105 protein-coding genes and 2 tRNA genes (2 of these 107 only partly in view) are annotated in these 115,343 nt (G+C 40.3%); 53 read left to right on the top strand and 54 right to left on the bottom strand.

All coding sequences use genetic code 11. The annotated features are described in order from the left end of the window. The 5 genes from KHS79_RS01465 to KHS79_RS01445 form a co-directional block, all read right to left on the bottom strand. Window positions 1-605, bottom strand: the 5' end (the start) of a protein-coding gene (locus KHS79_RS01465) for a cupin domain-containing protein (protein ID WP_212716051.1). Its footprint begins 739 nt before the window's first position; 605 of the gene's 1,344 nt are visible here — the first part of the coding sequence; its start codon is at window positions 603-605; the stop codon falls past the left edge of the window. A gap of 279 nt (window positions 606-884) precedes the next feature. Beyond that, window positions 885-1,673 carry a substrate-binding periplasmic protein gene (locus KHS79_RS01460; RefSeq protein WP_233468155.1) on the bottom strand — a complete coding sequence of 263 codons (789 nt, stop codon included), beginning with the start codon at window positions 1,671-1,673 and terminating at the stop codon, window positions 885-887. Between the two features lie 169 nt (window positions 1,674-1,842). Continuing rightward, window positions 1,843-4,167 (bottom strand): putative bifunctional diguanylate cyclase/phosphodiesterase, encoded by a 2,325-nt coding sequence (locus KHS79_RS01455; RefSeq protein WP_212716049.1) that lies wholly within the window; start codon window positions 4,165-4,167, stop codon window positions 1,843-1,845. Beyond that, window positions 4,154-5,197 carry a polyamine ABC transporter substrate-binding protein gene (locus KHS79_RS01450; RefSeq protein ID WP_212716047.1) on the bottom strand — a complete coding sequence of 348 codons (1,044 nt, stop codon included), beginning with the start codon at window positions 5,195-5,197 and terminating at the stop codon, window positions 4,154-4,156. Before KHS79_RS01450 ends, KHS79_RS01455 begins: the two co-directional genes overlap by 14 nt. A 553-nt stretch (window positions 5,198-5,750) precedes the next feature. Beyond that, entirely contained in the window at window positions 5,751-5,999 is a 249-nt protein-coding gene (locus KHS79_RS01445; RefSeq protein ID WP_212716038.1) for an acyl carrier protein, read from the bottom strand. A gap of 733 nt (window positions 6,000-6,732) precedes the next feature. Here KHS79_RS01445 and KHS79_RS01440 point away from each other — a divergent pair. From KHS79_RS01440 to KHS79_RS01420, 5 genes are all read left to right on the top strand, one after another. Then, window positions 6,733-7,347 (top strand): ACP phosphodiesterase, encoded by a 615-nt coding sequence (locus KHS79_RS01440; protein ID WP_212716036.1) that lies wholly within the window; start codon window positions 6,733-6,735, stop codon window positions 7,345-7,347. 210 nt (window positions 7,348-7,557) lie between these two features. Next, entirely contained in the window at window positions 7,558-8,949 is a 1,392-nt protein-coding gene (dbpA, locus tag KHS79_RS01435; RefSeq protein WP_094788261.1) for an ATP-dependent RNA helicase DbpA, read from the top strand. 145 nt (window positions 8,950-9,094) lie between these two features. Continuing rightward, complete coding sequence (locus tag KHS79_RS01430) at window positions 9,095-9,742, top strand: hypothetical protein (RefSeq protein WP_027710115.1); 648 nt, start codon at window positions 9,095-9,097, stop codon at window positions 9,740-9,742. 477 nt (window positions 9,743-10,219) lie between these two features. Further along, window positions 10,220-11,428: a chymotrypsin family serine protease gene (locus KHS79_RS01425; protein ID WP_212716034.1), complete on the top strand. Its 1,209-nt coding sequence runs from the start codon at window positions 10,220-10,222 to the stop codon at window positions 11,426-11,428. A 214-nt stretch (window positions 11,429-11,642) separates the two neighbouring features. Then, entirely contained in the window at window positions 11,643-11,918 is a 276-nt protein-coding gene (locus KHS79_RS01420) for a hypothetical protein (RefSeq protein ID WP_133296128.1), read from the top strand. Between the two features lie 79 nt (window positions 11,919-11,997). On the opposite strand, the gene KHS79_RS01415 is transcribed toward KHS79_RS01420, so the two are convergent. Beyond that, window positions 11,998-15,165, bottom strand: coding sequence for an efflux RND transporter permease subunit (locus KHS79_RS01415; protein WP_212716032.1), 3,168 nt, complete (start codon window positions 15,163-15,165; stop codon window positions 11,998-12,000). A gap of 17 nt (window positions 15,166-15,182) precedes the next feature. Next, window positions 15,183-16,196, bottom strand: a complete 1,014-nt coding sequence (locus KHS79_RS01410; protein ID WP_212716030.1) for an efflux RND transporter periplasmic adaptor subunit — start codon at window positions 16,194-16,196, stop codon at window positions 15,183-15,185. Window positions 16,197-16,428: 232 nt separating this feature from the next. On the opposite strand from KHS79_RS01410, the gene KHS79_RS01405 reads away from it, so the two are divergent. Beyond that, the gene (locus KHS79_RS01405) at window positions 16,429-16,905 is read left to right on the top strand and encodes a GNAT family N-acetyltransferase (RefSeq protein ID WP_212716028.1); all 477 of its coding nucleotides are present in this window, start codon (window positions 16,429-16,431) and stop codon (window positions 16,903-16,905) included. Here KHS79_RS01405 and KHS79_RS01400 read toward each other — a convergent pair. Then, window positions 16,829-17,776, bottom strand: coding sequence for a helix-turn-helix domain-containing protein (locus KHS79_RS01400; RefSeq protein WP_212716021.1), 948 nt, complete (start codon window positions 17,774-17,776; stop codon window positions 16,829-16,831). The genes KHS79_RS01405 and KHS79_RS01400 overlap by 77 nt on opposite strands. A 271-nt stretch (window positions 17,777-18,047) precedes the next feature. Here KHS79_RS01400 and KHS79_RS01395 point away from each other — a divergent pair, with 271 nt between their 5' ends. The 3 genes from KHS79_RS01395 to KHS79_RS01385 all read left to right on the top strand — a co-directional run bounded on the left by KHS79_RS01395 (window position 18,048) and on the right by KHS79_RS01385 (window position 20,031). Beyond that, window positions 18,048-18,848 (top strand): alpha/beta fold hydrolase, encoded by an 801-nt coding sequence (locus KHS79_RS01395; protein WP_212716019.1) that lies wholly within the window; start codon window positions 18,048-18,050, stop codon window positions 18,846-18,848. Between the two features lie 135 nt (window positions 18,849-18,983). Then, window positions 18,984-19,457 carry a YiiD C-terminal domain-containing protein gene (locus KHS79_RS01390; protein ID WP_027708139.1) on the top strand — a complete coding sequence of 158 codons (474 nt, stop codon included), beginning with the start codon at window positions 18,984-18,986 and terminating at the stop codon, window positions 19,455-19,457. A gap of 133 nt (window positions 19,458-19,590) precedes the next feature. Beyond that, entirely contained in the window at window positions 19,591-20,031 is a 441-nt protein-coding gene (locus KHS79_RS01385) for a DUF2489 domain-containing protein (RefSeq protein ID WP_027708138.1), read from the top strand. A 154-nt stretch (window positions 20,032-20,185) separates the two neighbouring features. On the opposite strand, the gene KHS79_RS01380 is transcribed toward KHS79_RS01385, so the two are convergent. From KHS79_RS01380 to KHS79_RS01370, 3 genes are all read right to left on the bottom strand, one after another. Then, entirely contained in the window at window positions 20,186-20,926 is a 741-nt protein-coding gene (locus KHS79_RS01380) for a DUF3379 family protein (RefSeq protein WP_212716017.1), read from the bottom strand. After that, entirely contained in the window at window positions 20,923-21,471 is a 549-nt protein-coding gene (locus KHS79_RS01375) for a sigma-70 family RNA polymerase sigma factor (RefSeq protein ID WP_325167563.1), read from the bottom strand. Before KHS79_RS01375 ends, KHS79_RS01380 begins: the two co-directional genes overlap by 4 nt. A 65-nt stretch (window positions 21,472-21,536) precedes the next feature. After that, entirely contained in the window at window positions 21,537-22,004 is a 468-nt protein-coding gene (locus KHS79_RS01370) for an outer membrane lipoprotein (protein WP_094788271.1), read from the bottom strand. Window positions 22,005-22,621: 617 nt separating this feature from the next. Between KHS79_RS01370 and KHS79_RS26215 the strand changes: the two genes are divergently transcribed. Beyond that, entirely contained in the window at window positions 22,622-23,620 is a 999-nt protein-coding gene (locus tag KHS79_RS26215) for a GGDEF domain-containing protein (RefSeq protein WP_212716015.1), read from the top strand. Here the strand turns inward: KHS79_RS26215 and KHS79_RS01360 are convergent. Continuing rightward, entirely contained in the window at window positions 23,617-24,075 is a 459-nt protein-coding gene (locus KHS79_RS01360; RefSeq protein ID WP_212716013.1) for a hypothetical protein, read from the bottom strand. The genes KHS79_RS26215 and KHS79_RS01360 overlap by 4 nt on opposite strands. Before the next feature lie 501 nt (window positions 24,076-24,576). Between KHS79_RS01360 and KHS79_RS01355 the strand changes: the two genes are divergently transcribed. Further along, the gene (locus tag KHS79_RS01355; RefSeq protein WP_094788274.1) at window positions 24,577-24,864 is read left to right on the top strand and encodes a hypothetical protein; all 288 of its coding nucleotides are present in this window, start codon (window positions 24,577-24,579) and stop codon (window positions 24,862-24,864) included. Between the two features lie 113 nt (window positions 24,865-24,977). Here the strand turns inward: KHS79_RS01355 and KHS79_RS01350 are convergent, their stop codons facing one another. Next, complete coding sequence (locus KHS79_RS01350) at window positions 24,978-26,147, bottom strand: 1-acyl-sn-glycerol-3-phosphate acyltransferase (RefSeq protein ID WP_212716011.1); 1,170 nt, start codon at window positions 26,145-26,147, stop codon at window positions 24,978-24,980. Window positions 26,148-26,339: 192 nt separating this feature from the next. Between KHS79_RS01350 and KHS79_RS01345 the strand changes: the two genes are divergently transcribed. Both KHS79_RS01345 and KHS79_RS01340 read left to right on the top strand, forming a co-directional pair. Continuing rightward, window positions 26,340-26,537, top strand: a complete 198-nt coding sequence (locus KHS79_RS01345; RefSeq protein ID WP_212716009.1) for a CPXCG motif-containing cysteine-rich protein — start codon at window positions 26,340-26,342, stop codon at window positions 26,535-26,537. 140 nt (window positions 26,538-26,677) lie between these two features. After that, on the top strand, window positions 26,678-27,268 hold the full coding sequence (locus KHS79_RS01340; RefSeq protein WP_212716007.1) for a tetratricopeptide repeat protein: 591 nt from the start codon (window positions 26,678-26,680) through the stop codon (window positions 27,266-27,268). 70 nt (window positions 27,269-27,338) lie between these two features. Here KHS79_RS01340 and KHS79_RS01335 read toward each other — a convergent pair whose 3' ends face one another. The 4 genes from KHS79_RS01335 to KHS79_RS01320 form a co-directional block, all read right to left on the bottom strand. Then, entirely contained in the window at window positions 27,339-28,499 is a 1,161-nt protein-coding gene (locus tag KHS79_RS01335) for a serine hydrolase domain-containing protein (RefSeq protein WP_212716005.1), read from the bottom strand. Window positions 28,500-28,550: 51 nt separating this feature from the next. Beyond that, window positions 28,551-30,686, bottom strand: a complete 2,136-nt coding sequence (dinG, locus tag KHS79_RS01330; RefSeq protein WP_212716002.1) for an ATP-dependent DNA helicase DinG — start codon at window positions 30,684-30,686, stop codon at window positions 28,551-28,553. A 260-nt stretch (window positions 30,687-30,946) separates the two neighbouring features. Then, window positions 30,947-31,609, bottom strand: coding sequence for a DUF4360 domain-containing protein (locus KHS79_RS01325; RefSeq protein ID WP_027708127.1), 663 nt, complete (start codon window positions 31,607-31,609; stop codon window positions 30,947-30,949). Window positions 31,610-32,114: 505 nt separating this feature from the next. Continuing rightward, window positions 32,115-32,771: a DUF4360 domain-containing protein gene (locus tag KHS79_RS01320; RefSeq protein ID WP_027708126.1), complete on the bottom strand. Its 657-nt coding sequence runs from the start codon at window positions 32,769-32,771 to the stop codon at window positions 32,115-32,117. 783 nt (window positions 32,772-33,554) lie between these two features. On the opposite strand from KHS79_RS01320, the gene KHS79_RS01315 reads away from it, so the two are divergent. Continuing rightward, entirely contained in the window at window positions 33,555-34,055 is a 501-nt protein-coding gene (locus tag KHS79_RS01315) for a YchJ family protein (protein WP_094788281.1), read from the top strand. 129 nt (window positions 34,056-34,184) lie between these two features. Here the strand turns inward: KHS79_RS01315 and KHS79_RS01310 are convergent, their stop codons facing one another. After that, window positions 34,185-35,180, bottom strand: coding sequence for a glyceraldehyde 3-phosphate dehydrogenase NAD-binding domain-containing protein (locus KHS79_RS01310; protein ID WP_157365432.1), 996 nt, complete (start codon window positions 35,178-35,180; stop codon window positions 34,185-34,187). 444 nt (window positions 35,181-35,624) lie between these two features. Between KHS79_RS01310 and KHS79_RS01305 the strand changes: the two genes are divergently transcribed. The 4 genes from KHS79_RS01305 (at window position 35,625) to KHS79_RS01290 (ending at window position 40,426) form a co-directional block, all read left to right on the top strand. After that, complete coding sequence (locus KHS79_RS01305; protein WP_084611203.1) at window positions 35,625-36,608, top strand: TAXI family TRAP transporter solute-binding subunit; 984 nt, start codon at window positions 35,625-35,627, stop codon at window positions 36,606-36,608. Window positions 36,609-36,713: 105 nt separating this feature from the next. After that, complete coding sequence (locus KHS79_RS01300) at window positions 36,714-39,305, top strand: TRAP transporter permease (protein WP_212716000.1); 2,592 nt, start codon at window positions 36,714-36,716, stop codon at window positions 39,303-39,305. 288 nt (window positions 39,306-39,593) lie between these two features. Continuing rightward, window positions 39,594-40,025 (top strand): universal stress protein, encoded by a 432-nt coding sequence (locus tag KHS79_RS01295; protein WP_027708121.1) that lies wholly within the window; start codon window positions 39,594-39,596, stop codon window positions 40,023-40,025. A 23-nt stretch (window positions 40,026-40,048) separates the two neighbouring features. Next, window positions 40,049-40,426: a DUF3461 family protein gene (locus KHS79_RS01290; RefSeq protein ID WP_027708120.1), complete on the top strand. Its 378-nt coding sequence runs from the start codon at window positions 40,049-40,051 to the stop codon at window positions 40,424-40,426. 170 nt (window positions 40,427-40,596) lie between these two features. Here the strand turns inward: KHS79_RS01290 and dinB are convergent, their stop codons facing one another. Continuing rightward, window positions 40,597-41,685, bottom strand: coding sequence for a DNA polymerase IV (gene dinB / locus KHS79_RS01285; protein WP_212715998.1), 1,089 nt, complete (start codon window positions 41,683-41,685; stop codon window positions 40,597-40,599). A gap of 260 nt (window positions 41,686-41,945) precedes the next feature. On the opposite strand from dinB, the gene KHS79_RS01280 reads away from it, so the two are divergent. Together KHS79_RS01280 and KHS79_RS01275 are read left to right on the top strand one after the other, a co-directional pair. After that, entirely contained in the window at window positions 41,946-42,623 is a 678-nt protein-coding gene (locus tag KHS79_RS01280) for a response regulator transcription factor (protein WP_212715989.1), read from the top strand. 497 nt (window positions 42,624-43,120) lie between these two features. After that, window positions 43,121-43,777: an endonuclease dU gene (locus tag KHS79_RS01275; RefSeq protein ID WP_094788288.1), complete on the top strand. Its 657-nt coding sequence runs from the start codon at window positions 43,121-43,123 to the stop codon at window positions 43,775-43,777. Here the strand turns inward: KHS79_RS01275 and KHS79_RS01270 are convergent. After that, on the bottom strand, window positions 43,701-46,496 hold the full coding sequence (locus tag KHS79_RS01270; RefSeq protein ID WP_212715988.1) for a response regulator: 2,796 nt from the start codon (window positions 46,494-46,496) through the stop codon (window positions 43,701-43,703). The genes KHS79_RS01275 and KHS79_RS01270 overlap by 77 nt on opposite strands. A gap of 215 nt (window positions 46,497-46,711) precedes the next feature. Between KHS79_RS01270 and KHS79_RS01265 the strand changes: the two genes are divergently transcribed. The 7 genes from KHS79_RS01265 to KHS79_RS01235 all read left to right on the top strand — a co-directional run bounded on the left by KHS79_RS01265 (window position 46,712) and on the right by KHS79_RS01235 (window position 51,439). Beyond that, window positions 46,712-46,788, top strand: a tRNA-Met gene (locus KHS79_RS01265). 85 nt (window positions 46,789-46,873) lie between these two features. Then, window positions 46,874-46,950 (top strand) — tRNA-Met (locus KHS79_RS01260). Between the two features lie 466 nt (window positions 46,951-47,416). Then, window positions 47,417-48,745 (top strand): dicarboxylate/amino acid:cation symporter, encoded by a 1,329-nt coding sequence (locus tag KHS79_RS01255; RefSeq protein WP_094788290.1) that lies wholly within the window; start codon window positions 47,417-47,419, stop codon window positions 48,743-48,745. A gap of 401 nt (window positions 48,746-49,146) precedes the next feature. Then, window positions 49,147-49,896 (top strand): DUF1538 domain-containing protein, encoded by a 750-nt coding sequence (locus KHS79_RS01250; RefSeq protein ID WP_027709255.1) that lies wholly within the window; start codon window positions 49,147-49,149, stop codon window positions 49,894-49,896. Further along, window positions 49,884-50,663 carry a DUF1538 domain-containing protein gene (locus KHS79_RS01245; RefSeq protein ID WP_027709254.1) on the top strand — a complete coding sequence of 260 codons (780 nt, stop codon included), beginning with the start codon at window positions 49,884-49,886 and terminating at the stop codon, window positions 50,661-50,663. The genes KHS79_RS01250 and KHS79_RS01245 overlap by 13 nt, the downstream gene beginning before the upstream one ends. Before the next feature lie 15 nt (window positions 50,664-50,678). Continuing rightward, window positions 50,679-51,029, top strand: a complete 351-nt coding sequence (locus tag KHS79_RS01240; protein WP_094788292.1) for a P-II family nitrogen regulator — start codon at window positions 50,679-50,681, stop codon at window positions 51,027-51,029. Next, a complete protein-coding gene (locus tag KHS79_RS01235) occupies window positions 51,026-51,439 on the top strand; it encodes a CBS domain-containing protein (RefSeq protein ID WP_027709252.1) in 414 nt (137 codons plus the stop codon). The genes KHS79_RS01240 and KHS79_RS01235 overlap by 4 nt, the downstream gene beginning before the upstream one ends. Before the next feature lie 294 nt (window positions 51,440-51,733). On the opposite strand, the gene KHS79_RS01230 is transcribed toward KHS79_RS01235, so the two are convergent. Further along, complete coding sequence (locus KHS79_RS01230) at window positions 51,734-52,510, bottom strand: ABC transporter substrate-binding protein (protein ID WP_233468154.1); 777 nt, start codon at window positions 52,508-52,510, stop codon at window positions 51,734-51,736. A gap of 401 nt (window positions 52,511-52,911) precedes the next feature. On the opposite strand from KHS79_RS01230, the gene aspA reads away from it, so the two are divergent. Further along, window positions 52,912-54,348 (top strand): aspartate ammonia-lyase, encoded by a 1,437-nt coding sequence (gene aspA / locus KHS79_RS01225; RefSeq protein ID WP_212715986.1) that lies wholly within the window; start codon window positions 52,912-52,914, stop codon window positions 54,346-54,348. A gap of 86 nt (window positions 54,349-54,434) precedes the next feature. Here the strand turns inward: aspA and KHS79_RS01220 are convergent, their stop codons facing one another. After that, the gene (locus KHS79_RS01220; protein ID WP_212715984.1) at window positions 54,435-55,310 is read right to left on the bottom strand and encodes a translation initiation factor eIF-2B; all 876 of its coding nucleotides are present in this window, start codon (window positions 55,308-55,310) and stop codon (window positions 54,435-54,437) included. 187 nt (window positions 55,311-55,497) lie between these two features. Here KHS79_RS01220 and KHS79_RS01215 point away from each other — a divergent pair, with 187 nt between their 5' ends. The 4 genes from KHS79_RS01215 to KHS79_RS01200 all read left to right on the top strand — a co-directional run bounded on the left by KHS79_RS01215 (window position 55,498) and on the right by KHS79_RS01200 (window position 59,705). Next, window positions 55,498-57,351, top strand: coding sequence for a PAS domain-containing sensor histidine kinase (locus tag KHS79_RS01215; protein WP_212715983.1), 1,854 nt, complete (start codon window positions 55,498-55,500; stop codon window positions 57,349-57,351). A 16-nt stretch (window positions 57,352-57,367) separates the two neighbouring features. Then, window positions 57,368-57,991: a response regulator transcription factor gene (locus KHS79_RS01210; protein WP_027709248.1), complete on the top strand. Its 624-nt coding sequence runs from the start codon at window positions 57,368-57,370 to the stop codon at window positions 57,989-57,991. A 319-nt stretch (window positions 57,992-58,310) separates the two neighbouring features. Beyond that, entirely contained in the window at window positions 58,311-58,688 is a 378-nt protein-coding gene (locus KHS79_RS01205) for a response regulator (protein ID WP_169719818.1), read from the top strand. A 183-nt stretch (window positions 58,689-58,871) separates the two neighbouring features. Next, window positions 58,872-59,705 carry an ion transporter gene (locus KHS79_RS01200; protein ID WP_027709246.1) on the top strand — a complete coding sequence of 278 codons (834 nt, stop codon included), beginning with the start codon at window positions 58,872-58,874 and terminating at the stop codon, window positions 59,703-59,705. An 84-nt stretch (window positions 59,706-59,789) separates the two neighbouring features. Here KHS79_RS01200 and purU read toward each other — a convergent pair whose 3' ends face one another. From purU to KHS79_RS01175, 5 genes are all read right to left on the bottom strand, one after another. Then, a complete protein-coding gene (gene purU / locus KHS79_RS01195) occupies window positions 59,790-60,644 on the bottom strand; it encodes a formyltetrahydrofolate deformylase (protein ID WP_038291783.1) in 855 nt (284 codons plus the stop codon). A gap of 98 nt (window positions 60,645-60,742) precedes the next feature. Further along, on the bottom strand, window positions 60,743-62,218 hold the full coding sequence (sbcB, locus tag KHS79_RS01190) for an exodeoxyribonuclease I (protein WP_212715981.1): 1,476 nt from the start codon (window positions 62,216-62,218) through the stop codon (window positions 60,743-60,745). 225 nt (window positions 62,219-62,443) lie between these two features. Next, a complete protein-coding gene (locus KHS79_RS01185; protein WP_212715979.1) occupies window positions 62,444-63,034 on the bottom strand; it encodes a hypothetical protein in 591 nt (196 codons plus the stop codon). A 327-nt stretch (window positions 63,035-63,361) separates the two neighbouring features. After that, window positions 63,362-63,790, bottom strand: coding sequence for a DUF2628 domain-containing protein (locus KHS79_RS01180; protein ID WP_212715977.1), 429 nt, complete (start codon window positions 63,788-63,790; stop codon window positions 63,362-63,364). Window positions 63,791-63,882: 92 nt separating this feature from the next. Beyond that, window positions 63,883-64,242 carry a hypothetical protein gene (locus tag KHS79_RS01175; protein WP_027708519.1) on the bottom strand — a complete coding sequence of 120 codons (360 nt, stop codon included), beginning with the start codon at window positions 64,240-64,242 and terminating at the stop codon, window positions 63,883-63,885. Between the two features lie 1,386 nt (window positions 64,243-65,628). Between KHS79_RS01175 and KHS79_RS01170 the strand changes: the two genes are divergently transcribed. Together KHS79_RS01170 and KHS79_RS01165 are read left to right on the top strand one after the other, a co-directional pair. Beyond that, window positions 65,629-66,177, top strand: a complete 549-nt coding sequence (locus tag KHS79_RS01170; protein ID WP_212715974.1) for an outer membrane beta-barrel protein — start codon at window positions 65,629-65,631, stop codon at window positions 66,175-66,177. A 225-nt stretch (window positions 66,178-66,402) separates the two neighbouring features. Beyond that, complete coding sequence (locus KHS79_RS01165) at window positions 66,403-66,903, top strand: hypothetical protein (protein ID WP_212715972.1); 501 nt, start codon at window positions 66,403-66,405, stop codon at window positions 66,901-66,903. A 223-nt stretch (window positions 66,904-67,126) separates the two neighbouring features. Here KHS79_RS01165 and KHS79_RS01160 read toward each other — a convergent pair whose 3' ends face one another. The 4 genes from KHS79_RS01160 to KHS79_RS01145 form a co-directional block, all read right to left on the bottom strand. Next, a complete protein-coding gene (locus KHS79_RS01160) occupies window positions 67,127-67,384 on the bottom strand; it encodes a hypothetical protein (protein WP_212715970.1) in 258 nt (85 codons plus the stop codon). Window positions 67,385-67,398: 14 nt separating this feature from the next. Beyond that, on the bottom strand, window positions 67,399-67,869 hold the full coding sequence (locus KHS79_RS01155) for a hypothetical protein (RefSeq protein WP_212715968.1): 471 nt from the start codon (window positions 67,867-67,869) through the stop codon (window positions 67,399-67,401). A gap of 20 nt (window positions 67,870-67,889) precedes the next feature. Then, window positions 67,890-68,159, bottom strand: coding sequence for a hypothetical protein (locus tag KHS79_RS01150; protein ID WP_157365474.1), 270 nt, complete (start codon window positions 68,157-68,159; stop codon window positions 67,890-67,892). Between the two features lie 621 nt (window positions 68,160-68,780). Then, window positions 68,781-69,185 carry a GNAT family N-acetyltransferase gene (locus tag KHS79_RS01145; protein ID WP_212715965.1) on the bottom strand — a complete coding sequence of 135 codons (405 nt, stop codon included), beginning with the start codon at window positions 69,183-69,185 and terminating at the stop codon, window positions 68,781-68,783. Window positions 69,186-69,336: 151 nt separating this feature from the next. Here KHS79_RS01145 and KHS79_RS01140 point away from each other — a divergent pair, with 151 nt between their 5' ends. The 8 genes from KHS79_RS01140 to KHS79_RS01105 all read left to right on the top strand — a co-directional run bounded on the left by KHS79_RS01140 (window position 69,337) and on the right by KHS79_RS01105 (window position 77,369). Next, window positions 69,337-70,017, top strand: coding sequence for an RDD family protein (locus KHS79_RS01140; protein ID WP_027708524.1), 681 nt, complete (start codon window positions 69,337-69,339; stop codon window positions 70,015-70,017). Then, window positions 70,014-70,997: a stage II sporulation protein M gene (locus tag KHS79_RS01135; protein WP_027708525.1), complete on the top strand. Its 984-nt coding sequence runs from the start codon at window positions 70,014-70,016 to the stop codon at window positions 70,995-70,997. Before KHS79_RS01140 ends, KHS79_RS01135 begins: the two co-directional genes overlap by 4 nt. Further along, a complete protein-coding gene (locus tag KHS79_RS01130) occupies window positions 70,984-72,507 on the top strand; it encodes a DUF4129 domain-containing protein (RefSeq protein ID WP_212715963.1) in 1,524 nt (507 codons plus the stop codon). The genes KHS79_RS01135 and KHS79_RS01130 overlap by 14 nt, the downstream gene beginning before the upstream one ends. Then, the gene (locus KHS79_RS01125; RefSeq protein ID WP_094788310.1) at window positions 72,504-73,724 is read left to right on the top strand and encodes a DUF4350 domain-containing protein; all 1,221 of its coding nucleotides are present in this window, start codon (window positions 72,504-72,506) and stop codon (window positions 73,722-73,724) included. The genes KHS79_RS01130 and KHS79_RS01125 overlap by 4 nt, the downstream gene beginning before the upstream one ends. Beyond that, window positions 73,721-74,698 carry an AAA family ATPase gene (locus KHS79_RS01120; protein ID WP_212715961.1) on the top strand — a complete coding sequence of 326 codons (978 nt, stop codon included), beginning with the start codon at window positions 73,721-73,723 and terminating at the stop codon, window positions 74,696-74,698. The genes KHS79_RS01125 and KHS79_RS01120 overlap by 4 nt, the downstream gene beginning before the upstream one ends. Further along, window positions 74,695-76,020, top strand: a complete 1,326-nt coding sequence (locus tag KHS79_RS01115) for a DUF58 domain-containing protein (protein ID WP_094788312.1) — start codon at window positions 74,695-74,697, stop codon at window positions 76,018-76,020. Before KHS79_RS01120 ends, KHS79_RS01115 begins: the two co-directional genes overlap by 4 nt. A gap of 111 nt (window positions 76,021-76,131) precedes the next feature. Next, window positions 76,132-76,506 (top strand): polysaccharide biosynthesis C-terminal domain-containing protein, encoded by a 375-nt coding sequence (locus KHS79_RS01110; protein WP_094788313.1) that lies wholly within the window; start codon window positions 76,132-76,134, stop codon window positions 76,504-76,506. Window positions 76,507-76,907: 401 nt separating this feature from the next. After that, window positions 76,908-77,369, top strand: a complete 462-nt coding sequence (locus KHS79_RS01105) for a hypothetical protein (protein WP_094788314.1) — start codon at window positions 76,908-76,910, stop codon at window positions 77,367-77,369. Between the two features lie 73 nt (window positions 77,370-77,442). Here the strand turns inward: KHS79_RS01105 and KHS79_RS01100 are convergent, their stop codons facing one another. The 3 genes from KHS79_RS01100 to KHS79_RS01090 form a co-directional block, all read right to left on the bottom strand. Further along, a complete protein-coding gene (locus KHS79_RS01100; RefSeq protein ID WP_094788315.1) occupies window positions 77,443-78,183 on the bottom strand; it encodes a DeoR/GlpR family DNA-binding transcription regulator in 741 nt (246 codons plus the stop codon). A 97-nt stretch (window positions 78,184-78,280) separates the two neighbouring features. Further along, window positions 78,281-80,710, bottom strand: a complete 2,430-nt coding sequence (locus tag KHS79_RS01095) for a formate C-acetyltransferase/glycerol dehydratase family glycyl radical enzyme (RefSeq protein WP_212715959.1) — start codon at window positions 80,708-80,710, stop codon at window positions 78,281-78,283. Window positions 80,711-80,712: 2 nt separating this feature from the next. Beyond that, on the bottom strand, window positions 80,713-81,633 hold the full coding sequence (locus KHS79_RS01090) for a glycyl-radical enzyme activating protein (protein ID WP_212715957.1): 921 nt from the start codon (window positions 81,631-81,633) through the stop codon (window positions 80,713-80,715). Window positions 81,634-81,764: 131 nt separating this feature from the next. On the opposite strand from KHS79_RS01090, the gene KHS79_RS01085 reads away from it, so the two are divergent. Continuing rightward, entirely contained in the window at window positions 81,765-82,439 is a 675-nt protein-coding gene (locus KHS79_RS01085) for a transaldolase family protein (RefSeq protein ID WP_027708534.1), read from the top strand. Window positions 82,440-82,482: 43 nt separating this feature from the next. On the opposite strand, the gene KHS79_RS01080 is transcribed toward KHS79_RS01085, so the two are convergent. Next, on the bottom strand, window positions 82,483-83,121 hold the full coding sequence (locus KHS79_RS01080) for a YigZ family protein (RefSeq protein WP_212715946.1): 639 nt from the start codon (window positions 83,119-83,121) through the stop codon (window positions 82,483-82,485). Between the two features lie 73 nt (window positions 83,122-83,194). On the opposite strand from KHS79_RS01080, the gene yjjX reads away from it, so the two are divergent. Beyond that, window positions 83,195-83,737 (top strand): inosine/xanthosine triphosphatase, encoded by a 543-nt coding sequence (gene yjjX, locus KHS79_RS01075; RefSeq protein ID WP_027708536.1) that lies wholly within the window; start codon window positions 83,195-83,197, stop codon window positions 83,735-83,737. An 82-nt stretch (window positions 83,738-83,819) separates the two neighbouring features. On the opposite strand, the gene yjjG is transcribed toward yjjX, so the two are convergent. The 4 genes from yjjG to KHS79_RS01055 form a co-directional block, all read right to left on the bottom strand. Then, window positions 83,820-84,509: a pyrimidine 5'-nucleotidase gene (gene yjjG / locus KHS79_RS01070; RefSeq protein WP_212715936.1), complete on the bottom strand. Its 690-nt coding sequence runs from the start codon at window positions 84,507-84,509 to the stop codon at window positions 83,820-83,822. Window positions 84,510-84,948: 439 nt separating this feature from the next. Continuing rightward, on the bottom strand, window positions 84,949-85,311 hold the full coding sequence (locus KHS79_RS01065; protein WP_027708538.1) for a PilZ domain-containing protein: 363 nt from the start codon (window positions 85,309-85,311) through the stop codon (window positions 84,949-84,951). Window positions 85,312-85,642: 331 nt separating this feature from the next. Continuing rightward, window positions 85,643-86,005, bottom strand: a complete 363-nt coding sequence (locus KHS79_RS01060; protein ID WP_206196789.1) for an outer membrane protein assembly factor BamD — start codon at window positions 86,003-86,005, stop codon at window positions 85,643-85,645. Window positions 86,006-86,245: 240 nt separating this feature from the next. Continuing rightward, the gene (locus KHS79_RS01055; protein ID WP_027708539.1) at window positions 86,246-87,217 is read right to left on the bottom strand and encodes an OmpA family protein; all 972 of its coding nucleotides are present in this window, start codon (window positions 87,215-87,217) and stop codon (window positions 86,246-86,248) included. A 178-nt stretch (window positions 87,218-87,395) separates the two neighbouring features. Here KHS79_RS01055 and KHS79_RS01050 point away from each other — a divergent pair, with 178 nt between their 5' ends. Continuing rightward, on the top strand, window positions 87,396-88,373 hold the full coding sequence (locus tag KHS79_RS01050) for a universal stress protein (RefSeq protein ID WP_212715934.1): 978 nt from the start codon (window positions 87,396-87,398) through the stop codon (window positions 88,371-88,373). Window positions 88,374-88,469: 96 nt separating this feature from the next. On the opposite strand, the gene KHS79_RS01045 is transcribed toward KHS79_RS01050, so the two are convergent. Next, window positions 88,470-89,378, bottom strand: coding sequence for an FHA domain-containing protein (locus tag KHS79_RS01045; protein ID WP_212715932.1), 909 nt, complete (start codon window positions 89,376-89,378; stop codon window positions 88,470-88,472). 302 nt (window positions 89,379-89,680) lie between these two features. Here KHS79_RS01045 and KHS79_RS01040 point away from each other — a divergent pair, with 302 nt between their 5' ends. After that, a complete protein-coding gene (locus tag KHS79_RS01040) occupies window positions 89,681-91,900 on the top strand; it encodes an SUMF1/EgtB/PvdO family nonheme iron enzyme (protein ID WP_212715930.1) in 2,220 nt (739 codons plus the stop codon). 23 nt (window positions 91,901-91,923) lie between these two features. On the opposite strand, the gene KHS79_RS01035 is transcribed toward KHS79_RS01040, so the two are convergent. Together KHS79_RS01035 and KHS79_RS01030 are read right to left on the bottom strand one after the other, a co-directional pair. After that, entirely contained in the window at window positions 91,924-93,003 is a 1,080-nt protein-coding gene (locus tag KHS79_RS01035) for a hypothetical protein (protein WP_212715914.1), read from the bottom strand. Window positions 93,004-93,569: 566 nt separating this feature from the next. Further along, window positions 93,570-94,451, bottom strand: coding sequence for a coiled-coil domain-containing protein (locus KHS79_RS01030; RefSeq protein WP_212715907.1), 882 nt, complete (start codon window positions 94,449-94,451; stop codon window positions 93,570-93,572). 200 nt (window positions 94,452-94,651) lie between these two features. Between KHS79_RS01030 and KHS79_RS01025 the strand changes: the two genes are divergently transcribed. Beyond that, window positions 94,652-95,776: a saccharopine dehydrogenase family protein gene (locus KHS79_RS01025; RefSeq protein WP_212715905.1), complete on the top strand. Its 1,125-nt coding sequence runs from the start codon at window positions 94,652-94,654 to the stop codon at window positions 95,774-95,776. A gap of 361 nt (window positions 95,777-96,137) precedes the next feature. Further along, window positions 96,138-96,719: a superoxide dismutase [Fe] gene (sodB, locus tag KHS79_RS01020; RefSeq protein WP_094788326.1), complete on the top strand. Its 582-nt coding sequence runs from the start codon at window positions 96,138-96,140 to the stop codon at window positions 96,717-96,719. Window positions 96,720-96,804: 85 nt separating this feature from the next. Here the strand turns inward: sodB and KHS79_RS01015 are convergent, their stop codons facing one another. The 3 genes from KHS79_RS01015 to KHS79_RS01005 are packed head-to-tail and all read right to left on the bottom strand — an operon-like array spanning window position 96,805 to window position 100,341. Then, window positions 96,805-98,472, bottom strand: a complete 1,668-nt coding sequence (locus KHS79_RS01015; RefSeq protein WP_212715903.1) for an NAD+ synthase — start codon at window positions 98,470-98,472, stop codon at window positions 96,805-96,807. 12 nt (window positions 98,473-98,484) lie between these two features. Next, complete coding sequence (pncB, locus tag KHS79_RS01010; protein ID WP_212715901.1) at window positions 98,485-99,666, bottom strand: nicotinate phosphoribosyltransferase; 1,182 nt, start codon at window positions 99,664-99,666, stop codon at window positions 98,485-98,487. 12 nt (window positions 99,667-99,678) lie between these two features. After that, window positions 99,679-100,341: an isochorismatase family protein gene (locus KHS79_RS01005; RefSeq protein WP_233468153.1), complete on the bottom strand. Its 663-nt coding sequence runs from the start codon at window positions 100,339-100,341 to the stop codon at window positions 99,679-99,681. Between the two features lie 325 nt (window positions 100,342-100,666). On the opposite strand from KHS79_RS01005, the gene KHS79_RS01000 reads away from it, so the two are divergent. The 3 genes from KHS79_RS01000 to KHS79_RS00990 all read left to right on the top strand — a co-directional run bounded on the left by KHS79_RS01000 (window position 100,667) and on the right by KHS79_RS00990 (window position 102,675). Continuing rightward, window positions 100,667-101,407 carry an NUDIX hydrolase gene (locus tag KHS79_RS01000; RefSeq protein WP_233468152.1) on the top strand — a complete coding sequence of 247 codons (741 nt, stop codon included), beginning with the start codon at window positions 100,667-100,669 and terminating at the stop codon, window positions 101,405-101,407. A 232-nt stretch (window positions 101,408-101,639) separates the two neighbouring features. Further along, window positions 101,640-102,050 carry a DUF5329 family protein gene (locus KHS79_RS00995; RefSeq protein WP_051311490.1) on the top strand — a complete coding sequence of 137 codons (411 nt, stop codon included), beginning with the start codon at window positions 101,640-101,642 and terminating at the stop codon, window positions 102,048-102,050. Window positions 102,051-102,378: 328 nt separating this feature from the next. Beyond that, window positions 102,379-102,675: an MTH1187 family thiamine-binding protein gene (locus KHS79_RS00990; RefSeq protein WP_212715899.1), complete on the top strand. Its 297-nt coding sequence runs from the start codon at window positions 102,379-102,381 to the stop codon at window positions 102,673-102,675. Window positions 102,676-103,119: 444 nt separating this feature from the next. Here KHS79_RS00990 and KHS79_RS00985 read toward each other — a convergent pair whose 3' ends face one another. From KHS79_RS00985 to KHS79_RS00975, 3 genes are all read right to left on the bottom strand, one after another. Then, window positions 103,120-103,887, bottom strand: a complete 768-nt coding sequence (locus tag KHS79_RS00985; protein WP_212715897.1) for a substrate-binding periplasmic protein — start codon at window positions 103,885-103,887, stop codon at window positions 103,120-103,122. 138 nt (window positions 103,888-104,025) lie between these two features. Further along, entirely contained in the window at window positions 104,026-104,760 is a 735-nt protein-coding gene (locus KHS79_RS26210; RefSeq protein ID WP_212715895.1) for a 4'-phosphopantetheinyl transferase family protein, read from the bottom strand. Continuing rightward, window positions 104,757-105,143: a DUF2721 domain-containing protein gene (locus KHS79_RS00975; RefSeq protein ID WP_051311491.1), complete on the bottom strand. Its 387-nt coding sequence runs from the start codon at window positions 105,141-105,143 to the stop codon at window positions 104,757-104,759. Before KHS79_RS00975 ends, KHS79_RS26210 begins: the two co-directional genes overlap by 4 nt. A gap of 406 nt (window positions 105,144-105,549) precedes the next feature. On the opposite strand from KHS79_RS00975, the gene KHS79_RS00970 reads away from it, so the two are divergent. Next, complete coding sequence (locus KHS79_RS00970) at window positions 105,550-106,635, top strand: PLP-dependent cysteine synthase family protein (RefSeq protein ID WP_212715893.1); 1,086 nt, start codon at window positions 105,550-105,552, stop codon at window positions 106,633-106,635. Window positions 106,636-106,819: 184 nt separating this feature from the next. Here KHS79_RS00970 and KHS79_RS00965 read toward each other — a convergent pair whose 3' ends face one another. Both KHS79_RS00965 and KHS79_RS00960 read right to left on the bottom strand, forming a co-directional pair. Further along, window positions 106,820-107,536 (bottom strand): penicillin-insensitive murein endopeptidase, encoded by a 717-nt coding sequence (locus KHS79_RS00965; protein WP_233468151.1) that lies wholly within the window; start codon window positions 107,534-107,536, stop codon window positions 106,820-106,822. Window positions 107,537-107,743: 207 nt separating this feature from the next. Continuing rightward, window positions 107,744-108,211, bottom strand: coding sequence for a hypothetical protein (locus KHS79_RS00960; RefSeq protein WP_212715891.1), 468 nt, complete (start codon window positions 108,209-108,211; stop codon window positions 107,744-107,746). A gap of 206 nt (window positions 108,212-108,417) precedes the next feature. Between KHS79_RS00960 and KHS79_RS00955 the strand changes: the two genes are divergently transcribed. Further along, window positions 108,418-109,134, top strand: coding sequence for a DUF4336 domain-containing protein (locus KHS79_RS00955; RefSeq protein WP_325167561.1), 717 nt, complete (start codon window positions 108,418-108,420; stop codon window positions 109,132-109,134). A gap of 25 nt (window positions 109,135-109,159) precedes the next feature. Here the strand turns inward: KHS79_RS00955 and KHS79_RS00950 are convergent, their stop codons facing one another. The 4 genes from KHS79_RS00950 to KHS79_RS00935 all read right to left on the bottom strand — a co-directional run. Further along, window positions 109,160-110,326 carry a nitroreductase family protein gene (locus tag KHS79_RS00950; RefSeq protein WP_212715889.1) on the bottom strand — a complete coding sequence of 389 codons (1,167 nt, stop codon included), beginning with the start codon at window positions 110,324-110,326 and terminating at the stop codon, window positions 109,160-109,162. A 181-nt stretch (window positions 110,327-110,507) separates the two neighbouring features. Further along, window positions 110,508-110,828 carry a RedY protein gene (locus tag KHS79_RS00945; protein ID WP_094788336.1) on the bottom strand — a complete coding sequence of 107 codons (321 nt, stop codon included), beginning with the start codon at window positions 110,826-110,828 and terminating at the stop codon, window positions 110,508-110,510. A 25-nt stretch (window positions 110,829-110,853) separates the two neighbouring features. Beyond that, the gene (locus KHS79_RS00940) at window positions 110,854-113,673 is read right to left on the bottom strand and encodes a beta-ketoacyl [acyl carrier protein] synthase domain-containing protein (protein ID WP_212715887.1); all 2,820 of its coding nucleotides are present in this window, start codon (window positions 113,671-113,673) and stop codon (window positions 110,854-110,856) included. 59 nt (window positions 113,674-113,732) lie between these two features. Continuing rightward, window positions 113,733-115,343: the 3' portion of an AMP-binding protein gene (locus tag KHS79_RS00935; protein WP_212715886.1), read on the bottom strand. Its footprint extends 12 nt past the window's final position; only the last 1,611 of its 1,623 coding nucleotides appear in the window; the start codon falls outside the window, past its right edge; its stop codon occupies window positions 113,733-113,735.

Genomic DNA, 115,343 nt, shown 5'->3' with positions numbered 1-115,343 from the left:
TTCCAAAAACTGGAGTTAATTGTTGATAGTATTTCTTGGGTAAAATCTCCCATAAGCGAAATAAATTTCAGCTTCTCAATATATGCATACGCATCCTCTTCTGCTTCTCCGCTTCTTGGCAGCTCTGCTTCAAACAAGACCAATTTATGTAGCATATAACCTTTGCCGAACCTTAATAATCTGTTTTCTTTATCAATACTTAACCAATACGTTTGAACACGATTTATATCTAAAAAAGCATCTGTATTACACGGCTTTTCAATTAGTGCAATGATAGCATCAGAGTCATCACTTAATTTTTTCTTGAATACTGTTTGGTGAAAACCTATTTCTAAACATACAACTGGCTCATCAGCACCTAAAATAGCTGTATTTTCACTCAATACAATACCAAATGAAGTATTCGCCTGAAAAGTAAAGGCTATTGTACCCTGTCCATGAATGATAAGCTCTTGATGAGTTAAAAAAATGGGGTGATGTGTTTGCTTTATAGCTGACATTAACAGCGCATCAGATCCCTGTAATAATCGACCTGAAAAAAGGCCTTCACCACTTAACTCAAGGTCATAAAAATATTCATCTTTAAAATTCTTAACTTTAGTCATCTGTTCAATCCTTTGAACTATCATGTGCAATAAAACATTAAGGACCAACAACTAATGTTATACATTTCGCTGTGGGTATAACATTAGTTAGAAACTGATTCAAATACATATCAACAAGCAAGTACTGTAAAGTATATCCAATACGAATGGTTTTTAGGTGCGGCCATCGAATGACGAAGCCCCATGAGCCTATATTAATAGGTGATTGGGGTGAGGAGTGAAGATAACAAAACCTAGAAATCATTCGTGAAGGGTATAACTATCTCTTATTAAAATAAATCACTCTACCATACTGTACTTCCCTCTTTCAAAGTCTCTCCAAAATTTATCATAAACTCCACTCATTTTCATTTCATGAAGACCTTCATTAAACAGTTTTAAAAACTTTTTATTTTCATCTATTTTCTTAGAAAAAATAACATAGTAGTCCCACTGTTCATATGTATTAGTAAAATGTATTTTAAGACGTTGCGGTTCATCCAACTGTGTATACATAATATTTAGTCCAACCGCTTTATTTTCATCCAATGCATCAAAACGCTTAGCAAGCAACATACGAAAAGTACTCGTTTTATCCGAACCAATACTGTATTTTATAAGACCTTTCTGCTCTGCTTTTTTTAATAGTTCACCCTTAGCTGAACCACGTGAAAGACCAATTGTGATATTTTTTAATTTGTATAGTGATTCACTATCACCAGACCACTCTAATGGGCGATCTTTTAAAAAAAACAGCACTGACTCTCCTGAATAAACAACATCAGAAAAGTAGCAATCTTTAGTACGTTCCTCAGTTTTACCCCAAATTGCAGATGCGTTCCATTCTCCACTCTGAACATATTTATAAGATCTTTGCCACGGATAAAAACCATACTTTACACGAACATCAAACTCTGAAAATACTTCAGTAATGATATGTGGAACAACGCCATAATGAGGCAGTTTTTCCCCGATGAAAGGTAACCACTCACCAATGGTTATTTTGACTTCAACTGCACAGCTATATGTAGTCTTAAAGAGTGATAACATCAAAATAATAAGCTGAGTCGTCGGTAAAATTTTTATCATAAACTATTCGTAATAAGTGTGTTACCTCGCTCATATACCCTTCACGGATCATTTTTTAATGGCACTAATCTTAACAGGCTAGCCCGAAAAGCCCTTCGTTATGGGTATAGTTGACATATGCTCAGAATAGTATACTTTAGCCTCAGTTTCCTTTAGTTCTATCAGTTAACTAGCCAGATGAAATTTTTACTTGTTGAATATGACCATTTAATGGCATTGGCTTACTGTATAAAAATCCCTGCAAGTAATCACATCCTGCTTCAATCAGTTGCTCTGCTTGCTCTTTATGTTCAATACCTTCAACAGTCACTCTAAAACCCTGATGCTTTAAGTACTTTATGAGTGATAACACCATTGCACAACGACGATTATCAACCATCATATCAACCAAGCTTTTGTCTACTTTAATTGTATCAATGGGGTAGTTCAACAACTGAACCAAAGATGTATAACCAGCTCCAAAGTCATCGATGGCTAGTGATACACCAATATTTCTTAGTAATGCTAAATTTTTTTCAACCTTACCAATATCACATATTTCAAATGTTTCAGTTATCTCTAATTGAATAATTGAGAGATCCACCTGACATTCAGAAAACACTGCAGCGAGTTTTTCAATAAAGTGTGTTGAACTCAGGTGAGCAGATGAAATATTAATCGCTATTTTAAGATCATAACCATAGAGACTCTGTAATTGAGGAATGTCTTTAATAACTTGTCCAATCACCCAAAAATCTATTGCCTCAAAGTAACCACGGCTTTCTGCTATAGGGATAAACTCTGCAGGCGAAATAAAACCAAGTACATGGGACTGCCAGCGCAACAATGCTTCTACACCTGCTATTTTTAGTGTTTGTGCACAATACACAGGCATATAATACACTTCAAATTCACTGAAATCTCTTTTCTTAAGTTCAGTCTCTATCTCTTTATCTCTTCTTGCTTGAAGTGCCAATTCTTGCGAATAAAAAGCATATTGATTTTTACCAGCGTGTTTAGCTTGGTACATTGCAGTATCTGCATTAGAAATAAGTTCCGTAGGGTTAGAACCATCATCAGGGTAAATCGCAATACCTATACTGGCTGAGACAGGGAAATGTCCTGCATCACATTCAAATCCATCTTCAAATAATGTTAATATTCTTTCAGCTACTTTATAGAGTACTGCATCTTTATCAAAGTCATGTAGCAGCACCGCAAATTCATCCCCTGCCAATCTCGCTAAATCATGATTATAGATATTCACAACAATATCAGTTGTACGTACTGACAACTGTAAGCGCTCTGCAAATGTCTTAAGCAAGGTATCACCAGCTTCATGACCAAATTTATCATTTACAAATTTAAAGTTATCCAAATCAATATACAGTAATGCAACTTTTTTTGACTTTCTATTAGCTCGAGCAATGACCCGATCTAAACAACCAGTAAATGTTCTTCTATTATAAAGCTTTGTTAGCGCATCACGCTCAGCCATCTCCTTTGTCACTTCATATACGCTATGGAGTTGCTCATACACTCGTACAAAAGCACGGCTTAAACTACCTACTTCATCCTGACTATCATAGGCATTTGGTTTATCTTTATTTCCTTCAAGTACATCTGTTAAATCCCTTTCCAGAATTTCTATTGGGCTGGTAATGTAGCGTTTAATTAAAAATATTAACATTATATATGAGCAAATTGTCAAAATCACAAACGACAGTATCATCCGTTTTTCGAGCGTGCGTAACTGTTCAGAAATTTCATTATCACTTACAACAAGAGCAATACTACCTAAATTAGTTATTTTATAGACCACAGAAATCAATGATTCAGAAACTTCTCTAGGCTCACCTCCTTCTACTAGTATATAGGTATCGATGTTTTGCTCTTTCTTTAAAGTCTCCCGCAAGGCGTCAAAGTCAGAGGCATCAAACGCCATAACCACAGCGATAGACTGCTCCCAATCTTTCATTAAAGGTTTACGCTGCGTATAACGATCAATAAACCGAATATACAATAGACGGGTTTTATCATTTTCACTAATTAAATACCTATTACTAATAATTTTATTATCACGCATTTCCTGCACAATGGTTGGTATTTTTGGATCTATTGTACTAAATGGATCACCGCTATTTTCATAGTAAAACTCGATATTATTATTTGGAAAAAAAATAGCTAACGATATATAGTGAAAGCTAATTTCATCTAAGTCTTGAATTGCTGTTTCTAAGTTACCCTCAACTGCAAGCGCTTTAAATCGTTTATCTTCAACATTTAAGTACTGTCGTATCTCAGCACTTCTAACTAACGACGGGAAATACGTATCAGCAAAACTCAGGTACCTGTTCATACTGTCAACAAGCTGATTTAGCTGTAAAAGAGCTTGACTGGATAGAAAATCAATCAACGATTTTTTTTGAACTTGATAAATACCTATGAACGTGATTAAGTAGCTCAACACTAAAACAGGTAGAATTAATACTCTAACGCGTCTACTTAGTCTCATGCTCTTTTCTCAAAGCGCGCATGATTCGATTTCGCTGACTCATATTTTTATCAGAGATGATTCTATATGGCTCGCTTCTATCTAAAACATCTTGATCAGGATATATACTTTTATCATTTTTTACTTCGCTGGGTAAAAGTTCAATGGCAGATTTACTAGTCGTTGCATACCCAATATCTTTAGCATTAATTGCAGCATTTTCTGCATTATTTAAAAAATTAATAAATGACAGTGCTTGCTGCTTCTTTGTAGAATGACTTAATACAGAGAAACAATCAATCCACAGTGATGTACCTTCATCGGGCACAATATACTGCCAACTGTCTTTTCCTGTTAGATCGTTTAATGTGTGTTGATCACCACTATAGCCAATGGCCATATATAATGCTTCATCATCAGGCTTGGCACTAATATAACTAATAACATAATCATATGTCATAACTGCAGGAATTTGCTTTCTAAGTAACTGATAAGCGACTTTAAGATGATCATTATTTTCACTATATATAGAGTAGCCACTCAATTTTAATGCCGGCATTAGTGTATCTGTAAAATCTTCATGCATTCCTATATGACCAAAAAGACTTTTTTCTGGCTCAATCAGTGCTCTCCATGACACCGGTTTAGTGTCAATCTTATCCGCTCGATATACAATGCCAACTGTACCCCAGAAATATGGAACACCAAAATTACCACAGCTTTGAGTCCAACGCTTCTGGATATTCACCAAATTACTTACTTCAGAGCGTGTTATCGAAACCAATTTATTATTCTTTCCAAATAATTGTGCGGAAATACTATCAATCACCACAAGGTCGAACTGTTCAGCAACTTCACTAGCAAGTACTTCATCACGCATTTCATCAACATCATAATAAATTTGGTGTATCCTCCAACCTGTTTCTTTTTCCCATCGCTCAATAACATGTGGAGATAAATATTCCTGCCAATTAAAAATAACTAACTCATCCGCTGAAGTCGAAGCTGAAGTGAGTATAATAAAAAATAGTAAAGTATATATGTTACGCATTAAAAGCCTCAAGGAAGTCAACGTCCTACTAGATGAAAGTTTAGTTCTCTTCAGGCTAACCTTAAAGGAGGGCTAATTTCGTATAATTACTGATTAGACGATCAAAAACTTTAGTTGAATTTTTGCTCAGCATTAAGCATCTTGAAAGAAGTATAAGATGGATATCTTATGATGGATAGAAAGCTTTTTATCCGCCCCATGTTGTAAGTTTTCTTTATCACCAGAAGAGGACAATTTCACTTATTAAAGCATCATCAAATTGGACAACTTTATTTTCATTAAAAAAATTAATGCATCTTGTTATATACCCAATACGAATGGTTTTTAGATACGGCCATCAAGTGACGAAGCCGTATGAGCTTATATGAATAGGTTATTGGGTTGGCAGTTAAATGCGCCTGTATAAACTGCATTCCCACTATCCTTGGTCGTCAAGAGTGTAGATAACAAAACCCAGAAGTCATACGTGCAGGGTATAACCACATGAAAAGTTTTGAACACCGATTTCACGCCTACCCCATAGCTTATTATATGCTTTTTTCATTCTATTTTTCTACATAACCTCTCTAACTTTCTGCTCAACTGCTTTAACTATATCATTAATTACAACCCAATCTTCAAAGGGAACATTTTGCAAATCAATATTCATTGTTTTTTCTAATGCAGCTATAATACAAATCAGTTCTGTTGAATCTAGCAGCAACTCATTTTCCAGACTGGTACTTTCTTTTAACTCACTGACAGGAATTTCAAGATATTCAGCTAGTGTAGTATAAATAGAATTTACTTTTTCATTAGACATCTTTTATCCCACAAAAAAATAATCGATTAAACTTCAGCCTTACAGTACGGTGCAGGCAGTCAATATCTCAGACAAATTATCCAATTAAGAATCAAACTCCATAATTACTAACAGCTGACTTATCACACTAGTTATACAAATATTAGTAATTTAGTGCTTTGCTATGCGGGCATTAGAAAAAAAATTTTTGATGGAGTCAATTAGACTAAAGTATATCCTTCACGAATCATTTTTAGGGTTTGTTGTCAGCACTCTTGATCAACAATGATGGTGGGAATGCAGTTTATACATAATGACATGGATGTCATATAGTAGAGCAATGCAGGCGCTATTGCCGAGGCGCATTTAACGGCCACCCCAGTCACTTATTAATATAACCGCCCAGCAGCGCTGCTATATCAATTAAAGTGGCTACCGCAAGTTTCACAGCAGTAAACTTGCCCAGGGGCTTCATCGCTTGACGGCCCCCCTAAAAACCCTTCGTTGTGGGTATATATTATCGTGAAATACTCTATCAACAAGTTTAAGTACAGTTTTATCAGCCTCCCCCCATCAAATGATCAAAATTCACTCACCCTCATCTGTATTTGTCATATAAGATGCAAACCATACATCAAAATATTATTATTGCTTACTTAAGCGTGATGAGGTACGGCAAAAAGCAGCTAGGCAATGCTTGAATCAGTTTGTTAATATACAATCGCATGGTATACGTTAAACCAGTAGTAGTGAAATGAATCACCTTGCCCATATCGTATTATCCAAAAAAAACATTGAGTATCAGCTCGGCAATTTACTGGCTGATCCGCTTAAAGGGAAACCATGGCCTGGTTGTAGCTCATCGCATCGAGATGGTATACAAATGCACGGCTGGATTGATTCATTCACTGATACCAATCAACATGTAAGCAGAGCAAAAGCCAGACTTGGTACAAAAGGGTACCTTAAAGGAGTGGTAGTCGACATTATATTTGATCATTTATTAACTAAGCACTGGGGGCAATTCATTAATACTGAGCTAAATGAGTTTATTAGTACATTCAATAATAATTCTCTCAAGACGATAGATACTCTACCTGAGTCAGCTTATGACTTTATTAAGCGAGTTATTACTCATAAAATTTTTTCAAGTTACGTAAATTTTTCGGGTGTAATTTTTGCCCTTAATCGCTTAGATCATCGGCTATCCCCAAGAATACTTGCCAAAGAAACCGCATCAAGCTACTTACCCGCAATAACCGCAAATCTAGAATCAATTGAAGAAGATTTCCTTTTATTCTTTCCAGAATTAGCCAATTTTTTTATTAATAAAAGCGGCTCATCAGAGCAAGAACGATGGTTAAAATAAACCTGTTTATCAGCACTTAATCTGTTACAATGCGCCTCACGAAAATCTCAATGTACTCTCGTAAGAACCTCCTTTAACACTTACATTAACTAATCATTGTCGTAGTCAAGGTTAAAGGCTGTTCAATTACACAGAGGTGAAGCCCAACGCCAAGGGTGTACAACCTCTAGAGTTGCAATGACAGGCAACAACAGAATTCAGGTATTCTTAATGCACCACACCGCTTTTAGCACCCTTAAGCTGCAGCCAGCGTTACTACAAAACCTAGCATCCCTTAGTTACAAAGCCATGACCCCCATTCAGCAGCAAAGTCTACCTGCCATTTTGCAAGGACAAGATGTTATTGCCCAAGGAAAAACAGGATCAGGAAAAACCGCAGCTTTTGCACTGGGCTTACTAAACAAGCTTGATGTTAGGCACTTCAGAATCCAATCGCTGGTACTGTGTCCCACAAGAGAGCTGGCAGATCAGGTCGCCAAAGAAATTCGCAAGTTAGCCCGCACTATCCACAATATTAAAGTGCTCACGTTATGTGGTGGTATGCCATTTGGCCCTCAAATTGGCTCACTTGAGCATGGTGCTCATATCATCGTAGGTACACCTGGCCGTATAGAAGAGCATTTACGTAAAGGCACTCTTCAACTGGATCACTTAGACACATTTGTACTAGACGAAGCTGATCGCATGTTAGACATGGGCTTTCAAGATGCGCTTGATGCGATTATCAATAAAATACCTAACCAGCGACAAACACTGTTATTTAGTGCAACCTACCCCGATCAGATACAAGCCATTGCCAGCCGTATTATGCAGCACCCTCTCATGGTGCAGGCAACGACAATGGACAACTCCACAAAAATTAAACAATATTTTTATAAACTAGAAAATAATAAGCAACGTGATACTGCATTACGACTAGCACTTATCAAATTCGCCCCCGTATCTGCAGTGGTTTTTTGCAGCACCAAACAAGCAACACAAGAGGTCGCGGAGACGTTACGCCAACATGGATTCAGTGCTTTAGCATTACATGGCGATTTAGAACAAAAAGCTCGTGATCAAGTACTTGTTAGGTTTGCTAATCAGAGCATTACCATTCTCGTAGCCACAGATGTAGCAGCCCGTGGATTGGATATTGACTCTGTTGACCTTGTTATCAATTACCATATTGCCAAAGACCCTGAGGTGCATGTACATCGCATCGGACGTACGGGTAGAGCCGGTAGCAAAGGCACAGCTTGTACTCTTTACTGTGAAAATGAACAGCATAAAATGGCAAAAATTGAAGATATGCTGGATACATTCATTCAACCAGAACCACTTCCCGCTTTTAATCTATTAGAAAAACGTTCCGATAAACCATCTATGGTTACGTTACAAATAGATGGAGGAAAAAAACAAAAAGTAAGACCAGGTGATATTCTTGGAGCATTAACAGGTAAAAATGGTATTGCAGGGAAACAGGTCGGCAAAATCCATATTTTTGACAATTGTGCATATGTTGCCGTATCACGAGAAGCGAGTAAACCCGCCTTAAAAAAGTTATCTGAAGGAAAATTAAAAGGCCGTTCTTTTCGGGTAAGAAGAATTAGAGGTACATAATGATACTCAAAACGAAGTGTTGTTAGCATATTACAACTGAAACTTTTCCCTTAATAATTTATTCAAAATTTTAAGGGATTGACTTGTTGTAACCAGCCACAATCTTGAATATTATTTAGTCAATGATCACAAGGAGGGTGGCATTATGGATAAAGGCATTTTTTTACTCGTAAAGTTTGGTGAAAGTGAATTTATGGAAAGATTTCACCATGAAGGTGAAATTTTATTACAACGATTAAGAATGTTTAGAAGACCTGTATACAATGCTCAGCGTCGTGATATTTACGAAGGATTCACACATATAGTACAACGCAGTATATCGTCAATAACAGCTCATAATAAAGTTATTAAAAATCATTATAACCCAATTATATTTGATACTCGAAATGATAACCCTTACATTTATTGTATGTGTGCAGTTAATCCTACACACTTAAGCCATAATACTAAGCCGCTCATCGACAAAACATGTTTTGAACTAGGCGATACTGCTGTCATTATAAAAAATCCTTTCTTTTTTTTAGATAAAATACAAAATTATTGCCATCGAAATAACTATCAAATCGATAGTGGACATATTAGTTATATTGATTTTAATAAGTACCAGGGAAAACTGTCTTTATTCACAAAATCAATTTATTTTGAACATCAAAAAGAGTATCGTTTGAGCATTGATACACATAACTCCGTTAGCTCACCACTAAAAATCAAACTTGGCAGCTTATCCAAGGAAGGTGTTTCAATTATCTGCAAAAATCACGAAACAGAAAAGTATATAAGACAGTTTATTTAAACTATTAGCATATAAACTCTCACCAACCTTCCGAAAACAATAATACCCCATAACCATTTAAAAAATATATAAGTACAAAAATACCTGATTAATATGAGCAATAGTAACCAGTCACTATAAGTATATTAATTATTGAATACTAACGACAGCACAAATTCACCAATGCAGATTGAACAAGTCAGTTACGTCAACTATCTTTAAACATGCCCATCAATAATAATGTTAAGCGCGCAATCCATAGCGATTTTAAACAGCTATGATTGCTATCGCTAATCTTCACAGAGCAGACTCATCCTGCAACCAGCCCTGCGTTTTGGGTATTGGAAATACCATATCAAACAACTAAAAGGAATTAACCCCCAATTAAAATGACAACATATCAGAGATGCAAAACATAATTCCACTTTAATAAATTTGAGGCTAAAAAAATTACAACTACTGTTTTTAACTCATTCATAAATTAACAGGGAGTTTATTATGGCTAATGGAAATGTACTCGCCTCAATTTGTGTTGCCCTGATATGCACTGGTAATGCATTTGCACAGAGCAATAACAAACACGAGCATGAAGGATTTTTTAACATTAACATTCAAACTGAAGAAGATGCTCTACTTACAGACTTAAAGTTAGTGGCTATAGCAAAAGGGTGGAGTTTAGAAGAAGCAAGAATGGATTATAATACAGCTGAGGCAGTCGGTGCTGCGGCAGAACAATTAGCTAAGTCCCACCCAGATTTATTTGTAGGATCAGTGTTATCAGAACAACCCGGTGGTACACCTTCTCTATATATAAAAGGAATGGCAACAAGTGCTGTTTATAATCTGGTAGCAGAGTCGAAAATCAATATCAGTATTGTTCAACACCAACCCTTTTCATTTTTAGAGCTAGAGAGTCGTGCCAATCAAGTACAAAGTAATTTAAAGGAGTTGGGCTTTCAGGACTTTGCAACTTCGTTTGATTTTAGAAACGCAGGTAGAATTGATGTTTTGATTGCTGAAGAAACAGGAAAACTAAGCAGCCCTAGACAAGTCGTATCGGCTCTACCTAAATCATTGCGAAATAGTGTCAATGTGGTGATTAGTCAAGGTCCTATTGGTGTCAGTGAACTAGCGTTTGGCGGAATGCGAGTCCTTGATGATAATACCTTTGAGTGTACATCTGGCTGGTCCGTGGAAAACAGTAGTGGTCTTACTGGCGTTACTACCGCAGGCCATTGTGATGGTATTAATCAAATAGACCACCCTCCGTATGCTTACCATCCACTTGTCCATCGCACTCAGCATAGAGGTGCGTGGGGCGATATAGAATGGAAAACATCCACATATACTGAACCTGCTCAGTTTTATGCCGATCAAAATAACAATATTCGAAATGTAACTGCGCTTGAAGCGCGCGCCAATATTAGTATCGGAGAGTCAATTTGTATGTTTGGCCGCTCATCAAACAAAAGGGATTGCAGCCTTGACGTAAGTGCTACATCTGTTAGCTGTACTTTCAACGGAATATCAACGCAACGTCTTGTCCGAATGGACGGCGATGTCACTATCGGTGGTGATAGTGGTGGTGGATGGTCATTTAATTATAAGGCTTATGGCTCCCATGTCGGTGATTGTGGTGGACTCAACGTATTTAGTGTTGCCGATCTTTTTGATGAAGCGCTAGGTGTGACTGTCCGTGTGCAGTAATTTCATTTGTATTCGCAAAGAACGAAAATCCCCCTTGCACAATAGATCTTAAACGGAGTGCAAGTATCCTTATTTTTGGCTGAGCTTACAACTTACTGTTTAATAAGCTATTTTTCGCAAGATTGGAAACACTCTACGCAAAAATGAAAACGCGATAAGTAACATGGTTACCCTATACTAAGCATAGTGCTTAATATCGCAAACCGAGGGAAAGATGATGTCACTCATACGCTTCACACCATTAGCCCTATCAATCCTAATATTACTGAACCCATTTGCAGCCCAAGCAGGTCAACACGAAGGTGATGAACTTAATGAATGGGCAAAACAGCGCCAAGCCCAGCTTGAGTATGTTCGAAAAACTGGCAAAAAGCTCGACTTTTGTTACCGGCAACAATTTCTATTTAGTAAGGGAAAAATTACTGAAGCTCCAAAACCAGGATACACCTGTATTCCTTCGGCAGGTATTGGAGGTGGAGGACATGGCTAAAAAAGCCTCACTGCCGCTTTAACGCGGCAGTTAACGTCATAGTAGCCTATCAGCTGGTATGAATCCCAAGTTTAGATTCTTACTTATTTATTTCATTATTGTTGTATATCTCGCTTTTCTGTGAATCCTGGTTTTGAGCAACAAACAGAGTCATATTTCGTTTATTAGCAACTCGGTACATCGACATTTGATACAAAGCTGGAACAACAAAAAGTGTTAGGAATGTTGAGAAAAATAGCCCCCACACAATAGCCGTTGCGACAGGGGACCAAATGAGCGAATGCCCCCCTAGCCCAACAGCCAGGGAAAATAAGCCTGCAATCGTTGTTAAGGTCGTAATTAAAATAGGCAACATTCGTCGTCTTGAAGCATAAAATATCGCATGAATCAAGCTCATGCCTTTAGCCAGATTCTTATTTGCTGTAGATATCAGTACAATTGCAGCGTTAACAGCAATACCCGCAAGGGCAACAATGCCATACATAGTAAATAAGCTAAGCGGGTTGCCAGATACAAATAACCCAAGAACAACTCCCGTAAATGCCATTGGTACTGTAATCAATACCATTAAGGGTTGAAAATAACTTTGAAACTGGGTGCTCAAAATTAAATACATTAAACCAATGCCTAACATAAATAACATGGCTATAGCATCGATACTCTCTTGTATATCATCTAATTCACCAGAAAAGTCCAATGATACATTAGGATAGTTTTTGGCAATGGTTTCCCAGTAATCTTTAATCAGATTATTGGCTGCAACAGTATCAATGTTCTGTTTATCAATGTCAGATTCTAATGTAATGGTTCTTAAAAAATTATAATGTCGTAAATTACCTTTCACCTGCTCCGATTGAACCACAACCAACTCTTTTAAAGGCACATTATCACCACTTCGTGTGGGAACAGACAACCTCAACAGCTCATTGATATCATGGTAATTATTTTCGACCGCTGATGTAGATTTTATGCGTAAAGCAACTTGTTCTCCTTCGTGTTGAACATAACTCACTATTTCACCATCAACGAGCATTTTTATTGTTCGGTACACATCATTTGGCACAATATCCAAACGATTAATTGCATCATTATTGAGTTTTAGTGTGAGTCCGTAGCGCCCTTTACTATCATCGTCTGATATATCCCGAAATCTTTCATCTGTTGCTATAAACGTTTTTAACGCATCCGTTGCTTGCCGTAACTCTCTGTACTCTTTCCCTCTCACTTTTACACTTATGGGTTTACTCGTAGGAGGACCACCCGCTAATTTCAAGAAGGAAGTATTCGTAGGCCCTATAACCTGTAAAACGTCACTACGCATATCTTCTATAATTTGTTCTACTGATCGAAAACCTTCCTCTCTTGGCTGCAAACTCACCATAATTTGCCCAAGGTGCTCACCAAACATGGGTGCAGTTTCAGTAAACATTTGTCCTGCATAACTCACAACTGAGCGAACTTCATAGTCCTCAAGATTTCTGGCCACATGTTTTTCAACCTCAAGCATTTTCTCCATGGTTTCATCCAGAGAACTGCTGGTTGGCATTTCCACATTAACGTAAAATAGCCGGATTGTGTCGGCAGCGAAGAAGTCCACTCGAATCACACCACTTTCAACGGCTGAAAGCGCTGCAGCAAACAGCAAAACAAGCGCAGAGATTGTTTTTTTAGGATGACGCATAATCTTTATTAATGTGTAGCCATAATACACTTTAAGTTTATGAATAATACGCTGCCTTAAATTATCAATCACTGAAGCTCTAGCAAACGATACTTTGGCTGCAATAATATGTCCAGGCAACATCCAATAGGCTTCTATGAGGCTGACCGCAAGGGCTGTTGTAACCACTAACGGAATAACCATCATAAACTTACCTAAAATACCTGGCAGCAACATTAACGGTAAAAATGCTGCCATGGTAGTCAATACTGAAGCGGTTACCGGACCTATTACTTCAGTCAGCCCCGTCCAAGCAGCATGAATCCCTTTTAATCCCGAACGTATTTTATTATTAATTGACTCAACCACTACCACGGCATCATCAACCAGCATCCCTAGAGCAATGACAATGGCTAGAAGTACTGAAGTATTTAAGGTTTGGTCAAATACTTTTAACATGATAAAAGTACCGGCCAAGGTGAAAGGAATACCAATAGTAACCAGTAAACTAATCCGAGAACCCAGAAAAAACCAGGTGACAAAAAGCACAAAAATCAAACCAATTAACGCATTGTTTTCCATAATGGATAATGCATTACGGGTAATTAATGTTTGATCATCAATCAGCGTATAATTAACCCCAAGCTCTTTTGAAAACTTCTTTTTTTCTTCAATTAAATGATTAATTCGCTCCACAAGCTCCAAGGTGTTGGTGCTTTCTTGCTTCATGACCGCAAACATTACAGCAGGCCGGCCTTGAAAACGCACTAAACGGTCAGCCTTCGCTCTAGCCCAAACGACTTCTGCGATCTCTCCTAAACGTACTTCACTTTGAGCACCTTGATTGATTAATACAGGTAGCTGCGCTAACTCATCAGGGTCAGTCGTTGTGCCTTCGATGCGAATTAACCATTGATCTTCACCAACCCGAGCACTACCCGCTGAAATATCACGATAAAACGTACGAATCGTATCAGCGATAGCAGTGGGCGAAATACCAAGCAGCTGAATTTTCCCCACATCAAAGCGAATTTGTATTTCTGGATCTCGCTCACCCGTGAGCTGTACTCTGTCTACGCCTTTAGTTCGCGTTAACTCATTTTCCAAAATAATAGCTTGCCGACGTAAGTTCTCATCATCAGCAGGACCAGATATCACTACCGTTGCAGTAGGGAATGCATTTGCTGTCGTTATTTCATAGATAGTGGGGCTTTCAGCTTCTTCAGGCAGCTCATCTTCAACATTGTTTATTTCACGTCGTAAATCAACCATACGCTTATCAAACAAGCGCGAGCTGATATCCTGAAAACGTACTAAGATACTGGATACACCCTCACGGCTGGTGCTGGAAACAAACTTAATATTTTGTATTTTTTCCAGTTCTTCTTCTAATACATCCGTAATTTTTTTTTCTATATCTTGGGCGGAGGCTCCTGGTAACAAAGTCGTTATTTGCACCCAATTAAAATTAATACTAGGATCTTGCTCTCTAGGTAGCTGCAAATAAACCAAGTACCCCATCAATAATACTAATATAAAAAGCAAATTAGTGAGTTTATGATTTTCGATTAAGCTACGTAACCACATTGTCTACTTTCCTTATTTTATTGCTTTTTGACAATATGGAGCTGCTCTCCATCAACCAGGCCATGACGCCCATCAATAATCACCAAAGATGCTGATGCAAGACTCACAGGAACAGGTCTCCCCTCTTGTGCGCCCTCAATTTGAATAAATTTTGCAACGTTACTATCTGCTATAAAAATTCCGTATTGTTTATCTCGCCTTTGTAAGAGGTAAGCAGGTAAATGAGGAGTAGGATTTTCCCAGACTAAACGCCCAATGCTACCAATAATAGAAGCATCTTCTGTAAATAAAAAACGTGCTTCACGGCTTCGGGTATTATTTTCAATAAACGGCAATAACGTGCGTTTGTTAAGAGGGTATGTTTTATCATCACTCGAAAACACATAACGGCGTGCTTGCATAAATGATAGCTCATCAGAACGCGCAATTTTTGCAGATACTTCCAAATGGTCTGTCTGCAGTAATTCAACTACAGGTGTACCAATAGCAAGTAACTCACCCACATTAGCTATTTTTTTCGTAATTACACCACTGTAAGGAGCTTTTATTTCACAATATTCTACATTGAGCTCAGCAATTTCCAGTGCTGCACGTTGAGCTTCTAATTGGGCTTCAGTGCTCACTACACTGGTTTTATACCGGTCCAGCTCAGCCTCACCAATCGTTTGTTTACGCGCAAGTTTTATATTTCTCTGTAGCTCACGCTTATTAAATGCCAATTGATTATTAAGCTCAGCTAATTTAGCTTGTTGCAGCTGTTTTGTTAATATTGTTTGCCGGCAATCAAGGTTAGCTAATATATCACCTTTAGCTATTTTGTCTCCGACATTAATTGGCATCGCAACTAAACGCGCGGAAATTTCTGCAGGAATTTGACTTTTATTCAAAGCAATAACTTGGGCAGGAGCACTGCGCGTTGGATAAAACAGAAGTTCACTTGCAGGCTCTGCACTAACTCGAGTTTCACTCGTTACGCTACTGGATAACAATGACAACCATAAAACTGCAATATACGGCAATACGCGATTCATTAACTGTTTCATCCCTGCGGCTAATCAGTGAAAAATTACACATTAAAAGCAATTAAAAACATGTCACACTATGAAAAAGCACCAAATCATTCTATAACGATTTAGGCTAATACACGCTATCCATAGCGTCTAATTTATCATTTATTAATAAGATACACTGTACACGTTACGAGGTTATCACTGACTTGCTGCGTAATCAATTTGTCACTATTTTTATACTGAGACCAACATCTTGTTTAACGTAAAACAACTAATGCCTGCTGAGTATCCCCTTGTCAATCGTTTTTATAAAGCCCAGGGGTATAAAGGCAAAGCACGAGGAAATGAAATTGTATTTACATTACAGCAACGACAAATTGTCGCGGCACTGCGTATTGTACCGTTAGCGGAACAGTGGTTATTAAGAGGTGTATGGGTAGACAGTAAACTGCGTAGACAAGGACTAGGGCAAGCGTTACTGGAAGGTATTACCCCGTTATTAACGATGAGTGAGTATTACTGTTTTGCAGAACAGAACGTAGTACCATTTTACTTAAAAGTAGGATTTATCATGCTGGATAGTCACACACTCCCTGTGCCCATACTCCAGCGTTTTAAAACCTATCAGCAGCGTAATGCACAACTACGCCCCCTTATGTGGCAAAGGCCGTCATCACCTGACGAACACCTCGATCAGCCAGAATGTCAGTCACATTCGCTGCAAACGTGACAAATTGAACCTCGCGCCCCTGAAACCTAACAGAACCATTGGCGACAGTGGGTCCCACAAATTTTGGCTGTAAATGAAATGCCTTTGCCAGGCGAACACCATCACTTGTCGCACATAAACCACCGATTTTTTGGACATTATCCCGGTACTGACTCACATACGACATAATCTGTAAGATAAGCAGTGATGCTGCCAGACGGCTACCACCATAGAGTGAAACAATATATAAGCAGTGTGGTTCATTGACTACGGCTAAGTGCGAAGCACAAATATCTGCTTCTGCCAGCTCATTATTAATTAACTGTTGAAAAGCCTCTAACGTCACAGGCAGGGCAATCAAATGCCCAAAGTAATGCCCCAACTTAGTACATGCCAACATTAACGGAGAACATCCTGTTATCAACCACTGCTGTATGGTTGCTAATGTTACGTTATTTTCAGACTGAAAAATGGAGTGATCATAATCCAAAATCAAGCGTAATAGATGCTCATCGGTTGTTAGTGATAGCAACGACTTAAGCTCATAATTATTAATACACTGTTCCGGATAAGTACCAATCTTTGACTGTAGCTTTGTTGAGTTGAGGTAATGTTTTAGTAAATACTCTACTGATTGTTCTGTCGACTGTAATGCAGTTTTCGCCGGCATAAAAGGAAACACTTCACTCAGTTCATCTTTAAAAAAGCCAATGATTTCTTTCTGTCTATTGACAGGTGGCTCTGTTGTGAAGCGCTCCCAACGACTGATCGTTACAGCATCAATACCTGTCAGTATTGGCGAGAAGCGAGAAAACGCTGTTGCTATCATTTCTTGTGTATAACCTTGCGCTTTACGCTTACGCTTAAGGTAATCACCAAACCGTTCCAACATAACTACTGCCACTTCTCTATTTATCAAATATTACGCCCACAAACTTCATCTTAAGTGCTTACACTTAAGCTTACTGCGGGTTTAATGCCATCAGGTCAGCCAGTAACACCATTTAATGGACAAATCTGCTAGTCACGCTATGCTTTTTTTGTAAATTATTTAGCCAGACCATTTGTCATCTCAATAACCGGTTACACTGAGGCGCCTCTATTAAACCTGCCCACCAGTGACAGACAATCGGTATTTATACGTGCTAGGGAAGGCCAACACCATGCCATTGACCATGGTCAACACACATAAAATTGCTTACAACTGCTACGGACAAGGCACACCAGTGCTACTATTACATGGCTTAGGGTCTTGTGGTAAAGACTGGCAAGCACAAATTGAGGCACTTGCCCCTTATTACTTCGTCATTGTCCCAGACCTTCGTGGTCATGGTGACTCCGACAAGCCATCTGGCCCTTACTCTATAAGAGGCATGGCTGAGGATATTCGACAATTACTTAGGCAACTCAATTTACAGCGCTGTCATGTTATCGGTTTATCTATGGGAGGCATGATTGCCTTGCAGCTGGCCGTTGATCATCCAAAGTTGTTTTACTCTATTACCCTTATCAACAGTGGCCCAGGAATTAATGCTCTCAACTGGTCAACCAAGCTACTGATCTGGCAGCGGATAGCCATTATTAAGTTGTTTGGAATGCACTTACATAGCCGTCTTTTGATGAAGAAGCTATTCCCCCTCCCTTCACAAAGCAAATTGCGAGCAAGCGGTATAAAACGTTGGCAGCAAAATAATAAAGAAGCTTACTTAGCGGCATTTCAGGCACTTGTGCATTGGAGTGTTGAGCATCAATTAGCACGTATTCACTGTCCAGTATTAGTGCTTGCGGCAGAACATGACTATACCCCAATAGCCTACAAACAAGGTTATATAAGGCACTTTAAGTGTGGATCTCTGGTAATTATTACTAACTCCAGACATGCTTCACCTTTGGACCAGCCAGAACAAGTCAATCAACACCTGCTACACTTTTTGTCACAACAACAAATCGCTTTGACAGGGTAGTTTTACAGGTGCTTGTTACAAGGCAGTGGTAGCATTCCCAGCAAGCAGCGTTTAGAATGATTCTACACTTTTTTATATCCATAATACTTCACGTACAGCCGAACTCATTAAAATTCAAGCGTTTGTAGTGAGATAATGAAATTAGCAATAGCACAAGAACTTGATGCCTACTTACACTCTAATATTCCCCTAATAGCCGCTATGCAGATTGAAGTTTGCTATTTTGATGGCAAGTGCTTACGTCTTAGCGCTCCGCTAGCCGTTAATGTAAATGACAAACACACTGCTTTTGGTGGCAGTATTGCTACACTAGCAACCATAACTGGCTGGGCAATGGCAACACTTTTAGCTAAACAAGCATCTGGCCCAAACCAAGTCGTTATAGCCGAGAGTAAGTTACGTTACTTGAAACCAATTACCGATGATTTTTTCGCAGAATGTCTTCGCCCGGAAGATAGTGATCTTGATGAATTCTGTCATGACTTAAATGTAAAAAGCACAGCTAAGCTCATCTTACCTGTTCAAGTGAAGCAAGATAATAAACTTACTGCTGAATTTACCGGCACCTATGTCGCCTCAGTTAAGACCCCACCCGCTAATGGCGCTTGATCTATGATTCTTAATGACTAAAAGCAACCCGCTCTATGCTGATACTAAGCCAGTCAATACCACGCTTAGTCTTGCACTAAACTACAAAGTTTCCCAATGACCAAGCTGTTAAAAAAGTAGAAATGAGAGTCCTATGACGTTATATACGTTGTTACTAATTGCTGCCGCCGTAATTACACTTGCGCTTGCTATTTGGGCTATTAAGCTATGGCGCGAAGTTTTTCAGAACCAAGCTAAAATTCGTGAATATAAAAAACAACATCGTGACTTTTTGATCTCCAGTATACGACTTATATCTGCAGCCGTTGTGAACGAACAGGTTAATTTGTCTGAAGCCTGTATAAGACTGCGATTCTTACTAGAAAATATTGATGAAAATATCCTTAAGCATGCAGATTTTTCGGTTATTGACACAATGTATCTCGCAACAAAAGATATGCCAACTCATGATGAACGCCATAGTTTACGTCCCAATAAACTCAATGCACTCGATAAAGAACGTGTCGAGTTAGAAACACAATATCGACAAGAAATAATTCAGGCAGCGAAAAAACTATTAGTCTATAGCTTTTAAACAACTTACATTATTAGCCGCTCAAATACAAAAGGGCCTGTTTTTACAGGCCCTTTTCTTTATTTCCACAGCTAAGACTTATTGGGTGTGATAGCTCACTGTGTCCCCGTTTATATCCTCTGTTCTGCAAATAATATACACTAGACGTTGCCAATTATACCTTAACAATAGCCATCATCTGTTCTTTAACGGCCTGCCAGTTTAATCCAGGTTCTGAAATAAAAGCAGCTGAGCCTTTTTCCATAGGTACCATTGCTACATGCCAGCGTTTATTACTATAGTCTACAGGCTCTTTGAACGGATGATTTGGCATCAATAAGACCGTTACAGGACCTTCCGGCGTTTGCACAACAAAATGTGCCGCCAAAATACCATCAACAATACAATTTCCCGCAAATGTAATTCCTGAATAATCTGCACTCGCTTGCAGATTGACCTTTTGTAAAGTCTCACGAAATGTATCCATAGATACCAATTCAGTTTTAGCTAATGTTTCTGCCTCATCTTCCACATGACGAATCATTAGCTCAGCTGTCGCACCATGCTCTTCAACAACGGGAGTATTCGTCAATGGTATCCAGTTAAGCATAACAGCCAGAACACCAATTGATGCCGCAAGGGCAAAGCTAATAATGCCTCTTTTGACACCTTGCCTTTCCCGCTTACCGGTTGATGCGCCAGGCTCTTCAGGTGCAAAACTCTGTCGTAACATAATTTTTGCAACTAAATCTTCAGGGACATCAACGGCTAACGCTTGAGCTAAAGCGGCTTCTTGCGTATTCAGCTTTTGATAAAACTGCTTACAGCTGGCACATTGTCGAATATGCGCTTGGGCCTCCGCAGGAATTGCCGCAGGTTGTTCCAAAGCTAAGCGACGAAATTCCAGGCATTTCATAAGCCCCTCCGATTAACCCCTTGTTTAATATGATCATCCCCCAACAACTCTTTAAGCTGTAAACGAGCACGGCGTAGTCGAGTAGCAACTGTATTAATTGGTAGCCCCATTTCTGAGGCGATTTCTTCTTGACTAAATCCCATAACGACTTGCAAAACCAATGGCTCACGATACTTTTCAGATAGCTTATACAAAGCCTGACGGATCGCATCCACATCAGTGGAAACATCAAAAGACTGCGCTTGATCTTCAAGCTCATCTACACTTAAATCGGCATACTCTAACGACTTTCGCTGAAAACGTCGTGCATTTTCTCGGCGTAAAATCGTTATCAACCAAGATTTAGCCGCTTGCTCATTCTGCAAGCTATCTAAAGATCGCCAGGCACGCATAAACGTTTCCTGCACTAAATCTTCAGCGATACCTTCATCTGATGTTAGCCAAAACGCATAGCGATACAGCGATTTGTAGTAAGCATCGACTAACGCTTTAAATTGCATATCTTTTTTGCTCATGCCAATAAAGACCCTGCGAGCTGTGAAAATATTTCACAGCCCACGTAGTCAGGCATGTTTTCAAAGGGTTAATATTATCTAGACGAGTAGAGGCTTTAACGAACAACGCGAGAAACACCATTGGCGGTCAACACTCTCACTCGATCACCGCGATAGAAGCGCACAGCAGGATCAACTTCCTGAACAACAGAGATGTAGGCTCCGTTATCCATCTGAATGGTCAGCCGTACTCCATGACTTCGAGTGTAAGCTTCTTCCGCCTTACCTCCGAGTAAGCCTCCAGCCACAGCACCTGCGACAGCAGCAATATCGCTACCACGGCCACCACCAATGGTAGATCCAGCAATACCACCAGCAGCTGCACCAGCAATCGCACCTACGCCACTTTTGGTGCCTTCAATGGCAACGGCTTCAACACCCACAACCGTACCGAACTGAACTGTTTGTACCTGTCTAGCCTCATCACGAGAATAGCTATTGCCAGTCAGGTTTGACATGCAGCCAGTAAGGCCTACGGAAAAAGCCGCTAAGGCTGTAATTGCCACATTCTTTAGCTTTATCATGATTCCATACCTAACAGTGTTTGCCACACTTAATCATTACTTTGCTACTATTGATTATCGCACCTTTCTCATTAATTGCAGGAGGTAAAATCACTCTTTACCATCATCCTAAAGATACTTCACAGTGACTTATCAAAATAGACCACAAAAAATACAAAAGTTTACTAAACCTTTAAGAAAAAATTACTAAGTAAAAATAATAAGAGACAATTTTCTCATTTGAGAATTTTTACCGATATCAACTATATAACTATGACAAACTTCATAATCACATTATGAGTACTTCTAAAAATGAGCTTTATTTGGTGGCAGCCTCAACGCAATAGTTGGATTTTAATGCATTCGGCCCTTTGCATAAGCTGACCTCAGAAAACTCACTATTATTAGAGATACCATTTTGCATATTCTTATTAAAGAATGAGAGAAAAAAGGGGCGGATCATACTCAGCAAGCAATATCTGTCTTAAGTGATATCCATAGAATAATTTATGAGGTTTAAGTCTGCAGTTTTCGTGTAGATTGTAAAAAAGACTATGACTATTGATATATCGCTCCAAGAAGCCCAACAAATCTTTTTTAAGGTTGATTCTTGCCTCCTAACAAGCAGTAGTAGCGAGGTGCTTATAAAGCGGCTACTACAAGCCAGTTTAAACTATTTTAATACAGAAGCAGCATGGTACACCCTAACACCTCATATACCTATATCTTCAATAAATTTTCCCACTCGTGTACCAAAGTGGCTTTACGCTCATAGCCTTTTTCAAACAGAATCAATTGTACAACAGCTTTTAAATGAAAATCCTGATGGTTTACACCTGTTACGCCAGCAAAAGCAACTGTGTATTCTGCCAACGAAATACATTAACCGTATTGATGGTATCTTCATGTTGCCCATTTCTTTTGAAGATAAGCTGGTTGCAGTACTTAACCTGGGCTTTAAAAAAGACATGCTGGACTGGTTCCAAACGATGATTCCTTTGCTCAATCAGCTGGCAACCAAAGTATCGCTACTCCTTTCTCTCTTGAATAAGCAGGATCATCTTCAATACCTTGCACAACGAGACCCGCTCACAAACCTTTTTAATCGACGCGTTATGCTTGACCATATCCAAAATGAGCTAACACGCTGCGAACGCTACCAGGCTTCTTTAGCCATTTTATTTATTGACTGTGATGACTTTAAGAAAATCAATGACCAGTATGGACATGATTGTGGGGATACAGTTTTACAACACCTTGCTTATATTTTCCAAAAAACACTACGACGAAGTGATCAAGCCTTCCGCTATGCCGGTGATGAGTTCATCATCACTTTACCAAATCAAAGTATGAAAGATGCTCTGGCGGTCAGTAAACGTTTAAAAAGAGCAATTACCAAAGAGCCTTTAATTTACCAGGAACAGGAAGTTCCTGTTTCAATATCCTGTGGTGCGGCAACTTACATAAAAGATGTCACATGGAGTGCAGAAGCACTTTTAAGCCAAGCAGACCAGCAGCTACTCCTCCAAAAGAAAGTCAGAGTTTCAACCTTAACTTCATCACCATTGATACCTAACCCTGTATGCTCGACTAAACAACCATCATCTGTCAGGCATAATCAACCCCTTCAATTCTAGTGTCTTGCATTATAAGGAATTGAATAACCAGGCTTATTAATACTCTGTTGTTGGTTGCACCAACCCCACAAGATATGTTTATCCATAGTATTAAACGCCTGCTGCCACTCATCTGCAGCTTTACTGACACACTCTTGTGCTTGTTGACGTAAACCGGCATCAGCCCGTGGTGAATTTAGTAAGTGAACTAAATCTGTATAGGCTTTTCGATAATATTCAAATGCTTGAATTTTAAATCCTAACGCTAAATAGGTATCCGCTAAATTGTGGCAAGCAATCATAAATAGTTGTACAACAGGCAAATGAGCTCCTCGACAATCCTCTAAAAGCAGCATTTCTTCAGCAACAAATAAGGCCTGAAAGAATTTTTTCTGTGCTTCTCTGTATTGTTCTGTATGAAAGGCTTCACTTCCCTGAAACGTTAACTGTCGCCACCGAGTTTCCAGGCTTCGCATTGTACCTGATCCTCAATAAATGATGTTCAAGCTTAATCTCATTCAGCAACTTTATATTCCTGCACAAATGAGTCTGTCTACCAACGTTAAAATTAGCCGTTGTTTTTGGATATAACCATGCAGTTCCCAATCTCCATTATCAAGGCTGCTATGTGTTAACTATATGCTTCGTTTTAGGTATATGCGTATCATGGAAATTTAAAAACGTCATATTGTGTATAACCTAAAACTCGATATGATCACATTTAACACTAATGGTTAGAAAAAAATCAACAGAGAAAGTTCCTAGTCAATGACAATAATTTGACAGCAGCATGTAAACATAAGCCAAGGATGCACCATAAAAATGCAATACAATTCACATATTTAATTTATGATTTATCACAATGGTGGCTGTACATTATTTGATCAGATAGAATGCAGCGAATTTTACATTAAAGATTGGGGTATTTTTCACCCTAACCAAATGTAGCCAGACAATTTACTGAAGAAGTGCCTATTATGCTTATTCATTCACTTTGGCAGTTTGCAGTCAATTCACCCAGCTTATCGTTATTTATATTAGGCTCTATTTATTTAATATTAAGTATCTTTTTAAGCATTAATGTCTGGATACGAAAACAAAGTATAGAGCAGTCGCTGGTTTACAGTGATATTCAACGGTTACCCTTAAAGCCTTATTCTAAGGCTCCTCAGTCCATCTGGACCCAGCTTTTTCAAACCGTATCTATTTTTTCTCTTATTATGGCTGGAGCCAGTTATACATCAGCCTTCATTTTAAATTTATAAAAGTAGCTTACTTCGTTTATTTTTCATGTTTAAGGCACCATCCTTGGTGCCAAAGTATTGATTAAATACTGAATTATCAAGCCTTGTAGTGTTAGCGATTATTAGCTGAACAATTAACTGTCTGGCGTACTAACCTGGCAACGGAACTTATTAATTAGCGGATTAGCATAAGCCTGAAGCCACCAATGACGCCACGTCTCAGGACATGATGCCAAACGTTGCTCAAACTCTTCTCGCTTTGCTTTTAAATCAAGGTCTGGAAAATGCGCTTCTAAGGCAGGAGGATTGACATCAATATATGCCTCTTTAACATGCTCAAATGCAAAGAAGTTAGAAGGATGTAAATAATAAAGCGAGTGAATCTGACGATCTATTTCATTAGCAACGTCCGTTGCATTCAGGTATTCCTCTTCTAAACACGTCCCAAACGAAACATGAACATGACCTTTATTCCCGGTAATTCCTCGCACAATACTGTTCACATCTTCATTTTCAGCTTTATCATACTTACCGTGCGCTGCTCGATAAGCTAACTCTCGCGCCTTTAAAATATCACAGGGGTCATATTCATAGGAAACAGCAACTGGAACGATATTCAACCGTTGAATCTGCTCAGCAAAGCTTACTTCCTTGTCTGTTTGGGCCATCAAAAGCATCTTTAGAATTGCGGTATCCGTTTTGTCATTACTGTCTTTAGAACGTCCTTCACGCTGCGCAATCCAAATAGACTCAAAAGTATTCAACGAGTGGTTGATATAAGCAGAAAGCTGCTTATACACCGCCAACTTTTCTCTTCGGCCTTTAACAGAACGCTTGACGATAAAACTTTTGTTCAAGCGCATCAGATCACTAACATAAGGACGACTTAGCAGGTTATCCCCAATCGCAATACGCGGGGTCTTCATACCATGATGATAGAGTGCGAAGTTAACGAATGTTGGATCCATAACAATATCCCGATGATTACACATAAAAAGATAACCACGGGCATTTTTAAGTGACTCTTGTCCAGAATAAGTGACTTGCGATGTATTTTTCTGGATATTACGATCAATATAGGTTTCCAGTACATCCTGTAATCCAGCAACATCTTTAACGTGACGCAGCTCTTCCCGAAGCGCAATACGCACCATATACTTTAAAGCGGGCTGTAAAAACTCAGGGCACTTGGGAAACTTTAGTGAAGTCATTGCACTTATAAATGCACTATCGCCTAATAAGCGATCCAAAACCCCTCTTACCTCATCATCGTGATAAGGCCTGATATCATCGAAGTTGTCCATGCAACAACGGTCCACCTTCTCAATGTATTAACAACAAAGTTATTCGTTTTTCCTGCAATACTAAATAGCTATAACAAGCTATACATAGGACTGAAGAAAGTATTGTCCAACATAGTACTGCTTAAGAAGTTCGCCATTATAGTACAAGTCAGCCATAATTTTCTGTTAATCACATAGATAGGTTGTTATTAAATGGAATCAATGCAATGGCTCACATTACCATGCCCCTATTGTGGTGAGCCATTCCACACTGCAATAGAAGCACTTTGTGATGTTCAAGACTTTGTTGAAGACTGCCAGATATGTTGTCGCCCTATTCGCTTAGTGGTGGGTTATGATCCGCTCCAGCAGCAACCTGATGTAAAAGTACTCACACTAGATGAGTGCTAAAAAGTGCTGAAGAATTGACCTCTATCATAACAACACTTGGGATGCCCCCACCTATCCGCTATAATGCGACCGCTGTTTACTTTGTCTTCATACACCCATGAACGACCATATCCTTGTTATGACAATCAGCAGAGGTTTTTATGCAGTTCTTCCATCTGGCACGCCTTATATCTCTCACTTTTCTTTGGTTGTCTCTGCAAATTTCTGGCAGCTTGGCCAGTGAGTTATCTGATCTTGAGTCATTAGCCAAACAAGGTAATCAGGCGGCTCAAGTGGCAGCAGGTCAAGCACTGTTTACTGGCAGCATGGGAGAAGCAAACTATAAAAAGGCTATCAGTTACCTTAAGCCAGCGGCTGAAGCCGATCACCCAGTAGCAAAACGTCTACTTGGATTGGCTTATATGGAAGGTAAAGGAGTTACCAAGGATGAGAAGTTTGGTATTAAGTTATTAAATGAAGCAGCCAAGCTGAAAGATGCTCAAGCTCAATACTATCTGGGCCATGCTTTACACAAAGGTATTGGTATCGATGCCAACCTGATTACAGCCTATATTTGGTTAAGTCTAGCCAGCGAAGCTCCTAACCCACACCAAACTGATGCCCAGGAGGAAGTTTCAAGAATCAAGCGTATCCTCGCACCAGGACAAATTGAGCAAGCCAATGCTATTCTCACCAGCTTAAAACATCTCTATCTTCAACAAAAAACTGAACAACCAAACGATATTCAATAAATGATAATAGCAATTTCCTTTTAGCATTCACCGCCAACAAAATACACGCTTTTCATATTTAGCGCTGCAATCATCCAATATCATGATAACAAGCTTCCAGCAGCGCTTCGGCACGCTCATCGACTAACAGTGCAGCACCCATACTATTCGTCACAAATGAAAAGCCAAGCTGGCGGACAGGATCTGCCATAACTAATGCACCACCAGCACCCGGGTGACCAAAGTTTTGTGGAGCACCAAGTTGTCCACCGGCATATGACTGATGCAGTAAAAACCCTAAACCAAACCGGGTTGAGCAAGGTAACACCGCATCATGACCAGAAACAAATACTTGAGTTGCTAACGCTATTGTCTCTGGCTTTAGTAACCTGGATTCTTGACTTGATAAGTCTGCCATAATTTTGGCTAATGCTCGGGCTGTTGAGTGGCCATTGGCAGACGGTAATTCCATTGCTCGCCATTCAGGCCAGTTGGTGCTGGTCATGATAGTCTGAGGATTAGTGAAACTTCGTGCCGTAATGCCTTTAGGTCGACTCAGTAACTCTGCTAAAAGGCCTTGGGGATTTTGATCCGGTTGATTTAATCGCATCATCGTAGCGATACGTGAGGTTACATGCTCTGGCACGCCAATATAAAACTCTTCCTCAAACTCTGTTTTGACAAGCTCACGCCAATAGTTACCAAGAGACTCACCTTGTATACGTCGAAATAACTCACCTGCTATCCAGCCAAAGGTGACTGGCGCATAGCCATGCTTAGTCCCTGCTGGCCACCATAATTCGGCCTGCTCAATGTGGTTGACCATTGCTTGCCAGTCAAATAAATCATCAGACGACACTTCATGCTTAAAAGCGGGTAACCCAGCTTGATGAGTTAATAAATGCTGGACTGTAACTTGGTTTTTATTATTTTGAGCAAACGCTGGCCAGTAATACGCGATTGGCTTATCCAGCAATAACTCTCCTTTTTCGTAGAGCTGGAGCAAGCTAACGATGGCAGCGACTTTGGTACACGAAAAAATATTTACCAGAGTATCTTGGTGCCATACCTCTTGCTGAGCCTTATCCATATAACCAGCCCAGATATCTACCAGCATGTCACCTTGGTGACAGATACTTAATGCTGCACCATGCTGGTTTTCCATCAGCTGTTGAAACAACGTTTTTAATCCATGAAATCGTTCTTCATAATAGCCTTGCACTACAGGTGTCGTAATTTCAGGAGTTTGCATAACTAAGAAAATCCATTAAACCTTAGAAAAAAATTTTTTTAGCCGTACTCACTATGCTGGCTGAATTTCTTGTTGAAAAGGCGGCAGCGATGAAAGAATTGCTTTTCCATAACGTTGAGTAACAATTCGACGATCAAGCAAAGTAATAATGCCTTGATCTTTTTCATGCCTCAATAGCCGACCACATGCTTGAACCAGTTTCGTGGCTGCGTCAGGTACCGTAACTTGCATAAATGGATTACCCCCTCTTTGCTCAATCCACTCTGCAAGTCCCGCTTCAACCGGGTTGTCAGGTGCGGCAAAAGGTATTTTGGCAATAATCACATGCTCACAATAAACACCTGGCAAATCAATACCTTCAGCAAAAGAGGCTAAGCCAAAAATCACACTCGCTTGTTGTTGATCAATACGTTTTTTATGACGGACAATGATTTCCTGCTTACTCAGCTCACCTTGCATCAAAATTTTATCCTGCCAAGCCCCAGACATTTCCGCATAAACATCTTCCATTTGCCGGCGCGATGCAAACAAAACCAAACTACCTAATTGAGTACTCAGTAACTCAGGCAAATAATCAATAATAAATGCAGTATGTAATTCAGGATCTTTAGGCGTACATGGCATTGAAGGTATCACCAGTCGTGCAGCAGCCTGGTAAGGCAATGGGCTTGGTACAACCACAAAATGTGTAGAGTCAGTAACACCCGCTCGCATTTTAAAACGATCAAACTGGCCCAGTGCAGTTAATGTAGCTGAAGTAACCACCGCGCCAAAACAACGATTCCACAAGTTTTGCCGTAATGTTTTCGCGGCCAAAATAGGGCTACAGGATAACTCCAGATCAGTCTGTCCACCTTGTCCATGCCAGGTTACCCAGCGTGCATTAGGTGGTGCTTCAGCATCATCCTCCACACTGTATACTGTCCACAAATCAAAGTTGGCCTCAGCTCTTAACAATAATACGCCGGCTAAGGCATACCAATTCTCTAACTCATGCTGAGGAATAATATAATTTTTTTGATCAAGCAACTGCTTTATCTGTTCACTCACACGCCCCAAAATATCCACTAAAAGGGCAAACTGAGTCTTAATAATACCTGCACTTTCGCGTAATGCATCAGGTAAGACACCATGCGCAAAACGATATTGAGGTATAACCTGCTCATCTTTACTCGGCAAAAGCGGCATTATTTGCTGCTGCCAAATAAGTAAGTCCTGCCTTAACTGCTCACAGGCTTGCTCTACACGAGGTATAAACTTCTCAGCACTTGCCCGCTCAATCACTTCATGATCCCGCATCTGCAGTAATGATTTAGGAAGCTGCTCTAACCAGGCACGTGTACTATGTATTTTCGAGTTATGATTAAAATGGTTTAGCGCTTTATCCGGTAAGTGATGTCCTTCATCAAACACATAGAGTGTCTTACTTGGTGCTGGTAGCACAGCACCACCTCCCAGCGCTAAATCAGCTAAAACCATATCATGATTAGTGACAATAACATCCGCCTCACCAAGTCGCTCTCTTGCTTTAAAAAATGCACACTGGTGAAAATAAGTACAACGACGATTGCTACACTGCACATGATCTGTAGCCACTAGCTGCCAAGTTTTATCTTCAACAACATCAGGCCAGCTATCACGATCACCATCCCAACGACTACTGGCAAACTTATCCAGCATGGTTTGATAAGTCTGTCTGTCATGAGGTTGATCGGTATTGAGTAATCCAGCAGCCACGAATAAATCTTGGGTCACTAGCGTTGAGGCGCCATCATGCAAGATGTTATCAAGCTTACTTAAACAGACATAACGGCCCCGCCCTTTTGCTAAAGCAAAGCTGAATGACAAACCACTATTTTGTCTGATATCTGGCAGGTCTTTGAATAAAATTTGTTCTTGAAGGGCAACCGTTGCCGTTGCAATCACTAACTGCTTTTCATATTCCTGGGCAATAGGAATCATCGCGAGCGCATAGGCTACCGTTTTTCCTGTACCGGTCCCTGCCTCAACAACACACACGGCAGGTTCACCAACACGCTGTCCCTCATCATCTTCTTCAATTTCCCCTATCGTTTTTGCAATATCAGCAATCATAAGCTTTTGACCATAGCGCGGCCTTAGCTGTTTGCTGTTTAAAAAAGCACGATAGGCATCTTGAATCACTTGTTTTAATGATGAACTCAGCATACGACCCTCATAAATTGCCTGCCTAATGATAAGGCAATTTTGAGTAATTTGCTCACCAGATATTCACGCAACTGTTAGCAGCCTAGAGACAAAAAAGCCTTACTGCTAACAGTAAGGCTCATGAACGATAAAGCTTAACATTTTACAATAGGCCAATAAACAGATTAACCGTAATACTAAAAATACTTACTGGCCCTTTGCTAAGGCTACAACAATATACCCTTTCTCAGCAATACAACATATGATGACTAAGAAGGTTATTAGTTGTTACAACGACGCCATACCAGACTGTATTGATGAGTCAGTTTACCTTCAATACTGTCTACCCCTAAAACACCACCTGCATCACTTGCAGCCATACGAGTTTTAGCTAATTGTAGCTTGGTTTGAAGAACAACAGGCGCAGTTGCACCACAGGCTGACCAAACAAAAGCTTCCAGGTCCAGACTATCAGATACCATGATATCTTCACTGACCGGTCCACGTGTTGACTGGACAAAACCTGCTTCTAAACGCTCACCTTGGAAACGATAATTCGTTTTAAATTTACCGATAATGCCACGATCTAGATCGGCATAGCCACGGTAGTTTACATCTGCAATCGTGTACGAGTAACCAGATGGTACATGCAGGTTAACCCGCAAATCACAGCTTTTACGCTTATCAGCCCGGCTAAAATCAGGGCCAATACCCGCTATATACTCATCAAATGACACACCAAAGTTCAGTCCACTATCTGCCACAGATACACCAACAGACCCCTGAGGACAGCCACTACCACCATAAGTGATATCTTTTACATAAACCTGACCATGAGGAGGTGTCACAGGATCTGTCTGTGCTTGTGCGATTGAAGTGGAAAATGCAACGGCAACGAAAAGAGATGAAGTCCCCAGGACTTTCAAGCCTGATTTTTTAATCATGTTATAATCCTCACCTTTCCATGTGGATGAGTTTTTATATAATCTGATGCTTTTTTTCTTACTTCTGCACTAGCCTAGTATGCTCTTGATAACATTTTTTAAAAAACAGGTTTACATCAATGAGCAAAAATACATGCACTTAACATATACAGCATTTATCAGTGAATAAAAGGGATATTCCCCAAATTAAAATCATAGGAAAATAAGCATACGTTAAAAGCCATTAAGGCTAAGTGGTGAATAACACCCTTGCTATTTAACCTAAACCTTACTTGTGAAGCTCCCTTTCATTCCTTTTTTCAGCTTATGCAGACATAAAGCGTATAAAACAAATCACTAAACATTTTTAGTAATTGTTAACGCGAAAACAATCTAACACACTGTACAAAAAATACAACAATTGTTTACCAGTAGCAAAACCCTTAATTTAGCACAATTTCATTAAGCTAGAACAAATTAAGTGTTTTGCTTAGATGCTTACAAATAGCGAAGTTTTGGCAAATTATTAGGCTTCACATTTTTTCCATAAAAGGCCATATTCATGGGTTAATTTACCTTCTACACTATCAACACCTATTGTGCCTCCTGACTCAGGTGGCGTAAAGCGAGCTTTTTTGAGCTTCATTCTTGTCTGCAATACCAATGGTGCTGTCGCACCACAGCTTGACCATACAAAAGACTCAAGGTCTAAACTATCAGTATAAGTAAAGTCTTTTTCTATAGGCCCACGCATATTTTTAACGAAACCTGCCTCAAGCGCTTCCCCCTGGAAGTGATATGTTGATGACATCGAGGCAAAGATCCCCCGATCCATCTCAGCATAACCCCGATAAGTCAAATCTACGACAGTATAAGCGTAGCCAGCAGGTACTTTTAAGTTAACACGCAAATCACAGCTTTTCCGTTGATCTGCTCGGCTAAAACCATCACCAATACCTGCAATATACTGGTCAAAAGAAACACCAAAGTTCAAACCATTTGTTGCAATGGATATACCTACACTATCCTGCGGACACCCTGTTCCTCCATACACGATATCTTCTATATACACGCTACCCTCTGGTGGCTGGTCTGGATCTACTGCTAAAACCGTGTTTCCAACCAATAAAGAGCTTATAGCACAACATACTACTACAGAAGTTTTGTTGAAAATCTTTTTCATATTTATGTCCTTTTAACGATTTCCTTCAACTAAAGACATGACAAACACTTTTACTCCGTTAATTAACTGCATTGCCATGTAAAGCTTCCTACTATGCAGCATACGCCTCACTTTATATGCACGTTCAGCAAAGGCTATACATGTACCTAAAGCGAAGGGTATACCCATTTTTTCGTAGTTGGCAATCATATCTTAAGCATTTTTTTTAAATGAATACTATCAAACGTGCTATGTATAACATGAAAAATAAAAGCCCACAGGATTTTAAGTATTCCTTTAACTAAGCCTGCGCTCATTAATTGTCCTACCAGTTTACGATAGGTAATCCCTAAAAGCAGTTCGTTATGGGTATATACACTTCACGAATCATTTTTAGAGTTTGTTGTAAGCACTCTTCACCCCAGTCACTTATTAATATAAGCTCCGGGGGCTTCATCGCTTGACGGCCGCCCCTAAAAAACCTTCGTTATGGGTATATATTTCACTTTAATATTATTCACAGCAATAACAATTAAAATGCAAAAGACATGTTTTATGTAGTTTTTATTTAAACTAACTTGCCGCAATTTATCACAGAATTTTTAAAAAACAATAATTTTGTGACCTTCATCTTATCAATAATAAAATCCAGCTGCATAAAATTTGTTTTTCCACAAGCATCTGGAAGTGAGAGACAGCCCCAGAAGGCTCTAAAAGGCGCCCCTAAAAATAAAAAGTCATGGACATTTACACTACTCATGCGTATAAAAATGCAACAAATCATCATCATGTTATTAGTTCGATATGTCACTATCTATAAACGCTCAATGTCCTTGCCAAAGTGGACTCACTTACCAAGAGTGCTGCCTGCGTTTTCTAAACAAAGAACAAAGCCCTGAAACAGCGGAGCAGTTAATGAGGTCTCGTTATACGGCTTATCACCAACAACGTGTTGATTATTTAGTCAATACAACTCACCCAGATCAACAACCTTTTCTTAACCGGCATGAAATACAACAATGGGCTCAACAAACAGATTGGGTAGGTTTAGAAATCATTCATTGTTTATTTGGTCAACCTACTCACCCTTATGGTGAAGTAGAGTTTATTGCTCATTACCGACTGAAGTCTTCACATCAATCAAATCAGTTACATGAAAATTCCACATTCAGCTTAATTGACCAAAAGTGGTATTATATCGATCCACATACAGCCCCATTGATCAAAGTTAAAAAGTTAACGCGTAATGATATTTGCCTTTGTGGAAGTGGCAAAAAATACAAGAAGTGTTGTATGCGTAATTAAGTTTTACTCCAACGCTGACAATAAACCCGACTAATATCTTGAGCAAACATCAGAACAGCCTCTCGGACCCGTTAAGGTAAGCGCTGTGGATAGCTCACATAAAAACCCTTCGTTTTGGGTATATAATAGCTAAATTGACATGCCTACTTTACGTACTAACTCCATTAAACGTTGGCAAAAACCCGCTTCAAAATCGCACCAAGCCAATACACGAACTTGTGTTCCTGCAACAACACTCAGTGCTGGCATATCAATCACACAGGAGACAGGACTCCTGGCAAAATCAGTTGAAACTAAATTATTATCATCAACTCGCAAAATTCCTCTCAATAAGCCATTGGCAGCCTTGATAAAAAGACTACCCACCTCTTCTGCCGTGGTATTACAGCTTACTTCAAAGGTCCCCTCAACATAAGAGGGACCATACAATGGTAGATGAATTACATTACAGTTCAGCCGATTCGCAAGTTCAGGAAAAATAAGTTTGTTATGTATTTTTTCAAAGCGCTGAGGAATTATCGCATTACCTGGATGCCTGAAACGACAAGCAATAGGGTCATAATCTTGGGGTGAAGGAATCAAAGGTTTAGCAACAGAAATTGCACCATGAGATACACCTAATCCATCGTGTAATACTTTCAAAATAGGCGCATATGACTGAGTTAACCAATGGCCTGAAGCCACGAGGTGGTGAGCAGAGGCGTTATATAAATAGTCATTAACCCCCATCACAATATTTAACACATTATGGTGCATTGCACCTGCAATAACGACCTTTCTCACTCCTTTTGAGAGCAACTGTTTTATTGCAGATATATCATTTGAACTTTCATCACAGACAATAACAACATCAACCTGATAACCCCGCCAATCTACATCCAAGATTGAAGTTTGACGAGTAAATCCAAGACACTGGTCGTCGATTTTTAATGAAACGTCCTCGGTAACTTGTATATCTGCCCAGGTAGCATTAGAGTCTTCATAGGTTAATAAATGTGCAGCTAATGATGGCTCAATGCTACTGTCATTGATATGCACAATATCCAGTTCGGGCCAGCTCCAGGCTGCACGCAATGCAGTACGCCCCATGCGACCAAATCCGTGTAATCCGACTCGCACTGTCACCCTAAGCTCTCCAATTTGCAGGCCAACTTACCGGCCAATCTGCAGGCTGTTTTACCATCTTAACCCTAACTGCTGGAAACAAACGCTAAGCGTAACGCTGACACCTTAGCAGAGCAAACATTATTTTCCCCTCCTACCCTGCTCGCTTGCCAAAAAACACATTTGTGACTAAAACAGGGAAACTGTCGCGGAAATACATTTTAAATAGTAAAAAATTAGACAATTATTATTGTTATTTTCTATGTATTGACCACATTTTGCCCACAAGTAAGTAAAAGTACTTATAGTGGTTTACCCATATTGGTCATTATAGTCGTGCTCTTTCCAAGAAAAGGGCCTCGTCTTGCAGTTTTCTGAGTTATTTAAACCCAGAAGATATTTGTTTTTGCTGATAATTTGCACCAACAACGCAAGCCAAGATAACTACAACGCGATGAGGTAAACATGTCAATACTAAAAAAACTATCCTTTGGAATGATCGGTGCCAGCCTAGCGGTAACCTGCCTGACCAGCACCACAGCTTTTGCCAAGCAAGAGTTCATTACAATTGGAACTGGAGGAGTAACAGGTGTTTACTACCCTACAGGTGGTGCTATCTGTAAATTAGTCAATAAAGGGCGTAAGGAGCACGGCATTCGCTGTTCCGTAGAAAGTACAGGTGGTTCAATCTACAACCTGAATACCATGCGCGCTGGTGAGTTAGACTTAGGTGTGGTTCAGTCTGACTGGCAGTATCATGCTTACAATGGCAGTAGCGAGTTCAAGGCTCAAGGTCCTTACAAAGATCTACGTGCAGTCTTTTCTTTGCATGTTGAAGCATTCACTGTTGTGGCCCGTAAAGATGCAGGCATCAAGACGTTTGAAGACCTAAAAGGTAAGCGCGTTAATATTGGTAACCCAGGCTCAGGTCAACGGGCCAACATGGAATTACTGATGGAGAAGTACGGCTGGACGAAGAAGGACTTCAAACTCGCGTCTGAGTTAAAGTCTGCTGAACAGGCAGGTGCTCTCTGTGATAACAAAATTGATGCCTTTGTATTTGTTGCAGGCCACCCAAGTGGCTCCATCAAAGAAGCAACAACAGCATGTGAAACGATGGTTGTTCCTGTCACAGGTCCAGTCATCGACAAGCTTTTAGCTGACAACAGCTACTATGCAAAAACCGTCATTCCTGCAGGGTTGTACCAGGGAAATGACAAGGACATTCACACATTTGGTGTTGCGGCAACAATCGTCTCTTCTACCAAAACCAGTCCTGAAATTATTTATCAACTTACAAAAGCGGTATTTGAAGGATTTGATGACTTCAAAAGGCTTCATCAGGCATTTTCAAGCCTGAAGAAAGAAAGTATGGCTAAAGATGGACTTTCCGCACCCTTACATGAGGGCGCAGCTAAATACTTCAAAGAAGTGGGCTTGATCAAGTAATCACGCTCGCCCTTCTCGAGCCGGGGATAATACTACAATAACTATTACACTCCCCGGCCAAGCGCCAGACATATTTTCCGCTTTCGTAATGACAGGCTAGTAATTATGACAAATACGAAAGAATCCAGTCAGACGCTTGATGCCAATCTAGAGCAAATGGTCGCAGAGGCTGACAGTGGTGCTCGGTCCCCTAAAAACTGGACGGGTTCACTACTGTTTTTTGTGCCAATCTGTTGGTCATTATTTCAGCTCTGGATTGCATCGCCCATTCCCTATGACTTAGGGTTTGGCGTTTTTGATGCGTCTGAAGCAAGAGCCATTCATTTATGTTTTGCTCTGTTTTTAGCTTTCACAGCCTACCCGGCATTTAAGCGCTCTCCACGCTTTTACATTCCGTGGACAGACTGGTTATTTGCAATCCTGGGAACTGCCAGTGCTTTTTATCTGGTCATGTTCAAAGATGAGCTTGCCTCACGCGCAGGTGCTCCCATTACCGCTGACTTAGTGATGGCGGGCATTGGCATGTTACTGTTACTTGAAGCAACTCGCCGTGCACTGGGCCCTCCACTGATGGTGGTTGCCAGCGTATTTTTGGTTTATGTGTTTGCTGGCCCTTATATGCCAGACGTGATTGCCCACAAAGGTGCAAGCTTAAATAAAGCACTTTCACACTTTTGGATTACCACAGAAGGGGTTTTTGGTGTTGCCTTAGGAGTAGCCACAAACTTCGTCTTTTTATTTGTGCTTTTTGGCGCACTCTTAGACCGGGCTGGAGCAGGTAATTATTTTATTCAAGTTGCCTTCTCTCTATTAGGCCACTTACGCGGCGGTCCCGCTAAAGCAGCTGTGGTTTCATCTGGGCTAAGCGGTATTATCTCTGGCTCATCGATTGCCAATGTGGTGACAACAGGCACCTTTACCATTCCACTGATGAAGCGGGTTGGCTTTCCTGCTCATAAAGCAGGTGCTATTGAAGTAGCGGCTTCCACGAATGGTCAGCTTACTCCTCCCATTATGGGGGCAGCCGCTTTCTTGATGGTCGAATATGTGGGTATTTCCTATATTGAAGTCATTAAGCATGCCATCTTACCTGCAGCTATTTCGTATGTTGCTCTGTTTTATATCGTGCACCTTGAAGCGGTAAAAGCAGGTATGGAAGGTCTGCCCCGACGCCAGCCTACAACCTTTACCCGTTCACTACTTTCTTTTACTGGCTCATTCTTACTACTCTGTATTATGACCGCTGCGGTCTACTATGGAATCGGCTGGGTCAAAACGGTGCTGGGCGACTATGCTATTTGGGCAGTAGGTGCTGCTGTTTGTGTTGGGTACATAGCACTCGTTGCTTATTCAGCTAAATACCCAGAACTGGCCATAGATGATCCTAACTCCCCCTTAGTCAGCATGCCTGAAGTGGGACCAACCGTAAAAAGTGGTTTGTACTTCTTATTACCCATTGTGGTTTTAGTCTGGTGCCTCACGGTTGAGCGCTTTTCACCTGGCTTGTCAGCATTTTGGGCAACGGTCTTTATGATTATCATAGCGGCTACTCATAAACCCCTAAAAGCGGCATTCCGAAAACAGGCAGACTTACACAAGCCACTGGTTGAAGGTATCCATGACCTTTTCCATGGTACAGCCAATGGTGCTCGTAACATGATTGGCATTGGCGTTGCCACTGCTGCTGCAGGTATTGTGGTAGGAGCCGTTACCCTTACTGGTATTGGCTTGGTTATGACGGAATTTGTCGAGTTTATTTCGGGTGGTAGCATTCTACTGATCCTGATCTTTACTGCGATCATCAGTCTTATCCTGGGCATGGGCCTACCGACAACAGCTAACTATATTGTGGTATCCACACTGATGGCTCCCGTTATAGTAACGCTGGGCGCGCAAAACGGGCTTATCGTGCCACTCATTGCTGTTCACCTGTTTGTGTTTTACTTTGGCATTCTTGCAGATGATACCCCCCCCGTGGGATTAGCCGCTTTTGCTGCAGCAGCCATTGCGCAAAGTGACCCCATCCGAACAGGTATTCAAGGGTTTATCTACGATATTCGTACCGCCATTTTGCCATTCATGTTTATTTTTAATACACAACTGTTGCTAATTGGTATTGATAGCCCTCTTGAACTGATCATAACCGTTATCGGCGCTTTAATGGCCATGTTGATTTTCGCAGCGGCAACCCAAGGTTACTGGCTGATAAAGTCACGCTGGTATGAAACCTTAGGACTGCTCCTTGTTGCCTTTACGTTATTCAGGCCAGGTTTCTGGTGGGATGAGTTTTATCCTCCTTTCCTGCATACATCAGCTACTGAAATTACGACTGTTGCAGCAGAACGTCCTGAAAATAGTCAACTGCGCATGCGAGTATCAGGTGAAACCTTTGATGGTGATGTGGTCGAAAAAACAGTTTTATTACCCTTAGGTGAAAAAGCAAGTGGTGCTGAGCGTCTTGCTCATGCAGGCCTTGAAGTCATCACCAAAGATAATAAAGTGATTGTCGATAATGTTGAGTTTGATAGTCCTGCAGCTAAAGCCAATATCGACTTTGATTGGGAAATTTTATACATAGAGTTACCTAATAACCGACCCGCTAAAGAGTGGATGTACATACCTGCAATACTCTTATTGGCAGTTCTCTTTGGTCTACAAAGAAGGCGAAAAGCACTGTTTGAAAAGGTAACAACTTAAATAAAATTTAACTACGACTGCCGTTTATCCGAAGCTAAATCCGCTGTTCTACGTATTGATTATTAACAGTAAGTCACCTACTCTCGAAGAGCGAGATGAATTTCAGGACTAGGGCAAACGGCCCATGCCACTGCGGCACTCTCTCAATGGATGAGACTGCTTCAGTGGTTTTTTTTTAGTACTGTGATGACAACTTCCATAAAAATGATTAGCCATATACAGAAGTAAACCAGATATAATACAACTAAGTACTTGGCTTACATACATTGCTGTTTTATAGGTCGCCCAATGTACAAAAAAATATTGCTCCCGCTGAATATGAATGAAACTGCCCTGATAAAAAAAGCACTCGCGGCAGCTATTTCTGAAGCAAAAGCCCATAATGCCACACTTCACCTCTTTAGCTCGATACCTGGTTTTAACATGCCTATGGTATCAAGCTACTTTCCTAAAGATGTTATGCTCAAAGCTTTAACGGAGCTTAAGCAGAAGTTAAAGGACTATGCCCAAGCAAATATCCCTGAGGATATTAATGTCACAATTGGCGTCGGGGAAGGCAGTGCTCACAAACAGATTCTTAAGGAAATTGAAAAGGAAAATATCGACCTTGTTGTAATTTCCAGCCACAGTGGCCGCAAAGTAGGCCAGTTTTTCTTAGGGTCCGTCGCCTCAAAGATTGTTGAGCATGCCAAGACTAACGTAATGGTAATCAAAGAGTAACCAGTGTTTTACAAGGTGATGTCATGTACGAACATTTAAAAGGAATGGGGATAACCCAGTATGATCGAATTGAAAAATATGCGCTACGCACTGAAGCTGATTATGACACGCTAAAAATCTATTACAAAAAAGAAAGAGGTGCGCTTTTTGCCCGTAGTGAAAAATTTAAATACCCACGGCAAAAGAAAACAGTCCTCGTAGATAGTGGCACTCATAAATACAAAAACGTTACTGAAATATCGCCTATCTTACGACAGGTGGTTGAAGAGCTGGACCAAATTACCAATCAGGAAAAGGACATGAAGGATCTGAAAAAGAAAATTCTTGATGATCTTCGCCATTTGGAGAAAGTTGTCGCACATAAAATTTCTGAAATCGAAAACGACTTGAACAGGCTATAGCTGTTCATCGATGAAAGAATATTTATTAGTAACAAAGGCTGTTCGTACACCTGCAAAGCGTGTCGGGTTGAGTATACCTCTACCATGGGCATACTTAATCTGACACACTGGCTCCCCACTATTCTTCTACACGAAGGATGAGCCTCAAATGCGCGTTAAACAAATGCGTGTTAAAAAAGTACCAGTTGCTCTCCACAATCTTGACTGCGATCTCTTAGCCCAACCCCAATACCAATCAACCTGACCGCTTTGCCTTCCCCTCGTTTAAACGCGTATTCTGCCAGTGACTGAAAGGCAGCCACTGATAACTGTGAAGTATCATGAGCAAGCCAACGCTCTTCATATGTCGTTTGCGTAAAATCGCTAAACTTAAGCTTAACAAAGCGCTTATTCATCTCATAGCCTTCGTCAAGACTCCGCTCTAGCCGTTTACACAGTGCCTCATACAAACTAGGCATTGACTGCAGGACTGCAGCTAAGTCGGGCAGATCCTGACTAAATGTATGCTCAACACTCAATGATTTGCGTCGGCGCAATGGCTGGACGGGTCGCTGGTCTATACCCCGGGCTAACAAATAAAGGCGCTCACCAAAGACGCCAAAGTGCTGCTTTAACTTGGCAGTGCTTACCTGTTGTAAATCTTCACAAGAAGCAACGCCTAACTGATGCATTTTTTTTGCCGTCACCTTACCGACACCAGGCAATTTGGCCACAGGCAGCTTCAAGATAAAATCATTAATCTGCTCAGGGGAGATGACAAACAAACCATCGGGCTTTTGCCAGTCACTGGCAATTTTAGCTAAAAACTTATTAGGTGCGACACCTGCTGACACTGTCAACTGCTCACGCTCCCACACCTTTTGTCGTATAGCCTGAGCGATTAATGTAGCACTGCCTCGACAGAGTTGACTTAAGGACACATCTAAATAGGCTTCATCCAATGATAGAGGCTCAACGCGATCAGTATATTCAAAAAAAATCATGCGCAGTTGTTGTGAAACCTGTTGGTAAAGCGACATTCTGGGCTTAAGAATAATTAGCCCTGGACAGAGCTGTAGCGCTTTGGCAGATGCCATTGCTGAATGAACACCAAATTGTCGTGCTTCATAATTACATGTTGCAATAACACCTCTTCGCTCTGGTGAACCACCCACAGCAACAGGACGCCCGATTAATTTCGGATTCTCTCTAATCTCAACGGCCGCAAAAAAACAATCCGCATCAATATGAATTATTTTACGGTCTTGAGACTCATGCATGAGTTACCACCTCAATGACCAACCTCATGTTTATCACGTTAAGTCCAGTCCACTCCTGATTTACTTTATTGTATACCTAAATTACATGGCTGCTGTTATCCCGTAACAGCCCAGAGATAACGATACGCAAATAAACCTCCTCCAATCACGCCTAAAATCTTCGAAAAAAGGATACATTTATGCGCATTTTTATTACATAATTACCATGATTTTTTATAAGGGAAAACCGTGGCCTTTAAGTTGCCACACGAGGTCTTGGAATGCAAAAGTACTATAAAATAGTTATCGCCGATGATCACCCTTTATTTCGTACGGCACTTCGCCAAGCCGTTTCTACTGGTATCAGTAACACACATCTTATAGAGGCAGAAAGCATTGATAGTTTACAACACATACTCGAACAGCAAACTCAGATCGATTTAATCCTGCTAGATTTATTCATGCCTGGCGCCCATGGTTACTCAGGTCTGCTCTTTCTGCGAGGAAACTATTCAAACATCCCCATAGTCATTGTTTCAGCTTTGGAAGAGCCCCAAGTCATACAACAAACTATTGCCTACGGTGCTTCAGGATTTATTCCAAAGTCATCGTCGTTGAAGACCATTTGTACTGCTTTACAGACAGTGTTGAATGGTAATATTTGGATTCCCGAGTCAATCGATCAAAGCCAGCATCCCGTATCTGACCCACAGCAGGAAAAACTGGCAGAGCAAATAACGACTCTCACTCCTCAGCAATATAAAGTACTTTCAATGCTGACTGAAGGGAAACAAAATAAGCAGATTGCCTTCGAGCTAAATCTATCTGAAGCGACCATAAAAGCCCATGCAACAGCAATTTTTAAAAAACTGGGCGTACGCAATCGTACTCAAGCAGTGATCGCAATTAAACAATTAAAACTTGAAAATCCAGCACTATTCAGTGTCATGGAGAGTTAACCGTACCTTATAGGTAAGCGGCTTATTCATAATCTACAGGGACGCAGATTATTCATTAAGAACAAATAAGACACATCGTTTATATTGAATGAACAAGCATGTTTAACACAGAGTGGAATAACTATTCGAAGAACAACTCACTTCACTCAAGTCGATATACTTTATTTCACTAACATCACGGCAATAAAATATATTACCCGTTCTAATATACCTCAGCTACATTAAAACAAGGCTTCTGTAACGTGAGCCTTAAACTCTGGAATAAATACTACAAAAAATGTACAACCAGCTTAATACAACTCCATAGCCATTTATCGCACAACCATAGTTATCCTTTTGTTCAGTTATCCCTGTGCTAATCTTTAAGAAAGTCGTTTGGTATACCATGATCAGTTAATCATTATGTCTATAGTACACACGTATTCAAGATTCAAAGTGATACGTTACTGTTCAATAGACATAGTATATGAAGTAGTACTTTAAATACCTGACTCCCTATGAAAACACTTGAGACTTTACTGCAGTATAATAAGTCTATTAGAGCTATCGGTTACAACGATACGCCCTTCAATCGTACTCAAGATAATAAAGTCAATATCAGTGGTATTGTTTGTTTAAATACGCGCTTTGAAGGCATGTTGTGGAGTGAAGTGACATTAAATGGAATGGATGCTACTGAAACTGTTGCAGAGCAACTGATCAACAGTACATTTTATCCTCATATCCATGTTCTGTTATTTGATGGTATCAGTATGGCAGGACTCAATATTATCGATTTACCCCTTTTAACAAAGTGGCTGGCTCGCCCTTGTATCTCTGTCATGCGCGAACTGCCTAATATGAGGGCTATTCAAACAGCCTTGACTCACTTATCAGATACCCATCAACGCTTTGCGACTATGTGTAAGGCTGGCAATATTCATAAAAGTGGTGACTTCTATTTTCAAGTACAAGGCACCTCACCAGGTATTGCAGCAGCAACCCTTCACCGATTATCTGATCAATACAACATGCCCGAAGCCTTAAGAATTGCACAACTTATCGGCGCCGCAGTTAAAACGGGACACTCCTCAACAACTAAGCATTTGCAACAGATGCCGTGTATGACTGCACTGCTTCCAGTGTCTTCTGATGACAGGCTTGAAAAGCATTAAGTGTTGTTAATTTGGGGCTTGCCTGCTTAAGTTCATGCTCCAAGCTTTCAGCAAGTACATATAATTGTTGAGCAGAAATATTCGCGGCTACACCTTTCATACTATGCACTAACATAAGTGCCTGCTTATACTGAACTTGCTTTACCATATGATTCAACCGTGTAGAGACCATTGCAAAGTCATCTAAGAATAACTCAAGCATAGAGCAGTACATAGCATGGTCTCCGTCCAGTCTCACCATAGCATCATCAATATTGAGCAATGCCAATGATGATGTTGAAGCAGACTTTGTTATCATACTGTCCTCATGATCAAGTCGCGTTAACGACGGCCTAACGTCAGGTCCAACTGCACTCAACCACTTCAATAAACATCGGTACAACACTTCTTTTTGAATAGGTTTGGTTAAATAGTCATTCATCCCTATCGCTAGACTTTTTTCTCGATCACCTTCAGTCACATTCGCAGTCATTGCAATAATAGGTAATATCTCTGCAGAAAAATGTTTCCTTATCTGTTCAGTCGCCTGATAACCATCCATTATCGGCATATGTACATCCATTAACACTGCATCGTATCGTTGTTGTTTAACTTTCGAAACAGCCTTCTCACCATTGCTTACAACATCTGTTACGATACCTACATTCCTGAGCAATTTAGATGCTAAAAGTTGATTTACGTTATTATCTTCTACCAACAGTATTCTTTTTCCAAACAACCCATCATAATTTTCCTTATCGTCACGAGGTAATTCTAAAAGCTGCTCCCGCCGCAGGGCATGAATTAGCGCTTTTAGTAATGCTAACGATGAAAATGGTTTTGACAAATAACTACATGCTATTCCTTTTTGTTTTTTGCCAATCAGTTTTATTTGCTGATGAGCTGACATCATAACCACAGGTTTATTTGACTCTGGGTAGTTTTTCACGAGTCTATGAACAAAGTCCAAACCATCCATTTCAGGCATGTCCCAGTCAACTAACAAAACATCTATTGTATTATATGTTTTAGCGATTTTATCAAGTGCTTCTTTCCCAGATGAACAATAATCAGAGTAAACACCAAAACACTGAAGCATATCAACCACAACTTCAGCAAAGAGTGGATCATCATCGACAATTAATACATTACATCCTTTGACCAAGCCAACCATGTGATAATAGGCCGCATCACATGGTGGTTCGACCAACTCAAAGGGCAATCTAACAATAAATGTACTCCCCTTACCAAGCAGACTTTTTACTGTTATTTCTCCCCCCATTAGTTCTGTTAACTGTTTACAAATAGTAAGCCCTAGACCTGTTCCCCCATAATTTCGCGTTGTCGAGTTATCTGCTTGATTAAACGCTTCAAACAAGCGTTGTTGTTGTTCTTCGCTTATACCAATACCTGTATCTTTGACCTCAAACTGAAGCCAAACCATTTGGTTATTATCCCCCTCGTGCTCTATGCACTTAACAACAACCAGAATTTGTCCTTTTTCAGTAAATTTAATGGCATTACTGGTTAAATTAATGAGTATTTGAGAAAGCCTGAGCGGATCTCCTCGTAACCATTTTTCCAAGTGTGTTGCATTATGCACAACCATCTCAATTTTTTTTGTTAAAGAAACATCAGCAAACATACTGCACAGTAAATCTAATCGCTCATTCAGGTCAAAAGGCGTCTGCTCGATTTCTAATTTTCCTGCTTCAATTTTCGAAAAATCAAGAATATCATTTATTAATAACAGTAATGCATCTGATGCGGTCTTTACTTTCTCCAGGTAATCTCGCTGTTTAGTATTTGCAGCCAATGGCAAAGCCAGCTCCATAAATCCAATAATCGCATTCATTGGTGTACGAATTTCATGACTCATATTAGCAAGAAAATCACTTTTAGCTTGAGTTGCCCGTTGTGCTAATACCGTTTGTTTTCTCAGTACTTTATTTTTTGAGTATACAATTACCATTATTGAGATAAAAATTACTAAAAAAAACAGCATAAACGTTATTACTTCACGCAGCTGATTCCGATAAATTTCTTTTTCATGATAGTTAATGACATCAATGATTAATTTAGAAGACTGATTAGTGACTAATCGATTCAAAAAACGATCAGCTGTTGCCGTATTACCTGAAACGAAATGAGCGTAATTCAAAAATACAGCGATTGGCCGTTGCCAAGCTCTAAACTTTGTCTCCCCAGCAATACTTTTCATTACTGCCACTTTTTGATCAATCCTTGACTGAATGTTAGCCTGATGCCCAAATTTATAAGCGGGCAGCATACTTGCTAACTCAGAAGCATGAAATGACACTTCGTAACTGTCTTTTAAATACTGCTGGTTAATTTTATGAATTTGTAAAGAGGCATGAGTTAACTCATCAATTAGCGAAAGGTAAGCCGAAAAGTCTTCATGTAAGGCTTGTAATGATGATGAAAGGTCCTCAAACTGCTGAACAGATTCCCCTTGAAAAAAAAAACTAGTCGGCGCCACTTGTAAATAACGCCTCAGCTCAGAACCAAAATTGTTAAGCAACTGATTATACTGCGTTTTATGACTAAAGCTTGATGATTGAATTATCACAATCTGAGCGGTTAGCTCGGAAATATAGCGCTCCAGCCCTCTGATAGATTCCGTTTGTTGAGTGTGCCAAGCAGAGCTTTCATGGCTATAAATGTGAATACCCGTAGCCAGTAAGGCTATAACAGCCATACTTGCATACAGCAGATTCATTCGTCCTTCCATGGAAAATAACCTATTTAGGCATCTCTCTCTTTCAGTTTACTTTATCCGAGAGTATAGAAGTCCCACTGTTCTCTTGCCATTAACCATAATCTTTCAGCCAATATCAGACTCAAATTTGACAGACTTATATATAATTTAAGACAAAGTGAATAAAAAAGGTTGACGACAGTTTTTTTCTACCTATAATACGCAACTCAATTTGGTGCGGGGTGGAGCAGCATGGTAGCTCGTCGGGCTCATAACCCGAAGGTCGTTGGTTCAAATCCAGCCCCCGCTACCAGTACTAACTAACTTTATATTGTAAACTGTAGTTACTATAGCCTTAGTAAAAGCATGTTTAAGTACCTATAAAGTAGTAATTTTGATGCGGGGTGGAGCAGCATGGTAGCTCGTCGGGCTCATAACCCGAAGGTCGTTGGTTCAAATCCAGCCCCCGCTACCAATTCCAAGCAGTCATTTTCTACTTTACTTAACCTAAAATACCGCCACTCTCACTTATCCAGCTTATCTTAATTAGCCATAATACTAATCTGATATTTTTTAACGTATTCAGCTACTGATTGCTTTTCTCCTAATAAAACTTTTCTTAATCAATACGTTAAATCTAAATTTGCACTTGACTTTCTACCCTCAACTCCCTTGAATCATGTTTTTTTGATGTGTATCAGCCAGCATTTTGGCCATTAACCCTTACTATTGCGCTGGTTAATAACTCACCAAATTTTTTATTTTGTGCTTGTTCATTAGCGAATTATTTTTAGGGGGCTGTCTCACACAACGTGCTTTATACCTATTTCTTTGTCACTTAATTACAGGAAATACTTATAGCGAATGTGTCGCACACCGACTGCCCACCTAAAAATTCTTCACATGAAATACCAAAAGAGACCAAACAACTGGAGTAGCCTATGTCGGCAACATTACACACCCTGCTTACTCCCTGGCGTATCTGGCGCAGACTTGCCCTTTGGCAACAAATAGTGGCAGGTATGGCATTAGGGATTGTCGTTGGCATTGTACTAGGTCCTTCAGCCACAGTGCTGAAGCCTATTGGTACCTTGTTTGTTAACGCAATAAAAATGCTCATTGTACCTTTGGTATTTTGCTCTTTAATCGTTGGCGTTACCTCAATCAAAGATTCCCAAAAAATGGGTCGCATTGGCATTAAAGCGATTGCGTTTTATCTGATTAGTACAGCTATTGCTATTTCATTAGGCTTATTGATTGGCACCTTGTTCGAGCCTGGCGCAGGCATGGATCTTGTCGCAAAAGAACAGGCAGCAACCAAAGAAGCTCCCTCTTTTATTAATACCCTGGTCAGTATTGTGCCTCAAAACCCCGTAGCAGCGCTGGCCTCTGGCAAAATTCTACAAATTATCGTTTTTGCAGCCGCCTTAGGTGTAGCATTAAACCTCATTGGCGAAAAAAGCAAGCCTGCTGTTGCCGTATTTACTAGCTTGGCCGAAGCAATGTACAAGCTTACAAGCTTAGTCATGACTCTGGCGCCTTATGGTGTTTTTGCATTGATGGCATCAATTGCAGGTAGTTATGGATTAGCCGTGCTGGAAAAGCTGATGATTGTTATCGTAGCCGTCTACATTGGCTGTGCTTTACATATTTATGGCTGTTATGGTCTCTTTATCAGTCTTATAGGCCGCTTAAACCCAGCGATCTTTTTCAAAAAAATCATTGATGCGCAGTCCATTGCCTTTACCAGCTCCAGCAGTTCAGGCACACTGCCCGTTAGCTTACGCTGTAGTGAAGAAAAGCTAGGTGTTCCCAAATCTATCTCCAGCTTTGTATTACCGTTAGGTGCCACCATTAACATGGACGGTACAGCACTTTACCAGGGTGTCACCGCACTATTTGTTGCTCAGGCATTTGGTATTGATCTCAGCCTTGCTGACTACTTAACCATTATCACGACAGCCACACTAGCCTCCATAGGTACAGCCGGCGTACCAGGCGCAGGCTTAATTATGCTCACCTTGGTGCTAACGACTGTAGGTTTACCCGTAGAAGGTGTTGCTCTCATTGCAGGTATTGATCGTATCTTGGATATGGCCAGAACCATGGTCAATGTCAGTGGTGACTTAATGGTTACTACATTGATTAGCAAAAGCGAGCAAGAGCTGAACCTCGAAATCTACTCAGATGGAAGTGCTACTAACACCACTTCAGATACAAATAGTACTCAACCTAAAGCCGATTCCATCAATACTGAAAACACCCTGTAGTAGATTTATAATACGACTAGGGCCTGTTAACACTATTTTAATCACCACTGCCCGAAGGGTTATGACGGTAAAAGCACTACTCATTGTTCATTTAGAACCACTAAACTTCACGCTTCGCGCCTAGATGAGTGCTTTTACCATCATAACAGTGATATTCAAATAGAGTTAACAGGCCCTAGATTGGTTGAACGTGTTTGCTTTCAACCAATCGGCTAAACACCCCACCAAAACACTTTTATCAAAAAACAAAGACGTCCTTCAAAAAACGAAATTGCTCAACTTATTTATTTGAAAACTAAAAAGCCAACATCATCATTTTGCTACAGTCATATGATGGCAGGTATAATTTTGTTAGGATATATCGCAATAACTACGACATATTAAGCATATCAGGACAATTTATGCTGTATACGGGACTCGTTGCACTTTTCAAATCTACCCTTAGCAGCTTACGCGACCTCGCCCCTATTCTTATCGTTGTCACTTTTTTTCAAGTCATTGTACTGCAGCAACCTATTCCTCACTTTTGGCAGCTATTGGGCGGCTTATTTTGTGTACTGTTGGGCCTCACACTCTTTATTCACGGACTAGAAACAGGCTTGTTTCCCATTGGTGAAACCATGGCCAAAGCACTTGCGTATAAAGGCAGCTTAACATTGCTGTTTTCATTCGCCTTCGCGTTGGGCTTTGGCACTACTATTGCCGAACCTGCGCTGATCTCCGTTTGTGAAGAAGCAGCTGAAGTTGCTGCGGAAGGAGGTGTCATAGCAATGACTCAGCAAGCTCAAGAAAATTATGCCTATGGACTACGCTTTACTGTCGCGCTATCTGTTGGCCTGGCCATTATGGTTGGCGTACTGAGAATATTACGAAACTGGCCTTTACATTATTTAATTATTGCAGGCTATGCATTAGTTACCTTGATAACATTAATAGCTCCGAAAGAAATTATTGGTATTGCTTATGACTCAGGTGGCGTGACAACCTCAACAATTACTGTGCCACTGGTAACTGCTCTAGGCGTTGGCTTAGCGTCTGCAATAAAAGGCCGAAACCCACTCATTGATGGCTTTGGACTTATCGCATTTGCATCCCTTTTTCCTATAATTTTTGTCATGATCTTTGGTATGGTGGTGCAATGGCTTGGTTAACAGAGTTTTTTCTTACCTTTTTTGCAACGATCCGAGATGTACTCCCAATCGCAGCAATTTTGTTCGGGCTACACTATTTTGTTATACGACGTCCAATCCCTAACTTACGCCGGGTATTAATTGGCTTTATTTACGTCATTATTGGTCTAACACTTTTTCTGATTGGCTTAGAGCAAGCCCTGTTTCCATTAGGCGAGCTCATGGCCAAACAGCTAACTGCGATTGATTTTCTTGCACCGGACATGGGCAGTAACACTACCTTGTCATGGACTGACTATTATTGGGTCTACCTTTTTGCCATTGCTATTGGTTTTAGTACCACCATTGCTGAACCCTCCTTGATGGCTGTTGCCATAAAAGCCAGCGAAGTTTCAGGAGGAGGAATTAACGCCTGGAGCCTACGCATCGCAGTGGCAATTGGCGTAGCACTGGGTATTGGCTTAGGCACATATCGTATTGTGACGGGATTGCCTATCCACTATTTTATTATCGCTGGGTATATCATTGTCATAATACAAACCTACTTTGCCCCTAAACTCATCATTCCTTTAGCCTATGATTCAGGTGGTGTTACCACTTCCACCGTGACCGTCCCCTTGGTTACGGCTCTAGGCTTAGGCCTGGCAGAAACCGTTCCAGGCCGAAGTCCACTGATGGATGGATTTGGCCTTATTGCATTTGCCAGTTTATTTCCCATGATGACAGTAATGGCTTACGCTCAACTTGTAGACTATTGGATTAAACGTAAATCTGAAAAAACAGAGTAAGCACGGAGCTGAATAATGCACTTTAAATTAATTGTTGCATTTGTCGACGATTCAAAGACAAATGCGGTTATGGAAGCGGCCCGAGGTGCAGGAGCCACAGGCTCAACACTGATTAACAATGCTCGTGGTGAAGGACTGTCAGGCGCTAAAACCTTTCTAGGGTTATCTCTTGAAACACAGCGGGATGTTCTACTATTTCTGGTTGAAGAACATTTGAGCCGCAAAATTCTTGAGCAAATTGCTATTGCTGGAGAGTTTGACACCTCACCAGGCACAGGTATCGCAATTCAGTTAGATGTTGAAGATGCTGTAGGTGTCGCCCACCAAATTGATGAACTGACTAATAAAGTAGAGCAAGCATTATGAGCAAGCCCAAACTCATTCGTGTTCGAGATATCATGAAAGACAATTTTCTCAAAATTAATGGGCTAAAAACGGTTCAAGAGGCAATTGATAGTTTACGACAGGCAGATGCACATACTCTAATTGTAGAAAAGCGGCATGAGAATGATGAGTACGGTATTGTTGTATTAGCAGATATTGCTAAAAATGTACTCGCTAAGGATCGAGCACCTGAGCGCGTCAATGTTTACGAAATAATGTCTAAACCCGTACTTTGCGTAGATCCCGATATGGATATTCGCTATTGCTCAAGACTCTTTGATCGCTTTGGCCTGTCCACAGCACCTGTTATCCAAAAAGGACAGGTTATTGGCATCATTACATACCAGGAAATTGTACTTCATGGACTGTGCCCAACATCTTCTCAACATTGATCAATATGCCTGTTGATCTTGAAAGCACGACCTACGATAAAAAATTTATTTGGCTAAACGACTGTGCTAAGCGACTGAGAGTAGGAATATCCAACACACTAACATGCTTAACAGTGAAGAAATCAATATCCAATGTTTACCTAGCCAGATATCCATTTGTTGAAGATTAATGCGCATCATAGCCTCCTACGCCATTGACACAAATGAGAATCATTCTCATTATACATCAATCTTCAATCTCTTCTAGTAAAAAGGCTGCTATCAACAGCAGCCTTTGTGAACTAACATAAGTAATTAGTCACCATAAATATCAAAATCAAAATATTTTTTCTGTACGGTATCGTAGACGCCCTCTTTTCGAATCTTAGCTATAGCAGCATTAAGTTTATCTTTTAAGTCTTTGTCCCTTTTACGAACCGCAATCCCCATACCTTCACCAAACCATTTTTTATCGGTAATTTTCGGGCCTACAAACTCAAACTTATCGCCTCCGGCTTTATTCAGAAAACCATCTTGTAAGGGAATTGAATCACCTAAAACTAAATCTAATCGCCCTGCTTTCATATCCAGATAGACTTCATCTTGTGTGCTATATCGTTTGATATTGACCACCCCCTGATACTTATCAGAAATATAGCTATCAAAAGTACTGGAACGAAGTACGCCAATTGTCTTACCTTTTAAGCTGGCTTCGTTGATTTCAATATTACTACCTTTTTTCCGCACAAAACGAGCCGGTGTGTGGTAGTACTTATTAGTAAAATCCACTTTACGCTTACGCTCTTCAGTAATCGACATAGAGGCAATAATGGCATCGTATTTTCTAGCCATCAGCGCAGGAATCATACCGTCCCAGTCCTGAGGCACTAATACGCATTTTGCTTGCATTGCTGCGCATAGGGCATTTGCCATATCTATATCAAAGCCTATGATAGAACCATCAGGTGCTGTTTCACTAAAAGGGGGAAACGCCCCTTCTACACCAAAGCGAACCGTTTTCCACTCTTTGGCTACAACTGCTGTTGATGCTACAGCTGAAACCACAAAAGCCAACGCGAGACGTTTTATCATTTTTTACTCCCTTACTTCACCTAATTAAAAACACGCCAAGTAACTTTAAAAAGCTTAAAAGATCACCATATATAACACGCCATGAGCAGCCTTTTATTATTTAGTACTTTGTACTTTTCTTCTGGTGGCTAGATACGTCAGTCAACATGCCATGGTTCCACTTTATAAAGCTTCTGCCTTTTATAAATTTTTAAAATACAGTGATCTATAATCACTTAACAGCTTACCCTAGCATTCTTATAATATTTTGCAATATACATTCTCACAAAGCGCTGGCATCATTCTGGTTATCCGTTATTGCCCTTATTGTTTTCTGTATTATCCACACGCAAACTACTACCACTTTCACGCTCAACCAATAACCTAAGTACTAACCTGAGCGCAGTGAACAAGGGGTAACCATGCTGAATAACTCGCCAAACAGCAGTAATGTGCAGTTCCGTAAAGAAAAAGATTTACTGGGTGAAAAAGACGTTCCAGTCAATGCCTACTATGGCATCCAAACTCAGCGGGCAATTGAAAACTTCCAAATTACAGGTGTATCGATCAATCTTTTTCCTACACTTGTAACCGCATTAGCAATGGTTAAAAAAGCGGCTGCAAAAACCAATGCCGAATTAAAACAACTCTCTCAACAGAAGACAGATGCCATTTGCCAAGCCTGTGATGAGATTATTTCAGGGCATTTACATGAACATTTTCTTGTTGATGTTATTCAAGGTGGCGCTGGCACCTCGACCAACATGAATGCCAATGAGGTCATCGCTAATCGTGCCTTGGAAGTATTGGGTCATCAAAAAGGTGAGTACCAGCACCTGCATCCCAACAATGATGTCAATATGAGTCAGTCCACCAACGATGTCTATCCAACAGCTGTACGTATGGCCATCATTCTAAAGCACAGTGAACTAGTGATTGCAGCCCAACAGTTACAGCGAAGCTTAAAAGAAAAAGCAACTGAATTTGCTGATGTCATAAAAATGGGGCGGACCCAGCTACAAGATGCTGTTCCAATGACACTGGGGCTGGAGTTCAATGCTTATGCGACGACTATTGGGGAAGATGTTGAGCGTATTAAATGGTTAGCCGACCTATTCAAGGAAGTTAATTTAGGTGGTACCGCCATTGGTACGGGTATTAACGCCGATCAGTCCTACGGGCGAATCGCTATCGAACATCTGTCACGCATTGCCTGTATCGATTTATGCCAGGCTTCTGACTTGGTAGAAGCAACCTCTGACATGGGCGCGTTTGTTTTATTTTCCAGTATGTTAAAACGCTTTGCGATTAAATTATCAAAAATATGCAACGATTTACGCCTATTAAGTAGTGGGCCGACTGCAGGACTGAATGAGATCAACCTGCCACAAATGCAACCTGGCTCCTCAATCATGCCCGGCAAAGTAAATCCTGTCATTCCTGAAGCCGTTAACCAAGTTGCCTACAACGTGATTGGTAATGACCTTTGTGTCAGCATGGCTGCTGAAGCTGGCCAGCTTCAGCTCAACGTCATGGAGCCTGTCATTGCTTATAAAATGCTTGAGTCAATACAAGAGCTAACCAACGCAACAATAATGCTCAGTGAAAAGTGTATTAAAGGTATCACAGCCAATAAAGAGCGTTGCAGAGACTACGTCGACAACAGTATTGGTATTGTTACAGCATTAAACCCCTATATTGGTTATGAAAATGCCAGCCGTATCGCCAAGCAAGCTCTGGCAACAGGAAGGCGTGTTGTTGATTTAGTAAAAGAAGAAGGGTTAATCGCTGAGGAACAGCTAGCAGAAGTGTTAAAACCGGAAAATATGCTATCCCCTCATAATTTACAGAAAAGCTAGTTCTCACTTAAAGATGAAATGCTAGCCAAAAACAATACAGAAAGGGGTAATAATATCTCTTTCTGTCACAGGCTAGGCTAAAGCGACTAATGATCTGATAAGTTCAAGTCTTTTTCTGTCACAATATCTGTAATTAACTCAGCAGGCACCACCTCAAAATACTGATTCAGCACATCAACACCGGGTAGCAGAGGCAACTCCAATTCTTCTGGTGCATGTTGCTCTAATGTCAACGCTTCAGCTGTAAGCACCTGCTGTTTAAAGCTTTCACAGACCACATATACTGGTCGTTGATGTGCTTTAGCCGCCAGTGCTAATAAATAACTTCCACTTTTATTCACTACACTGCCATCAGCAAGAATACAGTCAGCACCTAAAACAACAGCATTAACCTTTGGCATAACAATGCCTACTTGAGCTTCAGTAATATAGGTACATGCTATCCCTAGTGCTGACGCATAAGCAGCCAATCGTCTCCCTTCGTTACCAGGTCTCGATTCAGTACAAATAATACGGTAGTTATCTGTTGATAACTGCGCTAATAACTGCTTAATAGTTGAGCTATAACTATGAGTTAGCAGGGTCCCCGAGCGAGGCAGTACGGTTTGTAACAGCTCCACCGCTTCTTGAACTGCGTTATGAGAGCAGTCCACCAACTCCAGAGCGACAGCAGAAGCCTGACGTAAGTCTGTTAGAGAAGTTATTCGTTCCTGCCAGCAACCAATTAAACCTGCTATTGCCCCCATGCAGGGACGAACAGACTTAAGCTGGCTTGCCAGGTTAACAACCATCTGCTGAGCAAGCTGCTTATCAGGTAAACGGTCAGCAAGACAGCAAAAATCAGCTAAAGCCATTAGGGTTTGACGCGCTATTTGGCTTGCACCATCAGTCAGGTTTGAGCTGATTTCCTGGCAAATCTGTTCAGCAAGGCGCTGCAAATCATTTTCAGTTGATACGTTCATCGCTCAATTCCTATCCAGCCATACTGACCCTATAAGTAATTATCGTAAGCCTGACGGTAATTGCTCGTATTTAGTGCTTAGTGGTACACCTCCTAGAATAATCATTACTGGACACACACATTCGTCGCAGTCTCAATGCTAATAAAATGAGGGTCTGCTAACAGTCCCTGGCAAGGAAAAGGTATGAATGGATAAGCCCGCTTCTCTCGCTTCACAGAATTCCAATAACTGCAGCCCCCATACCTCTGCAGCATCAGGTCAATTTTTTTCTTCCACAACTGACCATCAGTCTCACCCACTTTTCCGTAAACTCTTCAGCGTCATTGCTATCATGTGCTGTATTGTTGTCGTGATGGAAGTTGTCACTATTACCACACTCCACGGCATTGTCATTGATGAGCAAAAACAGCACTTACAAAATATGCTTAAATCTCAAGCAATGTTGCTTGAGCGGTTAACGGCTTCATCCTCTGAGCCGCTACAGCCATCACAAACAAGCGACAAAACCACCTCCCCCCACTCAGATAAAACGATCCTTGCGATTCAACAAACATTCAACCAGTTGCGTGAAGGCGAGCAAATATTTCTGCTTGAGCAAACAGATGAGCAGGAATTACGCTATTTTAGTGGTGAAACACTCTCACCAGCACTGAAAACAGGTTTACAGCGCCTGATTCATAACCGACTACAAACGACTCAAATTTCAGACAACAATAAACAGTACATTATTAGCTACCTGCCACTGCAGCAGCACAATTTAAGCTTAGTTGGACTGATTGACTTGAGTGACCTGACAACTTCTTTTTTACAGGCAAGCCTATTATTAGGTGTCGTCACTGTGGTGCTACTGGTTCTTGGTGTGCGCCTGTATCAGCGTCGCATTAACGCCATCATGCAAACACTGCATAATAATGAACAGAAATTCCGTATTTTATTCCACTCTTCCAGTCAGGGGGTTATCGTCTGTGATAAACACCATACGATCCTTGAGTGTAATGAGTCCTCTAGCCACATTTTTCGTGCAGAACGGGATGAGCTTATTGGAAAGTCACTGTTAAGCTTCAGTGCCCCACAGCAACCTACTGGCGAACCCTCCTCAACAGCATTAAAACGCTACTGTGATGCAGCTGCATCTGCTGACGCTCAACAATTTGTATGGCGTGCAGCACGTGGGGACAGTCAGCTTATCCTCGATGTTTACTGGAAAGCACTGTCATTAAATGCTGAACAGGAATCTGTTTTTATTGCGACAATCCGTGACATTACTGATGAGTTTTTAATCCAGCAACAGCTGGAAGAAAAAGACCATCAGCTCCAGTTGCAACGAGAAAAGTTGATGGAGGCGACTCGCTTAAGCACCATGGGAGAAATGGCCGCAGGCATCGCCCATGAAATTAATCAACCACTGGCCGCAATTAGTAGCTACGCTCAAGCCTGTCAACGATTACTCCACCAAAATGCTCACCAGCCTCCTAGCCCACAAGTTGTAGAGTGTCTTACTAAAATCACCTCACAAACCGAACGCGCAAGCCAAGTCATTAGTCATTTACGCGGTTTTATTGGTAAAGCAGCCACCAATACACACATCGTTAGCTGTAATCAACTCGTTACTGAAGCTATTAGCCTTGCGCAACTTGATTGTGGACACCGAAAAATTCCCCTACACTTGCATTTAAGTAAAACTAGCCCACAACTTAAGGTTGACCCTATACTGTTACAACAAGCATTACTGAATTTAATACATAATGCGGTTGAGGCTATGGCCGACTCAAAAGATATCTCTTCAGGTATAACCATCAGTACTCACCAACTGTCGCCTGACTGGGTAGAGATTGCAGTACAAGACACAGGTCGTGGTTTACCTAAAGGTGGCGAAGATTACTTATTTAATCCATTTTTTTCGACGAAAAGCAATGGATTAGGAATTGGCCTCACAATTAGCCACTCGATTATTTCCTCACACGGTGGCAAACTTAGCTATAAAGCTAACCCCAGTGTCGGGGCAACATTTTTTATTACTTTGCCAACGTTTGTGCATTAATTCGATCGGAGAGAATATGCAAGAGCAGGAACCCACTGTTTTTATTATTGATGATGATGAGGCCGTTAGAGACTCATTAAAACTGTTAATGCAATCAGTGGGGCAACGTGTTGAAGTGTTTGCATCCCCTGCTGAGTTTCTAGCATCCTATGACGAAAATCGTCCAGGCTGTATCGTGCTTGATATTCGGATGCCAGGCATGAGTGGTTTAGAACTACAAAGCAAGTTAAACGAAATGCACTGTATTCTACCCATCATTTTCATTACTGGACATGGTGATGTACAAATGGCTGTGCAAGCCATTAAAGATGGTGCAATGAACTTTATCCAAAAGCCTTTTCGTGACCAAGAGCTGCTTGACCTTATTAATGATGGTCTGAAGCTGGACAGTGAACAGCGGAAAGAGTTACTGGAACATAAAGAAATATTAAAACGACTTGCCACACTGACCGAACGCGAGCGTGAAGTGCTTAAGCATGTTGTTGAAGGAAAAGCCAATAAAGTCATCGCTGCCGATATCAACTTGAGTCAGCGCACCGTCGAAATCCATCGCTCACGCGTTATGGAAAAAATGGGTACTAAATCCCTTGCACACCTAGTGCGCCAAGTGATGCAAGTGAAAGATCAGGTTGAACTTTAACGACAATGGTTTGCGTCCCTCCTTTGTAAGTAACACACTAAAGGGTACTTAGGCTAATCTTGGTACCCTTCCACATATTACCTGTTAGGTACATCCCGAATATGAGCCAGTAAAATTACAGATTTTGTACTTAAGGCTCACCCCATAGACTTAGCAGCATGATGGGTTATATTACTTTATCCCATTGAGGTGAACTTTAAAGGTGCTCGCACCCCACACTATGGCTACTCAAGACATTGTATTCAATCCTTAGCCAATTCACCCGATAACGACCAAAATATTTTTTTAGGCCTGATACTGAAGCTTTATGAATGTGGCTATGTCATACAACAAATCTGTGTTTATTATCAATAATGACAGACACACATTAAATACCATCTCTGAAGTCTGTCAGCGTCTTAATATAGAAGCTAAGACGCTAAGCTCTGGAGCACAATTACTGGCAGAGCTTAATCACGAAGCTCCATTATGTATTTTTAGTGCTCCCATTTTAGCCGATATGGACAGCTCAGCTTTATTGCAACATATTCAGCAGTTAAATGATGAACTACCTGTGTTAATGGTTGGTCAATCTGGTGATGTCCACTGTGCGGTAAATGCTATCAAGCAAGGGGCACTGGATTTCTTTACTAAGCCCGTTAACAGTCGCCGTATTCAGATTATTTTACAAGCACTCCTTGCCAAAGATCATGAGTAGTAATAATCAATTACCGGTTAAGCACTAATAACTTAACCCTTTCCACTGAGTCCCGCTTCGACTCAACAAACATCAGTTAAAACTTCACATCAGTTAATGGTAATGCTGTCATTAGATAGCATTTTCTAAGCGTATACTATATATAATTGCTACCCAATACAGTCTCACTACAATGGGTTTTCTATGACAAAACTCCGTGATAAACACCATGAGTTCCGTATAAAAACTTATGAAGTAATCTTTGGTACTGATACTCCCGCAGGTAGGTACTTTGATATCGCCCTGATTTATGCCATCCTGCTCAGTGTTGCCGCTGTCATCTTAGACTCAGTTGAAGCGATCTCTAAAGAATATAAGATCACTTTTCAAACCATTGAGTGGTTTTTTACCTCATTATTTACTATCGAGTACATCATAAGACTTTATTGCTGCCCTAAACCTTGGCGTTATGCACGAAGTTTCTATGGATTAGTTGATCTGCTCTCTGTATTACCTAGTTATTTCGCTTTATTTATTACCCAAGCCAACTTTTTAATTATTATTCGACTATTTCGAGTACTGCGGATTTTTCGGATATTAAAACTAATGCGCTATTTAGGGGAAGCTAACATATTAATGCGCTCAATTTTACTTTCCCGCCGCAAAATTTTTGTGTTTTTAATTTCTGTTATGGTTTTAGTTACTATTTTTGGGTCTCTGATGTACTTGATTGAAGGTCCCCAAAATGGTTTTACCAGTATTCCAAAAAGTATTTATTGGTCTATCGTTACCATTACCACCGTAGGTTATGGCGACATCACCCCCCAAACCATCTTAGGCCAAGCATTATCATCGCTGATTATGATCACAGGCTACGCTATTATTGCTGTACCCACAGGTATTATCACAGCTGAGTTAGCCGTTGAACTTAGACGAGAAAAGGTCATTCATGGTTGTCATAACTGTGGACGGGCAGGACATGATCGAGATGCACAACACTGTAAATTCTGTGGTGCAAAACTGGCCACACACCGGTAGTACACTTAGAACAAGGCCTCATAAAAGGTAAAGTGAGGCCTGGCAGAGTAAGCACCCTCATAGGGTATAGATACAGTCTTTTAATCAGGTAAATACGACAGTTTTATTATTATGCACTAGAACCCTGTCTTCAAGATGATAGCGAAGCCCTCTTGCTAACGCATTTTTTTCACAGTCTTTACCCAGTCGAATCATATCCTCAATACTATCGCGATGACTCACACGAATAATATCCTGCTCAATAATTGGACCTGCATCAAGCTCTTCAGTGACATAGTGACATGTTGCACCAATTAGTTTTACGCCACGCTCATAGGCTTGATGGTATGGCTTGGCACCTACAAATGAAGGCAGGAAACTGTGGTGAATATTAATAATCCGCCCTGCATATTCCTCACACAGCGACGGTGGCAGTATTTGCATATAACGCGCTAATACAATCGTATCCGCATCATGCTCACGAATCAGTTGTGCCACGCGATTAAATGACTTGGCTTTATTTTCTTTATCAACGGGTACATAAAAATACGGGATACCATGCCACTCAACAATCCCTCGTAACGCTTCATGGTTAGCAATAACACAGGGAATATCACAGTGTAATTCACCGGAATGCCAACGATGCAAAAGATCCACTAAGCAATGTGACTGATGACTTGCCATCAAAACCACTCGCTTACGCTCAGCAGAGTCAGTGATCATCCACTCCATGCCAAACTCTTTCGCAATAGGAGCAAACGCTGTACGCAGACCATCTAAATCAAAAGGCAAAGAGTCAGCGCAGATTTCATGACGCATAAAAAACCAGCCCGTTACCGGGTCAGAGTGATGGTTTGCCTCCGTGATAGACCCATTATAAGTCGCGAGAAAGCTGCTTACTTTCGCAACAATACCCACCCTGTCAGGGCAGGCTACAACTAACCGATAAGTGCGTGACATAATGTCCTCAAACAAATCAAACTTCTGCTTTCAAGCCAGACCTCACTGGCAAGCAGCGCATTATAGGCGTTTGCTCAAGTCACTCGCAATGGCAATAATTACGGACTTTCCACAACATTAGCACCCTGCAGTTCAGTTTCTAGCTGCCGCCCATAAGCTGCTAACTGGTCTAAAATATGTAAGCGATCTGGTTCAGACTCCTCCTGCTTTAAGCTTTCAATCCGTTGGTACAGTTCTGCCAATGTCAAAGTGCCCTCTTCCCCACCCAGTAAACGATGACGACGATATGCCAGCCACTCAGCTCTGTCTTCCTCGGTCAGCAGCTCTGGATAATTACGAGCACGGTACCTAAACAGCAGGTCATCCAGTCGCCAGTCCTTAAAGTTTAGCGTTAAGTGAGCAAGATGCTCAGGTTTCTCTTCCCTGACCAACTGCATTTTTTCACGATCCTCCTGAGGCAAAAAACCACCACTATAAAGCATAAGCTCAGGGTCTTGAGTGTCACTTTTAGGAGGATCAGCAAACACCTGCTGTACTTTGGCTATTAATTGCTCAGTGGGGTAATGAGGATTACCTATGAGCAGGTCATAGTGCTGTCTTAATAGCCCCATATCTATTTCTAAGCGTTGAATATCCTCTTCTCGTAGTGTTTTTAAGGGGGCAATCATTGGTGATTTATTGGCATGTACCACTTTCAGGGGAATTTTAACCAGGTTTTCACCTTGCTCAGCTTGCGCAGTAAAAAGTCGGGCTTTTACTGCCTCAACATCCATCTCCAGCAGCGGCGTAGGGTCTACTGACAAGTCATACACAATCACACCATTGCTATTCAACGGGTGCACAGCAATAGGCACAACAATCGCTAAACAACTTCGTGCCGCCGAAAACATCCCTGAGACATGAATAAAAGGCTTATGCTGAACCTGATTTATTTGCTGAAACACAAACCGTTTTTGGCGGAGAGAAAACGCATAGTCATACAAGCGTGGTTGATAGGACTTTATAAGCTTCGCTAAGGCAATGGTTGCGCGAACATCGGACAAAGCATCATGTGCATTTTCATGACAGATATTATTAGCCACCGATAAATGCTCTAAGCGAAAGCTCGGAGTGCCATCAGAAGCTGGCCAGTTGATGCCTTCCGGGCGTAAGGCATAGGTTAAACGCACCACGTCCAGCAAATCCCAGCGTGAGTTGCCATTTTGCCATTCTCTTGCATAAGGATCATAGAAGTTACGATATAATAAAAACCGCGTAACCTCATCATCAAAACGGATAGAGTTATACCCTAGATTACAGGTATAAGGTCGAGCAAGTTGTTGATGAATTAACTGGGCAAATGTTGCCTCATTAACCCCTTCAGCATGCGCAATCTGTGGTGTAATCCCCGTCACCAAACACGCTTCAGGATGGGGCAATGTATCTCCTGCTGGTTGGCAGTACACTACAAAGGGTGAGTCAATTTCATTCAGCTCAGTATCAGTACGAATGCCTGCAAACTGCACAGGCCTATCTCGAGCTGGATCTGCACCAAATGTCTCATAATCATGAAAAAAAAGAGTTGTTTTAGGCATAACAGGCATCTATTCCATTGTCGCTCTCGCAATAATAACACCTGAGCTTATTAGCAGCCATCGCAACCAAAACAGGCTATACACTACAAACTCTCATCACAGTCACCCATCTCTGGTCATGTTCAATAAAAAAAGCCCTACTTATGCAGTAGGGCTTTTTTTAACGCTTACTTTTTACTGATGGATGTTATCCATAATACCTAAGTATAGGGGTAGTACATGATACTACAGCGCTGACAACACTAACCTTGGCGCAGGATCAGTCAGTGATGCAACATGCCAATGATAAATCGCCGTAGATGACTCACTGGCATGAAACTCTTGTGCATTATGCTGAATTGCTGGCAAATCACTCACAATATGTAGGTCACCTTCTATCGTCATCCCCAGCACATTCAACTTATGACGCCTAGATTTTGAGACCTTTAACCCCTTTATCTCAATTGTATTATTTTTCTTTGGAACTATTGATATTAACTTAATGTCTTTAGCTACGAACGCAAATGATTTATCAAGCTGACCATGTTTTTCGTAAGCAACTTTAAACTGACCATGACCAATATAGTTAACCTGTTTAAAGCCAGGATCACGTTTAAGCTCTTCAGCCCATCTCAACATTTCGCGCTCTCGCTCACTACTGATATGTCCCTGCTCAGTTTCATCTGCACGAGCCATAATTGCAGTGAGAATTCCTTCATATTTAAAATCAAATGAAAGATCTTTATGAATAGCAATTTCGGCTGAAAAGCGTTCAGGGAAAAGACAACCAGAAACCCAGAAGCAAATGAATAACAGCAGGTAGCGTAACCGTTTCAAAGGTGACCTCTTCACTTATGCTAGTGTTTTATTTCTCATTTGCGGTGCAAATTAACATCATTAATGCACCAAAAACCACTAACACTATCACATTAATTGCATGGGCTAAATTTAATTTTTTTGAAAGATACGCTTTCATGCTGTCAACATGCCATTAAGCGTTAAGACTTATCAATATGTATAGTGAAGTTTTTTGGGAGAGATTTACCTGGCTGACAAAGACACATTCGTCACGTAAAAAACTACAGGTGTATAATACCAAAAAAACACAGTACTGCTTCACTAATAGAAACAGCACCATGCCTTACTATTTTCACTGAGTCTATATCAAGCAATATTTAACCGAGCTTGCCGTTGAGAAAACCGTAACCGCTGGTAGTTTTGCTCATTTCGTCGCTGCCGGTAGACGCGTAACGCAATGTCAGGTCTATGAGCGGGTATCACTGTAATTAACTCAAAACCCTTTTTGGCTAGCTGTCTGTACATCATCTTATTACCAACCATGCCACAACAAACACTTTGTATGAGATAACTCAAAGCCAGTGCGAGCAGTATGAGCTGCATACCATAGTGAAACAAATAAAGTAAACAAGAGATGTATGCTACCACTATGACACTAATACCAAATAAGGCCAGTAACGGTAGCCCCTTAAAAAGAGCCCACAGCCAACCAAAGTGAAAACCAGGCCATGACCAGCCACGCTTTACCACTTGGATATCATGAGCACTATTTTCAAAAATCATGTATTTATTCATAGCCAGTCCTTTGTTTATTCCCTTCGTAACAGGGATACTTCAAGCTAAAACATGAAATGCTTTAGTGCATAATTCCTTCACACCAAAAATAACTACTGCTTCTCAGGTCTGCGAACAATCAGGGCATCAATCATGCTATGACGCACAACTGCATCATAAAACTCTCTACCCTTTAGTGATTTAATTACAACAAGTGAATCATTAATACTTTCTACTGTTCCCGAGAGCTCCTGACCAGAAGAAAGCACAACAGTGATGGGTTTGTTTTTATACTGAATTAAAATCTGGGATAATGTCTCACCATAAGAGAGATAAGACTCACTTTTCACCTTGTCTGACTTCACACTTTCTGTTTTAGAAGGTGTATCTGCATGAGTTTCACCATAACTTAGCAGGGGCGTCAAACAAAGAGAGAGTACAACACAAATAGGCTTTACAGCATTCCATAACATAGGCAGTTTCCCTTAACGTTTCTAACGCAATACCCTTCACTTAGGGTATATATTCATGTTTAACCAAGATCTCATGATCCTGCTTTTCAATTAAACTTAACGACTCCATTAAATACTTCAACACTCACACAGGAATGAGTGCTGGCAATACCTCCCCCAACAAGCCAACTCGCAAGATTAATACCCTTCACCATTGACTTTTAGACTTACCGACTGTGTTTTGTCACTCGGGACTTAGAGTTAAGTGCATCTAGCTTTTCACATGGTTTTCACATGGATATCAATACACTCAAGGTAAGTTTTAAGCTTCATCACACCATAATGCCTGTCGCCCAAAAACGTCCATGTCACAGGTATACTGTAGTGGAGATTCTGTCACTACAGTAATTCAGCTTGCTACTACGAAGTTGGTATAGCCAGCGTTACCTTTTTCATAGACCCCAGCTATTTGCGTTTTGGTCACATTGAAACGTTTTTATCAAACTCGTCATATTCTTCAATGAATCTCCTATTAATGCCTTTTTAAGAGTGCTTGTAGCCTATACCCTTCGCTTTGAGTATAAATCCCAGGCTTTAATTCAGTTTTAACGTGGTTACCGGTCTTAGAACATATCTTTCACTGAGGTTACTGGCATAACAAGTACTCCGGATTGACTATAGTGTACTCAAACATTGAATAGCAAGACAGGTAAGATTTTTAAATCTTAGAACACACACAAGGTCATGCTTTGAATCACTTCACTTATACGCTTTGTTGTGGGTATAGCATAGTCTCACATTACTTTTTAACTATTTGTGTTGACGAAAACTTACGAAATAATACGTTATTAACATATTTTAACCTTCCGCATTAAATCAATCTAAATAGACCAGATTAACTATAACCAAATCACACTCTTTTATTCATACTCACAAACATTTCCCCCTCGAAAATATACCCAATACGAATGGTTTTTAGGTGCGGCCATCGCGTGACCAAGTCCCATGCGCCTATATTAATAGGTGATTGGGATGAGGAGTGAAGATAACAAAACCTAGAAATCATTCGTGAAGGGTATAGTGTTTTTTTTGTAAGAACAAAAAGGCACTGCGCAGTGGGCCTCAGTATATACGCAATACATCAAGACAAAACAGAAACTCACAAAAAATGCAATGCGTTTTTCTACCAGCTATTTATTATTTGCCACTTAACCAGCAAACATAAAACATTCTGCTTACAACAAATGACTTATATACATAAAATAAATTTTGATCATTTTTTATATCTTATATTATGACCTTAACCTAAAGCATCAAACAATAATTCCTTCAAATATTTCCTCATCAAAACAACCATTTTTTTACGTATCACATCTTTTTATCACCCATAAAACAAGAGAGGTTTTTATGAAAAAACAAATTCTTGTACTTTGTATCACTACATTAATGAGTGGTGTAAGTCTCGCTCAAGGTAATGGCTTTTACCTAGGGGGCAATGTTGGTCAAACTGATTTTGATGAATGCGCCGACGGTTTTAGTTGTGATGAAAAAGACACCGGCTGGAAACTTTATGGTGGTTATCAATTAAACCAAAACATTGGTATTGAAGCAGGTTATTACAACTTTGGCGAAACCACAGGAAAAAATCGTTTTGGTAAATATTCCGTTGAGGCTGAAGGCTTAGGGGTTGCGCTTACTGGAACATTACCCCTTAATAACCAGTTCAGCCTGACCAGTAAAATCGGGGCAATGCGCTGGGATGCTGATGGCCACTATCGGGGCCGTTTTACCAGCGCTAGTGACGATGAAACTGGCACTGACCTGTTTTATGGTGTTGGAGCAAAGTTCGCACTTGCACCTAATATGGATATTGTCGCCGAGTGGGAGCGCATTGACGACGTAAGTGACGTTGATCACGTTGACTTTATTTCTGCAGGTGTTCAGTTAAAATTCTAAGCACTAAGGAACTGCTATGAGTCTCAATGACTCATGGCAGTATCCTAGTAATCAAGTTGGCCTGTCCTATCAATGGATAACAAGACTCATAATATATACCAACACCTTATATTAAGAATTGATGTTGGTGTTAAACGAAATCATCACACACAACTGTTGTCTAATCGCTACAAATACAATTCTCAATTTTTTTCCTATTACCTGTTTCAACCTAGGGGTGACCTTATGAACTTAAAACAGTTATCCATCGTATCCTTTTGTTGTTTAAGCCTGCTTGGCTGCTCTCAACAAGAAGACAGCAACAAGCAAACCCATCAGCAAGTCAAAGCTGAAACACATTCTGAAAGTACTGTCCAACCTGAACAGCCCGAACAAGCCGAACAAGCCGAACAAGCTGGGCATACCATCGAAGAAACCTCAAAAATAAGTATTGTGGGCAATTGGGCATACTCGAAAGAAGATTGTCAAACGGTTAAGACAGACCCTGCAACTTACCACTTTCCACTTGAAGTTACTTCAGAAAAAATTTCAGGTTACGAGTGGTCATGCAACATTCAGAATACCGATAAATATGAAGATGGCTATTGGCACATTCAAAGTCAATGCTCAGGTGAAGGAGAAAGTTATGAAGAACAGTTTTACTTAAAACCTAAAGATGCCAATACATTACTATGGAATATTAAAGACAAAAACCGTATTGAAACTCTTGTTCGTTGCTCCTCGTAAAAGCCACACCATACTATAATAACTTATATGTACCCAATACGAATGGTTTTTAAGTGCGGCCATCGAGTAACGAGACCCCATGAGTCTATAAATAATAGGTGATTGGGGCGAGGACTGAAGATAACAAAACCTAGAAATCATTCGTGAAGGGTATAAAAGCCCATAACCTTGGGCTTTAAATCCCCCTCCACGTTAGGACCTGTTAAGGCTTAAACACTTAAAATTATTTTTTCTTTAATTTTTCATAGGCTAACTCACTAACATCATCACATGTTGATTCAGTTAGCCTAATCAAGTATTCCTTTGCGAGAGGATGCCTATACTCTGATAATAACTCAATTAAATCACATAAAAGGTATTCATCATTAAAACTCAGGATACGTTCAAGAATTTGAGGAGAGCCTTTTTTCCATTTACCCTGTAAGCGACGAACAGCCTCCCATAGTTCATCTTCATCATTACTTGTAGCAATAATTTCCATTGCCTCTGCTTTTGTTATTGACTCACTTTCAATTTTTTTGTTTTATAGCCTCCAGCTTGTAGGCATCTAGGACAAGGACAAGGTTTTTTACCATGCGCATGAGGTTGATACCGCCACCCCATCGGTTTAGGGATTTTTCTTATCTTTATAATCTCCCTTGGTTCAATTTTTCTGTCAATAAAAAATTCATACCCTAGTTTATCCTCAGCATTCATAAATAATGAAATTGCTTTATTTAACTCCATTTTTTCATGTTGCAAATGGTATTTACCAAACCATATTTCTTCATCGTCTGGTATTTTGAAGTCAACAGCTGCAAAATTCTTAATGCCAAACCGCTTAAGTTCCCGCGCCCATTGATGTGATATAAAACAATCTTTCATATGGGGCATAAAAAATACAACATTTCTATAGCCGGGCTTTATACCCGCTCTTTTGATAGCTGCCTCATTCTCTATGCTAGTAATATGCACAAGTACTGCCATCTTTCACCTGCCCCCCTTAATTAAGGGCTATTGTTAATAGGTACAGGTTCAATCCTTTCAATCACATAATCTGTAAGGTTCATTTGGTTATCTAAATTAATTTCTATGCCATCGCCACCTTTATCAGGATCAGCTGGCCCTATATAAATGATATAACCTTCCGCGACTTTCTTTAGTTCCACACGCTGATATTGTAAATTAATACGCTTACTCACTAATCCACTCGGAAGCTCAGAAATCCACTCAACAGAATCCATATTTTCTGAAAAGTCATACCACATCTCAGTCATAATAAGCTCGTCTCTCGTATTAATCTTTTCTATACCCAAAGCGGAGGGCATATCAAGGAAGAGTAAAGGCTAACAACCCGCAAATAGCAAAATTTTAGCATCAGTTGAACCAGTCAAAAAATAAACTGATGGAAATAAAGGGACTTTAATATGCAGAGGCTGTTATAGACATCAGCCCAGGGTGTAAAGAGATAATTATTACAGATAAGTTTATCTTATGCTCAATTAGAATCATTAATTTTACTAATTAATAGTATTTTTATACTCTTTCATCATATTAGAGCAAACATAATAAAAAGAGAAACAAGCGAGATAAACATGAAGATAAAAGTACACTTTCCTTCTGGAAAAACGATGACTTATCACAACATCAATACATCACTTATTAAATCTTTTGATAAAAGCGGGATTAGCTATACAGTCACCCTTAACAAAACCAAAAGCCAATATTCAAACCGATAATATACCCTTCACGAATGATTTCTAGGTTTTGTTATCTTCACTCCTCACCCCAATCACCTATTAATATAGGCTCATGAGGCTTCGTCACTCGATGGCCGCACTTAAAAACCATTCGTATTGGGTATATAAAGAAATAGTTTTGACTGCATGAGGTTTATTTTACAAAACAAGGCCCATTTTAAAATATGGTACGCTAGATTTAAAGAAACGCTCACCAAATGCTTTAAATCCTAAGCGCTGATAAAAGGAACCCGCGGACTCACGCGCATCACACCACAAGTACTGAATCCTGGACTCCCTTAAGTACGTAAGTACATACTCAATCAATGCCGAACCAATACCTTTTCCTTGATAGTCATTCAATGTAGCAAACTTTCGTAATCTTGCCTGAGTGCCATCAATATAAATAGAAGCAACTGAAACCAGCCTCTGATCCAGATAAACACCAAAGTGCATACCTGTTACGTCCTCATCAACACAACAGAACTCAATGGGCTTTTCAGGCCAGAGAACCTGATGCCTTACCGGTAATACATCTTCAGCATTAATTTGCTTTATGTTCATAAGTACCGCGTTTATCCAAAACAGAAATGGGGTCTATTATATACAACCTCATCAGCTCACAACAATAAACTCAAGGCATCCAATGTATTAGCATTCAGATATGTGCTATCTTCTATAGCATTTGCAGTAGACGTTAACGGTTTTTGATTAAATGTTAGACACCGGCAAAACTTATGAAACGCCCGAAGGCATTCGGCTAGAATTAGACGTCGCAGGTCCACTGGTTAGAGTGACTGCGTTTTTGATTGACTTTGTCATTCGGGCTGTTGTCTTTCTAATACTCGGAATTATTCTGGAGATTTTTGGCGACTTAGGCTTTGGCTTATTCCTAATTTTTGCGTTTATTATCGATACCTTTTACGGCGCTCTGTTTGAGACCTTTTATAATGGTCAAACGCCAGGCAAGCGTGCCATGAATATTCAAGTGATTAATGAAAACTTCACCCCTGTCAGTTTCTCCCGTGCTTTTTTGCGTAACCTAATTCGCTATGTCGATTGGCTACCACTGTTTTATGTTACTGGACTGGTGACGATGACATTACGACAAGATTTCAAACGACTAGGCGACATAGCAGCAGGCACGCTTGTTGTTTATAACGAACCAACCGCCAAACTGAATACGTTACCTGACGTAACGCCAATTAAACTGCCCATCTCACTTGCTATTGAAGAACAGCGCGCCATTATTAATTTTGCAGAACGCTACCGTTCAATATCGAATGCAAGAGCAGAGGAGCTTGCCAATATTGTTGAACCGGTCTTCAAGCGTGAAGGTACCTCAGCTGTCACCTATTTACATCAACTAGCCAAGGGTCTGTTGTCATCACAATGAAGCAGCAAGATTTTGAACGACGCTATCAGGCTCAGTGGGACCGTCTGCAAACACTTGCCAAACAAGTCACTAAGGTTTTTCCTAAGCCACTCAGTACTGAGGAAGCGGAAGAATTTATTACCCTATATCGACAAACCTGTAACCATTTAGCATTAGCAAGACAGCGTCAATACAGCCGTTTTTTAACGGAGCACCTTAATCAACTTTCACTTTTGGGCCACCAGTGTCTTTACCGACAACGAATAGGTTTTTGGAGTAAGTTGGGTCGCTTATTTTTGTACGAATTTCCACAACTTATTCGACAGGAGTGGCGTTTTTTTTGGATTGCAACCCTTGCACTTTATTTACCAGCAATACTCTTTGGGTTAGCCGTCTGGATGTCACCTGATGTGTTATACAGCTTTATTGATCGAGAAACGGTTGTCAACTTTGAGTCTATGTACGAGCCATCACGCAAAATCATCGGCTTTGAACGCGACTCAGCTGACGATTTTGCAATGTTTGGTCACTATATAAAAAACAATATTACTGTCGGCTTTCGAACCTTTGCAGGTGGTCTGTTAGCCGGTATTGGCAGTTTAATTATTCTGTTTTTTAATGGATTACTTTTTGGTGGGCTAGGTGCCCATATGATTAATATTGGTTATGTTGAAACCTTTTATTCCTTTGTCTGCGGACATGGTTCCTTTGAGTTAACGGCTATTGCGATTTCGGGCTGTGCAGGTTTAAAGCTGGGATGGGCACTGATAAGTCCTGGCAACCTAAGTCGTAAAGCAGCTCTCATGAAAGCCTCTCAGATCAGTATCAAACTTATTTACGGCGTAATTGGCATGCTGGTGATTGCCGCCTTTATTGAAGCCTTCTGGTCTTCATCTACCCTCTTCCCTGCATACACTAAGTATTGGGTAGCTGTGGGACTGTGGACCATTGTTATCTGCTACTTTTTAGGGGTCGGCCGGAGGTCACATGGATCTGAGTAAAATAACCGTTACTGTCCGCCCTCGTAGTAGCTGGCAAGCGGTTGACTTAGGACTGGCGATGACCAAACGCTGGTTCTGGCCTCCATTAATGGTCAGCTTAATAATCACTCTGCCAATATTTTTACTGCTTTGCTGGTTGTTTAATGATGAACCCTATTGGGCTGTGGTGATTATCTGGTGGTTACAGGGGATCTGGGAAAAGCCCACACTGTTTTACTACAGCCGATTACTTTTTGGGGAGTCACTGAGTTATCGCCAATTGCTTGCTGCTGCAGGTAAAACCTGTCGTATTCAGTGGTTTTCCTCACTCTTGTGGCGACGAATTAGCCCCCACCGCTCATTTAATTTACCAGTCAGTGTATTGGAAGAATTAAATGGCTCCAAGCGCCGTAGACGTCTACAAATTCTCCATATACGAGGTGGCGCATCTATTTTATTAACACTGATTCTGCATGGATTATTATGGCTTTTTTTACTCGCCACCATTGCTTTTATTAATATGATGATTCCGGATGAAGTTGTTCAACATCAAGACCGTTTAGCTTTTTTTGGTCTGTTTTCAACAGACATCGCGCTCTGGCTTGGCTGTATACTGATGTATATCTTTATCGTTTTATTTAATCCATTCTATATTGCCTGCGGCTTTTCATTGTACATCAATAGCCGTACTCACCTAGAAGCTTGGGATACTGAAATTGCCTTTCGTCGTTTACTGGCTCGTCACCAACAATCTCATCTGGCAACCACTAAGCTTGCTAGTATTCTCGCCTGGGGAGCAGGCATACTGCTTACCACCTGTTTGAGCTTACCTAACGCAAGCTGGGCACAAACATCAGCAACAACAGAACCCAATAAACCTAAAATAGTCGCCAAACAGCAAATTAATGAAATTCTCGCAGACCATGACTTTGGCTACCACAAAAACATCACTAACTATCGTCTACCTGACTTTAATTTAAAAAAAGATGTTCCAGAACCAGAACATGATCTCGACTTTTCTGGCATAGAGTCCTTTATTAAAGGCATGGCCCAATTAATTGAAATTTTATTATGGGGTGCAGCCATTGCGTTAGTCGTCTTTTTACTTTACCGCTATCGTCGCTGGGTTAATTATTTAGTACCTAAACAGTGGCGTTGGAAAAAGACACCAAAAGCACAACCCATTACAGAAATAATGGGTTTGGATATACGACAGTCACACTTACCCGATGACTTGCTTGCCCACGTTCGTACACTGAGTAACCATAACCCCCGGGAAGCCTTAAGCTTGTTATACCGCGGGACGCTGAGTAAATTACTTCACAATTACCAGCTTCGTTTTCAATCTTCTCATACTGAAGGTGAGTGTTGCCAACTTGTAGAGAAAGACACCCCCCAGTTCAGTGATTTTTTTCACCAGCTCACCCTGTGCTGGACCACGACGGCTTATGGACATGAGCTACCTGACCGATCGGCGCTATTAGCACTTTGCCAACAGTGGCAACAGTTATTTATGCAGGGTGACCAATGAATCGTAAAGCATCATTTGAAGTCAATTGGCCCATCCTCATTATTTTAGGTTTCATATTGCTTTTTGTAGGTCTCTTCTGGTTAATGCTAGAACCCTATGACGACACTGAGTGGGTACCACCTTCTACAGAAGCAAGACTGAATGAATACCTTGCGGCTGAGCGTTTTATTAAGCGAAACAATATCCATATTGAAAGCCATAAAAACTTAAAGCTACTGGATAATCTACCTAAAACCAGTGATGCCATCATTTTAAGCAGTTCCAGAGCTTCTTTGTCAGAGCAGCGCCGTCAGCAATTAGATACCTGGGTTCGCAATGGTGGGCATTTATTAGTCAGTTATAGCGAGCCATGGTTATTTGACGATCAGGTACTTGACCCGCTGTTGGAGTCTTGGGGAATTAAAGCCGTCTATCTTCAAGACGACGAACGTAATACTTTACAGCAAAAAAAATCATCCAAAAAAACTGAAAGTGACAATACCACAGAAGACGTACCTCTGTGTAAAACACCGGTTCGTTTACCCAATACATTAATCTGGCCGACTGAAAAAGAACCATTGACCATTGATTTACAAACAAGCTTTGGTTTAGTCAACACACAAGGTGAGTTACTGTTAAAAAACAGTGTTGAACCACCATATCAGCTCATTCAAAAAACCATTGGTGATGGCCGTGTCACTGTGCTGACATATATGGGTATTTGGCAAAATGATGAAATTGGTGATTATGACCATGCTTATCTTTTACGCTTATTATTAGCTGATCACACTTCTGTTTGGTGGCTTTACGGGTTGGAATACCCATCTCTATGGCAACTATTAGTACAGCACGCACTGCCTATACTGTTTTCACTGGCTGCATTTATTCTTTTTTTCTGCTGGTATCATGCCAAGCGCTTTGGCCAGACAAAACCAGAAGCCAGCCCAGAACGACGCCAGTTACTCGAACATTTACAAGCTGTCGCTAGTTTCTTCTGGCGTAATAAGCAATCTGGTTACCTCATTAACACTTTAAAGCAACAAGTAGAGCAACGTATTCGCTTGCATCACAAACAATACAGTGAGCTGTCTCAAGTGAAACAGTATCAATTATTAGCGACATTAAGTGGCTTACCTATTGAAGAGGTGCAGTGGACAATGTCCCAGGACACCTTACACAATGAAATTGAATTTATTCGTGTTACTAAAAACCTGCAACATATCAGGAACCAGCTATGAGTAGCCTTAATCCAGAAATATTCAGCAAGGCCTCTGAACAAGTTAATGCCATACGTACCGAAATTAATAAAGCCGTCATTGGGCAAGAGTCTGTCGTTGACCAAGTCCTGATGACGTTACTTGCCTCAGGTCATGTACTAATCGAAGGGGTTCCAGGTTTAGGGAAAACACTACTGGTGAGAGCATTAGCCGCTTGCTTTGGCTGTAAATTCGGGCGTATTCAATTCACTCCTGACCTCATGCCGAGTGATGTCACAGGCCATGCAATATACGACATGAAAAGTGAAGAATTTAAAATACGTCGTGGGCCAGCCTTTACCAACTTATTGCTCGCCGATGAAATTAACCGAGCCCCTGCAAAAACCCAAGCGGCTTTACTGGAAGTCATGCAGGAAAAACAAATTACTATTGAAGGTCGTCCCTTACCTCTTCAACCACCTTTTATGGTGTTAGCGACTCAAAACCCGATTGAACAAGAAGGTACTTACCCATTACCAGAAGCAGAGCTGGACCGCTTTATGTTGAAAGTAAGTATTGACTATCCTTCTCTTGAGGCGGAAAAAAACCTTGTTTCATTGGTGACGACAAATAAGTTATCTGATGTACTCGACGTCTCTGAGTTACAACAAGTTGTTTCGCCAGAAGGCGTTATTCAGTTACAAAAAGTGACGGCGCAAGTTGATGTAGATGACCAGGTACTGGATTACGCTATTCGGATTATTCACGCCACACGTGCTTGGCAAGGGTTAAACCATGGTGCTGGGCCACGGGGTGGAATTGCCTTGATTCGAGTAGCACGCGCTAGAGCGTTACTAAGAGGACAGCACTTTGTTACACCAGACGATGTCAAAACGGTTGCGCCTGCTGCTTTGCGACATCGACTAGGCTTAGCGGCAGAGCTGGAAATTGAGGGACTTTCTGTAGAGGAAGTGTTGAAAAATCTACTAGACAGTGTTGCTGCTCCAAGATCATGACACCAAGTAAACGCTTACTTTTTCTGTCCGGTGGCATCACTATTGCCACCTGTCTTATTTTTATCGGTAACCTTTTTGGGTATAACCTCAATTTTTTAGAAACCTATGGACACTATCTTTTTGCCGCAACCCTTATTCTGTTATTAATTGACAGCCTAACGCTAATCAAATCACCCGTTTTACATATTGAGCGTGAAGCCCCAGCATCAATGTCGCTGGGTGAGTGGCATAAAATAAAGCTGATCATGACCAATACAGAGGACAGCCCACAACTGTTAAGTGTTATTGATGGGTATCCTCAAGGTCATGAAGTTAAAAACCTACCCCAAGATATAACCATTCCACCCGCAAAGCGGCTGGTAATACACTACGAGTTACGCCCATTACATCGTGGTGAATACAGCTTCACACCTTGCTATATTAAAAGCTTTAGTCTTATAGGGCTATGGCAGCGCCAGTTTTGCCTAGGACCCTCCACGAAAACCCGTGTCTATCCTAACTTTGCTGCCATCAGTCATTATTTATTATTGGCGACGGATAATCACGTCAGCCAGATGGGCATTCGCCAAAAACCTCGGCGCGGAGAAGGTCTGGAATTTCACCAGTTACGAGAATACCGTGAAGGTGACAGTATGCGCCAAATTGACTGGAAGTCGAGTGCGCGAAAACGTAAGCTGATTTCCAGAGAATACCAGGACGAAAGAGACCAGCAAATTATCTTTATGCTCGACTGCGGTCAGCGTATGCGCACACAAGATGGTGACCTCAGCCATTTCGACCATTGTTTAAACGCTATGCTACTGTTGGCGTATGTTGCGCTAAAGCAAGGGGATGCAGTAGGCCTTATTACTTTTAGTGGACAACACCGCTGGTACCCACCTACCAAAGGCCTGCACACCATTAATCAGTTACTTAATCAAGTCTACGATTTGCAGGCAACAACACAGGCCAGTGATTATTCATCTGCAGCTAAACATTTAATGCAATATCAACCAAAGCGTTCATTAATCATCACCTTATCTAATGTGCGAGATGAAAATGCGGATGATTTAATTCCAGCCTTAAAGCTACTTCGTCGTCGGCATTTGGTTCTACTGGCTAATCTGCGGGAACATATTCTGGATACCTTGCATACCCAACCCATTGAAGACTTTAATGGTGCATTAAATCATGCGGCCAGTGAAGTCTATTTAAAACAGCGCAAAGCCTTACATGACCAATTAATCAGCCAGTCAATTTTTACTCTGGATAGCCTGCCCGAAAAACTCCCCCCTGCGATAGTGAATCGATACTTGGATATAAAACGGAGTAATCAATTATAATCCTTTAAGCTAATCGTATGAACAAAAACTCAATAAGCATACCAGTAATGGAATGGGCTGCTAAAGTAATGGTTGACCATGAAATTGATTTCATATTCAAGAGGTAACGAAATGGAAGTAGAAGTCATTGATTTTGCCCCCATTGGTTCAGATGAACGTGGTGTAACCAAAAAATTTAGTATAAAAGATTATGGCCAGTTTGTTTTCTTAACGCGAAAAGCAGGCTCAATCAGTGGGAATACATACCACGAAGGCAAAAACATTGGTACTAAAGAAAAAACCTTCGTGCTTATATCTGGAAAAGTAAAGCTCTTATATCGACTCCATGGCACATCAGAAATCAAAGAACAAATTATCGATGAGCATAAGGTAATTAAAGTTTTTCCAAATGTCGTTCATAAAATGGAAGCGTTAACGGACATTATCATTTTAGAAAACAATTCGATTGAAGATATCGCCAATGATCGCATTCGTGAAGCTGTTTAACTTATCTGCTGCAGAATGCAGCAAACAGTTCAACGAATACTACCCACCTTTGTCTTATCATACCCTACAATGAATTAGGATTATTTTTTATTTAAATGTGACCAGAAGATAGCAAATGGTGGGTGTGCAATGCTTGATTCATGCATTGCATTGGTACAATCTTTATTTTCACTAGTTACAAATATACCCAATAGGAATGGTTTTTAGGTGCGGCCATCGAGTGACGAAGCCCCATGAGCCTATGTTAATAGGTGATTGGGATGAGGAGTGAAGATAACAAAACCTAGAAATCATTCGTGAAGGGTATATGTTTATATACAATTTCCCTGTAGGAGACATCAGGTAGTATCATATTAAACTACAACATTCATCGCTAAATACTAAGGGAGGGAGGGTTTGTATTGTACTTTCTTAAACCAGGGATAAAAAAATATCCTGAAAAAAGGTGGCATCTACCGGACCGTATTTTTTTTAGCTTTGGCGCATGTCATATTTTAGCCGGGGTTTTCCTTAAAAAATTCTCAGATAAAGGCTTTTATGCTTTGAGGATTTTGCCTAAAGCCGGATTCTATGGGAACCACATTTTTGTCACTGATGGTATTGTTGCTTTTGACTTTCATGGCTATTCGCTCAAAAACCAGCTAATAGCTCACTTTCGGAAAGGCTGGTCTGCACGTTATCCAGGATGGGATGCTCACATAGAAGTGGTTGACTTTCCACTACTTGATACCGATAGTCTCAATCAGCGGAAAATGCTTGGTCCAAACCAATACTTATTCAACCCCATTAAAAGAGCTGAGCAGTTTCTTAATCGATTTGATCATGAGCATCTGATTGCAAAAGTTTTAAAGAAAGCTTGCTGAGAGATTCATTTCATGGCTAACCTATTAAACCAGACGGCCTTCATAGGCTTCTGGCCCAATTGATTTTAATCTATCAGACTAAAATCAGTTTCAGTTTTTGACTTTGTAGCCAAGTGATATCTACTTCAGGTATACCTTGATTCGTTATGACAGTAGTAAAGTCATCAATCTTACCCAACGTTGTGGGGCATATTTTTCCGAATTTACTGGCATCAGTCAGAATAATATTACGCTGTTTTTTCTTCAAAATAGCATGTACGACATCTGCACGCATCATATCGCGACTGGTAAAGCCTGTATTTTGATGAAAACCATCCACACCAATAAATGCCGTACTAAAATTAATATTCTCAATACACAGTTTCGTCAATGGTCCAACTAAACTTTCACTTTGCGACTGGTAAACACCACCCAGCAAAATAATATCGATATGATCATTTTTAAGTGAGTGCGCTATATAAGCACTTGGGGTAATGATAGAAACATCACCACGCTGTGCTAATGCTTTGGCGAGTAATGCATTAGCACTTCCTCCTTCAATTAATACGGTCTCCCCCGGTAATACTAAATCCGCCGCATGTGCTACTAACCGCTGCTTTACATCAAAGTGAATTGTCAACCGTTCATTAACATCATCGGTCTGTACCGAAATAGCCCCCCCATGAACGCGTTTTAAGTGGGCTTGCTGCTCCAGATAAGAGAGGTCACTGCGAATAGTAACCTCTGAAACACCTGTGTGGGCTGCTAGCTCACTGACCGTTAACCGTTTATGTTCATTGATTAAATGGATAATTTCCAGGTGTCTTGCGTTCACAGTGCTCCTTAAAGCTTTCTATATCACTACCTATAACACTCTTTTTAAAGACAATTTATCTATACGGTACTTAGCGTACTAAATGATAAAAGCTATCTTACAAACAATGTTCCGTACGGGCAATGATGTCATTTTGTGCATCCACCGAGAGCGCTGTAAAAAATGCTGAATACCCAGCAACACGCACCACTAAATCCCGATATTCTTGCGGATTGGCCTGAGCCGCTAACAACGTTTCTCGGGATACGATATTATATTGCACATGCCATCCCTTATAGACATCAAAAAACGTACGTATAAGCATGGATAGTTTATAAAAATCCTGCTCCGTTTCCAGTGTACCTGGTGTTAGTTTTTGGTTAAGCAATACACCACCCAAAATCTTATCTGTTGGCAGTTTTGCAATGGAACTATATACCGCTGTTGGGCCATGAGTATCAGTACCTGAAGCAGGACTTGCACCTTCTGCAAGTGGCGCATACGCTTTACGGCCATCAGGTGTCGCCATTGTGTTTGCACCAAAGGGGACATTTGCAGAGATGCTTGATGTACCTGCATAATACCCACCACCAATTGGTCCACGACCAAAACGGGTATTTTTATGCTGCGTTAACTCGTCAATGTACATGTCATAAGCTTGCACCAATAACTTATCTACGTCACAGTCATCATTACCGTATTTACTGGCATAATTAATTAACACTTGGCGTAACTGCTCACCTTCAATACCATTAAAATTATCTGCCAATGCTTTCGCTAACGCTGGCTGTGATACTTTTTCCTGTTCAAATACAAGCTGTTTCAATACGGCTAAACTGTTGCCTAAGTTTGCAATACCCACTTGTAAGCCTGATACCCAGTCATACACCGAACCACCTTCTTTAATAGATTTAGCACGACTAATGCAATCATCAACTAATGCCGAGCAAAAGATATCTGGTGCTAGCTGTTCCAAAGCAGTATCAACAACCGCATCAATCGCAACCGAATGACGTGTAAAATATTGAACTTGCTGTTGCCAGGCACTCATTACTTCATCAAAGTTATTAAAGTTGCCTTTATTAAGGGATTTTTCATGGGCTAAAAACACTTGTTGTGTTGTAGCATCTTTTCCCTCATCCAGTGCCGCCAACAAAACACGGGCAAAATTTAAAAAGCTCATGCCTGTACAGCGATAACCCCATTTACCGGGCACAGCCGTTTCAATACAGCCAATGGCTGCATAGTTATAAGCATCCTCACGGCTTACACCTAAATCTATAAATGCTGGTATCACAATTTGATCATTATTAAATGCAGGCATACCAAACCCACACTTAACCACTGTTAAACAGCTGAGCAGGAAGTCCTGACAGATATTTTGGTGGTAGCGCACACTTAAATTTGGCTGGGTTGAGCGTAGCTGTCCACAGGATTCCAAAATGGCGAATGATAAACTGTTCACGGCATCAATAGGATAACCCTGTTGATCAAGCTGTTGTCCCCCTATAGTGACGTTTTGATATAATGGACTGCCAGCTGAAGCCTTAGAGTGAGTACCTGAACGAATTTTATTCACCTCTAATAATTTTAACCAACAGCTTTGTAACAGTTCCAATGCAAAGCCTCGGGTCAGTTGATTTTTTTGCTCAACATCTTTTTTATAGAAGGGATATAAATATTGATCCATTCGCCCAAAAGACACCGAATGTCCATTGGACTCAATTTGTAAAATAAGTTGTACAAAATAACACAACTGCAATGCTTGCCAAAACGTTTCTGGCTTTTGATGGGCAATATGATTACAGTTTTCCGCTATAACCACTAACTCACGCTTTCTAAAAGCACGTGTTTCCAGGTGAGCCATTTCAGCAGCCAGCTTTGCATATCGTTTAATATGCTTTTGTACCGCTTCGATAACGATATGTACTGCGTCTAAAAATTGTGTGTTTCCTAAATGACTTTCTTCACTATTATGTGAGACTAACTGTTTTTGCAATTTAACGTCTGCCAACAATCCATCCAGACCTTTTGCTAATAATTTTTTATTATTTATTGCAAGATGCGCATCGCCTGAAGTCATATTACCTTCAGCTTTGATAATACCAGAATCTAATATTGCCTTTTGTTCGTCAGTGAATTGTGCATAACATTGGTCTTGCGCCGTTTTACCTTGCCAAAAAGGAATTATTTCTTTCAGGGTATTTTTATTCACTTCTGACAATGAAAACCCTGCACCAGGTCGGTCCGCGAGAGCATCAATTTCATTCGCTAGCCAGTTAACCGTATATTCAGGGAATATCGGTGCTGCACGCAAATAGCTTGCCTGATTACCAATAATTAATTCATCATTATCAATCCAGATAGTCCTCGTTTCAAGATGTTCAGACAATGCTAAAGCACGCTTCATCATAACGGGCAGTGTTGGATTTTTTTGATAAACACGTGTATATGCCACAGCTCGCTCAGTACAAACCGGTGGCTTAATAATATTAATTAATACTTCTTTATGTTTTTGTATACGCAATGGTAAGTAGTCCAGATTCATAACTATCCTCTCACTGACGTTTGAAGCTGTTTTAAAGGATGGTGCTCAGCATATTCACATGTTTTTTGTAAAAGCTCAGGATTATCTAATGACTTATCTTTTCCTTGATAGCTTAATCCCAACATTTTATATTTTTGAATACCTAACGTATGGTAAGGGAGAAAGTGAATAGCCTTGCAGTTTGATAGACGTGCAGCAAAATCAGTAATTAATGCCAACTCTTCTAAAGAATCATTAAAATCTGGAATAACTGGAACACGAATCGTTAGATCTTTGACCTGATCTGCCAGTTTAACCAAATTATTTTTGACGAGAGATAAAGTGCCTCCAGTCCACTGTTTAAATTTTTTATCGTCCATGTGCTTTAAATCAACCAGCCATTGATTAATGACAGGCATATTTTGCTCTATTTTTTTCCAACTGACATGTAATGTTGTTTCAATCGCTACATTAATATTTTCTTCCTGCATTTTTTGAGCAATACTATAAACACAATGTGGATGTATAAGCGGTTCGCCTCCAGAAAAGGTCACACCACCGCCTGATGATGTATAAAATGGTTTATCACGCTTTAACTGTTCACAGACGGATTGAATATCAACAGGTTCGCCTACCACTCTTAGGGCTTTTGCAGGACAACATGTTTTTAAATTATTGATATCAAACTGATTGAGTTGCTGATGATCTATTAATAGTTCAGAAGATCCATGCCGCTTGATTGCACTGCAGCGATCCTGACATAAGGTACATCCGTTAATACAGGTGGTGGCCTCATACATAAGATCAACATTACGACTTCGACTTTCCGGGTTTTGACACCAGATACAAGACAGAGGGCAGCCTTTTAAAAACAAAACCGTTCTAATCCCTTCACCATCATGAGTTGAAAAGCGTTGAATATCAAAATAGAAGGAGGTTGGCATTTTCGTTTCCACATCAACATTTCGCTTATCGAAAGTAGATTACTTTTACTCGAAAGCTGTATTGATTTAAATCAATCTTTATGATGGGAAGTGGAGTATAGTTTAATGAACCAACCTATGGAGTGAGTGTTATGGTAGAGCTTTATCTTGATAGTGCAGATATTGAAGAGATACTGAGTTTACACGCAAAAGTTAAGCTGTCAGGTGTTACTACAAACCCAACGATTCTGGCCAAGTCACATTGTGGTGTTAACCACCTATTGTCCACCCTAAATACTCAGCTGGAATCTCCTAGCCGTTTTTTTGTACAAACAATCAGTGCGACTGTTGAAGGGATAATTGCTGAAGCTAAAAAACTACATGCGCTACCATACAACATTGTTGTCAAAGTTCCTGCCACAGAAGCTGGTTTAGCCGCAATCAAAACCCTAAAAAAAGATAATATTCCTATTCTTGCTACCGCTATTTATACAACGGCACAAGGATTACTTGCCGCCCATAATGGTGCAGATTACATTGCCCCCTATGTCAATCGTATAGCGCAAATAGGTGGTGATGGCATTGGTGTTGCTTCCAAACTTCAAAAACTCATTACCAACGCAAATTTAAGTTGTAAAATTCTAGCGGCCAGTTTTAAAAGTGTTCAACAAGTTGTATCTGTATTAGAGGAAGGTGTCAAAGCAATTACACTACCCTGTGATATTATGCAGGCTATGTATACTCATCCTGCCGTAAATATGGCTGTTGAGGAGTTTAATGAGCACTGGCAAAGCGCCTTTGCCGAACAGCTTTCCTATGAAACTTAACTATATCCTTCGTTTTGGGTATAGCGTAAGTAATATTCGTCATTTACTGGGTGTCATGTGTAGCGAGCTGAAGCTGACCTTTAGAAAAGCTCGTTACACGTTCAGTAAATAGTTTTAATTCACTCACAGGTACTGATAATGTATAGCACACCGAAACACCATATGTGCTATCTAAAAGCTCCACACCATATTCTTTCATTAGCTGTTTAAATCGAGGTTCCTGGTCGTAGTTTAACTCAATAACAAGGACTTCAGTGGCTACTTTAATGGTAGTGTTTAATGCTTCCATTGTTTGTTGCGTAGCTCCTGAGTACGCACGAACTAAGCCTCCGGCTCCCAGCTTAATGCCACCAAAGTAACGCACAACTACCGCCAAAATATTCCTAACGCCATGGTGCTGTAAAACATTCAAAATGGGTTTACCCGCAGTGCCTTGTGGTTCACCTGCATCACTCCAGGCAATTTGAGTAGCGCCTTCTGGTGGTCCCGCAATATAGGCCCAGCAATGATGACGTGCATCGGGATACTGCTCCGTTAATGATGCCACTTGAGCTAACGCTTCCTGACGACTTTCAACGGGATAAATCCAGCATATAAAACGACTTTTTTTAATGACGAGTTCAGTCATCACCGGTTCAGCTGGTATTAAATAACTGTTTAGGTCTTTTTCTCCCAGAGACATGTACTCAGGTAACTCCCTCAAAAAACATTAAGTTGGTTATAATAAGGCTTTTCCAAAATTGATGTTAATCACTATGAATCAAGATTGTATCAAAATTGTCGTAGGCTCGCAGAATCCTGTAAAAATCAATGCAGTACGTAATGCCATTGCTTCACTTTATCCTGGTAGCACCGTTGAGTGTACAGGTATGCACGCACCGTCTGGGGTGCCTGACCAACCCATGACAGCAAAGCAAACCCGTGAAGGTGCAGAAAATCGCGTACGGTTTTGTCAGCAACAGGTGGACGCTGACTTCTATGTTGCACTGGAAGGCGGTGTAGATGTTTTTGAATATGGACCTTCAACATTCGCCTATGTTGTTGTTGCAAATCACAGCCGCCTTTCAGTCGGTCGCAGTGCAATTTTGCCGTTGCCTACCTCTGTGTACCAGGCACTGGAAAAAGGTGAAGAATTAGGCGATGTGATGGATAGGTTATTTAACACACAAAATATCAAACAGAAAGGAGGAGCCATTGGCCTATTAACTAACGGGCAAGCCACACGAGAATCTACATACACTGAGGCATTACTGCTCGCGATGGCTCCTTTTCTTTATGAAGAACTATACGATAAATAGCGTATATCCTGTGAGTATTTTTTTAATTTGCAAATACATAAGTTTGATACACGACAGGTATAGGACGAAGGGTTTATCACTGCTACTTATCTTGCTCTGCAAACAATAACTGTTCTAACTCTGGTAAAGACGAAACCTGATACCCCGGCGTAATAGCCTCAGGGGTCGGGTTTTCATGCACATTCAACCAACAAGTTTCAAATCCAGCATTTATACCACCCAGAATATCTGTATCTGGATTATCACCCACCATCAACACTTTGTTTCGTTCTGGTTGCCCCATGATAGATAAGGCATGTTCAAAAATAGCTTGATGAGGTTTTGCAAAACCCACTTGTTCAGAAATAACAAGTATATCAAAGTACTCTCTCAGTCCCAGCCGTTCTAAACGGATCTGTTGCAGCTCAGTAAATCCATTCGTGATTATGCCCAGCTTTACTTTCCCATAAAGTGCACTGACTAAACTATTCGCACCTTCCAAAGGCTTACAAATGTCCGCCATTGCAGATAAAAAAGCACTATTTAGGTCTTTGGGTGAAACCCTTAACTGTTGAGCCCAGCTTGAAAAACGTTGGTGCTGAAGTTCTTGAGCACTAATATCTCCGTTCTGATAATCTATCCAAAGTGGTTTATTGACTTCCTGATAGGCTAGATAATCATCAGTAGAAAACTCAACATCAAATTGCGCAAACATACGCTGTAGCCCACTGAATGCATCAAAGTGAAACAAAGTTTCGTCAGCATCGAACAAAATCCACTCATAGTGCTTCATTCTGTCTTTTACTCCATATTAACTTCATCACCCTCAAGGTATAACCTTCACGAATGATTTCTAGGTTTTGTTATCTTCACTCCTCACCCCAATCACCTATTAATATAGGCTCATGGGACTTCGTCACTCGATGGCCGCACCTAAAAACCATTCGTATTGGGTATAAGCGCCATATTAACACTATTTTTCAAAGGCAACAAAAGCACCCTGCTTTATCAAAGAATTATAATTAAACAACTAATCTACCGACTCACTAATCAAGCGTAGTTTACGATTAGTTAATAATAGAAGGTATTCAAGAAAACCAGACTATTTCTTAAATAGTGAAGTTTTCAAAAATAAGAAAAAAGAAATGTGAGCAATCAACTAAAATAGCAGAAAATTATTAATTAATATTTTTCGAGATAGATCAACCCCACAAGGTATCAAACACTGCAGACTAACGAAAGCTAAAAAACTCTCTGAGAGAGGATGCAAGATTAATAATACCTTGATCTGCTTCGACAATTTCAAAACCAGAATCAAAATACCTCTGATCGACATCTGGCTTGCTCCACTGGCTAACAGCTTTAAAGTCAATGTATACTTCTGTGGGGCTAACCTCATGTGGAATTTTAATACGCATTTCAAAAGACTCCCCCACCATAACAGGAATCTCGCTGATCAACATAAGTCCTTGAGCAGAAATATTCCCTATATACCCAATTGGACGATCAGTGAAACGATTATAAATTGTTAAATAAGCATTTAACTGGTGCCGTGTAATAGCACGCTGTTCTCTAGAAGGATACGCTTTACCCATCGCCGCTCAATACCAAAGTAATAAGCCCACCTCAAACTGCAACAAAAATACGCAAGCACCAATACAAAACAATAAGCATTTGCTTTAACTTATTCGTTTTTTAATATCTTTCAATTACTGATCGATACATTAATGGATAAAAACTCAACAACGTATTTTATTGTTAATTTAAGGTATAAGACAATTTAGTTAAATATTAATGACGCATAGAATATACTATCGACCAAATTGCCAAAAGTGCAACTGATTTAATAGGCCAAGAAAACTATTTGAATTGATACACTAAAATTGAGTACACCTAATGTAAGAGATACATTTTGAGGCAGGTGTTTTATTTCAGAGGGTTTTGAGCACCACCAAGCACTTTCAATCTTGCTCTAGCTCTATATGCATATTCAGACTCAGGGTAAAGTTTTACAATATAACGGTAGGTTTCAACAGCATCCATGAGATAGCCTTGTCTCTCCAAGCATAATCCACGTAAAAAGGAGACCTCAGGCTGCATGTAGCGCCGCGCACGAATCATACGATCAACACGACTTAATGAGTGCAATGTTGCTACACAGTCGCCGCCATTATAATGCTCATAAGCCATATCTAACTGGTTGCTAATTCGATGTGTAGTACAAGCAGATGTGAAGCCAACAATCACTACAATACCACACCACTTATAACCTTGTGCTAGCAACCTCATAGTCAACCACCATCCCCATCAACGCCAAGACTGTTATAGGCATTATCGGAGTATAGTGCAAAAACTTTAGCGACTAGGCTAAATAGACAGCCCTACAGAACACACAACTATTTACTAGGAGTATCACGGAGTGGATATTCACTGGGAAAGTAATATAAATCAGACAGGACATAGAATAGCAAGGAGGGGGAAGCAGGCTGGCACCTGAACACTCAGGTACCAGTGCTAACAAGATAGTGATTACTCAGTAATCACCTTTTTAACTTTTTCTACCGCTTTGATATTCGCGATTACACGGCGGTTACGCTGACGTCCTTCTGGGGAGCCATTATCCGCAACAGGCTCAGATTCTCCTTTACCGATTGCAGTCAAACGTCCAGGTTGAATGCTATATTGCTCTATCAACGCCTGACGCACTGCATCTGCACGAGACTGAGACAGCATGAGGTTATAGGCATCATTACCCACAGAGTCGGTATGTCCTTCAATAGTTACATGAATATTTGAGTAACGCTGTAAGAAAGAAGCAACTTTTTCCAGCTCAGGGTAAAACTCTGGCTTGATAACAGCTTTATCAAAGTCGAACTCAATATTCAAACGAATACTGACGGGCTTATCTACATAGATTTCTTTTGGCTGTGGAGCTGGTGGTGGTGGCTCTTGACGCACAATTTTACGTTTAGTTTCACCTAGTGCCAACTTCACAGAAAACATCACAGCCTGATCATGTGTTTCATTATCAAGGCTATAGTAATCACGTACATCTGCACGTAATGCCAAACGATCTGTTAGCTCACGCTCAACACCAACACCTAGGCCAAGTAATGTCTCATCATCAGTACCAGCATTGCTTGGATCAATGCGCATGTGAGCGGCACTGGCTAATGCATAAGGCTTCCATTTACCAACAGGGGCAATGTAATAAAGACTGTCTAAATGATACCACTTGGCATCAATACTGTTATCTAGTCCAGGGTTTTCAGTATCATTTATTTTACCGAACCCAAACTGAACAGCCAGGTTGGAATTAATTTGATAACCAAAGTCTAAGCTGTAAAGGTAGTCATCTTCGATATCACGTTCATTATCAAAGAAATATTTGCCAAATGAAGGCGCTACATAAGCGTGTGGGACAACTTCCTCTTCAGCCACAACCGAATGGCTTGCTAGCGCAAAAATAACGCCTGTAGCAAACAAGGATAATTTTTTCATAAGCTTAAAACTTCTCCAGTACTATCACGTTTCTGTGAAAAATTATATTTAAACAATCTGCACAATAACAGTGAAATAATGTAACCTGATGGTAATAGTTAGACTTTTTTCTTAAATTTACACAACGTAAACTTTGTAAAAAAAATAAAACAATCACAGTTAAAATTTAAGGAATGGAATGCCTGTGTCTCAAGAATACTTAATGCAACATACAACAAAGCATGTGCTGTTATTCATTGATTTACATACAAATATTGCAAAGACTATAGCAAAACTCTCACTCCTCCCCAAAAAAAACATAAAACAGGTCACCCTATTTTTGGAATACTATCAACACCACTTTTTTGTTCATCATTTTCTACCAAGCTCACTTCAAACTAAGCTGCATCAACAATGGAAAGTACAGCTTGAGCAACACATCAAACCACTCCTGAGCTGGTGTACCCAACATCAATACCACTATCAGATTATTTATGGAGAACACGCACATTCGCTTGAAGTACTCATTGACTTTATTCAAAGTCAGCACGTTGATCTTTATATAAAACCAACGTCTTATCATGAGCAAAAAGCTAACTTACTGAATCACAATGACATACACCTACTTAACATGTGTAGGGTTCCTTTTTTTATTTGTGATACGTCAACATCCGAAGGTGAACCTAAAAAAAATTCTCAGCCAACCTTGAATGTTCTGATTTGTGTAGATCCGTTACCTGATAATGATATGTTTTCTTTTGATAGCACACTCATCGAATATGCTGAGTCTTATTTTAATAAGTTACCGGTACAATTTCATGTCGTACATACGTATTCGCCCTTACCTGAAACAATAATATTGGAGACAGATCTAGTTACTGAATACAAAAACCATACTAAGGCTATGCTTCAACAACGACAAGAAGCGCTTATTAAATTGCAACAACAGTTTTCTATTATAAAGCACAGCAAGTGCTATATGTTACAAGGGATACCAGATTGTGTAATCCCCAAACTTGTTGACGAACTATGCATCGACATCTGCTTATTAGGTTATCACCCACATAGCCACTGGCATCAAGCTATCCACGGAAATACGACCAAAAAACTTATTGAAAAAATGCAGTGTGATCTACTAATAAAACCAAACCAAAATCACAAAATAACTACAAACTAAATCAATACAGTCAAACTTATTGTAAGACAAAAGAAATACTTCGCGGTTTCGGATAATGTGTGGCTTTGTACCACCATTTTTATTAGCGGGAAATATTTAATAGTGTAGAAACTTCATCACAAAAGGCTTAGCTAAGTTAAAAAGCCAATAACCTAAACCTCCACCTGAAACAATCACTGTCAGGATTGACCAGATTGGCAACTTGTTATTTTTAACCTCAGGTTTAGTAAAAAACTGCCCAGCCTTAGCAACATGAGCACTCTGGGGCTGCTGGATGCTGTACTCTGGACTGCTACTCTCTCGTGATGTTGCTTCATCGGTTCCAGTTTTTTGTGTAGTACGCGTATACTCAACCTTAAGTGTTGACCGCCTTAGTGTATTATGCTGATTATCCGGTGGACCGATTATCATAAATTCTAACTGATCCAGCCTAATGCGATCCCCTGACCTTAAGCGTTGCTCGGCAACAGGTTCATCATTAACAAAAGTACCATTGATCGAAGACAGATCTTTAATGTAAAGCACATCTTCCAACAGGCATAACTCAGCGTGCCGACGAGATAGATAGGGAGAGTTAATTTTAATATCACAGTCAATCGCCCTCCCTACCAATAAGGTATCATTTACTGGGTATGTCTTTTCTGGCAGGGAGCGATCGACAACTTTAAAAAACCAACCACTTACCGCTTTTTTGGGGAGTTCAATGGGCGGTTGAATATATTTTGGATCACTTAATATAAGTTCAATATGACCCAGCTTAATAGTATCCCCTACTTTCAGCTGACAACTTGATACGACAGGTACATCGTTAACCCACGTAGTGCCCCGCTGAGTTAACTCAACGAGTGTCACGCGGTTATCTTTAACTATTAAATCAACATGCTCCGGTAAAATGCTGGGATCTTTTATCACAAAGTCACAATCAGCATGACTGCCTATAGTAACGCGCTGGGAAACCAGCCACATCGATTGTTTGGTATGATATTTATAGCCCAATTTTAACATGTATTGTTTTTCCAGCGAAGGTTACTTTATACCCATAACGAAGGAGTTTAGAGGTGCCTTTTAGTTTACTTAAAGTACTGCCCAATGATTATATTAATCAATAACTGCGTTAAAGAGTATAACAGTACTTTTTTCTCACTCTGCTAAGCACGCACTTAACAGTAATCAAAGCGGACGTCATAATAGTTTTTTTACAACAAAGTCTGCAAATTTTCTAGACATTATTTACGAAACACTGATTATGCCTACTCTGAACAGCTATAGCGGAGGGCACATACTAAACTATAAATGCAGCCTATAGTATGCTTGAGCTAAATAACTACACATTACTTTCACTTATTGCAGGTAACGACAAAAAAAAAGTCTACTATGCTATTGACCGCGTTAAACAACGTTATGTTATTGTTAAAATAATAACTACATCAAATAAAAATCAACGTAAATTAGATACAGCATTATTTAAAAAAAACGCGGCGCTGACTTCAGACCTTATCCACCCCCATATTATCAGTATTTATGAATGCGGCCTTACCGCTAATCACTGCCCTTATTTTGCGATGGAATACTGTGAAAATGGTAGTCTTGCAGACAAAATTCAAGAGGGGTTAACTTTAGATAAAACGCTTCAAATACTCCAGCAAATTGCCAATGCTCTTACCTTTGTTCATAAAACACATATTACTCATGGGCAGCTAAAGCCCAATAATATTTTATTTCGCAATGACGGTTCAGTGGTACTCAGTGACTTTAACAATGCATCACTTAATGCTACAACCAAGCAAACATCAGCAGCTTTTTTTTCGAGCAACTATACCCCAGAATACATGAGTCCCGAACAAGCAAGGCGGGTGTCGTTTGATAGTCGAAGCGACTTATACAGTCTCGGCATCATTTGTTACGAAATGCTTTTGGGATTTCCCCCTTTTCGAGGCGATACTCCACTTAGGGTTAGCTTAAAGCATTTAAATTCTGCTATCCCTCAACTACCAGAAAAATACCGCGGACTACAGCCCTTTCTCAACCTGTTATTAGCGAAAAATCCACAGCATCGCTTTCAAACAGCCAAAGAAGTTTCATTTACATTACGTCAGCTACAATATCAATTTCTCGAACATGGCCACCTGCGGGCAACACCACCTGCAAACAGTACTACCCCCTATATACTCGTCAACACACACTCATCCTCCCCCCCATTAAAAAAACAACCTGCAGGGAAGTCTTTATTAATAGCAGGTCTAGTATTAACAGTCCCAGGTATATTGTTGCTCAATAACAATGGACTACGGTCAGATACCTCTATTAACATCAATGAACAAGAACCACCTGCAATAAATCAATCCAGCACGGTTATCTCCAAAATGCCGTTGATAATCAATGTAATACCCAAGGATGCCTCAATTCAATTTAATCATTCTAGCCTCGCGTTTAGACAAGGGATATTACTTGAGCCTGGCCACTACTCTGTGAGCATCAGTAAACCTGGATATCAACCACAGCAACTCAACATACAACACAAACAAGCCCCGACACAGGTGAATTTAACACTTTCCCCTGAACGTTATTCAGTACAAATTAAAACACACCCTCCAGACAGCACTATTCGTATTATTAATATAAAACCTAAGTACACAAAAAATCTGCAGTTGCCTCCAGGGCGTTATCTGGTTGAAGTTTCTCACCCAGGTTACCAGGCTAAACGACAGTGGCTGGAAATTAACACCTCTGAAGTCAAGCAAACCATCACCCTAACACCAGCTATGAAGCAAGGTAAGATAATTCAACACGCTTTAGCTGAGGGTGTCGATGGTCCCAAAATGGTTGTAATACCTGGTGGCCGCTTTAGGATGGGTGATAATGATGGCATGGGCGCTGCCAGCGAAAAACCCCTACATTGGGTTAACCTCGCTAACGACTTCGCCATGAGCCAGTATGAAATCACTCGGGCCGATTTCGCTTTATTTATAAAAAAAACAGGTTATGTATTTCACGAAGCACTTAGTGAAAAAGATAGTAGAAAACCCATAACCCACATATCCTGGCATGATGCGAAAGCCTACGCACAATGGCTCAGTAAACAAACTGGCTATATTTATCGTCTACCTACTGAAGCTGAGTGGGAATATGCCGCCAGAGCAGGGAGCTATACTCGTTTTGTCTGGGGAAATAAGCCTCATGTAGGTAAAGCTAACTGTGCAGAAGGCTGCTGGGAAAATCATTTAAAACGCTTACTGAAAGGCTCTCAAGCAATAGCTGTTGGGCAATACCCTGCAAATGATTTCCAGCTTTTTGATATGGCTGGCAATATCGCAGAATGGACACAGGACTGTTACCTAAATTCATATCGCCAACACCCCGCTAATGGCAGCTCGGTCAACAAAGCTCATTGTAGCCATCGCGTCATTCGTGGCGGTAGTTTCACTGATCCTATTGAAAACTTACGTATTGCTCGGCGAGCAAAACGAACACCCGCCTATCGAGATGAGCAAATTGGCTTTCGGCTAGTGCTTGAGCTAAAACGCTAACCAAGTAGATAGTACAATTTTTGTTATCGAGCCAACTGCTGAATGACCTTGCCACAAAACTGTTGTGCAATACGATCAGTATACGCTTTAGCTTTTTCTCGGACACCGATACTGGGAGCCGTTGCAAGGTTATATTGGTCAAGCGCTTCTAGTGGAAGAAGTTTAACCTCACAGTAAGCACTTGCTTCAGTCATTTTATCCGCAAGTTCACGTCGGGTTTGATCTGCATTTTTAACAAGCACAATATCCCAACGGCTTCTGTTTAAATAAGGTTTTATTTCCTGAACCCGTTTTGCAGGTGTAGCTTGCTTCATAGACCTGGAGCTGTTAGCAAACTTCATATTCACTACAGCCGGTGACTCTACAAGGGGTTGATCATTTAGAAGAATATAACCTAGCTTAGGCCACTCTTGGTTCAACAGCCGATTTAACAAGGCAACATTGTAGGGGTTATCGGTATTAAATATATTGCTTAAGCTATTCGAAAGCATCCAGCTTTGCATAACACAACTGGTAATACCTTCTGACGCTCGGGTAGGACATTGGCTTTCAACACTGGCTACAAATCGAACGTGATATTTTAACGTATTTTTCAAAGACACTAACCGTAGACCATAATTATTTCTGTATTCATGAAATAAACGTGTTGTACGATCAATATCAGGAATTATTTCCCTCTCTGCTGTCAATTTATAAGCAGGTGTTAATAGCCCTTTCTGCTGTTTAAGCAGTCGTCTAATTAATTGCTGATCACCAGAAGGTATAAAGAAAGTTGCAACCGCATAAGGTCTAGCAAGCAGTGTCGATTTAACCACTTGGCTGGCCTGAGTGAGCTGATTAGTTGTTAGCCCTGTTGACTGACCTGACGCATCAAAAAAAGCAAAGTAATATTGACCATCACCTCCCGCCAACCATTGATTAGGTCGTTTAAACTGTGCTTCATAAGCACCTAAGTGCTTCGCATAATCATCACCTTTATAGTCAAAAGGTGCTTCTTCAGGACTGATGGAGGTAAAGCCTCCTCCCGAACGTGTGCCCTGCGTTCCACATCCTACCAACAAAACACTCAGTAGTAGCAAAAAACTCTGTGACAACTTCAGCATTGCAACACACTCTCAAATAGCATTCATTATTTACTGCTAAAACAACAAGAAGCAAAATATTGCACCTAGACTGATGAAGTAGGAGACATAGCAACTAGCTATGTGATAACCAAGCAGCCTTGCTCAACAGCACTAACATTTTTTAGCAACTTGTTACCCCGAATATCACTACACTACTTGGTGCTACTCGCTCATTACCAGCAAAAACTGTTTCCTGTCACTAAAATACTAGCAAAGTGTAACTTTATCACCGGTCTACGGTAGCATCTTTCTTAAAAAACACATCCCACTCTACCACTCTCGATACACCTAGTTATACCTGAGTACACATTCAATACACTTTTATATGAACGTTGCTTGGCGTGATAGAGCTATCAATGGATTATATCGCTATCCCATTGATATGCTGTGATGCCTTATAACCAAGAACTGTGAATTGTTTTAGCATTTTAGTACTTTTATGCGCCTATATATCTAAAACACTGCATAAGAAAACATCAGATGTTTATAGCAACGAATACCGTAAGACGTTAGATACAGAGGAGGAGGACCTTGAGCAGGTCCTGTTAGCGGTTTCGCAGCTGTCGTACTTCGTTTTTAAGGGCCAATAACTGACTGTTAACCTGGCGACGGAAAGCGTCAATAGAGCGAATGGACTCATCTACACTTTTCAGTTTTGCCGCAACATCAGACTGAAGCTGTTTACCAGAAACTTGCTTATCAAGCTGTGCCAGTTGTTCTTGTAAAGCCGCCTGGGTTGCGAGTTGCTCAGTACTGGCAACAGACACCTGGCTAGACAATGACTGCAACTGTTTCTCAAGTTTGGCAAGCGCTTGTTGTAAAGCCTGTACTTGTTTAACACTCTTTTTAGCCTGCTGTGTATCGGAAGAAACCTGCTTATAGCGTTTTTCCAATACTTGTAAAGATTGGTTGGTTTGTTTCAGCTGACTTGATACTGGCTGAAGTTCTGCTAATAGTTTTTCTTGCTGAGCCAGCTGTTTTGTCACTTTAGTAATGGCTGCTCTGTTACGCTTGTTTGATAAATCCCAAAGTTTACGAATTTCTGAATGAGCAAGCTTTAAATCAATTTGAATTTTATCAATCGCCTGCTGAATTTTACTACCTGACTCAGTAAGAGATGCATCAGTAGCTGATACTTTGCCTGTAACATCCTGCAACTGCTGAACTGCTTTGTCATAGGCTTGTTTTGTGGTATTTAGCTCAGCTTGTAACGCAGTTAGCTGCTGATAGCCAAAAACACCACCACCTGTCACAGCCACAACAAGCAGCAGTAGTAATAATATCCAAAATGGATTAGTGCGTGTTCTAACCTCAGGTTGATTTACCTTACCTGGTGAACGTCGATGAATTGCACGGTCAGCAATATCGTCCCTTGCAATTGCCATACTTGGCAAGTCGTCATCGATGTCTTCAAGGTGTCTACTCATACAGTTGGTGCTCAATAGTTACTCAATAAATACTATACCGCTGATTGTAGTGGAATGCCGTGCTTAACCCAAGTACTGGCGTAAGTCGTCTAAACCTTTGATAATGTACCTCCAGCAAGATGCCATGACAAAAAGCGAAGTCAATCATAGACTTGCACAGGCTCCAGGGTGGCATAAAAAATTATTTAGGAGATTTCACCGTGTTCCGAAAATCGCTGGAACAATTGTCGCACAGCGACTTTAAGGAATTACTGAGTGGTAGAAAGTGTTTGTTGTATGGTGCCAATGGCTATACAGGCACACTGGTTGCGCGTAAAGCACATGCCCTTGGCCTATCTCCTATTCTTGCAGGAAGACAAGAGCAGTTTATTATGCCCCTGGCCACTGAGCTTGGCTGTTCTTATCGTATTTTTAATATTTTGAATGGTGATGAAGCTAATGAACAGCTAAATGATATTGATGTTTTAATCAATTGTGCTGGGCCATTTCCTCCTAATACAACCACGCTGTTAGAAAGCTGCCTTGCTAATGCCGTACACTATTTAGACATCAATGGCGACTTAACCACCCTCGTCAATGTACAACGCTTTCATAGCCAAGCTCAGAAAACAGGCATTGTATTGTGCCCTGGCGTTGGCTTTGATGTCATCCCAACTGATTGTATTGCTGCTACGCTAAAGCATGCATTACCTGATGCCACATCCTTATCCCTGGGTTTTGAAGTGCATGGAAAACTAAGCCCTGGCTCAGTCAAAGCACTTTACAATGCAGTCGCTAACGGTTGCCAGATCAGGCAAAATGGCCTGCTCATCCCAATACCATTTGGCTATCATATACGTCACATTGATACTAAACAGGGTAAGAAAGTAACAACCGCGATTCCTTGGGGTGATCTTGCTTCTGCGTTTTTCAGTACACAAATCGCCAATATTGAATGTCTTTACCCTGTCAACGCAACCCATTTAACCTGGCTAAAACGTTTACGCTGGTTTAGGGGGTTACTCAAGTTTCCTTGGCTCAAGAAGCTTGCGTATTTATATATATCATCCAGATTTCAGATACCAAATCATATAGAGCGCAAGCAAAGTGTTACCTACTTTTGGGGTGAAGTGAAAAACGCATCAGGAATGATTAAGCGAGCTTCTTTAGAGGCAGCTGATGGTTATGACTTAACGGTTGCAGGCGTTCTGCTCGCATTACAGTTTCTGTTGAACTATGCCGGTGAAGGAGGATACTTCACGCCCTCTCAACTTATGGGGCGAAACTGTGTAGAAAGCCTTCCTAACACCTCAAATATTCGTATTACAACTCAATCACCCTCTTGAAAAACCACAAGTCAAACCCTATACCAAGTAGTTAGGAAAATACATAATGAAGGGTATAAATAACCACACATGAATCACGTAGATAGGCATCAGCCAAAATGCTAAGATTGCATAAAAACTGACGCCTTTAGTGAATGTTTTGTGGGTAACATCATGTGACTTCTTATACATAAAACACCCCAGACCCATGGGTATATGTATAAAAAGGAATCGATGAAAAGAGGAATAAAAAAATACCTCTCTATAGTAACTTTCTCAAAGGGAAAACCTTGTTGCCTAGACTTCAGTTAACGTACATCAATAACTGTTTTGGCAATCCGTAATTGATTAGCACCTAATGATGAGATAATGGGAGTAGCATATGGCTATCGAACTACCAGCTTTACCTTATGAGCGCAACGCCCTTGAGCCACACATTTCTGAAGAAACTCTTAACTACCATTATGGTAAACACCACAAGACTTATGTTGACAAATTAAATGGTTTACTGCCAGGCACAGCACTTGAAGGCAAAGATCTGGAATATATTGTTAAACATGCTGAGGGTGGTATGTTTAACAATGCGGCACAAATTTGGAACCACACATTCTACTGGCACTGCCTAAGCCCAAACGGAGGTGGTGAGCCTACAGGTGAACTTGCTGATGCCATCAACAAAGCATTTGGTTCATTTGAAGACTTTAAAGCTCAATGGAATGACAGAGCGGCTAATAACTTTGGCTCTTCCTGGACATGGCTGGTTAAAAATGAAGATGGTAGTGTGGAAATAGTAAACACCAGCAATGCGGCTACCCCTTTGACAACTAACCAAAAGCCTTTGTTAACCGTTGATTTATGGGAACATGCTTACTACATCGACTACCGTAACTCACGTCCTGACTATCTCAAAGCATTCTGGGCGTTGGTCAACTGGGAGTTTGCGGCCAAGAATTATGCAGAATAAGCTTTACAGTACAAGTTAAACCATAACCTGTACGTAATAATCTAAGCCAGTGACTTCATCTCAACAAAAAGTCGCTGGCTTAATTTTACCAATGAGCATAACTCCCACTAATTGGCAGTTGACGACCCATTCCAAAAGAACGGCGTTGTACACGAATAATAGGTGGAGCTTGGCGGCGTTTAAACTCAGCTCCATCAACTCGTTTTTTGACATCAGCAATCACTTCAGCCGACACTTGTTGCAAAATAACATTATCTTGCTGTTGTTCATTCACCGAAATTAAATCACCTTCAATATACTTTCGCAAAATAGCATCTAACACCGGGTATTCAGGCAATGAATCACTATCCTGCTGATTTTCAGCCAGTTCAGCTGAAGGTGCTTTGTCAATAATTTCCTGAGGAATAGCGGCTTCTGGATGAAGCTTATTATAGTAATTAGCTAACGCATAAACTTGCATTTTATACAAGTCACCCAATGCATTTAATCCACCACACATGTCACCATACAAGGTCGCATAACCCATACTCAGCTCACTTTTATTACCCGTTGATAACACTAAATAGCCAGTCTGGTTACTGTACTCCATCAACACCCGACCACGAATCCTCGCTTGAATATTTTCAGCGGTGAGTCCTCTTGCAGGCTCCTTAAATACATTCGAAAAAGATTGTAAAGATAAAGCAAACTCATCATCAATAGAGTAGGTATAAAGCTTAATGCCCAAGTTACGACACAACGCTTTTGAGTCTTGTAGACTACCTTCTGATGAAAAGCGCGAGGGCATGGTAATAGCAGTCACCTTATCAGCACCAATGGCCAGCTTTGCAAGTGCTATTGTCAAAGCACTATCAATTCCACCAGAAGAGCCTACTACAATTCCAGGAAAACCACACTTAGCCACATAATCCCTGATACCCATAATGAGCTGCTGATAATAAAGTGTCGTATTATCCATACTGAGCAAACTCACAACAGATGTGTTTTTATCAGCTTCATCAGGTATCGTTAGCGTTGCAACATGTTCTTCAAATGCTGGAAGTTGAAGTATTCCTTGCCCTTCTCCATCACAAACAAAGCTCGCACCATCGTAAACAATGTCATCATTCGCACCCGTTTGATTCACATAAACCAATGGCGCATGACAGTGTTTAGCAATATGCGTGAATCGTAAAACCCGTTCTTCCTGTTTTCCTGTATTAGAAGGCGAACTATTTATGGCTAAGATCAAATCAGGTTTTTCCCGAGCAAGATCCTGCACTGGATTATTATCATAGTGATAAGGCGCTTGATCATTCCAGCCATCCTCACAAATTAAAAAGCCTAACCGGTGACCACGGAATAAACAAACACCGGGTATTTTTCCTGGTTCAAAATGGCGTGCTTCAGAAAAAATATTATAGGTTGGTAATAGTTTTTTATGATAAATAAAACAACTGTTACCGTTTTCAATTAACATCAACGCATTATGGTACGGTTTACCAGAAAACGTATTACGATCAACAACCCCTATAATAATACCTGCTGAATATTGCTCAGACAGTTTTTTAATACGCTCGATGTACTCATCCTGATTAGCTATAAAGTCTGGTTTATCCAATAAATCCAGCGGATAATAGCCAGTAATACAAAGTTCAGAAAAAACAATTAAATCCGCTTGATTTCCCTGTTGCTGTATCACATCAGCTATTTTTTTACAGTTTCCTGCCAAGTCACCAATACGATAATTTAATTGGGCTAAGGTTACTTTCATAGACATTCCCCTTTAGGCAGCAACAGCAAAAACCTGTTTTAAATAAGTCACAAATGTCTCGTCATGACACATGACCTTTCCAGGGCTATCAGATAACTTAGCAACAGGTTGACCATTACACTCCACTAACTTCAATACCATATTGATCGCTGGCACACCAAGGTCATGACTTAAGTGAGTGCCAACTCCAAAACTGGTTTGCGTCTGCCCTTTGAAATGCTGATAGATATTGAGGGCTTGAGTAATATTCAATCCATCACTGAAGACTAACTGCTTACTTTTAGGATCAATATCAAGCGCCTTATAGTGTGCTAAAGCCTGCTCTCCCCATAGTATTGGGTCACCAGAGTCATGGCGCAGACCATCAAATACTTTTGCCAAGTAACGGTCAAAGTCTCGTAAAAAGGCTTGCATACTAATCGTATCAGTCAAAGCAATACCAAGCTCACCTCGATACTCTTTAACCCATGCCTCAAGTGCCGCTTTTTGGCTATCTACCAGCCTGACATCTAATCCTTGATGCGCCTGTATCCACTCATGGGCCATCGTACCAATAGGTGCAATATCCATTTCTCTGGCAAGATAAACATTACTTGTTCCAACAAAGAAATCTGGTAACTCATGCTTTAATACATCAACAACCTCGTAATGCCAGTTTCGGCTGAATCTTCTGCGCGTACCAAAATCAACCAGTTTAAAGCCTAAACGACCGGAGTCAGGTTGAGCCTGTTTTATTTGCTTTATTTTTTGATAGAGACGTTGCCGCCCCTCATCGATAGATACTGTGGAATAATATCTACGACTATATAATTCACTAATTATTGCCAGCAGAAAAATCTCAAAATGCGTTACCTGTACCCAGGGACCTGCAACAGTAACTGCAAGTTGGTTATCCTCAATACCCACATTAATATAGTGTGCTTGTAATTTAAAGGTTGCCAAAAAATCAACAAAATCGGGCTTTAAATACGGCAACTGTTTTAAGTATCGTATTTCATCCTGCTTAAATGTTAAGCCTGCTAATGCCTCAATTTGCTGACGTAGTTCAGGCAGCAATGCTGTTAAATCAATCGAGCTACGACATTTAAACTTAGCAACTACGTCGGTATTAGGGTATTGATGCAACATCGCCTGTTGCATGGTGAACTTATATAAATCAGTATCTAATAATGAGGTAATTATTTGTTCTCTCATGTTACCTCTCCTCTACGACACGATCTTCAAATCACTACTACGGGCAATAAACAGCACACCAGCATTACCCATTTCTGCTTTAGCATGAGCAGCTGACTCGGGCGCAAGTCCTCTGGTCGCTGCTAAATTAACAATGACCTTGAAACCAGCAGATCTCAGCTGTAATGCGGTTGTTTTAACACAATAATCCAATGCCAGTCCTCCCAGCACAATCCATTGAATTTGGCGAAAATGTAAGAACTCAATGACACCCGTACTAAGCTTGTTTGATAAATCATGAAAACATGCTCCATAAGGATGCATATCTAACTCAATCCCTTTCCAAACAAAAAAATCATACTCAGCAGGCTCTGGCAGTCCTGGTAATAGCGAAAACCCCTTGCTACCAGGAACTGCATGCACAGGCCAACGCACATCAACATGTTTGCCTTCTACTGGCTGTAACGGAGGGTGATGTTCATCTGCAACCCAAATAGCATGTGGGCTATGTGCATCTTTGGAGCCAATGCGCCAACCGGCCAATTGTGCCTGAGCATTTAGCTCTTCCACAATAGTGTGGCCATCAGGTACAGGCAACTCATCAGAACATAATGGCGTAAAAGTTTGCTGGGCGTCTACATCAAAACTGGCCACAAACTGCTTGTTACCGAGATTCATGCTTTTATCTAAATACATGGCCACACCTCTTAATGAATCAAGTTCACTTACATAGTGAACCTAATTCATTTACATGTCAAGTCTAACTCACTACTTTCAACTTTGTTTAACATGCTTACATAGCGTAAACTGGCCTCCGGCTGATAAGCCTTGTATTAAACCGCGTTTATCTGCTCAAAAACGATGTGACAACCGAAGAAACCAGGTTTTAATGTAAGTATCATCCGAATAATCAATGAAAAATATTTGCAGATCAACAGCATAAGCTATATATACATGACACATGGCTTAATACGATTAATATCCGTTGTACGGTGCTGATAACAGGCGGAGGCGAAGTTAGATGCCCATTGATCACACTATGATCAGTGAAGAAGAATACTTGCAACAGTACAATATTAACCACTACACAACTCCACTCTGCAGTGTCGATGTGGTGATATTTCGACTTCACAATCAACAGTTACAGGTGCTGACCTGTGCACGTAAACAGCACCCTCATATAGGGCAACTTGGTCTACCTGGTGGTTTTATTGATATTGATCAAGATAAAGATTTGGATGCCACAGCTCATAGAAAACTTCATGAAAAAACAGGTATGAGGGCACCCTACCTTGAACAAGTAGGTACTGTTGGTAACCCTCAGCGTGACCCACGAGGTTGGTCAGTAACTGTTATTTATTATGCACTTTTGCCTGGCACTGATATTCAACAGCAAACAGAAGACGTACGGTGGTGCAACATAGTCGGAGACAGTGTCACAGAGCAGTTAGCATTCGACCACAACCACCTTATTTCACAAGCATTAGAACGACTCCGTAACAAAATTCAATATACATCTTTACCAGTCTACTTATTGCCGGAAGAGTTTACCCTTGCCGACATACGCGACGTTTTTGCCGCTATTTTGAAAAAAGCCCCTCCTATGCGTTCTATTCGAAATCGCTTTTTGCACGAAGATTTACTCGAAGATACAGGCAAAAAACGCTATGGGAGCAATCGTCCTGCAGCGCTTTACCGCTTGAAAAAAACGGCAAAAGCCCACTTTTATAACCGGCTTTATCACACAACTCAGCAAGAATAAGTAGTTATCCTAATATTGATACACTATTTTCTTGACAAAATGTCTATTGTTGCGTGTTTTTTAGACATGTGGTCATCGCCACCAATATATCCGCTAGTTATGTTATTAACTTCATAGCTTTTAAGTCACTGACTCAGTCATAATAATAAAGCTAATAATCCTAAGCTTATTTTTAAGGAAACAGCAAACTAGCGGTAGCAAAACCTAAATACTAAAAAATGTGAGGAAGGCTATGCACACAAACACTACAACTTGCTGGCATAAACAGCTGTTACTTTTCTTCGCTGTGCTTTTATTCACAAATACTGGAGTGGCAGATGTTCCACCTGAACAGAAAATGGAAATCAACCACCTTGTTGACTTTGTTCGGAACTCAGCATGTCTTATGGAACGGAATGGCGCGAAACACAGTGCTACTGAAGCCGCATCCCACATTTTAAAGCGATATGATTATTTTCGTGATGAAATTAATAACACAGAAGACTTCATCCAAATGACCGCCTCCCGTAGTACTATTACTGGCAAAGATTACCAAGTCCTATGTCCGAATCTCGAGCCAATGCGGGCTCAAGACTGGTTGCTTGCAGAGTTAAACAAATTTAGAACTGTACAAAGCAATACAGCTTCTGTCACTCTTAATTAGTAGACATCTGATGATAATGTGATTGCTCAATTTAGTTTCCTTTAAGAAACTGCATTGCTAATTAGCTAACACGATCCAAAAGCTAACTAGCACAGAATCCTGCTAATGTGCTGAAAATATAAAACGTTAAAAAAGTGAGCAACCACATTATCATCATCGCCTTTCTCCTAAATTCAAAATATCTCACTCCTACCCACCTTAATGAGTCACACGACTATTGTGTCATTGCTTGTTATAGACTAATACCCTCAAACTTTTGCTAAGCTTACATCAGTGCTTAATCACCTTAGGGCCTGTTAACACTATTTGAATAATGAGGAGCATTATAATGAAGGTTATGGTTGACCTTTGTATTATCCCCTTAGGCGTTGGCGTATCACTATCGCCTTATATTGCAGCCTGCAAGCCTATTCTTGATAATGCAGGACTCAGTTGGGAGCTACATGCTTACGGTACCCTTATCGAAGGAGAATGGGATGCAGTATTTAGCGCAATCAAAGCTTGCCATGAAGCAATTCATGCTATGGGAGCGCCACGAATCACAACAACTTTAAAAGTCGGCACTCGGACTGACCGAGATCAATCTATAGCAGATAAAGTTTCCAGTGTAGAAAACAAATGGTAAGTTCATGCCTCAGACACTCACAACAGCCTTGGTCTCCACTTCTCTTTATGCACTCGGCATCTGTTTCACAGACAAATTCAAGCTTTGCAAACCCACTTATTACAACCCCCAATCACGCTTAAACAAACAACTGTGATATACCCTTCACGAATGATTTCTAGGTTTTGTTATCTTCACTCCTCACCCCAATCACCTATTAATATAGGCTCATGGGGCTTCGTCACTTGATGGCCGCACCTAAAAACCATTCGTATTGGGTATATATCAATGTATAACCTGGAAAGACAACGGATGGGTAATGCATACCGAGCTGTTTGTCGCAAGGACATGGTAAACAAACTTACAGGGAAGAACTTACAGCGTGTTCAAGGGACATTATGCAGACTTTGCACAAAAGTATTTCAATCAAAAAATACTAAATAACCACGCTTTACTGCAGCCATATTATTTACTTGTAAACGGCACTTTATGTTTATTATAAATTGCTTTAACCTTTCCTGAGTCTATTAGAGACTGTAATATTGAATTCAGTGTATCTTTTTGGTCTGAGTAAGGAGATTTTTTGGAAAGTGCATAATAAACTGGCTCTTTTCTAACATGAACATAATCTGCATAAACATATTGACTACCCACTGTACCACCAAACTCTTGCTCTTGCATTTTACGGTCAGACTCTATCACTGCCAATACGTTAACTTCTCCACTTGATAATGCTCGAGCCATAGCAGAATAGTGTCCATACAGCTTTTTATTTAAGGAGTTATCGTTATTAAACTCATCAAAATAGAATGAGCCTCGTTTTGCACCAACTACCAATCCATATAAATTGTTATAACTTGCTATTTTAGTTTTAAGCTGAGTTTCTGTTAAAAAAAGTGTATTGGCAAGCCGATACCCTACAGGACCCAAAAAGTGTAAAAATTTCGCTCTTTTTTCATTTAAAGATACTCGTGGAATAATATCTACTGTACCCAGCTTGATATCTTTAATACTCCGTTGAAAGGGACTCTTACGCCAGGATATTCTATAACCACCCTCTTTTGCTACCAGGTTCAAGATATCAACCAAAGGCCCTCCTGGCTTACCTCCAACCTGAAACATAAGGGGGGGACGTTCACGAAAGTCTGCTCGTAAGACTTTAATCTTTGCCGCATAAGTAAGGCTACTGAACATCATTAATGCTGACAAAATAACAATAATTTTTTTCATCATTCTTTACCTTACTCATCACTTTTCGAGCATAAGCGCTACCCTGTGCTATACCCTTTATTTTAAAGGTAATTATATCACCATTATGCAGCTTTCACATAAACGAACACAGCACAAAAAAGCAAGATGAAAAACGATCAATCACTCATTAATGATAATGTGGTTAATTTTTATTTTTTCTCCTTCAGGTGTCGCTATTGCACATTTAAATTGATCTCGACGTTCCATCAATTGAAGAGCACAACAATATAGCTTTTTTTTAAACTCATAATAAACAGTTTGCAATTCCTTATCAGGGTAAATACAAAAACTATTGATGGGTAATGACATACCAAACCCTGAAAACTTCATAACAGCTTCTTTACCTACCCATATACTATAAAACTGTCGAATAGCATCAGGATCACCCACGCATTTTAAAAGAAAAGCATATTCATCAGGGTGAAAATAATCCCGGGCAATGTCATGCCACTGCTTTCGAGGGTTTATATACTCCGTATCAACACCAACAGGAACACTCCTAGCGAGCAAATACATATACTTATGTTTAGTATGAGACACATTAAAGAATAAAACCTGGTCTTTAAGTTCAGGTTTTCCATAAGATCCCGTTGCCATAGCAACAGACTCTGGAGAGCAGGATAAATAGTAGCCAAGCAGTACTCTTAGCATAGCTCTACTCACAATCATTCGATCCCGAGCTTGAGCATATTTTACAGAAGAAAACTGTTTTTTTTCAGAAGCGGTCAGGTAGTGCATAAGCTCGTTATGTGAAGGCAATACCTGTCTATCTACTTCAATTAATAAAGCCTCTTTTTCCGAAATCTGCTCAGGAATAAGAGGCAAAAACAAACTGTTTACCGTATTAACACTCACTCCATGCCTTCCAGTTCGATATTGAGTGCTTCACCAGAAATTTGGATCTCCCATAACGAACATAATAGTGACAAGGTAATAAATGCCAGACTCAACCCAAATAAAATCTCACCGACACCATAATACTCAAGCAATATCGCAATCATCGAAAAGGTACATAGTAAAAAACTAAACACACCAAACCACTGCATACTTCGAATTAGATTAACTCTTTTTCGTAAATTTGTTATTTGTCGCTTAGTATTACATGCTTTTCCTTGGTCGATGCGTTTACGCAACTCCCTGATTAACTGGGCTATTACTAAAAACCGGTTTGTGTAGGCTAATAGTAATAACGATATTGCTGGAAACAATAGGCCTGGTGTAGTAATAGTAATTTGCATAAAAAAACTTCTGCTAAACAAGAATTATCAAAATTATACAACGAATTGATAGCAATAAGGTGTTAACCATCAATGAATAGGCACTGTGTAGCTTCTATACTCATACTTCCCCTCTCTGAAGCAACCTCTTTTGAGGAAAATACAGCAAACAATAACGCCACCAGCACCTTGGGCTTTGCTTATACAGTACACTACAGTAAAATGAGCTATATATTTATAACCAAACTGAATAAACTTTAGTATATACATTTATATGATAACGTTTGGGGACTCAGGGCACTACTTCACATGCGCTATCAACTTAAATAACGAGCCTAGCAGCTAAGGATTGCACCCATAAACATACCTGTACAACAAAAACCATAAAACCAAAGGTATTTTTCTCAGACTAATCACTGGAGCCACCATGACAATTGAAGCACGACACTGGGTAAATACTGCAATTCAACAGATTGAGGCCGACTTTAAGCGCTCTGCAGATACACATCTGATTAAACTGGATATTCCAAGTGTTCCTAATATTGACCTCTACTTTAAAGATGAATCAACACATCCTTCTGGAAGTCTAAAACACCGCCTTGCTCGCTCACTATTTCTTTATGGCCTTTGTAATGGCTGGATTAAAAAAGATACCCCCATCATTGAAGCCTCATCAGGGAGTACAGCGATTTCCGAAGCTTACTTCGCACGGCTATTGGGGCTTCCTTTCATTGCGGTAATCCCAAAAACCACAGCCCCTCAAAAAATAGCGCAGATTGAGTTTTATGGTGGCCAGTGTCATTTAGTTTCTCCAGACCAAATATATGCTGAGTCAGAGCGGCTCGCAAAAGAGTTGAATGGTCACTATATGGATCAATTTACCTTTGCCGAGCGTGTTACTGACTGGCGTGGAAATAATAATATTGCGGACTCAATCTTCAGACAAATGAGCGCGGAACGCTATCCCGTACCAAACTGGATTGTAGTAAGTGCTGGCACGGGTGGAACCTCTGCTACGATTGGTCGTTACATTCGTTATCACCCTCAGCGGCATCATAATACTCAGTTAGCTGTCGTGGATCCTGAACACTCGGTTTTTATCGATTACTATCAAAGTGGTGACGCTAGCTTAACAAGTCACCAATGTTCACGTATTGAAGGTATTGGCCGTCCTCGAGTAGAACCTTCTTTTATTGCGACAGTCATTGACCGCATGCAACGTATTCCTGATGCCGCATCATTTGCCAGCATCCACTTTCTCGAAAAAATACTGGGACGTAAACTTGGAGGCTCCACTGGCACTAACTTCTATGGCACTTTACAAATAGTCAGTGAAATGCAACAGCGTGGTGAACATGGCAGTATCGTTACCTTGATTTGTGACTCAGGTGATCGCTATTTAAACACGTATTACAATGATCAGTGGCTGAAAGATCAACAGTTTGATTTAGCCCCTTATACACAAGCATTAGAGTCTTTCTGGAATACGGGGTATTTACCGAACATTCAATAACAGCCACAACAACGATAAATTTAATCGAGAGGTTAATATACCCAAAGCGAAGGACTCTTAGCGGGGCTAGTCTGGTCTGATAGGACTAACGATAGCAACCGTAGTTGTATTAAAAGTGCTAGCTGGCCTGTTAGGGTGTGCGCTATGGATTGCGCACATAAAATTGATTCGCAAAGGGTATAGTCTACTGACTATCATCTGCATAACTACTTAACGGCTTGCATGGTATTATAAAGTCCACATGATAATGCTCATCATGCCTGACCCACGATCGGCGCTTAGAAAAAGTTAAATGCTTACGTAAATAGGCGCCATCTGCTGTTTGCCAAAGATAAGGTTGCAATTTGGGGTCAAAAATAACACGCCAGATTTTAATACCACGTTGCGTTGCTGTCTGATGCAATGCTCTTAAATGAGCTGCAATCGCAGGAAAATCAATATATAAATCATCTGTACGACCCGTCTGATCAAATTCAACAGCATAACCGAATTTATTAAACACATGAGTGGGCAAAATACTCGGTTGTCCTGACTTGTCTTTCACTGGAACCATAAAGTCCACTGACAGGCCATTTTGATGTGTTTTATGGGGCCTAAAGCGTCCACCTTCTTTAAAACCTGTTTCACCGTATTTAAACTGTGTTTTAGGCAATGATTGACTCAGTGCTTGATATGCATCCAAAATCACATTCCTTACAGTGGAGTGAACATAAGTACGCCCTAAGGCTGCAGCAGTATCACTATAGGTTATAAAGTTTTTGCCTTCGTCCGGTAAAGAGACACCATTTAATAGGCGGCCGTTTGCAGTTGTGCCATAACAGGTACTGTTTACTTGCGTACTACCCACTGCAATACCACAACAAAAACCTAGCATTAAACCAAAAAGCGTTTTTACTAACATTATCTATAACAACTTTGCTTCTATTACTGAGCGCAATCTAACACACTATTCCCAAAAACACTTAGCGTCTTTGTCTAAATAATTCAATAAAAAATACCAATACTTACACGCAAACAACTTGATATCCTTATCTCTCATACCAAAAACGATAGCAGTTACCATCGTTTTTGGTACAAGTCAGAGCCTATGTATTTTTACACAGCTTCCCTATGGAATGCTCCAAGTTCCACTTCCTGCATTTCTATTATCTTTTTTCGCAGTCCACCGGCCATTACCTGTACAGGTTGGCGCACCCACAATACTTCCAGTAATCGTAATGGTATAGCCATCCTGCTGTATTGTAACATTCACATCAAATTCAGGTGGAGGACCCTTCTTAGTTGTTATTACATTACCACTACCTTTACGACCGCTGACGGGATCTCTAGGTTGTGACTGACCATTAACTGTCCAATCAATACTGACAAATTCATTATTGGTTATTGTAAAAGTTGTATTTACATCCATCGAGATGCCTGTTGTCACATCCGCACCAACCCCCTTCATCGCTCCGGTCATAGCACCACAGTTAGCGAGTACCGCCGGAGGTGTAACCGGTGCAGGTGTGCCATTGTTACCACACCCCGAAAAAAAAGCTGTTAGGGCTACAACCCCTATACTCAAATATCCCTTCATTTGCAGCATCCTTTCTGTCTTTTACCTATTTAATCTATTCGTTAAAATGGTGAACAGTGTTAACCCCTAAAGGTATTAGGTTAAATTTAAGAGTAGCCTACAAAACTATTTTTTATTTATCACTTGATTGCTAACATGGCAAGTGAGAAAAAAACGTACTGCATATATTTATTTTGTAAAAAAATCAATTTCAAGGAAGGTGAGTAGTGAGTCACTCAGATAGTTTAATTAATGTTACAGATAATATCTGGCTATGTAATGGAGAAAACGTTAATTTTTATGGGTTTTCATACTCAACCCGGATGACCATTATTAGATTTCCTGATAATAAACTGTGGATTCACTCCCCAATTCGTTTAACCCCATCGTTACAACAGGCCCTCAAAGAACTAGGCGACATTTGTTACTTAATTGCTCCTAATAAACTACACCATTTATTTTTAACGGACTGGATCAGCACCTATCCCATGGCATTGATATTTGGAACACCTGAGCTTTGTAAAAAAAGGGATGATATTTCATTTACTGCAGAGCTAAAGGATACACCAGAAGAATACTGGCAACAGGATATCGATCAAACCATCTTTCATGGCAGCCCAGCTATGGAAGAAGCTGTATTTTATCATAAACCATCTAAGACATTGATCGTGACAGATCTTATCGAAAACTTTGATCCTGACCATTTTGGTCGTTGGCAGCGTGCCATTGCCCGATTTACTGGCGTTCTTGCTCCCCATGGGAAAATGCCTGCCGATTGGCGACTAAGCTTTTCTTTTGGCAGCAAAAAACAAGCACAACAGTCTCTTGACCTAATATTAAAGTGGGATATAAAAACGATTATTCTTGCTCATGGAGAGTGTATATTCCAAGATGCGCGCTCGTTTCTCGATGAGTCATTTAAATGGCTAACCGAACACCATTAAAGTGTTAAATTATATGTAACAGACCCTAAGAGCCAACAGCAGTATGGATACTTTGAACCGGTCGTCTAGGGCTGACACTTGCAGCTGTATTTATGTAACCGGCTCGCGCTACAAACACAATTCTTTCATTATGACACTGTAATAAACGTTGCAAAGTCTCTCGAGGCTCATCATGTTGCAACAAAACACTGATTGGATGTAATGCTACACCCATGTGATGAGCCTGCAACCAAATCTCCATCAGTCGAGCACCTGTCATAACTAAATTGCGCTTACTTAAACGCTCTTTGTTAAGTTTTATAATTAACAACTGCGCTGACTTATCAACCAACTTACTCAGTTCTGTCGCCATATGCTGTGGTACATTAACCAAGCGCAGCATCTGCATGACTAACGGAGATAAGATATACTCATAAAGCTTTATTTTTCGCTTTGGCATGGGACCAAAAAGACTTTGCAGGTAAAAACCATCTTCAGCATTATCCTGCAAATCAAACCGTAAATACCGATAGGTTTCTTTCCATGCACGATAACTTGAAAAATCCAACGCAGCATATTTTGCAACCAGCTGTGTCACGCCATGAATATGGTCAATATCTTGTTCAAAATGGGCAGAAGCTTCAAGCCCCGTGAGAAGCTGGGGCCAATGATTAGATAAAAGATTACTTATCGTTTCTTGATCAAACAAGTCATCCTGAAATAAGCCCCGAAATGTACGCCGTGTACTTACCAGCTCAAGCAGTTGATGAAGTCGAGATGTTGTTCGACTAACCTGATATTCATTGTCGGCTTCAAAGTCTTCTGTACTAAGAGTCATTGCAACAAGCAGTTCACTCTCATGCTCAGAAGCCAGCTGTAACCATGAAAGATTTAAATCAGTATCACATAACCAATGAAAACGACAACGTACTTTTTGCTGGGTAACCGCTAACCAAAATAGCCCTAAAAAAAGACCACAGCTTACATACATCTCAAATCGCAAACTAGGTAATGCATTTAATTGACGCTTTTTATCTAGCGCTAGACAACATAATAACTCATTAGATTTTAACGGCTTATCTAATAATACATCATATTGTTTACCTGCACTTTCCAGTGTCATTACCTTCCATGGTTGGCAGTTATGAGATGAGGGTGCCCAACGAGCAATTTCAATCGCATTATTTACAGCATCTAACAATTTTTTATTCATGATGGCCCCTCAACTGGCAAAATAAATGCTAACAAACGTGTAAACAGAAAATCAAGTATTGCAAGCCTACTTTTTGCAACCCTCCAGAAAATGATTGTCAGCGCGCTCGATGCTTTTACACAGGCTTTGAGCAACGTTTTTTTAAAGGCAAATTTATATTCGATTGCCCAGAGTAACCCACTTAATAATTAGCCCTGTAGCCAAGACCTAACTGGACACCTGAAACTTCCTCAATGACTTCAGCCATTGAAGTAAATCGCGAAACAAGCCCAGCAAAAACGTCCGTATTCATATCATTTGCAAAATCAGTGTGACTGGTCACTTTAATAATTTCTACATAATGATATGAAGCATCTGGGGCCTGAGATACCCTGTGAACATCAAATTGTAATACACTGGGTAAATCTGGGCATGTCGCATAGTCAGTGGTTTCAACCCAACGTTCAAAATCAGAGGCTTTATTAATATCCAATAGTCGTATTTTATGAATAATCGTATCCATATCTTTTCTCCTTTAATATCTACAACTAGTCATTATCACTTGCAGAAACTAGTAAGTGGTAATTAATTCCACCTGTCCCAAAAGAACTTACAGCAGCATATCGCCGACTATTACTAGCTGGCCATTTTTTATTACTAGACACTATTTCAGCAGGTATTTTAATTAACGGTAACCGTGGATCAATCTTACCTCTTAATAATGTCGCTGGTATTATCTTATGATGTAATGCTAATACTGTCTTCATTAGACCAGCGCCGCCAGCTGCAGCAAAAGTATGCCCATTACTTGCCTTCACTGAACCTATCATTAGTGGCATTGACCTTGGCTTAGCGCTATTTTTCTCATTGCCGTATACATTGTTAAGCGCTGTGAGTTCAGCCATATCTCCCAAACGTGTTCCTGTACCATGGGCCTCTACATACTGCACATCACTTGGTTTGTATTTTACTTGAGCGAAAGCACGCTCAATCGCAAGGGTTTGTCCTTCTGCATCAGGTGCAGTCATTGAACCAGCATCAGCAGACCCAGCAATCGCATCAATAGTCGCATATATTTTATCGCCAGCCTGCTTTGCATCAGATAGACGCTTTAATACAAAAAAGGCTGCGCCGTCACCAGGGGAAAATCCGTCTGCTTGATTTGTAAACGGAGAGATTTTTTCCTTAGAAAGCATCATTTGTGCTGAGCAAAGTACTAAGTCTCGCAGGTTCACTGGTAACTCAATTCCACCCGCTAAAACCAAATTATAGCGCCGCTGCTGTAATGCCAACACCGCATTCTGTAATGCTGCAAAAGTAGATGCACATGCAGCCTCTACCGCGAAAGGTGCAGCGGGTAACTGCATACTTTGAGCAATTAAACTCGCCGTTCCACTGGCCAGTGCGCCATCCAGTGTTAAATGATTAATATCGTCTATAATATTATGCGTAACTTGTGATGCGGTATAATCTGGGTAAGCCTGTTGAATAATTTCAGTCAACTTATTTCGGCATAGATTGGCAACATTCTCACGCTCTTTCGATAGGCATAAGTTACTGGCAACAATTATTGCAGCGTTAATATCCGATAGTTTTTTTTCAAAAAAACCACAGTCTTGTAAAGCCTCTTCAGCAATGGCTAAAGCAATCTTTTGTACCTTATCCATACGGGCTATACGCTTTGGAAAGAATTTAAACCTAGCTAAACTTGAATCTTGCCTTTGCAGTATTGCTCCTATTTCAGCATAGCTCGATAAGTACTGTGAAGGTCCATTATGATAAAACTTTTTTCTTGGCAGAACATCATCAGGTATTCGCTGCAGATGATCTGTAGAAGCTAATAAATCCTGCCAAAAAGCATTTACCGAATCACTTTGTCCAAAAGCACTACCTAATCCGACAATAGCAATAGGCTCTGGCTCTGAATCAAATAGTGCTTCGCTTTGCGTAACAACTTTATCACAGGAATTAACCGACTTTTGATTAACAAGGTTAGAAATTTTACTGGACGCTAAAGGATCGCTCAGTATTATATTCCAATTTAAACCATTTAACGCAGCACCCATTACACTCGCGATATATCTGTTACTATCGTTATACCACGGCTGCTTAAATGAGCTGTTAGTTACAGCCGATGACTTATGCAATAAGTCTGAAATTTCATGATTATTTAATACAGATGCAGGTAGTGTTTGGTGATGAATTGCCAAACTGGTAGCAACTACACCTGTCATGGCTGCATTTGCAAATGTATGCCCATAAACTCCCACTGAAGTATTCAAATAAAGTGGTAAGCCCTTTTTCTTTACAGCACATATACTATCCAATGTACTTAATGTAGCAGCTTTGTCTGATTCGTTTTCAGCAAAGATACAATCAATATAATCAATACTATTGATATTTATCCCTGCATAAGTACAAGCCTTCTCTACTGTGGATAATTTAGCTTTACTATCTGCATTATATTTAAACCCACAGGCAGAATTATTTGCTGCAATACCAGAAATAACAGCATAAATATAATCACCATTGTCTCTTGCATCAGTGAGTCTTTTTAATACAACACCTGCCGCTCCCTCCCCAAGTAGAGCACCATTACTCTCAAATGAAAATGGGTTACTGCTCCCTGATGCACTAAATCCTTTTTTATTTAACATCAATGGCATCAACAAACTTTCAACACATTGCGCGGTTATCACCATAACCGCATCACTCAACCCTGCTTGCAATGATAAGGCTGCCGATTCCAAAGCAAAAAAACCACTTGCATCAGCACTTTCAATAGCCTGTATACGCCCATGCAAACCGAAATAACTTGCAATACGAGCAGGAATACTACTTCCCATTTCGCCAACACGATCATGAGATGAACAGCCAAAATATTCGTGAAGCAAATTTTTTAGTAACGCTAATTTCTTTGTATCAGTTGCTAATATCTCATCCAATGATGTTATACCTGCTAACTTAAGTGTATTTAAATAGGTACTATCAAAGCCAAGGCATGTTCCACAAACGACATCAATTTTATTGTTTTTTGTAACCTGATTTTGTAAAGCAGCACTATGAAAACATTGTTCTGCCACATCCATGTACATACCCGTAATTGAAGCAATGGCTTTCCTATAAATAGGAGGAATACGAAAACGTTTTAAATCAAAATCAACTGTTTTAAAAAAAGCGCCCTGCCAATTTGAGAAAAGTGACTTAACATCAGAATCATAAATTTGAAACCGAGATAATGGTAGCCGACTAAAATAAGTATTTGCTTGAACAAACTGCTGCCAAAACTGTTCTGCATTATGGCACTGAGGGTACAAACAACCTACCCCTACAATAGCGAGTGGCTGTTGAGTATCAACAACTTTCATATTTTGTCCCAACTAAGTCAGAGAGCGTACTTTTTTCACATCAGTATACTCTTTAGTAATCAAGAAACTTCCTCAGCCTTAGACGCATTATTATTAATTACTTTACGTTGATTTTTGCTAGATAACGCTTTTAATGCTATATAATCAATTTTTCCATTAGCATTTTTAGGTAATTCAGGTAATAGCCTAATAAACTTTGGAATCATATAACGCGGTATCTTTTGTGCGCAATACTGTTTAACAGCAATAGAGGTAATCTTGTTTTGGATATTCGTTAAACTGCAATATGCAACAATGTGCTGCGAAGATTCTGTTAACTCCGCAATAACAGCCACTTCTTTTACTTCTTGCATAGAACTTATCGCAGATTCAATTTCACCCAGCTCTACTCGATTACCATTCAACTTTATCATACGATCTTTTCTTCCAAGATATGTTAATAAACCACGCTCATAACAAACTAAGTCGCCTGTCGCATGAATACCTTTCGAATGATTGAGTGAGTTTACACTATCATAATGCCGCCAATAGCCTGGGGTTACACATGGCCCTGTAACAAGCAACTCCCCAACACAGCCTTCACTAATAACCGCTTGTCCTTTTTCATCTATAATTTCAATGGTTGAACCTGGTAACGGTTGACCAATATATACCGGTTTATTACCTTGTAACACGCTTTTTTCAACCTGATAGTAGAGACAAACATTCGTTTCTGTTGGACCATACAAATTAAATAAAGCACAACCATCAGGTAAATAGCACTCAAGCTCACGTAAATGCTTTATAGGAAAAACCTCTCCAGCAAATAATACATAACGCATAGTACTCATCACTTTATGCATATCAAACTGTGCATTATTTAATAAAATTAATACTGAAGGCACACTATACCATACAGAAATATTAAACTGTTCAATACCTTGAATCAGTGCATTGACATTTCGCTGTTCATCATCTCTTATAAGCCATACAGCCCCACCCACGGCAGCAGCCGCAAATAAGTCAAATGTACTTAAGTCAAAGTGGAAACCTGCATGATTTGCAAATACATCATTACAGGAAATTTGAAAAGTATTGACGGCCCAATCAACAAAATAATGTAGATTACCATGACTAATTTTCACACCCTTAGGCATACCGGTTGAACCAGATGTGAATAAAATTGCTGCAAGATCCTGTTCATAGCAGGACACTGGCTCAGGCAATGGCGTACCCATATAAGGGAGCTGTAATAAAGGAATTACCGCTGCAGGATAATTTGCTTCAATCTCAAAATTCAAGTCTGCATCAATCAAAATTATTAGCTGGATGCTTGGTGGAAAATCATGATCTAATGCCTCAAATCGTGCACAGTCAGTCACAAGAACTACCGGCTCGGATTTCTCTAGAATTTTGCAAGCCCGATCCAAAGGTTGTGAACCATCCATAGGTACATAAACAGCTCCCACCTCCATTGCAGCATAAATGGCTAATGGGTATTCACCGTATTTAGGCAACCAGATGGCAACACGCTCTGCTTTCCCAACACCATGTATTTTAAAACATCCCGCCAAAGTTCGAACATTGAGATAAAATTCCTGGTAAGTTATTTTATCAATACCAACAAAAGCATCATTGTTGGCAAAATGTTGAGCAGAAAAGCGTAAATAATCTATTACCGGACAAAATTT

This window comes from Zooshikella ganghwensis (genome assembly GCF_018263875.1).
GTDB lineage: Bacteria > Pseudomonadota > Gammaproteobacteria > Pseudomonadales > Zooshikellaceae > Zooshikella > Zooshikella ganghwensis.
The sequence above is the reverse complement of the archived record's forward strand: the minus strand, read 5'-3'. Positions and strand labels throughout refer to the sequence as shown.

Bases quoted from the DNA above. Each gene is read 5' to 3' on its own strand.
- KHS79_RS01460 (WP_233468155.1), bottom strand. From the start codon at position 1,673: ATGATAAAAATTTTACCGACGACTCAGCTTATTATTTTGATGTTATCA.
- KHS79_RS01455 (WP_212716049.1), bottom strand. From the start codon at position 4,167: ATGAGACTAAGTAGACGCGTTAGAGTATTAATTCTACCTGTTTTAGTG.
- KHS79_RS01450 (WP_212716047.1), bottom strand. From the start codon at position 5,197: ATGCGTAACATATATACTTTACTATTTTTTATTATACTCACTTCAGCT.
- KHS79_RS01445 (WP_212716038.1), bottom strand. From the start codon at position 5,999: ATGTCTAATGAAAAAGTAAATTCTATTTATACTACACTAGCTGAATAT.
- KHS79_RS01440 (WP_212716036.1), top strand. From the start codon at position 6,733: ATGAATCACCTTGCCCATATCGTATTATCCAAAAAAAACATTGAGTAT.
- dbpA (WP_094788261.1), top strand. From the start codon at position 7,558: ATGCACCACACCGCTTTTAGCACCCTTAAGCTGCAGCCAGCGTTACTA.
- KHS79_RS01430 (WP_027710115.1), top strand. From the start codon at position 9,095: ATGGATAAAGGCATTTTTTTACTCGTAAAGTTTGGTGAAAGTGAATTT.
- KHS79_RS01425 (WP_212716034.1), top strand. From the start codon at position 10,220: ATGGCTAATGGAAATGTACTCGCCTCAATTTGTGTTGCCCTGATATGC.
- KHS79_RS01420 (WP_133296128.1), top strand. From the start codon at position 11,643: ATGATGTCACTCATACGCTTCACACCATTAGCCCTATCAATCCTAATA.
- KHS79_RS01415 (WP_212716032.1), bottom strand. From the start codon at position 15,165: ATGTGGTTACGTAGCTTAATCGAAAATCATAAACTCACTAATTTGCTT.
- KHS79_RS01410 (WP_212716030.1), bottom strand. From the start codon at position 16,196: ATGAATCGCGTATTGCCGTATATTGCAGTTTTATGGTTGTCATTGTTA.
- KHS79_RS01400 (WP_212716021.1), bottom strand. From the start codon at position 17,776: ATGTTGGAACGGTTTGGTGATTACCTTAAGCGTAAGCGTAAAGCGCAA.
- KHS79_RS01395 (WP_212716019.1), top strand. From the start codon at position 18,048: ATGCCATTGACCATGGTCAACACACATAAAATTGCTTACAACTGCTAC.
- KHS79_RS01390 (WP_027708139.1), top strand. From the start codon at position 18,984: ATGAAATTAGCAATAGCACAAGAACTTGATGCCTACTTACACTCTAAT.
- KHS79_RS01385 (WP_027708138.1), top strand. From the start codon at position 19,591: ATGACGTTATATACGTTGTTACTAATTGCTGCCGCCGTAATTACACTT.
- KHS79_RS01380 (WP_212716017.1), bottom strand. From the start codon at position 20,926: ATGAAATGCCTGGAATTTCGTCGCTTAGCTTTGGAACAACCTGCGGCA.
- KHS79_RS01370 (WP_094788271.1), bottom strand. From the start codon at position 22,004: ATGATAAAGCTAAAGAATGTGGCAATTACAGCCTTAGCGGCTTTTTCC.
- KHS79_RS01360 (WP_212716013.1), bottom strand. From the start codon at position 24,075: ATGCGAAGCCTGGAAACTCGGTGGCGACAGTTAACGTTTCAGGGAAGT.
- KHS79_RS01355 (WP_094788274.1), top strand. From the start codon at position 24,577: ATGCTTATTCATTCACTTTGGCAGTTTGCAGTCAATTCACCCAGCTTA.
- KHS79_RS01350 (WP_212716011.1), bottom strand. From the start codon at position 26,147: ATGGACAACTTCGATGATATCAGGCCTTATCACGATGATGAGGTAAGA.
- KHS79_RS01345 (WP_212716009.1), top strand. From the start codon at position 26,340: ATGGAATCAATGCAATGGCTCACATTACCATGCCCCTATTGTGGTGAG.
- KHS79_RS01340 (WP_212716007.1), top strand. From the start codon at position 26,678: ATGCAGTTCTTCCATCTGGCACGCCTTATATCTCTCACTTTTCTTTGG.
- KHS79_RS01335 (WP_212716005.1), bottom strand. From the start codon at position 28,499: ATGCAAACTCCTGAAATTACGACACCTGTAGTGCAAGGCTATTATGAA.
- dinG (WP_212716002.1), bottom strand. From the start codon at position 30,686: ATGCTGAGTTCATCATTAAAACAAGTGATTCAAGATGCCTATCGTGCT.
- KHS79_RS01325 (WP_027708127.1), bottom strand. From the start codon at position 31,609: ATGATTAAAAAATCAGGCTTGAAAGTCCTGGGGACTTCATCTCTTTTC.
- KHS79_RS01320 (WP_027708126.1), bottom strand. From the start codon at position 32,771: ATGAAAAAGATTTTCAACAAAACTTCTGTAGTAGTATGTTGTGCTATA.
- KHS79_RS01315 (WP_094788281.1), top strand. From the start codon at position 33,555: ATGTCACTATCTATAAACGCTCAATGTCCTTGCCAAAGTGGACTCACT.
- KHS79_RS01305 (WP_084611203.1), top strand. From the start codon at position 35,625: ATGTCAATACTAAAAAAACTATCCTTTGGAATGATCGGTGCCAGCCTA.
- KHS79_RS01300 (WP_212716000.1), top strand. From the start codon at position 36,714: ATGACAAATACGAAAGAATCCAGTCAGACGCTTGATGCCAATCTAGAG.
- KHS79_RS01295 (WP_027708121.1), top strand. From the start codon at position 39,594: ATGTACAAAAAAATATTGCTCCCGCTGAATATGAATGAAACTGCCCTG.
- KHS79_RS01290 (WP_027708120.1), top strand. From the start codon at position 40,049: ATGTACGAACATTTAAAAGGAATGGGGATAACCCAGTATGATCGAATT.
- dinB (WP_212715998.1), bottom strand. From the start codon at position 41,685: ATGCATGAGTCTCAAGACCGTAAAATAATTCATATTGATGCGGATTGT.
- KHS79_RS01280 (WP_212715989.1), top strand. From the start codon at position 41,946: ATGCAAAAGTACTATAAAATAGTTATCGCCGATGATCACCCTTTATTT.
- KHS79_RS01275 (WP_094788288.1), top strand. From the start codon at position 43,121: ATGAAAACACTTGAGACTTTACTGCAGTATAATAAGTCTATTAGAGCT.
- KHS79_RS01270 (WP_212715988.1), bottom strand. From the start codon at position 46,496: ATGAATCTGCTGTATGCAAGTATGGCTGTTATAGCCTTACTGGCTACG.
- KHS79_RS01255 (WP_094788290.1), top strand. From the start codon at position 47,417: ATGTCGGCAACATTACACACCCTGCTTACTCCCTGGCGTATCTGGCGC.
- KHS79_RS01250 (WP_027709255.1), top strand. From the start codon at position 49,147: ATGCTGTATACGGGACTCGTTGCACTTTTCAAATCTACCCTTAGCAGC.
- KHS79_RS01245 (WP_027709254.1), top strand. From the start codon at position 49,884: ATGGCTTGGTTAACAGAGTTTTTTCTTACCTTTTTTGCAACGATCCGA.
- KHS79_RS01240 (WP_094788292.1), top strand. From the start codon at position 50,679: ATGCACTTTAAATTAATTGTTGCATTTGTCGACGATTCAAAGACAAAT.
- KHS79_RS01235 (WP_027709252.1), top strand. From the start codon at position 51,026: ATGAGCAAGCCCAAACTCATTCGTGTTCGAGATATCATGAAAGACAAT.
- KHS79_RS01230 (WP_233468154.1), bottom strand. From the start codon at position 52,510: ATGATAAAACGTCTCGCGTTGGCTTTTGTGGTTTCAGCTGTAGCATCA.
- aspA (WP_212715986.1), top strand. From the start codon at position 52,912: ATGCTGAATAACTCGCCAAACAGCAGTAATGTGCAGTTCCGTAAAGAA.
- KHS79_RS01220 (WP_212715984.1), bottom strand. From the start codon at position 55,310: ATGAACGTATCAACTGAAAATGATTTGCAGCGCCTTGCTGAACAGATT.
- KHS79_RS01215 (WP_212715983.1), top strand. From the start codon at position 55,498: ATGGATAAGCCCGCTTCTCTCGCTTCACAGAATTCCAATAACTGCAGC.
- KHS79_RS01210 (WP_027709248.1), top strand. From the start codon at position 57,368: ATGCAAGAGCAGGAACCCACTGTTTTTATTATTGATGATGATGAGGCC.
- KHS79_RS01205 (WP_169719818.1), top strand. From the start codon at position 58,311: ATGTCATACAACAAATCTGTGTTTATTATCAATAATGACAGACACACA.
- KHS79_RS01200 (WP_027709246.1), top strand. From the start codon at position 58,872: ATGACAAAACTCCGTGATAAACACCATGAGTTCCGTATAAAAACTTAT.
- purU (WP_038291783.1), bottom strand. From the start codon at position 60,644: ATGTCACGCACTTATCGGTTAGTTGTAGCCTGCCCTGACAGGGTGGGT.
- sbcB (WP_212715981.1), bottom strand. From the start codon at position 62,218: ATGCCTAAAACAACTCTTTTTTTTCATGATTATGAGACATTTGGTGCA.
- KHS79_RS01180 (WP_212715977.1), bottom strand. From the start codon at position 63,790: ATGAATAAATACATGATTTTTGAAAATAGTGCTCATGATATCCAAGTG.
- KHS79_RS01175 (WP_027708519.1), bottom strand. From the start codon at position 64,242: ATGTTATGGAATGCTGTAAAGCCTATTTGTGTTGTACTCTCTCTTTGT.
- KHS79_RS01170 (WP_212715974.1), top strand. From the start codon at position 65,629: ATGAAAAAACAAATTCTTGTACTTTGTATCACTACATTAATGAGTGGT.
- KHS79_RS01165 (WP_212715972.1), top strand. From the start codon at position 66,403: ATGAACTTAAAACAGTTATCCATCGTATCCTTTTGTTGTTTAAGCCTG.
- KHS79_RS01160 (WP_212715970.1), bottom strand. From the start codon at position 67,384: ATGGAAATTATTGCTACAAGTAATGATGAAGATGAACTATGGGAGGCT.
- KHS79_RS01155 (WP_212715968.1), bottom strand. From the start codon at position 67,869: ATGGCAGTACTTGTGCATATTACTAGCATAGAGAATGAGGCAGCTATC.
- KHS79_RS01150 (WP_157365474.1), bottom strand. From the start codon at position 68,159: ATGACTGAGATGTGGTATGACTTTTCAGAAAATATGGATTCTGTTGAG.
- KHS79_RS01145 (WP_212715965.1), bottom strand. From the start codon at position 69,185: ATGAACATAAAGCAAATTAATGCTGAAGATGTATTACCGGTAAGGCAT.
- KHS79_RS01140 (WP_027708524.1), top strand. From the start codon at position 69,337: ATGTTAGACACCGGCAAAACTTATGAAACGCCCGAAGGCATTCGGCTA.
- KHS79_RS01135 (WP_027708525.1), top strand. From the start codon at position 70,014: ATGAAGCAGCAAGATTTTGAACGACGCTATCAGGCTCAGTGGGACCGT.
- KHS79_RS01130 (WP_212715963.1), top strand. From the start codon at position 70,984: ATGGATCTGAGTAAAATAACCGTTACTGTCCGCCCTCGTAGTAGCTGG.
- KHS79_RS01125 (WP_094788310.1), top strand. From the start codon at position 72,504: ATGAATCGTAAAGCATCATTTGAAGTCAATTGGCCCATCCTCATTATT.
- KHS79_RS01120 (WP_212715961.1), top strand. From the start codon at position 73,721: ATGAGTAGCCTTAATCCAGAAATATTCAGCAAGGCCTCTGAACAAGTT.
- KHS79_RS01115 (WP_094788312.1), top strand. From the start codon at position 74,695: ATGACACCAAGTAAACGCTTACTTTTTCTGTCCGGTGGCATCACTATT.
- KHS79_RS01110 (WP_094788313.1), top strand. From the start codon at position 76,132: ATGGAAGTAGAAGTCATTGATTTTGCCCCCATTGGTTCAGATGAACGT.
- KHS79_RS01095 (WP_212715959.1), bottom strand. From the start codon at position 80,710: ATGAATCTGGACTACTTACCATTGCGTATACAAAAACATAAAGAAGTA.
- KHS79_RS01090 (WP_212715957.1), bottom strand. From the start codon at position 81,633: ATGCCAACCTCCTTCTATTTTGATATTCAACGCTTTTCAACTCATGAT.
- KHS79_RS01085 (WP_027708534.1), top strand. From the start codon at position 81,765: ATGGTAGAGCTTTATCTTGATAGTGCAGATATTGAAGAGATACTGAGT.
- KHS79_RS01080 (WP_212715946.1), bottom strand. From the start codon at position 83,121: ATGTCTCTGGGAGAAAAAGACCTAAACAGTTATTTAATACCAGCTGAA.
- yjjX (WP_027708536.1), top strand. From the start codon at position 83,195: ATGAATCAAGATTGTATCAAAATTGTCGTAGGCTCGCAGAATCCTGTA.
- yjjG (WP_212715936.1), bottom strand. From the start codon at position 84,509: ATGAAGCACTATGAGTGGATTTTGTTCGATGCTGACGAAACTTTGTTT.
- KHS79_RS01065 (WP_027708538.1), bottom strand. From the start codon at position 85,311: ATGGGTAAAGCGTATCCTTCTAGAGAACAGCGTGCTATTACACGGCAC.
- KHS79_RS01060 (WP_206196789.1), bottom strand. From the start codon at position 86,005: ATGAGGTTGCTAGCACAAGGTTATAAGTGGTGTGGTATTGTAGTGATT.
- KHS79_RS01055 (WP_027708539.1), bottom strand. From the start codon at position 87,217: ATGAAAAAATTATCCTTGTTTGCTACAGGCGTTATTTTTGCGCTAGCA.
- KHS79_RS01050 (WP_212715934.1), top strand. From the start codon at position 87,396: ATGCCTGTGTCTCAAGAATACTTAATGCAACATACAACAAAGCATGTG.
- KHS79_RS01045 (WP_212715932.1), bottom strand. From the start codon at position 89,378: ATGTTAAAATTGGGCTATAAATATCATACCAAACAATCGATGTGGCTG.
- KHS79_RS01040 (WP_212715930.1), top strand. From the start codon at position 89,681: ATGCTTGAGCTAAATAACTACACATTACTTTCACTTATTGCAGGTAAC.
- KHS79_RS01035 (WP_212715914.1), bottom strand. From the start codon at position 93,003: ATGCTGAAGTTGTCACAGAGTTTTTTGCTACTACTGAGTGTTTTGTTG.
- KHS79_RS01030 (WP_212715907.1), bottom strand. From the start codon at position 94,451: ATGAGTAGACACCTTGAAGACATCGATGACGACTTGCCAAGTATGGCA.
- sodB (WP_094788326.1), top strand. From the start codon at position 96,138: ATGGCTATCGAACTACCAGCTTTACCTTATGAGCGCAACGCCCTTGAG.
- KHS79_RS01015 (WP_212715903.1), bottom strand. From the start codon at position 98,472: ATGAAAGTAACCTTAGCCCAATTAAATTATCGTATTGGTGACTTGGCA.
- pncB (WP_212715901.1), bottom strand. From the start codon at position 99,666: ATGAGAGAACAAATAATTACCTCATTATTAGATACTGATTTATATAAG.
- KHS79_RS01005 (WP_233468153.1), bottom strand. From the start codon at position 100,341: ATGTATTTAGATAAAAGCATGAATCTCGGTAACAAGCAGTTTGTGGCC.
- KHS79_RS01000 (WP_233468152.1), top strand. From the start codon at position 100,667: ATGCCCATTGATCACACTATGATCAGTGAAGAAGAATACTTGCAACAG.
- KHS79_RS00995 (WP_051311490.1), top strand. From the start codon at position 101,640: ATGCACACAAACACTACAACTTGCTGGCATAAACAGCTGTTACTTTTC.
- KHS79_RS00990 (WP_212715899.1), top strand. From the start codon at position 102,379: ATGAAGGTTATGGTTGACCTTTGTATTATCCCCTTAGGCGTTGGCGTA.
- KHS79_RS00985 (WP_212715897.1), bottom strand. From the start codon at position 103,887: ATGATGAAAAAAATTATTGTTATTTTGTCAGCATTAATGATGTTCAGT.
- KHS79_RS00975 (WP_051311491.1), bottom strand. From the start codon at position 105,143: ATGCAAATTACTATTACTACACCAGGCCTATTGTTTCCAGCAATATCG.
- KHS79_RS00970 (WP_212715893.1), top strand. From the start codon at position 105,550: ATGACAATTGAAGCACGACACTGGGTAAATACTGCAATTCAACAGATT.
- KHS79_RS00965 (WP_233468151.1), bottom strand. From the start codon at position 107,536: ATGTTAGTAAAAACGCTTTTTGGTTTAATGCTAGGTTTTTGTTGTGGT.
- KHS79_RS00960 (WP_212715891.1), bottom strand. From the start codon at position 108,211: ATGAAGGGATATTTGAGTATAGGGGTTGTAGCCCTAACAGCTTTTTTT.
- KHS79_RS00950 (WP_212715889.1), bottom strand. From the start codon at position 110,326: ATGAATAAAAAATTGTTAGATGCTGTAAATAATGCGATTGAAATTGCT.
- KHS79_RS00945 (WP_094788336.1), bottom strand. From the start codon at position 110,828: ATGGATACGATTATTCATAAAATACGACTATTGGATATTAATAAAGCC.
- KHS79_RS00940 (WP_212715887.1), bottom strand. From the start codon at position 113,673: ATGAAAGTTGTTGATACTCAACAGCCACTCGCTATTGTAGGGGTAGGT.